The organism is Ruegeria sp. D1(2025), assembly GCF_056536425.1.
On record NZ_JBQFPO010000005.1, the window covers coordinates 1 to 110,274 of the forward strand.

At 59.8% G+C, this 110,274-nt stretch carries 117 protein-coding genes, 2 tRNA genes and 1 pseudogene (1 of these 120 only partly in view); 64 read left to right on the top strand and 56 right to left on the bottom strand.

What is annotated here, in order from left to right; translation table 11 throughout:
• Positions 1-279 precede the first annotated feature (279 nt).
• From ACR1XU_RS13030 to ACR1XU_RS13060, 7 genes are all read left to right on the top strand, one after another.
• The gene (locus ACR1XU_RS13030; protein WP_480909474.1) at positions 280-1,461 is read left to right on the top strand and encodes a phosphoserine transaminase; all 1,182 of its coding nucleotides are present in this window, start codon (positions 280-282) and stop codon (positions 1,459-1,461) included.
• A 59-nt stretch (positions 1,462-1,520) separates the two neighbouring features.
• Positions 1,521-3,116 carry a phosphoglycerate dehydrogenase gene (gene serA, locus ACR1XU_RS13035; RefSeq protein ID WP_170614136.1) on the top strand — a complete coding sequence of 532 codons (1,596 nt, stop codon included), beginning with the start codon at positions 1,521-1,523 and terminating at the stop codon, positions 3,114-3,116.
• A gap of 118 nt (positions 3,117-3,234) precedes the next feature.
• Entirely contained in the window at positions 3,235-3,972 is a 738-nt protein-coding gene (locus ACR1XU_RS13040) for a metallophosphoesterase (protein ID WP_480491133.1), read from the top strand.
• Between the two features lie 103 nt (positions 3,973-4,075).
• On the top strand, positions 4,076-4,954 hold the full coding sequence (gene serB, locus ACR1XU_RS13045; RefSeq protein ID WP_170614138.1) for a phosphoserine phosphatase SerB: 879 nt from the start codon (positions 4,076-4,078) through the stop codon (positions 4,952-4,954).
• 42 nt (positions 4,955-4,996) lie between these two features.
• Positions 4,997-5,326 carry an ArsR/SmtB family transcription factor gene (locus ACR1XU_RS13050; RefSeq protein WP_170614139.1) on the top strand — a complete coding sequence of 110 codons (330 nt, stop codon included), beginning with the start codon at positions 4,997-4,999 and terminating at the stop codon, positions 5,324-5,326.
• Positions 5,314-5,742 (top strand): SRPBCC family protein, encoded by a 429-nt coding sequence (locus ACR1XU_RS13055; protein WP_480909471.1) that lies wholly within the window; start codon positions 5,314-5,316, stop codon positions 5,740-5,742. Before ACR1XU_RS13050 ends, ACR1XU_RS13055 begins: the two co-directional genes overlap by 13 nt.
• Positions 5,743-5,765: 23 nt before the next feature.
• Positions 5,766-6,086, top strand: a complete 321-nt coding sequence (locus tag ACR1XU_RS13060) for a YciI family protein (RefSeq protein WP_170619302.1) — start codon at positions 5,766-5,768, stop codon at positions 6,084-6,086.
• A 5-nt stretch (positions 6,087-6,091) separates the two neighbouring features.
• Here ACR1XU_RS13060 and ACR1XU_RS13065 read toward each other — a convergent pair whose 3' ends face one another.
• Positions 6,092-7,090, bottom strand: coding sequence for an asparaginase (locus tag ACR1XU_RS13065; RefSeq protein ID WP_480909468.1), 999 nt, complete (start codon positions 7,088-7,090; stop codon positions 6,092-6,094).
• A gap of 180 nt (positions 7,091-7,270) precedes the next feature.
• Between ACR1XU_RS13065 and ACR1XU_RS13070 the strand changes: the two genes are divergently transcribed.
• The 5 genes from ACR1XU_RS13070 to ACR1XU_RS13090 all read left to right on the top strand — a co-directional run bounded on the left by ACR1XU_RS13070 (position 7,271) and on the right by ACR1XU_RS13090 (position 10,792).
• Positions 7,271-7,804, top strand: coding sequence for an invasion associated locus B family protein (locus ACR1XU_RS13070; protein WP_170614143.1), 534 nt, complete (start codon positions 7,271-7,273; stop codon positions 7,802-7,804).
• Between the two features lie 171 nt (positions 7,805-7,975).
• On the top strand, positions 7,976-8,140 hold the full coding sequence (locus ACR1XU_RS13075; RefSeq protein ID WP_170679265.1) for a hypothetical protein: 165 nt from the start codon (positions 7,976-7,978) through the stop codon (positions 8,138-8,140).
• 143 nt (positions 8,141-8,283) lie between these two features.
• The gene (locus ACR1XU_RS13080; protein ID WP_480909466.1) at positions 8,284-8,664 is read left to right on the top strand and encodes a lysozyme inhibitor LprI family protein; all 381 of its coding nucleotides are present in this window, start codon (positions 8,284-8,286) and stop codon (positions 8,662-8,664) included.
• 79 nt (positions 8,665-8,743) lie between these two features.
• A complete protein-coding gene (gene rlmN / locus ACR1XU_RS13085; protein WP_480909463.1) occupies positions 8,744-9,931 on the top strand; it encodes a dual-specificity RNA methyltransferase RlmN in 1,188 nt (395 codons plus the stop codon).
• 234 nt (positions 9,932-10,165) lie between these two features.
• Complete coding sequence (locus ACR1XU_RS13090) at positions 10,166-10,792, top strand: cytochrome P460 family protein (protein WP_480909461.1); 627 nt, start codon at positions 10,166-10,168, stop codon at positions 10,790-10,792.
• A gap of 7 nt (positions 10,793-10,799) precedes the next feature.
• Here the strand turns inward: ACR1XU_RS13090 and ACR1XU_RS13095 are convergent, their stop codons facing one another.
• Together ACR1XU_RS13095 and ACR1XU_RS13100 are read right to left on the bottom strand one after the other, a co-directional pair.
• Positions 10,800-11,144 carry a hypothetical protein gene (locus tag ACR1XU_RS13095; protein ID WP_480909458.1) on the bottom strand — a complete coding sequence of 115 codons (345 nt, stop codon included), beginning with the start codon at positions 11,142-11,144 and terminating at the stop codon, positions 10,800-10,802.
• The gene (locus ACR1XU_RS13100; protein WP_480909455.1) at positions 11,141-12,067 is read right to left on the bottom strand and encodes a DnaJ C-terminal domain-containing protein; all 927 of its coding nucleotides are present in this window, start codon (positions 12,065-12,067) and stop codon (positions 11,141-11,143) included. The genes ACR1XU_RS13095 and ACR1XU_RS13100 overlap by 4 nt, the downstream gene beginning before the upstream one ends.
• Positions 12,068-12,218: 151 nt before the next feature.
• Between ACR1XU_RS13100 and ACR1XU_RS13105 the strand changes: the two genes are divergently transcribed.
• The gene (locus ACR1XU_RS13105) at positions 12,219-12,602 is read left to right on the top strand and encodes a hypothetical protein (protein WP_170679273.1); all 384 of its coding nucleotides are present in this window, start codon (positions 12,219-12,221) and stop codon (positions 12,600-12,602) included.
• Here ACR1XU_RS13105 and ACR1XU_RS13110 read toward each other — a convergent pair whose 3' ends face one another.
• Positions 12,603-13,703 (bottom strand): cystathionine gamma-lyase, encoded by a 1,101-nt coding sequence (locus tag ACR1XU_RS13110; protein WP_480915616.1) that lies wholly within the window; start codon positions 13,701-13,703, stop codon positions 12,603-12,605.
• Positions 13,704-13,706: 3 nt separating this feature from the next.
• Positions 13,707-14,549, bottom strand: a complete 843-nt coding sequence (locus ACR1XU_RS13115) for an LOG family protein (RefSeq protein WP_170614151.1) — start codon at positions 14,547-14,549, stop codon at positions 13,707-13,709.
• 79 nt (positions 14,550-14,628) lie between these two features.
• Between ACR1XU_RS13115 and ACR1XU_RS13120 the strand changes: the two genes are divergently transcribed.
• From ACR1XU_RS13120 to dapD, 3 genes are all read left to right on the top strand, one after another.
• Entirely contained in the window at positions 14,629-15,540 is a 912-nt protein-coding gene (locus ACR1XU_RS13120) for a threonine/serine dehydratase (RefSeq protein ID WP_480904258.1), read from the top strand.
• A 44-nt stretch (positions 15,541-15,584) separates the two neighbouring features.
• Entirely contained in the window at positions 15,585-16,184 is a 600-nt protein-coding gene (locus tag ACR1XU_RS13125) for a GntR family transcriptional regulator (protein WP_480904261.1), read from the top strand.
• A gap of 151 nt (positions 16,185-16,335) precedes the next feature.
• Entirely contained in the window at positions 16,336-17,163 is an 828-nt protein-coding gene (dapD, locus tag ACR1XU_RS13130) for a 2,3,4,5-tetrahydropyridine-2,6-dicarboxylate N-succinyltransferase (RefSeq protein ID WP_480812936.1), read from the top strand.
• Between the two features lie 134 nt (positions 17,164-17,297).
• Here the strand turns inward: dapD and ACR1XU_RS13135 are convergent, their stop codons facing one another.
• Entirely contained in the window at positions 17,298-17,750 is a 453-nt protein-coding gene (locus tag ACR1XU_RS13135) for a hypothetical protein (RefSeq protein WP_480904264.1), read from the bottom strand.
• Positions 17,751-18,241: 491 nt separating this feature from the next.
• Entirely contained in the window at positions 18,242-19,174 is a 933-nt protein-coding gene (locus ACR1XU_RS13140) for an MBL fold metallo-hydrolase (RefSeq protein WP_480904267.1), read from the bottom strand.
• Between the two features lie 116 nt (positions 19,175-19,290).
• On the opposite strand from ACR1XU_RS13140, the gene ACR1XU_RS13145 reads away from it, so the two are divergent.
• Together ACR1XU_RS13145 and gltX are read left to right on the top strand one after the other, a co-directional pair.
• Positions 19,291-19,725, top strand: coding sequence for a DUF1801 domain-containing protein (locus ACR1XU_RS13145; protein WP_480904270.1), 435 nt, complete (start codon positions 19,291-19,293; stop codon positions 19,723-19,725).
• 96 nt (positions 19,726-19,821) lie between these two features.
• Complete coding sequence (gene gltX, locus ACR1XU_RS13150) at positions 19,822-21,147, top strand: glutamate--tRNA ligase (RefSeq protein ID WP_480904272.1); 1,326 nt, start codon at positions 19,822-19,824, stop codon at positions 21,145-21,147.
• An 80-nt stretch (positions 21,148-21,227) separates the two neighbouring features.
• Here the strand turns inward: gltX and ACR1XU_RS13155 are convergent, their stop codons facing one another.
• On the bottom strand, positions 21,228-21,797 hold the full coding sequence (locus ACR1XU_RS13155) for a gamma-glutamylcyclotransferase family protein (RefSeq protein WP_170808372.1): 570 nt from the start codon (positions 21,795-21,797) through the stop codon (positions 21,228-21,230).
• A gap of 95 nt (positions 21,798-21,892) precedes the next feature.
• Here ACR1XU_RS13155 and ACR1XU_RS13160 point away from each other — a divergent pair, with 95 nt between their 5' ends.
• Positions 21,893-22,339 (top strand): RrF2 family transcriptional regulator, encoded by a 447-nt coding sequence (locus ACR1XU_RS13160; protein WP_480904275.1) that lies wholly within the window; start codon positions 21,893-21,895, stop codon positions 22,337-22,339.
• A gap of 3 nt (positions 22,340-22,342) precedes the next feature.
• On the opposite strand, the gene ACR1XU_RS13165 is transcribed toward ACR1XU_RS13160, so the two are convergent.
• A complete protein-coding gene (locus ACR1XU_RS13165) occupies positions 22,343-24,871 on the bottom strand; it encodes an ABC transporter permease (protein ID WP_480915617.1) in 2,529 nt (842 codons plus the stop codon).
• The gene (locus ACR1XU_RS13170; RefSeq protein ID WP_480904281.1) at positions 24,868-25,563 is read right to left on the bottom strand and encodes an ABC transporter ATP-binding protein; all 696 of its coding nucleotides are present in this window, start codon (positions 25,561-25,563) and stop codon (positions 24,868-24,870) included. The genes ACR1XU_RS13165 and ACR1XU_RS13170 overlap by 4 nt, the downstream gene beginning before the upstream one ends.
• Before the next feature lie 65 nt (positions 25,564-25,628).
• Here ACR1XU_RS13170 and ACR1XU_RS13175 point away from each other — a divergent pair, with 65 nt between their 5' ends.
• Both ACR1XU_RS13175 and ACR1XU_RS13180 read left to right on the top strand, forming a co-directional pair.
• Positions 25,629-26,249 carry an arylesterase gene (locus ACR1XU_RS13175; RefSeq protein WP_480904822.1) on the top strand — a complete coding sequence of 207 codons (621 nt, stop codon included), beginning with the start codon at positions 25,629-25,631 and terminating at the stop codon, positions 26,247-26,249.
• Between the two features lie 9 nt (positions 26,250-26,258).
• Positions 26,259-26,873, top strand: coding sequence for an SOS response-associated peptidase (locus ACR1XU_RS13180; protein WP_480904284.1), 615 nt, complete (start codon positions 26,259-26,261; stop codon positions 26,871-26,873).
• Positions 26,874-26,878: 5 nt separating this feature from the next.
• On the opposite strand, the gene ACR1XU_RS13185 is transcribed toward ACR1XU_RS13180, so the two are convergent.
• Complete coding sequence (locus tag ACR1XU_RS13185) at positions 26,879-27,439, bottom strand: L,D-transpeptidase (RefSeq protein WP_170679301.1); 561 nt, start codon at positions 27,437-27,439, stop codon at positions 26,879-26,881.
• A 167-nt stretch (positions 27,440-27,606) separates the two neighbouring features.
• A complete protein-coding gene (locus tag ACR1XU_RS13190) occupies positions 27,607-27,813 on the bottom strand; it encodes a cold-shock protein (RefSeq protein ID WP_170378838.1) in 207 nt (68 codons plus the stop codon).
• 484 nt (positions 27,814-28,297) lie between these two features.
• Between ACR1XU_RS13190 and ACR1XU_RS13195 the strand changes: the two genes are divergently transcribed.
• Both ACR1XU_RS13195 and ACR1XU_RS13200 read left to right on the top strand, forming a co-directional pair.
• Complete coding sequence (locus ACR1XU_RS13195; protein ID WP_480915618.1) at positions 28,298-28,771, top strand: hypothetical protein; 474 nt, start codon at positions 28,298-28,300, stop codon at positions 28,769-28,771.
• A 190-nt stretch (positions 28,772-28,961) separates the two neighbouring features.
• Positions 28,962-29,560, top strand: a pseudogene (locus ACR1XU_RS13200) (REP-associated tyrosine transposase).
• A 376-nt stretch (positions 29,561-29,936) separates the two neighbouring features.
• On the opposite strand, the gene ACR1XU_RS13205 reads toward ACR1XU_RS13200, so the two are convergent.
• Positions 29,937-30,233, bottom strand: coding sequence for a hypothetical protein (locus tag ACR1XU_RS13205; protein ID WP_480904291.1), 297 nt, complete (start codon positions 30,231-30,233; stop codon positions 29,937-29,939).
• A 609-nt stretch (positions 30,234-30,842) separates the two neighbouring features.
• Entirely contained in the window at positions 30,843-32,510 is a 1,668-nt protein-coding gene (gene ettA, locus ACR1XU_RS13210; protein WP_010442471.1) for an energy-dependent translational throttle protein EttA, read from the bottom strand.
• 116 nt (positions 32,511-32,626) lie between these two features.
• Between ettA and ACR1XU_RS13215 the strand changes: the two genes are divergently transcribed.
• The 3 genes from ACR1XU_RS13215 to dacB all read left to right on the top strand — a co-directional run bounded on the left by ACR1XU_RS13215 (position 32,627) and on the right by dacB (position 35,317).
• The gene (locus ACR1XU_RS13215) at positions 32,627-33,118 is read left to right on the top strand and encodes an MOSC domain-containing protein (RefSeq protein WP_170824871.1); all 492 of its coding nucleotides are present in this window, start codon (positions 32,627-32,629) and stop codon (positions 33,116-33,118) included.
• 32 nt (positions 33,119-33,150) lie between these two features.
• On the top strand, positions 33,151-33,771 hold the full coding sequence (locus ACR1XU_RS13220) for a nicotinate-nucleotide adenylyltransferase (RefSeq protein WP_480904294.1): 621 nt from the start codon (positions 33,151-33,153) through the stop codon (positions 33,769-33,771).
• Between the two features lie 67 nt (positions 33,772-33,838).
• Complete coding sequence (gene dacB / locus ACR1XU_RS13225) at positions 33,839-35,317, top strand: D-alanyl-D-alanine carboxypeptidase/D-alanyl-D-alanine endopeptidase (RefSeq protein ID WP_480904297.1); 1,479 nt, start codon at positions 33,839-33,841, stop codon at positions 35,315-35,317.
• Positions 35,318-35,319: 2 nt separating this feature from the next.
• Here the strand turns inward: dacB and ACR1XU_RS13230 are convergent, their stop codons facing one another.
• From ACR1XU_RS13230 to modA, 4 genes are all read right to left on the bottom strand, one after another.
• On the bottom strand, positions 35,320-35,742 hold the full coding sequence (locus tag ACR1XU_RS13230; RefSeq protein ID WP_170614169.1) for a tellurite resistance TerB family protein: 423 nt from the start codon (positions 35,740-35,742) through the stop codon (positions 35,320-35,322).
• 129 nt (positions 35,743-35,871) lie between these two features.
• On the bottom strand, positions 35,872-36,969 hold the full coding sequence (modC, locus tag ACR1XU_RS13235; RefSeq protein WP_480904299.1) for a molybdenum ABC transporter ATP-binding protein: 1,098 nt from the start codon (positions 36,967-36,969) through the stop codon (positions 35,872-35,874).
• Entirely contained in the window at positions 36,966-37,658 is a 693-nt protein-coding gene (modB, locus tag ACR1XU_RS13240; protein WP_170614171.1) for a molybdate ABC transporter permease subunit, read from the bottom strand. Before modB ends, modC begins: the two co-directional genes overlap by 4 nt.
• A gap of 5 nt (positions 37,659-37,663) precedes the next feature.
• Positions 37,664-38,443 (bottom strand): molybdate ABC transporter substrate-binding protein, encoded by a 780-nt coding sequence (gene modA, locus ACR1XU_RS13245; protein ID WP_480904302.1) that lies wholly within the window; start codon positions 38,441-38,443, stop codon positions 37,664-37,666.
• Positions 38,444-38,647: 204 nt separating this feature from the next.
• On the opposite strand from modA, the gene ACR1XU_RS13250 reads away from it, so the two are divergent.
• Positions 38,648-38,723: transfer RNA gene (locus tag ACR1XU_RS13250), tRNA-Val, on the top strand.
• Positions 38,724-38,808: 85 nt separating this feature from the next.
• On the opposite strand, the gene ACR1XU_RS13255 is transcribed toward ACR1XU_RS13250, so the two are convergent.
• Genes ACR1XU_RS13255 through ACR1XU_RS13270 form a run of 4 tightly spaced genes read right to left on the bottom strand, consistent with a single transcriptional unit; the run spans position 38,809 to position 43,478 of the window.
• Positions 38,809-40,050 (bottom strand): dipeptidase, encoded by a 1,242-nt coding sequence (locus ACR1XU_RS13255; RefSeq protein WP_480904305.1) that lies wholly within the window; start codon positions 40,048-40,050, stop codon positions 38,809-38,811.
• A gap of 46 nt (positions 40,051-40,096) precedes the next feature.
• Positions 40,097-41,278, bottom strand: coding sequence for a carbohydrate porin (locus ACR1XU_RS13260; protein WP_480904308.1), 1,182 nt, complete (start codon positions 41,276-41,278; stop codon positions 40,097-40,099).
• On the bottom strand, positions 41,275-42,039 hold the full coding sequence (locus tag ACR1XU_RS13265; RefSeq protein ID WP_480812951.1) for a DUF3299 domain-containing protein: 765 nt from the start codon (positions 42,037-42,039) through the stop codon (positions 41,275-41,277). Before ACR1XU_RS13265 ends, ACR1XU_RS13260 begins: the two co-directional genes overlap by 4 nt.
• Positions 42,040-42,065: 26 nt before the next feature.
• Positions 42,066-43,478 carry an amidohydrolase family protein gene (locus ACR1XU_RS13270; protein ID WP_480904311.1) on the bottom strand — a complete coding sequence of 471 codons (1,413 nt, stop codon included), beginning with the start codon at positions 43,476-43,478 and terminating at the stop codon, positions 42,066-42,068.
• A 127-nt stretch (positions 43,479-43,605) separates the two neighbouring features.
• On the opposite strand from ACR1XU_RS13270, the gene ACR1XU_RS13275 reads away from it, so the two are divergent.
• On the top strand, positions 43,606-44,613 hold the full coding sequence (locus tag ACR1XU_RS13275) for a helix-turn-helix domain-containing protein (RefSeq protein WP_480904313.1): 1,008 nt from the start codon (positions 43,606-43,608) through the stop codon (positions 44,611-44,613).
• 132 nt (positions 44,614-44,745) lie between these two features.
• Here ACR1XU_RS13275 and ACR1XU_RS13280 read toward each other — a convergent pair whose 3' ends face one another.
• From ACR1XU_RS13280 to ACR1XU_RS13305, 6 genes are all read right to left on the bottom strand, one after another.
• Entirely contained in the window at positions 44,746-45,543 is a 798-nt protein-coding gene (locus ACR1XU_RS13280) for a DUF1217 domain-containing protein (RefSeq protein ID WP_480904315.1), read from the bottom strand.
• Positions 45,543-45,941: a flagellar biosynthesis repressor FlbT gene (flbT, locus tag ACR1XU_RS13285; protein ID WP_170614178.1), complete on the bottom strand. Its 399-nt coding sequence runs from the start codon at positions 45,939-45,941 to the stop codon at positions 45,543-45,545. Before flbT ends, ACR1XU_RS13280 begins: the two co-directional genes overlap by 1 nt.
• Complete coding sequence (gene flaF, locus ACR1XU_RS13290) at positions 45,938-46,315, bottom strand: flagellar biosynthesis regulator FlaF (RefSeq protein WP_480904318.1); 378 nt, start codon at positions 46,313-46,315, stop codon at positions 45,938-45,940. Before flaF ends, flbT begins: the two co-directional genes overlap by 4 nt.
• A 77-nt stretch (positions 46,316-46,392) precedes the next feature.
• On the bottom strand, positions 46,393-47,604 hold the full coding sequence (locus tag ACR1XU_RS13295) for a flagellin N-terminal helical domain-containing protein (RefSeq protein ID WP_480904321.1): 1,212 nt from the start codon (positions 47,602-47,604) through the stop codon (positions 46,393-46,395).
• Positions 47,605-47,814: 210 nt separating this feature from the next.
• Positions 47,815-48,174 (bottom strand): flagellar biosynthesis protein FlgN, encoded by a 360-nt coding sequence (locus tag ACR1XU_RS13300; RefSeq protein ID WP_170679329.1) that lies wholly within the window; start codon positions 48,172-48,174, stop codon positions 47,815-47,817.
• Positions 48,164-48,439, bottom strand: coding sequence for a rod-binding protein (locus tag ACR1XU_RS13305; RefSeq protein ID WP_480713879.1), 276 nt, complete (start codon positions 48,437-48,439; stop codon positions 48,164-48,166). Before ACR1XU_RS13305 ends, ACR1XU_RS13300 begins: the two co-directional genes overlap by 11 nt.
• A 112-nt stretch (positions 48,440-48,551) precedes the next feature.
• Here ACR1XU_RS13305 and ACR1XU_RS13310 point away from each other — a divergent pair, with 112 nt between their 5' ends.
• The 3 genes from ACR1XU_RS13310 to ACR1XU_RS13320 are packed head-to-tail and all read left to right on the top strand — an operon-like array spanning position 48,552 to position 51,366.
• A complete protein-coding gene (locus tag ACR1XU_RS13310; protein ID WP_480904325.1) occupies positions 48,552-49,775 on the top strand; it encodes a flagellar hook-length control protein FliK in 1,224 nt (407 codons plus the stop codon).
• A 3-nt stretch (positions 49,776-49,778) separates the two neighbouring features.
• Entirely contained in the window at positions 49,779-50,444 is a 666-nt protein-coding gene (locus ACR1XU_RS13315) for a flagellar hook capping FlgD N-terminal domain-containing protein (protein ID WP_480904328.1), read from the top strand.
• Positions 50,416-51,366 (top strand): phosphotransferase family protein, encoded by a 951-nt coding sequence (locus tag ACR1XU_RS13320; RefSeq protein ID WP_480904331.1) that lies wholly within the window; start codon positions 50,416-50,418, stop codon positions 51,364-51,366. The genes ACR1XU_RS13315 and ACR1XU_RS13320 overlap by 29 nt, the downstream gene beginning before the upstream one ends.
• A gap of 7 nt (positions 51,367-51,373) precedes the next feature.
• Here the strand turns inward: ACR1XU_RS13320 and ACR1XU_RS13325 are convergent, their stop codons facing one another.
• From ACR1XU_RS13325 to ACR1XU_RS13345, 5 genes are all read right to left on the bottom strand, one after another.
• Positions 51,374-52,675 (bottom strand): NAD(P)/FAD-dependent oxidoreductase, encoded by a 1,302-nt coding sequence (locus tag ACR1XU_RS13325; protein ID WP_480904334.1) that lies wholly within the window; start codon positions 52,673-52,675, stop codon positions 51,374-51,376.
• On the bottom strand, positions 52,672-53,490 hold the full coding sequence (locus tag ACR1XU_RS13330) for an ABC transporter permease (RefSeq protein WP_170614186.1): 819 nt from the start codon (positions 53,488-53,490) through the stop codon (positions 52,672-52,674). The genes ACR1XU_RS13325 and ACR1XU_RS13330 overlap by 4 nt, the downstream gene beginning before the upstream one ends.
• The gene (locus ACR1XU_RS13335; RefSeq protein WP_480904337.1) at positions 53,487-54,377 is read right to left on the bottom strand and encodes an ABC transporter permease subunit; all 891 of its coding nucleotides are present in this window, start codon (positions 54,375-54,377) and stop codon (positions 53,487-53,489) included. Before ACR1XU_RS13335 ends, ACR1XU_RS13330 begins: the two co-directional genes overlap by 4 nt.
• Positions 54,377-55,504 (bottom strand): ABC transporter ATP-binding protein, encoded by a 1,128-nt coding sequence (locus tag ACR1XU_RS13340; protein ID WP_170614188.1) that lies wholly within the window; start codon positions 55,502-55,504, stop codon positions 54,377-54,379. The genes ACR1XU_RS13335 and ACR1XU_RS13340 overlap by 1 nt, the downstream gene beginning before the upstream one ends.
• A gap of 70 nt (positions 55,505-55,574) precedes the next feature.
• Complete coding sequence (locus ACR1XU_RS13345) at positions 55,575-56,660, bottom strand: polyamine ABC transporter substrate-binding protein (RefSeq protein ID WP_170679340.1); 1,086 nt, start codon at positions 56,658-56,660, stop codon at positions 55,575-55,577.
• Between the two features lie 139 nt (positions 56,661-56,799).
• Here ACR1XU_RS13345 and ACR1XU_RS13350 point away from each other — a divergent pair, with 139 nt between their 5' ends.
• The 3 genes from ACR1XU_RS13350 to ACR1XU_RS13360 all read left to right on the top strand — a co-directional run bounded on the left by ACR1XU_RS13350 (position 56,800) and on the right by ACR1XU_RS13360 (position 59,501).
• Positions 56,800-57,483 (top strand): GntR family transcriptional regulator, encoded by a 684-nt coding sequence (locus ACR1XU_RS13350; protein ID WP_170807263.1) that lies wholly within the window; start codon positions 56,800-56,802, stop codon positions 57,481-57,483.
• 75 nt (positions 57,484-57,558) lie between these two features.
• Positions 57,559-58,956 carry an aspartate aminotransferase family protein gene (locus ACR1XU_RS13355; protein ID WP_480440817.1) on the top strand — a complete coding sequence of 466 codons (1,398 nt, stop codon included), beginning with the start codon at positions 57,559-57,561 and terminating at the stop codon, positions 58,954-58,956.
• Between the two features lie 182 nt (positions 58,957-59,138).
• A complete protein-coding gene (locus ACR1XU_RS13360; protein WP_480904825.1) occupies positions 59,139-59,501 on the top strand; it encodes an MmcQ/YjbR family DNA-binding protein in 363 nt (120 codons plus the stop codon).
• A 21-nt stretch (positions 59,502-59,522) separates the two neighbouring features.
• On the opposite strand, the gene ACR1XU_RS13365 is transcribed toward ACR1XU_RS13360, so the two are convergent.
• Together ACR1XU_RS13365 and ACR1XU_RS13370 are read right to left on the bottom strand one after the other, a co-directional pair.
• Positions 59,523-59,936, bottom strand: a complete 414-nt coding sequence (locus ACR1XU_RS13365) for a hypothetical protein (protein ID WP_480904342.1) — start codon at positions 59,934-59,936, stop codon at positions 59,523-59,525.
• A gap of 56 nt (positions 59,937-59,992) precedes the next feature.
• Positions 59,993-60,700 carry an ORF6N domain-containing protein gene (locus tag ACR1XU_RS13370; protein ID WP_480904345.1) on the bottom strand — a complete coding sequence of 236 codons (708 nt, stop codon included), beginning with the start codon at positions 60,698-60,700 and terminating at the stop codon, positions 59,993-59,995.
• Between the two features lie 224 nt (positions 60,701-60,924).
• On the opposite strand from ACR1XU_RS13370, the gene ACR1XU_RS13375 reads away from it, so the two are divergent.
• Together ACR1XU_RS13375 and ACR1XU_RS13380 are read left to right on the top strand one after the other, a co-directional pair.
• Entirely contained in the window at positions 60,925-61,215 is a 291-nt protein-coding gene (locus ACR1XU_RS13375) for a hypothetical protein (RefSeq protein ID WP_321249700.1), read from the top strand.
• A gap of 266 nt (positions 61,216-61,481) precedes the next feature.
• Positions 61,482-62,030: an NYN domain-containing protein gene (locus ACR1XU_RS13380; protein WP_480904348.1), complete on the top strand. Its 549-nt coding sequence runs from the start codon at positions 61,482-61,484 to the stop codon at positions 62,028-62,030.
• A gap of 4 nt (positions 62,031-62,034) precedes the next feature.
• Here the strand turns inward: ACR1XU_RS13380 and uvrB are convergent, their stop codons facing one another.
• A complete protein-coding gene (gene uvrB, locus ACR1XU_RS13385; RefSeq protein ID WP_480904351.1) occupies positions 62,035-64,221 on the bottom strand; it encodes an excinuclease ABC subunit UvrB in 2,187 nt (728 codons plus the stop codon).
• 81 nt (positions 64,222-64,302) lie between these two features.
• Entirely contained in the window at positions 64,303-64,782 is a 480-nt protein-coding gene (locus tag ACR1XU_RS13390; RefSeq protein ID WP_480904354.1) for an SRPBCC family protein, read from the bottom strand.
• A 176-nt stretch (positions 64,783-64,958) separates the two neighbouring features.
• Here ACR1XU_RS13390 and ACR1XU_RS13395 point away from each other — a divergent pair, with 176 nt between their 5' ends.
• The 15 genes from ACR1XU_RS13395 to ACR1XU_RS13465 all read left to right on the top strand — a co-directional run bounded on the left by ACR1XU_RS13395 (position 64,959) and on the right by ACR1XU_RS13465 (position 78,308).
• Positions 64,959-65,270, top strand: a complete 312-nt coding sequence (locus tag ACR1XU_RS13395) for an ETC complex I subunit (RefSeq protein ID WP_170614197.1) — start codon at positions 64,959-64,961, stop codon at positions 65,268-65,270.
• A complete protein-coding gene (locus tag ACR1XU_RS13400) occupies positions 65,271-65,747 on the top strand; it encodes a GNAT family N-acetyltransferase (RefSeq protein WP_170679355.1) in 477 nt (158 codons plus the stop codon).
• Positions 65,748-65,768: 21 nt separating this feature from the next.
• Positions 65,769-65,845 (top strand) — tRNA-Arg (locus ACR1XU_RS13405).
• Between the two features lie 226 nt (positions 65,846-66,071).
• The gene (locus ACR1XU_RS13410) at positions 66,072-66,299 is read left to right on the top strand and encodes a hypothetical protein (protein ID WP_480904358.1); all 228 of its coding nucleotides are present in this window, start codon (positions 66,072-66,074) and stop codon (positions 66,297-66,299) included.
• Between the two features lie 112 nt (positions 66,300-66,411).
• Entirely contained in the window at positions 66,412-67,530 is a 1,119-nt protein-coding gene (locus ACR1XU_RS13415) for a hypothetical protein (protein ID WP_480904361.1), read from the top strand.
• Positions 67,531-67,721: 191 nt separating this feature from the next.
• Positions 67,722-68,735, top strand: coding sequence for an inositol 2-dehydrogenase (gene iolG, locus ACR1XU_RS13420; protein WP_170614201.1), 1,014 nt, complete (start codon positions 67,722-67,724; stop codon positions 68,733-68,735).
• Between the two features lie 123 nt (positions 68,736-68,858).
• Positions 68,859-69,779 (top strand): sugar ABC transporter substrate-binding protein, encoded by a 921-nt coding sequence (locus tag ACR1XU_RS13425; RefSeq protein ID WP_170614202.1) that lies wholly within the window; start codon positions 68,859-68,861, stop codon positions 69,777-69,779.
• 69 nt (positions 69,780-69,848) lie between these two features.
• Entirely contained in the window at positions 69,849-70,955 is a 1,107-nt protein-coding gene (locus ACR1XU_RS13430) for an ABC transporter permease (protein ID WP_170614203.1), read from the top strand.
• 1 nt (position 70,956) lies between these two features.
• Positions 70,957-71,775 carry an ATP-binding cassette domain-containing protein gene (locus ACR1XU_RS13435; protein WP_170614204.1) on the top strand — a complete coding sequence of 273 codons (819 nt, stop codon included), beginning with the start codon at positions 70,957-70,959 and terminating at the stop codon, positions 71,773-71,775.
• A gap of 159 nt (positions 71,776-71,934) precedes the next feature.
• A complete protein-coding gene (gene iolD / locus ACR1XU_RS13440; RefSeq protein WP_480904364.1) occupies positions 71,935-73,767 on the top strand; it encodes a 3D-(3,5/4)-trihydroxycyclohexane-1,2-dione acylhydrolase (decyclizing) in 1,833 nt (610 codons plus the stop codon).
• Positions 73,764-74,663, top strand: a complete 900-nt coding sequence (gene iolE, locus ACR1XU_RS13445; protein ID WP_480904367.1) for a myo-inosose-2 dehydratase — start codon at positions 73,764-73,766, stop codon at positions 74,661-74,663. The genes iolD and iolE overlap by 4 nt, the downstream gene beginning before the upstream one ends.
• A 47-nt stretch (positions 74,664-74,710) precedes the next feature.
• Entirely contained in the window at positions 74,711-75,892 is a 1,182-nt protein-coding gene (locus tag ACR1XU_RS13450; RefSeq protein ID WP_480904370.1) for a phytanoyl-CoA dioxygenase family protein, read from the top strand.
• 50 nt (positions 75,893-75,942) lie between these two features.
• The gene (gene iolB, locus ACR1XU_RS13455) at positions 75,943-76,749 is read left to right on the top strand and encodes a 5-deoxy-glucuronate isomerase (RefSeq protein WP_480904372.1); all 807 of its coding nucleotides are present in this window, start codon (positions 75,943-75,945) and stop codon (positions 76,747-76,749) included.
• Positions 76,725-77,504, top strand: coding sequence for an SDR family oxidoreductase (locus tag ACR1XU_RS13460; RefSeq protein WP_170807279.1), 780 nt, complete (start codon positions 76,725-76,727; stop codon positions 77,502-77,504). Before iolB ends, ACR1XU_RS13460 begins: the two co-directional genes overlap by 25 nt.
• A 24-nt stretch (positions 77,505-77,528) precedes the next feature.
• Positions 77,529-78,308: a TIM barrel protein gene (locus ACR1XU_RS13465; protein WP_480904375.1), complete on the top strand. Its 780-nt coding sequence runs from the start codon at positions 77,529-77,531 to the stop codon at positions 78,306-78,308.
• A 3-nt stretch (positions 78,309-78,311) separates the two neighbouring features.
• Here ACR1XU_RS13465 and ACR1XU_RS13470 read toward each other — a convergent pair whose 3' ends face one another.
• From ACR1XU_RS13470 to iolC, 3 genes are read right to left on the bottom strand one after another with little or no spacing between them, the layout of a single operon-like run.
• Positions 78,312-79,151: a class II fructose-bisphosphate aldolase gene (locus ACR1XU_RS13470; protein ID WP_480812973.1), complete on the bottom strand. Its 840-nt coding sequence runs from the start codon at positions 79,149-79,151 to the stop codon at positions 78,312-78,314.
• Entirely contained in the window at positions 79,148-79,984 is an 837-nt protein-coding gene (locus ACR1XU_RS13475; RefSeq protein WP_170614212.1) for a 5-deoxy-glucuronate isomerase, read from the bottom strand. Before ACR1XU_RS13475 ends, ACR1XU_RS13470 begins: the two co-directional genes overlap by 4 nt.
• Positions 79,985-79,993: 9 nt before the next feature.
• A complete protein-coding gene (gene iolC / locus ACR1XU_RS13480; RefSeq protein ID WP_480904379.1) occupies positions 79,994-80,974 on the bottom strand; it encodes a 5-dehydro-2-deoxygluconokinase in 981 nt (326 codons plus the stop codon).
• Between the two features lie 112 nt (positions 80,975-81,086).
• Here iolC and ACR1XU_RS13485 point away from each other — a divergent pair, with 112 nt between their 5' ends.
• Entirely contained in the window at positions 81,087-82,190 is a 1,104-nt protein-coding gene (locus tag ACR1XU_RS13485) for a Gfo/Idh/MocA family protein (protein WP_480904382.1), read from the top strand.
• A 36-nt stretch (positions 82,191-82,226) separates the two neighbouring features.
• Positions 82,227-83,360 carry a Gfo/Idh/MocA family protein gene (locus ACR1XU_RS13490; protein ID WP_480812977.1) on the top strand — a complete coding sequence of 378 codons (1,134 nt, stop codon included), beginning with the start codon at positions 82,227-82,229 and terminating at the stop codon, positions 83,358-83,360.
• Here the strand turns inward: ACR1XU_RS13490 and ACR1XU_RS13495 are convergent, their stop codons facing one another.
• The 4 genes from ACR1XU_RS13495 to ACR1XU_RS13510 form a co-directional block, all read right to left on the bottom strand.
• Positions 83,361-84,359: a LacI family DNA-binding transcriptional regulator gene (locus ACR1XU_RS13495; RefSeq protein WP_480522737.1), complete on the bottom strand. Its 999-nt coding sequence runs from the start codon at positions 84,357-84,359 to the stop codon at positions 83,361-83,363.
• A gap of 194 nt (positions 84,360-84,553) precedes the next feature.
• Positions 84,554-86,125 (bottom strand): DUF427 domain-containing protein, encoded by a 1,572-nt coding sequence (locus ACR1XU_RS13500; RefSeq protein WP_480904387.1) that lies wholly within the window; start codon positions 86,123-86,125, stop codon positions 84,554-84,556.
• Positions 86,126-86,230: 105 nt separating this feature from the next.
• A complete protein-coding gene (locus ACR1XU_RS13505) occupies positions 86,231-86,932 on the bottom strand; it encodes a winged helix-turn-helix domain-containing protein (protein WP_480812978.1) in 702 nt (233 codons plus the stop codon).
• Positions 86,904-87,191, bottom strand: a complete 288-nt coding sequence (locus ACR1XU_RS13510) for a hypothetical protein (protein WP_480904390.1) — start codon at positions 87,189-87,191, stop codon at positions 86,904-86,906. The genes ACR1XU_RS13505 and ACR1XU_RS13510 overlap by 29 nt, the downstream gene beginning before the upstream one ends.
• A 175-nt stretch (positions 87,192-87,366) precedes the next feature.
• On the opposite strand from ACR1XU_RS13510, the gene ACR1XU_RS13515 reads away from it, so the two are divergent.
• From ACR1XU_RS13515 to ACR1XU_RS13530, 4 genes are all read left to right on the top strand, one after another.
• A complete protein-coding gene (locus ACR1XU_RS13515) occupies positions 87,367-87,831 on the top strand; it encodes a hypothetical protein (RefSeq protein ID WP_170807289.1) in 465 nt (154 codons plus the stop codon).
• Between the two features lie 109 nt (positions 87,832-87,940).
• Entirely contained in the window at positions 87,941-88,558 is a 618-nt protein-coding gene (locus tag ACR1XU_RS13520) for a ribonuclease HII (protein WP_480904393.1), read from the top strand.
• A 105-nt stretch (positions 88,559-88,663) separates the two neighbouring features.
• Positions 88,664-89,767, top strand: coding sequence for a site-specific DNA-methyltransferase (locus ACR1XU_RS13525; RefSeq protein ID WP_170614222.1), 1,104 nt, complete (start codon positions 88,664-88,666; stop codon positions 89,765-89,767).
• 147 nt (positions 89,768-89,914) lie between these two features.
• Positions 89,915-91,291, top strand: coding sequence for an adenylate/guanylate cyclase domain-containing protein (locus ACR1XU_RS13530; protein ID WP_170807291.1), 1,377 nt, complete (start codon positions 89,915-89,917; stop codon positions 91,289-91,291).
• Positions 91,292-91,376: 85 nt separating this feature from the next.
• Here the strand turns inward: ACR1XU_RS13530 and ACR1XU_RS13535 are convergent, their stop codons facing one another.
• Both ACR1XU_RS13535 and mutY read right to left on the bottom strand, forming a co-directional pair.
• Positions 91,377-92,513: an alkane 1-monooxygenase gene (locus ACR1XU_RS13535; protein WP_480904396.1), complete on the bottom strand. Its 1,137-nt coding sequence runs from the start codon at positions 92,511-92,513 to the stop codon at positions 91,377-91,379.
• A gap of 59 nt (positions 92,514-92,572) precedes the next feature.
• Positions 92,573-93,628: an A/G-specific adenine glycosylase gene (mutY, locus tag ACR1XU_RS13540; protein WP_480904399.1), complete on the bottom strand. Its 1,056-nt coding sequence runs from the start codon at positions 93,626-93,628 to the stop codon at positions 92,573-92,575.
• An 81-nt stretch (positions 93,629-93,709) separates the two neighbouring features.
• Here mutY and ACR1XU_RS13545 point away from each other — a divergent pair, with 81 nt between their 5' ends.
• Genes ACR1XU_RS13545 through ACR1XU_RS13555 form a run of 3 tightly spaced genes read left to right on the top strand, consistent with a single transcriptional unit; the run spans position 93,710 to position 96,004 of the window.
• Positions 93,710-94,216 (top strand): DUF721 domain-containing protein, encoded by a 507-nt coding sequence (locus tag ACR1XU_RS13545; protein WP_480904402.1) that lies wholly within the window; start codon positions 93,710-93,712, stop codon positions 94,214-94,216.
• A gap of 13 nt (positions 94,217-94,229) precedes the next feature.
• Positions 94,230-94,892 (top strand): DsbA family protein, encoded by a 663-nt coding sequence (locus ACR1XU_RS13550; RefSeq protein ID WP_170614227.1) that lies wholly within the window; start codon positions 94,230-94,232, stop codon positions 94,890-94,892.
• The gene (locus tag ACR1XU_RS13555; protein WP_170614228.1) at positions 94,892-96,004 is read left to right on the top strand and encodes a CaiB/BaiF CoA transferase family protein; all 1,113 of its coding nucleotides are present in this window, start codon (positions 94,892-94,894) and stop codon (positions 96,002-96,004) included. The genes ACR1XU_RS13550 and ACR1XU_RS13555 overlap by 1 nt, the downstream gene beginning before the upstream one ends.
• Here ACR1XU_RS13555 and lpxK read toward each other — a convergent pair whose 3' ends face one another.
• The 5 genes from lpxK to ACR1XU_RS13580 form a co-directional block, all read right to left on the bottom strand.
• Complete coding sequence (lpxK, locus tag ACR1XU_RS13560) at positions 96,005-97,003, bottom strand: tetraacyldisaccharide 4'-kinase (protein ID WP_480904406.1); 999 nt, start codon at positions 97,001-97,003, stop codon at positions 96,005-96,007.
• Positions 96,990-98,225, bottom strand: a complete 1,236-nt coding sequence (locus tag ACR1XU_RS13565; protein WP_480904409.1) for a 3-deoxy-D-manno-octulosonic acid transferase — start codon at positions 98,223-98,225, stop codon at positions 96,990-96,992. Before ACR1XU_RS13565 ends, lpxK begins: the two co-directional genes overlap by 14 nt.
• Positions 98,222-99,022 (bottom strand): 3'(2'),5'-bisphosphate nucleotidase CysQ, encoded by an 801-nt coding sequence (locus ACR1XU_RS13570; protein WP_480904412.1) that lies wholly within the window; start codon positions 99,020-99,022, stop codon positions 98,222-98,224. Before ACR1XU_RS13570 ends, ACR1XU_RS13565 begins: the two co-directional genes overlap by 4 nt.
• On the bottom strand, positions 99,009-100,355 hold the full coding sequence (locus ACR1XU_RS13575; protein WP_480904415.1) for a TldD/PmbA family protein: 1,347 nt from the start codon (positions 100,353-100,355) through the stop codon (positions 99,009-99,011). The genes ACR1XU_RS13570 and ACR1XU_RS13575 overlap by 14 nt, the downstream gene beginning before the upstream one ends.
• Before the next feature lie 250 nt (positions 100,356-100,605).
• Positions 100,606-102,123 carry a DUF2125 domain-containing protein gene (locus ACR1XU_RS13580; RefSeq protein WP_480904418.1) on the bottom strand — a complete coding sequence of 506 codons (1,518 nt, stop codon included), beginning with the start codon at positions 102,121-102,123 and terminating at the stop codon, positions 100,606-100,608.
• A 134-nt stretch (positions 102,124-102,257) separates the two neighbouring features.
• Here ACR1XU_RS13580 and ACR1XU_RS13585 point away from each other — a divergent pair, with 134 nt between their 5' ends.
• Genes ACR1XU_RS13585 through ACR1XU_RS13595 form a run of 3 tightly spaced genes read left to right on the top strand, consistent with a single transcriptional unit; the run spans position 102,258 to position 104,346 of the window.
• The gene (locus ACR1XU_RS13585) at positions 102,258-103,007 is read left to right on the top strand and encodes an SDR family oxidoreductase (protein WP_480904827.1); all 750 of its coding nucleotides are present in this window, start codon (positions 102,258-102,260) and stop codon (positions 103,005-103,007) included.
• The gene (locus ACR1XU_RS13590; RefSeq protein ID WP_480904421.1) at positions 103,004-103,612 is read left to right on the top strand and encodes an enoyl-CoA hydratase/isomerase family protein; all 609 of its coding nucleotides are present in this window, start codon (positions 103,004-103,006) and stop codon (positions 103,610-103,612) included. The genes ACR1XU_RS13585 and ACR1XU_RS13590 overlap by 4 nt, the downstream gene beginning before the upstream one ends.
• Positions 103,609-104,346: a VOC family protein gene (locus ACR1XU_RS13595; RefSeq protein ID WP_480904424.1), complete on the top strand. Its 738-nt coding sequence runs from the start codon at positions 103,609-103,611 to the stop codon at positions 104,344-104,346. The genes ACR1XU_RS13590 and ACR1XU_RS13595 overlap by 4 nt, the downstream gene beginning before the upstream one ends.
• Here ACR1XU_RS13595 and ACR1XU_RS13600 read toward each other — a convergent pair whose 3' ends face one another.
• Positions 104,347-104,643, bottom strand: coding sequence for an HNH endonuclease (locus ACR1XU_RS13600; protein WP_480904427.1), 297 nt, complete (start codon positions 104,641-104,643; stop codon positions 104,347-104,349).
• Between the two features lie 47 nt (positions 104,644-104,690).
• On the opposite strand from ACR1XU_RS13600, the gene ACR1XU_RS13605 reads away from it, so the two are divergent.
• Entirely contained in the window at positions 104,691-105,875 is a 1,185-nt protein-coding gene (locus ACR1XU_RS13605; RefSeq protein WP_480904829.1) for a TIGR03862 family flavoprotein, read from the top strand.
• A 1-nt stretch (position 105,876) separates the two neighbouring features.
• Here the strand turns inward: ACR1XU_RS13605 and holA are convergent, their stop codons facing one another.
• The 4 genes from holA to ACR1XU_RS13625 form a co-directional block, all read right to left on the bottom strand.
• Positions 105,877-106,905 carry a DNA polymerase III subunit delta gene (holA, locus tag ACR1XU_RS13610; protein ID WP_480904430.1) on the bottom strand — a complete coding sequence of 343 codons (1,029 nt, stop codon included), beginning with the start codon at positions 106,903-106,905 and terminating at the stop codon, positions 105,877-105,879.
• Positions 106,902-107,405 (bottom strand): LPS assembly lipoprotein LptE, encoded by a 504-nt coding sequence (gene lptE, locus ACR1XU_RS13615; protein ID WP_170679423.1) that lies wholly within the window; start codon positions 107,403-107,405, stop codon positions 106,902-106,904. Before lptE ends, holA begins: the two co-directional genes overlap by 4 nt.
• On the bottom strand, positions 107,392-110,025 hold the full coding sequence (gene leuS / locus ACR1XU_RS13620) for a leucine--tRNA ligase (RefSeq protein ID WP_480904433.1): 2,634 nt from the start codon (positions 110,023-110,025) through the stop codon (positions 107,392-107,394). Before leuS ends, lptE begins: the two co-directional genes overlap by 14 nt.
• 72 nt (positions 110,026-110,097) lie before the next feature.
• Positions 110,098-110,274 carry the 3' portion of a DUF3576 domain-containing protein gene (locus ACR1XU_RS13625; RefSeq protein WP_170614449.1) on the bottom strand. Its footprint extends 312 nt past the window's final position, so only the last 177 of its 489 coding nucleotides appear in the window; its start codon lies beyond the right edge, outside the window; it ends in the stop codon at positions 110,098-110,100.

Below are 110,274 nucleotides of genomic sequence, written 5' to 3' on the forward strand. Positions count from 1 at the left end.
AACCGCGTCGACAACGCATACGGCGACAGAAACCTCATCTGCACATGCCCTCCAATGTCAGAATACGAAGAAGCCGCTGAGTGAAAGATAATACCCCGCCAGCAAACTGGCGGGGTTTTTCGCCAATCGGAAACCTGCGTTCCAATTTGTGCCCTTTTTGGATGTCGTTTTCACCCAACGAAGCGTCTTTTCTGCTTGCTGCGGGTGCAAACTGACCATACCTCTGTCCGTGGGACACCCCTCCCCAACGAGGGGCGTGTATCTGGAAGGGTAATACAGATGACTATCGAACAACCGGCGCCGCAAGACGCCGTGCGCAAACCCGAACTGCGGCCGGCGAACCCGCGTTTTTCTTCGGGCCCCTGCGCCAAACCCCCTACATTCGAACTGAACAAGCTGGCCGACGCCGCACTCGGTCGGTCGCACCGAGCAGCTGTCGGCAAGGACAAGCTCAAGGCGGCCATTGAGGGCACGCGCGAAATTCTGGGTATTCCCGCCGATTACAAGATCGGCATCGTTCCCGCTTCGGACACCGGCGCGGTTGAGATGGCGCTCTGGTCGCTGCTGGGCGAACGCAAGGTCGAGATGCTGGCGTGGGAGAGCTTTGGCGCGGGTTGGGTGACCGATGTGGTCAAGCAGCTGAAGATCGACGCCGAGGTCAAGACTGCGGATTACGGTCAGATTGTTGATCTGGCGACGGTCGATTTTGCCAATGATGTGGTGTTCACTTGGAACGGAACGACCTCGGGTGTGCGGGTTCCGAATGGCGACTGGATTGCGGATGACCGTCAGGGCCTGACGATCTGCGACGCGACCTCGGCAGCTTTCGCGATGGACCTGCCGTGGGGCAAGCTGGATGTGACCACCTTCAGCTGGCAGAAAGTGCTGGGCGGTGAGGCGGCGCACGGCATGCTTATCCTGAGCCCCCGTGCGGTGGAGCGGCTGGAAAACTACACACCGGCTTGGCCTCTGCCCAAGATTTTCCGCCTGACCAAAGGTGGCAAGCTGATCGAGGGCATCTTTACCGGTGCCACGATCAACACGCCGTCGATGCTGGCGGTCGAGGATTACCTGTTCGCATTGGACTGGGCGCGCTCGGTCGGCGGGTTGCAGGGGCTGATGGCCCGTGCGGATGCCAATGCCGGTGCGGTGCACGCGTTCTGCAAACAGAATGACTGGATTGCCAATCTGGCCGAGGATGCGGCGACGCAGTCGAATACTTCGGTCTGTCTGAAGTTCACCGACGCGCGCATTCAGGACGGAGCGGGTTTCGCCAAGGCCGTGGCCAAGCGGCTTGAAGCCGAGAATATCGCGCTGGACATCGGGGCCTATCGCGACGCGCCTGCGGGCCTGCGCATCTGGTGCGGCGGCACGGTTGAAACCTCGGATATCGAGGCGATGCTGCCCTGGCTGGCATGGGCCTTCGAGGCTGAAATCGCGGCGCAATCTGAGGCCGCCTGATCTTATTCACCGGGCCACATCAGGCCCGGACATCCTATACAATTCAAGGACCAGAGAATATGGCTCCCAAAGTACTCGTCTCTGACAAACTCAGCGAAACCGCCGTGCAGATCTTCCGTGATCGCGGCATCGACGTGGATTTCATGCCTGACCTGGGCAAGGACAAAGACAAACTGGCCGAGGTGATTGGCCAATATGACGGTCTTGCCATCCGGTCGGCCACCAAGGTCACACCGACAATTCTGGAGAAGGCGGACAAGCTGAAAGTCATCGGCCGCGCCGGGATCGGGACCGACAATATCGACAAGGAAGCGGCCTCGAAAAAGGGCGTGATCGTGATGAACACGCCTTTCGGCAACATGATCACCACCGCAGAACATGCGATTGCGATGATGTTCGCCGTGGCACGGCAAATTCCCGAGGCCAGCACCTCGACCCATGCGGGCAAGTGGGAAAAGTCCAAGTTCATGGGGATCGAGCTGACCAACAAGACCCTGGGCGTAATCGGTGCGGGCAATATCGGCGGCATCGTCTGCGAGCGCGCGCATGGGTTGAAAATGAAGGTCATCGCTTATGATCCCTATCTGAGCGAGGAAAAAGCCGACGCGATAGGAGTCGAAAAGGTCGACCTGGATCAGCTGCTGGCCCGCGCGGATTTCATCACTCTGCACGTGCCGCTGACCGACCAGACGCGCAACATCCTGAGCCGCGAGAATCTGGCCAAGACCAAGAAGGGGGTACGCATTATCAACTGTGCCCGAGGTGGTCTGGTCGACGAGGAGGCGCTGGCCGAAATGCTGCAGTCGGGTCACGTCGCCGGGGCCGCGTTCGATGTGTTCAGTGCCGAGCCTGCGAAAGACAACCCTTTGTTCAACCTGCCCAACGTGGTCTGCACACCGCACCTTGGGGCGGCGACGACAGAGGCTCAGGAAAACGTCGCGCTTCAGGTGGCCGAGCAGATCTCGAACTACCTGCTGACAGGCGCAGTCGAGAACGCGCTGAACATGCCCAGCGTCACCGCCGAAGAGGCCAAGATCATGGGACCGTGGATCAAGCTGGCGGGTCATTTGGGCAGCTTCATTGGCCAGATGACGGATGAACCAATCAAGGCGATCAACATCCTTTACGATGGTGTCGCGGCGGAAATGAACCTGGCGGCGCTGAACTGTTCGGTGATCGCGGGGATCATGAAGAAGTTCAACCCCGAGGTGAACATGGTGTCGGCGCCCGTGGTTGCCAAAGAGCGTGGTATCAAGATCTCGACCACCAATCAGGACAAATCGGGTGCTTTTGACGGGTATATCAAGGTGACTGTCGTCACGGAAAAGCGCGAACGCTCGATCGGCGGAACCGTGTTCAGCGACGGAAAGCCGCGATTTATCCAGATCAAGGGCATCAATATCGATGCCGAGATCGGGTCGCACATGCTCTATACCACCAACGAGGACGTTCCGGGCATCATCGGTACGCTAGGACAGACCATGGGAGAGCATGGTGTGAACATCGCGAACTTTACGCTCGGCCGGTCCGAAGCTGGCGGCGAGGCGATCGCCTTGCTCTATGTTGACGAACCCGTCCCGGCCGAGGCACGGGCCAAACTGGCGGAGACCGGATTGTTCACGCAGATCAAGCCGCTGGAATTTGATGTGGCCTGAAGCCTGTTGAGAATCTGAGACGCTCGGATACCCGCAGGTGCATCCTTGCGGGTATCGGCTTTATGAAAGTCGTCAATTGCGCCAGAACGTTCCCTGTGGTCGTCACCGGAGGATACCAATGACAATGCCAGTTTACGCAGTCGGCGATCTGCATGGGCAAGTGGCCGAGTTTGAACGGGCGATGCAACTGGTCGAGCGCGATGGCGGGCCGGATGCGCGCATCGTGTTTCTGGGGGACTATGTCGATCGCGGCCGGGACAGTCGGGGTGTGATCGAAAGGCTCATTGCGGGCCGCGGTGAAGGCCGGGACTGGATCACGCTGCTGGGCAATCACGATCGCATGTTTGCCTGGTTCATGGAGGATGTTCCCCGCCACGACCCCCATCTGCTGGTCGGGTACCACTGGCTGCACGAGCGCCTTGGCGGTATCGAGACCTTGCGCAGCTACGGAGTGGAGTTCGAGGATCGCATCCGGCTTGAAGACCTGCACGCAATGGCCCGTGCGGCGGTTCCGAAGTCGCATGTGAATTTCCTGCGTGGTCTTCTTGCCATGTACCAGACCCAACAGGTTGCTTTCGTGCATGCCGGCGTCCGCCCCGGCGTGTCGCTGAGCGATCAGAACGAAAACGATCTGGTCTGGATCAGACAGGCCTTTCATGCGCACAAGAAGGCGTATTCAAAGCTGATTGTGCATGGCCACACACCGGTAGACAGGGCGACCCATTACGGAAACCGGGTCAATCTGGACAGCGGCGCGGGCTATGGAAAAAGCGTGAGTGTCGCGGTGTTCGAAGGTCGAAGATGCTGGTTGCTGACGGATCAGGGACGCGTGGAACTTCAGGCACCTGTCGGGTGACGGGCGGGCACGACCTGACCCAGCGGGGCGTGTTTTCGCAACGGCCTCTGGCCAAAATACTGTACCCGCGATTCTTCGCAGGTGAGCTTGCAGGAGATCGAATATGTACATTGCCACTCTGCTGACCAGCCCCGAGACACGGACGCTGGACCTGGCTTTGGTCGAGTCGTTGCGAAATGCCTGGGGCGGTGGCGATATTCTGTGGCTCAGCCCGGATGAGGCGGCGGAATTCCCGCTGTCAGAGATGCCCGGAAATCGCTGGGACGTCTGGGCGGATTTGCAGCAGATGGGGGTTGATCTGATCGTGCAGCCGGCGGAAGGACGGCGCAAAAGGATGCTGCTGGCGGACATGGACAGCACCATGATCCAGCAGGAGTGCATTGATGAACTGGCGGATGAGGCGGGTGTCGGCGAACGGGTCAAGGATATCACGGCTCGGGCCATGAACGGCGAACTGGATTTCGAAGGCGCGCTGACGGAACGGGTCGACCTTCTGAAAGGTCTTGATGTCGGCGTCATCGAGAAAGTTCTGGATGAGCGCATTACGCTGATGCCCGGTGGTAAGACCTTGTTGGGCACGATGCGGACAAATGGCGGTTATGCAGCGCTGGTCTCTGGCGGGTTCACCGCCTTCACCGCACGGGTCTCTGAGCTGTTGGGCTTTGACGAAAACCGGGCCAATACGCTGCTGTTCGAAAACGGCAAGCTGACCGGAAAAGTCCAGCACCCCATCCTGGGGCGTCAGGCCAAGATTGAAGCCCTGGAGCAGGTCACCAGCCGCCTGGGCCTGGCCGAGGCCGATGTTATTGCGGTGGGCGACGGGGCCAACGATCTGGGCATGCTGAGCCGCGCCGGAACCGGCGTCGCGCTGCACGCCAAACCGTCGGTCGCTGAGCAGTGCGAGGTTCGCGTCAACCATGGTGATCTGACGGCGCTGCTTTACCTGCAGGGCTATACCCGCGCGGAATTCGTCACGATCTGATCGAGGCTTCCCTTTATTTAACGCATGTGTTAATTATTGGTCATGAACACGCTTCTGACCGCTTTTTCTGCCCTGTCCGACGCCACCCGCTTTTCGATCGTTGAACAACTGATGGAGAAAGGTGAGCTGCCCGCCGGTGATCTGATTGAAGGCCGGGGCATGTCCGGTGCCGCGATCTCTCGTCATCTCAAGGTTCTGCGGGAAGCCGGACTGGTGCGGCAACGGGTGAACGGCACTCAACGGATTTACTCAATCCAGCCCGATGGCCTGCGCGCGATTGCGGAATGGACCATTTCCAAGCGGCAGTTCTGGGAGGCCAGCCTCGACCGTTTGGGCGACATACTTGAACAGGAGAATTCATGGCCGACCTGAAACTCGAACGGGAATTTCCCGTCAGCCCCGAAACCCTGTTTGCCTGGATCAGCGACGGCGCAAAGCTGTTGCGATGGTGGGGGCCGGAAGGTGTGCACGTGCCCGAGCATGATCTGGACTTTTCACGAACCGGACCATGGTTCTCGGTCATGCAGAACGATGAGGGCAAACAGTTCAAGGTGTCCGGTCACGTGACCCATGTTGATCCGCCGAAGTCGGTTGGCTTCACTTGGGCCTGGCATGATGATCAGGACAAGCGCGGTGCGGAAAGCCACGTGACCTTTTCCGTTGCCGCGACGCAAACCGGGGCGCGACTGACCGTGGATCATCGCGAGCTCGCGGATGCCGAGGTTGCAGCCAATCACGAGATGGGCTGGACTTCGTCCCTGCGCAAATTGCAGGCCCAGTGCACGTAGGTTTTCAAAAAGGGAGGAGCGATATGCCCCAATATTTGTTTGTCTATCACGGGGGAACAACCCCAACCGACCCCGCCGAGATCGAGGCGACCATGGCCGCATGGGGTGCTTGGTTTCAGGGCATGGGCGATTCGCTGGATATCCCCGGCAACCCGGTGGGTCAGTCCTATACGGTCAGCAACAATGGCGTTGCCGATAATGGCGGCGCCAACCCCGCCTCGGGGTTCACGGTCGTTCGGGCCGACAGCATTGATGCCGCGACCGAAATGGCCAAAGGCTGTCCAATGGTCGTCAATGGCTCGGGCTCGGTCGAAGTGGCCGAGGTGCATGAAATCGAGATGTAGCGGGCTTAGCCGGGAAACCCCGGTGCTGGTCTGATCACGCCGCATTCCAGCCCACGGCGGCTGTATTGAATGGCGTTCATAAACTTGCGGGTGGCCGGGTGATCGGCCTCCAGCACACCGAGGCTGACCAGAATAGCAGCGATGGCGCACTCGCTGGCGCGGGTTGAGCCATCGGTGATTTTCAGCGCAACGCCCATTCGTTTCTCGGGGATGATGGCGACAAAAACCGCCTCGGCCCCGGTTTTGATTGCAGCGCGACCATTCATGGCGCGCATCAGTTCGGTACAGGCCCGGGTTTCCCCGGCAACCAGTTCAGGGTGCGCGATCATGGCCTCGGTCAGTTGGCGCGCGGCATCGCTGGCTCGGTCAGATCTGTCCGCCGCCGAGGCGAACCAGGCCATCGACCGCGCCAGACCCGAAAGTGTTGTTGCGAAATTCGGGGCGGAACACCCATCAATTCCATAGGTCGGGCTGGTTTCACCCGTGGTTTCTTCGAAGGCCGCCAAGCAGGCCTGCTGAACCGGGTGATCGATTTCAAGATATTCCGGCCCGGCGCCCATATGCTGCGCCACCGAAAGGAACCCGCAATGTTTGCCTGAACAGTTGTTGTGGATCTGGCAGGGCGTATCATCGGCCAGGATCAACCCATCCCGCGCGGCCATGTCCTGCGGCTCTTGCGGGCCGCAGCGCAGGTCAGGCTCGGCCAGACCCAGATGATCCAGCCACGCCGATACACGATCAGTGTGAATCGCGGCACCGCTATGTGACGCGCAGGCCAACGCCAGATGTTCGCTGTTCAACCCGTATCTAGCTGAAGCACCCGAGGTGAGCAGCGGCAGAGCCTGGATCATCTTCGCAGACGACCGCGGATAGATAACCGCCTGCGGATCGCCCCAGCTTTTTACGATCTGGCCACTGTCGTCACAGATCACTGCATGGCCCAGATGCAGGCTTTCCAGCAGCGAGCCGCGCCACAGTTCTGTCATTGCCACGGGCTGCGTCATGTTATCCTCCGAAATTATGCGCAAATTTCTGCCAATCGCCCTTTCGCCTGTGGCGAAACCTGCGTTAGTGTGTGTATGTCGGCAATTATCGGAATGCGCAACATACGAGAGACGGACCATAAGGGTTCGCGGACGCGTCCGATCGGTTTGGGGTATGGGTCGGGCTAGGAGGCTGGACAAATGGGATCAAGACTAGTCCGCGCAGTTGCGGGCTTGTGCATGGCCGGGATGGCAACAACCGCAACGGCCCAACAGGCAAGCAGCACCAACAGGGTTGCGGCAAAAACCGACTGGAGCGTTTTTGTCGAAAGCGATCCGACGGAATGCTGGAGCGTTTCTGCGCCAAGGGAAACGGTCAACACACGTGGCGGCCGAGTGGTTTCGGTGCGCCGCAGCGATATTCTGCTGTTTGTGTTCTTCCGCCCCAATGCCGAGGTTAAAGGGCAGGTCACGTTTACCGGCGGCTATCCCTTTGCGCCTGGATCGACGGTCAATCTGAACGTCGACGGGACCGAGTTTGAACTGATCACCGAGGGCGAATGGGCCTGGCCGGCGACCGAAGGTGAAGACCTTAAGGTGGTTGCAGCCATGAAGCGCGGCACCGAGGCGGTTCTGACGGCCCGCTCGGAACGCGGAACTCAGACCAAAGACACGTTCTCGCTGCTGGGGTTCACCGCAGCGATCGAAGACGCCGAGAAGCGCTGCACCAACTAAGCGCTGAATTCACGTTCATGCGGCCCCGTCATCCGGCGGGGCTTTTTCGTGAAATGGCGCAATGCAGTCTTTGCCTTGACGCAACGTTCGATCCTGAACTTGATCCGCATCAAGGCAGGCAATCCGCTTTTTCTGAACTAATCGGTTCAGGAATTGAGAAGGAACCTGCCAATGCTGAACAAATCACTTGCCGCGCTGATGATGGCCGCGATGTTGCTGAGCGCGTGTGAAAAGACCGCCGAAACATACCCTGTGACCGGTGAACAATGTGGTCCGGAAGATCCCGTACAAACCCTGGACGCTGCGGATTGCGATATCCTTCCCCCGGGCGTTTGACGTATTCGCCTGATCTGAAACCCTGAAAGCGAAATGTACTTGTTTCGGTCGCATCGACTAGGTCTTTGCGACCGAACTGCGATTGGGACGCAGGGAAAACACGTGCTACTGTGCCCTGATGTAAGGGTTCACATGTGGAAACGATGATGCGTTACGTCTTGATAGCACTTCTATTCTCATCCGCAGCGTTGGCCGACCCCAGCCTGGAATGCTCTGATGCAGGTTCGCAGGTTGAGATCGGGTCTTGCGTCGGGAAAATGGAAGAACGCGTAAACATGGCGGTGAAGGCCAGTTTCGATTTTGCCATACAGACTGCGGCAGAGTTGGATGAGGTGACAGGCCGCGTGGCGGCGCAACCGGCGCTGGAGGCTGCACAAAAAGCTTGGACCACGTATCGCGATATGCAGTGTGACGCCGTAGGTGCGTCGTATGGCGGCGGGTCTGGAACCGGGATTGCCATCGCGTCCTGCCGCATTGATCTGGGTCGGGCGCGCGTGGACGAATTGCTGCGCATGGCAAATTAAGTCGCACGATTCCTTTTGATCTTTGCGCGCAATCCTATATAGAGGCGCATCCCAAGCCAGAATTCTTCGAGATAGCCACATGTCGCCCAAAGCGCCGATCACTCAGGATGTCATGACCATCCCCCGCAAATTGCCCGAGGGGAAGGTGAACCTTGTCGGTCTGACCCGTGACCGCTTGCGCGAGGTACTGATCGAACACGGTACGCCGGAAAAGCAGGCCAAGATGCGCACCGGCCAGATCTGGCAGTGGATCTATCAATGGGGCGTGCGCGACTTTGCCGAGATGACAAATCTCGCCAAAGCCTATCGCGCGCAACTGGCCGAGCATTTCGTCATCGAGGTTCCCGAGGTTGTGACCCGTCAGGTGTCCGAAGACGGCACCCGCAAGTACTTGTGTCGCATCGCCGGCGGGCATGAGGTCGAAGTGGTCTATATCCCCGAAGAAGACAGGGGGACGCTGTGCATCTCGTCTCAGGTCGGCTGCACTCTGACCTGTTCGTTCTGTCATACGGGCACTCAGAAACTTGTGCGCAACCTGACCGCGGCCGAGGTTGTAGGTCAGGTAATGATGGCCCGCGACGACCTTGAGGAATGGCCCGTCCCCGGCGCGCCCAAGGACGAAACCCGTCTGCTGTCGAATATCGTTCTGATGGGCATGGGTGAGCCGCTGTATAACTTCGAAAACGTCCGCGATGCGATGAAGATCGCCATGGATCCCGAAGGGATTTCCCTGTCGCGCCGTCGCATCACGCTGTCCACATCCGGCGTGGTGCCGGAAATTGCACGGACTGCCGAAGAAATCGGGTGTCTGCTTGCGATCTCTTTCCACGCGACCACGGATGAAACGCGCGATGTGCTGGTGCCGATCAACAAGCGCTGGAATATCGAAGAGTTGCTGCAGGCGCTGTCCAGCTATCCGAACGCGTCGAATTCCGAGCGGATCACCTTTGAATACGTCATGCTGGATGGTGTGAATGATAGTGACGAAGACGCGCACCGCCTGATCGACCACATCAAGCGCCATAACATTCCGGCAAAGATCAACCTGATCCCGTTCAACGAATGGCCCGGCGCGCCGTACAAGCGCAGCTCGAACAACCGCATTCGGGCCTTTGCCAACATCATCTATCAGGCCGGATACGCCTCACCCATCCGCAAGACGCGGGGTGAGGACATCATGGCGGCCTGCGGGCAGCTGAAATCGGCGACCGAACGCGCGCGGAAGTCCCGCAAGCAGATCGAGGCCGAGGCCGGTCTGGGAACCTGACCCTGACACTTGCAACCCTGCCGGTCGCGAGAATTAATGTTCCCGCGCCTGTTCTTTATATGCGCGATTTGTTATGTTTCATCTTGTCAGCGCCCGGGGGGTTCACGCGTGTGCACAAGGCGGTGAAAGCCATGGACCGGTTGTGGCAGGTTTATTTGCGCCTGTTATGATCGAATCTGATGCAGGTGCGCTGAAACAAGGCAAGCCTTTTTCAACTCAGGTGGGTCATCCAGTATGATTGCACGATACCAGATTCAGCTTTTGAAACCCCTCGTTTTCCTGATCATGGCAACGGCCCTGCCGTCCTTCTCTGCGGCTCAGTCCAGTGATGAAGACGCGCATCTGGCCATCGAGAACCCGGCGGATTTGTCGAAAAATGATGCGCGCAAGTTCTATAAGTCCCTGCAAAAGCGTCTGGCGCGCGGGTACGCGGCTGCGCAGATGGATTTGATCCGGAACTATCAAAGCTGGCCGCTGTTCAACGATGCGCCTTATATCTCGGCCACACACGGTCAGCGCTACGTGAACAGCTACGCCAATCGCATGGCGCATAATTACGGAACCCTGCAAGAGGGCGAAGAGTTGCCGATGGGGTCGGTTCTGGCCAAGGACAGCATGACGGTCACTGATACCGGCAATCTGCACCCGGGTGCCATGTTCGTAATGGAAAAGCTGGCCAAAGGCGCCAGCCCTGAAACCGGCGACTGGCGCTATATCATGGTTATGCCGGACGGATCGCTTTTTGGTGACACGATGGGCGCTCGGTCAGAAGCTGTTTCCTATTGCCACGACTGCCACGAGGCCGTGGCGGATCGGGATTACACGTTTTTCGTGCCGGAAGAATACCTTGTGAACAACTGATCGCAGATTATTTGCGACCAAACCGGGCCGACCCGATGACCTCGATCAGGGTTTGGCGCACCGGTTCGGGCTGCGTATCGACGGCATTCAGAACCTCGCGCAGTTCGGCGCGCAGACAATGCATCTGGTCGATCAGGGAAATCATCATCGACAGCGCGTCGGGCTCCATCTCGTATTGATCATGCAGTTCGCAGGCCAGTTCCAGACGGGCGACGTCGATGCTCTGGTAGACAAGCCCTTGCTCGGTTTGCTCGGGGATCACAATTTCAGCGGCCAGATAAACGGACAGCCGGTCCGGGGTCAGGCGGGCAATAGTTGCGAGCACTTCGTCTTCGGTCAGGTGTCGGGTCATGACGGCATCCCCTCGCGTGGATCGTAGCGATGCGTTTCACGCCAGGTTTCCATGAAGGCCCTGAGGTCATCATCGACCTTGTCCGGCAGGGTCACGATCAGTTCGATCAGCTGATCCCCGCGCTCGGACGCACCCCGCTTTTTGACACCCTTGCCGCGCAGGCGCAGGGTCTTGCCGCTGCTGGTCCCCGCCGGGACGCTGACGTTCACGCCACCGTCAATCGTGGGGGCGGGAACCTTGCCGCCCAGAATCGCCTCGTCGATCGAGATCGGCAGAGTGATGTGGATGTCGTCGCCCTGCCGGTCAAAGACCGGATGCCTGGCGACCGAGATGGTGACAAGCGCATCGCCCGCAGGCCCCTGTCCATATCCGGGCGCACCCTTGCCGCGCAGCCTGATGGTCTGACCATCGGTGATGCCAGCGGGGATTTTGACCTCGATTCGATCACCATCGGGCAGGGTCAACTTCTGGCTCGCCCCGAACACCGCGTCCAGAAAGCTGACCTGAAGCGAATAGTTCAGGTTGTGACCGGGCGCGTGAAATTCATGGCTGCGGTGCTGGCTGCGCCCGCCGCGCCCACGCATGAACTCGGCAAAGATGTCGGACATATCCTCGGGGTCGCCATAAGACGCACCCGAACGATAGGGATTTCCTGCCGCCTCGGCATAGTCGCGGTAATATTGCTGCTGCGGTCTCTCCTGACCCGATGCATCAATTTCGCCATTGTCATAGCGCGCCCGCGTTTCGGGGTCTTTCAGCAGATCATAGGCTGCTGCGGCAGCTTTGAACTTTGCCTCGGCTTTGGCGTCACCCGGTTTCAGGTCCGGGTGGCAATCCTTGGCAATGCGCCTGTAGGCTTTCTTGATATCAGCGGCGCTGGCGTCTTTTTGGACGCCAAGGACCGAATATGGATCGTCGCTCATCTCACTCTCGCGGGTCACGTCTGATCGTTGGGCATGTTTTTTATCATGCGATTTCAATGCCCCGATTGGAAGAGGCTTTTGAAACCGCTCGCAAATTCCCGCAGGTCTGATAACATATGCATATTTCAGCTTGTTTTCTGACGGAGCCCCCATGACACGCAGAATAAAATCCGCACTGGCCCTTCTGGCGGGGAATGCCATCGGGTTGTTGATCGCCTCACTTCTGTTGTCCGGTTTCGCGATCCGGCCAATCTCGTTCATTGTCGTGGTGATCGTATTCACCCTTGTTCAGGTCGTGGCCGAACCGCTGATCCTGAAGCTGGGAGAGAAGAAAGCGCCCGCGCTGAAAGGCGGGATTGCGCTGATCGTGACCTTTGTAGGCCTTTTGGTAACTGATCTGGTGACGACGGGTCTTACGGTCGGCGGCATCTCCAATCTGCTGGCTGCAACTTTGCTGGTCTGGTTGGGGGCTTTGATCGCCAGCGTGGTGCTGCCGATTTACGTGTTCACAGAACTGCGTGAGCCCAAGAAGTAATCACAGCGCGTTCAGGCTGGCCTCGATGGCCTGCCACAGTTCCTCCACCGGCTCGCATCCGACCGACAGGCGGATGAAGGCAGGATCGACGGCGTCGCCCCACCGTGCGCGACGCTCGGCCGAGCTGTGGATGCCTCCGAACGAGGTGGCCGGGCGCAGCAATGGGCAGGCGTTGATGAAGGTTTCGGCGGTGTCCTCGCTATCCAGTGTCAGAGACAGCAGAAAGCCGAACCGCGCTGTTTGGGCCTGTGCCAATGCGTGTGACGGGTCATTGGACAGACCGGGGTAACGGACTTTTTTCACGGCCGGGTGCGCCGCCAGCCGTTCTGCCAGAACCTGTGCCGACGCGCACATGCGGTCGAACCGGACGTCCAGCGTTTCCAGCCCGCGGTGCAACAGCCATGCCTCATGAGGTCCGGGGATCGAGCCGGAGATCTTCCGCCATTCCTCGACCCGCTCCATGATCTTGGCGTCGCGGCTGGCCACATGGCCCATCAGCATGTCGGAATGCCCACCCATCGCCTTGGTGTCCGAAGACACGACGACGTCGATGCCCAGATCCAGCGGGCGCTGGCCCAATGGTGTCAGGGTCGTATTGTCGGCAATGGTCAGCCCCCCGGCGGTGCGCACATGTCCGGCTACGGCTGCCAGATCGATCATGTCCAGTCCGGGGTTCGAAGGGCTTTCGACAAAGACCACATCGAACCCGTCAAAGCCGCCTTCGGCAAAGGCGGTGGTGGGACGTTCCTCGATCTTCACGCCAAGGCGTGAGAGGAACCTGTCCGCCAGCAGGCGCGTGACGTAATATCCGTCCGATGGGATCAGCAGGCGCGATCCGGCTTGCACGGTCGCAAACAACGCCGCTGATATTGCCGCCATGCCGGACGGAAAGCTGAGGCAGGGCGCGTCTTCCAGATGTGCCAGCACGTTCTCAAGATGTACCCATGTTGGATTGTCGACGCGTCCGTAGGTCGCGTGACCATCCGGCGGGCCCGGCAAGTGGAACATGCTGCTTTGCGTCAGCGGCAGCGCCACCGGCTCGCCCATTTTCAGGGCATTCCCGCGCAGGTGAAGCATTTCTCCGGTCTTTGGTGCCGTCATCCGTCAGCGCCCCGGGATTTCGTCGCGGGGCGGGGCGGGTTCCCAGTTTTCGATGATCCCGACCGCCTCTTGTGCCGTGTCGACGAAACGGAAAAGGTCCAGGTCTTCGTCCGAAATGGTGCCAGCGTCCGCCAAAGCTTCCCAGTTGATGACCTTTTCCCAGAATGCGCGGCCAAACAGCAAGAAGGGGACGCGCTCCATACGACCGGTCTGGATCAGGGTCAGCGACTCGAACAGTTCATCCATCGTGCCGAAGCCGCCGGGGAAGATGGTGATGGCGCGGGCGCGCATCAGGAAATGCATCTTGCGGATCGCGAAATAGTGGAAATTGAAGCTCAGGTCCGGTGTCACGTAAAGGTTTGGTGCCTGTTCGTGCGGCAGCACGATGTTCAGACCGATCGAGTAACCTTCGGCATCCTGTGCACCGCGGTTTCCGGCCTCCATCACGCCGGGACCGCCGCCGGTGACGATCACGTTTTCGCGGCAGCCGGTTTCCTTCGACTTCAGGGTCATCAGCCGGGCAAATTCCCGCGCTTCGTCGTAATACTGCGACAGACCGGCCAGCGTTTCGGTCCGGGCGGTGTGCTTTTGTGACGGTTCGGGAATGCGGGCCCCTCCGAACATCACGATGGTCGAGGTGATCTCGCGCTCGGTCATGATCATCTCGGGTTTCAGCAATTCCAGTTGCAGGCGCACCGGTCGCAGTTCTTCCCGGCACATGAAGTCCTCGTCGGCAAAGGCCAGACGATAGGCGGGCGACCGTGTCTGTGGCGTGTCCGGCACCTCGCTTGCGGTCGACCGGTCGGTCTGCGCGTCGCGGAAGGGGCTGAGTCGGTCTTCTCTCATGGGTGAACGATCCCTGCTTGCGTGTTTTTCAAACAGCTATAGGGTTCGCGGACAGAGTGCCAGCCACGGAAAGACAAGAATGAACTGGAAGAGTGAAATATCGGCGGCGCGGGATCGCATTGCCGGCTATGCACAGGTCACGCCGGTGATGGAAAGCCGCATTCCGGGGTTTCCGGTTGAAATGAAGCTTGAGCATTTGCAGCACACCGGCAGTTTCAAGGCACGCGGGGCCTTCAACACGCTGCTCAGCCTGGATGTGCCCGAGGCGGGCGTTGTTGCGGCATCAGGCGGCAACCACGGTGCGGCGGCGGCCTATGCGGCGCAGTCGCTGGGCCACCCGGCCAAGATTTTTGTGCCGGAACTGGCGGGGCCGTCCAAAATTGCGCTGATCGAGCAGACCGGCGCCGACCTGAGCGTTGTTCCCGGCGAATACGCCAATGCGCTGACCCAGGCCCGTTCTCATGAAGAAGAAACCGGGGCAATGCAGATCCATGCTTACGACGCACCGGCGACGGTGGCCGGGCAGGGCACCTGTTTCGCCGAGTGGGAGGCGCAGGGCTTGCAGGCGGATACCGTTCTTGTCGCGGTCGGTGGCGGCGGTCTGATTGCCGGGGCTTTGGCCTGGTTTCAGGGTGCGCGCAAAGTTGTGGCGGTCGAACCGGAAACCTCCTGCGCGCTGCACGCCGCGTTGCAGGCCGGGGAACCGGTGGATGTGTCCGTATCAGGGGTTGCGGCAAACGCATTGGGCGCGAGGCGGATCGGATCGATCTGTTTCGATCTGGCACGCGGCATATCATCGGTTCTGGTCCCGGATGCGGCCATCACCAAGGCGCAGCGCGCATTGTGGCAGGCCCATAGGCTTCTGGTGGAACCGGCAGGGGCAACGGCTTTGGCGGCCTTGATGTCGGGTGCCTATCGGCCGGAACCGGGCGAGAATGTGGCCGTTCTGATTTGCGGCGGCAATATTGCCCCGGACCCGTTCGCGGGCTGAATTATCTGCTTGTGGAAGGCGGGCTTCATTTTTATCTACAATCTATGACCGCGACCATTGCCGATACGATCTATCAGAAACTCAGCCAGCAAATCGTCACCGGCGACCTGATCGCCGGTGAAAAACTGCGTCAGGACCATATCGCCCGCGCATTCGAGACCAGCCATGTTCCGGTGCGCGAAGCTCTGCTGAGGCTGGAGGCGCATGGGCTGGCCAAAAGCGAGCCGCGGCGCGGGATGCGGGTCACCGCGCTGGACCCATCCGAAGTGCGCGAAGTCATCGAAATGCGCGTGGCGCTGGAACCGCTGGCGATGCAGCACGCGGTTCAGAACCTGACGCCAGCCGCCTTGCGTAAGATTGACGAAGCACGGCTGGCCTGCGACGCCGCCCGGACCATGCCGGAGTGGGAAGCGGGAAACCGTGCTTTTCACCGGGCCATCCTGACGCCCTGCGGATTGCCGCGCCTGCTTCACACGATTGACGATCTGCATATCGCCAGCGCGCGCCATCTGTTTGCCTATTGGCGTCCCCGGTGGAAGCAACGCGCAGACACTGATCACGCCGCCATCGTGCGCGCGATGAAAGGCAGGGACGCAGCCGCCGCTGTCTCGATACTGGTTAGGCACATACGCCGGGCCAGCTGACAAAAGCCGCGAAAGGCTACGGATAACCACCCGGGCGATGGTCTTTGTCCCACCAGTGACGCAAAACCGCCCGCCTACGCCGCATTGCGCCCTGTGTGTGGCTTGCTTATAGGCAAAAACAACGTGAACAGATTCAGCAGGGAGTGATCTCATGTCCAATGCGCAACTGGAAGCCGCAATCGAAGCCGCCTGGGAGGTTCGCGACACGATCTCGCCCGCCAGCTCCGGCGAGCAGAGAGAGGCGATTGAGGAAACACTGAACGCGCTGGACAGCGGATCGCTGCGCGTTGCCGAGAAGCTGGAAAATGGCGATTGGCACGTGAACCAGTGGGCCAAAAAGGCAGTGCTGCTGGGCTTTCGCATCAAAGATATGGAAATCCACGCTGGCGGACCACAAGCCGGTGGCTGGTGGGACAAGGTCGACAGCAAGTTTGCCGGTTGGGGTGAGAGCCAGTGGCGCGCCGCCGGGTTTCGCGCCGTGCCCAACTGTGTTGTCCGCAAGTCAGCCTATATCGCACCGGGTGCGGTTCTGATGCCGTCCTTTGTGAACCTTGGCGCCTATGTTGACGAAGGTACCATGGTCGACACCTGGGCCACCGTCGGATCCTGCGCGCAGATCGGCAAGAATGTGCACCTGTCAGGTGGCGTCGGAATCGGCGGCGTGCTTGAACCCATGCAGGCCGGTCCGACCATCATCGAAGACAACTGCTTTATTGGTGCCCGCTCGGAAGTGGTCGAAGGCTGCATCGTCCGCGAAGGTTCGGTTCTGGGGATGGGGGTATTCATCGGTAAATCCACAAAGATCGTGGATCGCGAAACCGGTGAGGTCATGTATGGCGAGGTTCCGCCCTATTCGGTGGTCGTTGCGGGTTCGATGCCGTCGAAGAACAATATCAGCCTCTATTGCGCCGTAATCGTGAAGCGTGTGGACGAAAGAACCCGTTCGAAAACCAGCATCAACGAGCTGCTGCGCGACTGAAGATATCGTACAGAGTTGAAAGGCCGGTGCGGGACAGCACCGGCCTTTTTTATTGAACTTTCCCGAAGGATTTTGATCCTGAGCTTTCAAAGCTCTGATCAATCGGCTTTTCGGGTAATACCAACCGTGTTTGGTTAGCGATCTTCGCCCGGCCGTTCTACGTCATTCTCGGTGGACCCTTCGTCATCTCCCGAATTGCCTTCGGTGTCTCCATCGTCTTCGGTCTCGCTGCCGCCTTCATCACCGCCCGAGTTGCCATCGGTTTCACCACCGCCTTCGGTCTCGCCACCGCCTTCGGTTTCACCACCGCCTTCGGTCTCGCCACCGCCTTCGGTTTCACCACCGCCTTCGGTCTCGCCACCGCCTTCGGTCTCGCCACCGCCTTCGGTCTCGTCACCGCCCTCGGTCTCGCCACCGCCTTCGGTTTCGCCACCGCCCTCGGTTTCACCACCACCCTCAGTCTCGCCTTCGCCTTCCTGGGCATAAGCGGAGGTTGCGACAAAGCCGGTCAAAACAGCCGCCGCTGGGGTCATTGACAATACAAGAACACTTGCAGTGGTAGTCAGCAGTTTGGACAAAATGCTCATTTGATTCCCCTTTTGATGAAATTTCGGATGCAGTGCCGTCATTCTAGGGACGGGGGTGCTGGCTTCGTAACGGCTTGACCCTGTCTCATTCTGATAGGCCATTACCCGCGTGACTCAGCGCGGGAGGTTGGCAGTTTGATGCCCAATACAACCAGGTAGAGACTCGCCAATGAGTACGACACTTTCCAGGTGTGGATTCGATTCGCCCAGCCGGTGAACTGCCCCAGAGTTCCAGAGGCGGTTTCAAACTTTCTGACTGGCCGGACAATGTCGCACAGACAGAACTAGTGATGCTCGATGAGGTGTAGCGCTGTGGCTCGTTGGCCTGCGATGGTCCAGTCGAACAGGCCTCCGGTCTTGCGGCTTTTGCGCGATCTGAACTTTTGCTGGCAAGGCCGCCGCAGGTTGCGACAGGTGGAAATCCGCGCGCAACAAACCCGCCCTAGTTCAAGGGCGGGCCGGGTCCGCTATGAAATCCTGTGTCTTTGGGGTCAGCCCATCATCTGATAACTGACGGGGACAAACCGAAACCCTTCACCCCGGGTTTCGACATATCCCGCTGCGGGAAATGGCATGTGATATCCGATCATCGGCACCTTGTCGGCGGCCAGCAGCCCAAGCACGTTGCGCCGTGCCGCGGTGGCTGCCGCCTTGTCCATGTCGAACCGGACTTCCCATTCCGGATGGGCGAATGACCAGACATAATGGTTCGCCAGATCTGCCGTCAGTATCAGACGCCGACCGTTGCTTTCCAGGTGATAGACCATATGGCCGGGCGTGTGGCCAAAGGCAGACATGGCCGTGATGCCCGACGCAACATCGCCGCCGTCTTCGATAAAGGTCATCTTGTCGGCCAGTGGCGTCACCTTGGCTGCGACCAGATCGCCGACCCGGTTTCCTGCCTCCTGCGCTGCCCAGAAATCGTATTCGTTCGAGGCGGTCACATAGCGTGCATTCGGAAAGGTCGGTGCGTCATTGGTAGTCATACCCCCGATGTGATCGGGGTGCATGTGGGTGATGACCACCACGTCGATCTGATCAGGTGTCACACCGGCATCGGCCAGCGCCGCCTGAATACCGCCTTTTCCGAGGCCTGTGTCGAACAGCACCATTTCGGACCCGGTATTGACCAGCGTTGGCGTGAAGAAGAACTGGGCCATGTCGTCTGGAATAAAGTTCTCGGCGGAAACCCTCGCGAATTCCTCGTCCGATGCACCGCCGCCGAATATTTCCTTTGCGCCGTCGCGCGGTAGGCTGCCATCCAGCAATGTTGTAACAGTGAAATCACCAAGCGCGAACGATCTGGCGGTTGTCGGGTTTGCGCCGGTTTCAGCATCATTGGCCATAACCGGAGTTGCAGCTGATGCAAATGGCAATGCTGCGGCAGCGCCGAGCGCTGCTCTTCTCGTCAAATTGATGGTCATTGTGTTTCTCCCTGTCAGGACACCAGCCCGCTAACTAGCCCGCTGTGGGTCGTTTGCCATATTTTACCCGCCTGACATGGGCTGCACGGATAAACATTACGTGTTAATTTTTGCTCATGTCCCGATCCGAAAACAAAACACAGCCGACAGGGCAGGCCGTTAACGGGTTTTTGTCATCCGTCCTGCCACTGCGAAAGGCAGACGAGGCCCGGGTGCTGGATGCGCTGTTTCGCGAAGCAACCGGATTTGAACCGGTGATGTGGGGACCTTCGATCATCGGGTATGGCCGCTATCATTATCGCTATAAATCCGGGCGCGAAGGAGACTTTCTGGCAACCGGGTTTTCCCCGCGCAAGGCGGCGCATTCTATCTACATCATGCCCGGTTATGCTGATTTCGGTGACATCCTGTCCCGGCTGGGAAAACACAAACTTGGGAAATCGTGTCTTTACGTGAACAAGCTGGCGGATATCGATACTGCGGTTCTGTCCGAGCTGATCGTCGCGGGGCTTCAAGATCTGGGCCGGCATTGGCAAGTCGAGCCGACCTGAGCCTTTCCTGGCGCGCGCAATCCTGCCCGGGGCCTCATTCGCTTGCTGGACAAAACGCCCCTCATGTGACAAGAGCCGCGCCAACAGGAGATATCCATGACCACCACCCGCTTCGCCCCGTCACCCACCGGTTACATCCACGTGGGCAACCTGCGCACTGCCCTGATGAACTATCTGATTGCCCGCAAAAACGGCGGTACGTTCATCTTGCGCATCGACGACACCGATCCTGAGCGGTCGAAGGAAGAATATGTCGATGCCATCAAGCAGGACCTTGAATGGCTGGGCCTGCACTGGGATCGGGTCGAACGTCAATCCGAGCGTCTGGACCGTTATGCCGAGGCCGCCGACAAGCTGCGCGAGATGGGGCGGTTCTACGAGGCTTTCGAGACGCCGACCGAACTGGACCTGAAGCGTAAGAAGCAACTGAACATGGGCAAACCGCCGGTCTATGACCGCGCTGCGCTGAACCTCAGCGAGGCCGAGAAAGACGCGCTGCGCGCCGAACGTGGCAACGGGGTCTGGCGCTTCAAGCTGGATCACGAGCGGATCGAGTGGACCGACGGTATTCTGGGCGACATCTCGATCGATGCAGCCTCGGTTTCCGATCCGGTGCTGATCCGTGGTGACGGTCAGGTTCTTTATACGATCGCTTCCGTTGTGGATGACACTGAGATGGGCGTGACCGACGTGGTCCGCGGCTCGGACCATGTAACCAACACGGCGACCCAGATTCAGATCATCAGGGCACTGGGCGGCACCTGCCCGCGCTTTGCCCACCATTCTTTGCTGACCGGTCCGCAGGGCGAGGCGCTGTCAAAACGTCTAGGCACGTTGGCGCTGCGGGATCTGCGTGAACAGGGCGTGCAGCCGATGGCCTTGCTGAGCCTGATGGCACGTCTGGGATCGTCCGACCCGGTCGAACTGCGCGCGGATATGGCCGAATTGATTGACGGGTTCGACGTAAGCCGCTTTGGTGCCGCGCCCACCAAGTTTGACGTGCAGGACCTGTTCCCGCTGACCGCGAAGTATTTGCAATCACTGTCGCTTGCCGATGTGGCTGATGCTGTTGCCGATGCCGGTGTTCCGGCGGATCTGGCCGAGCCGTTCTGGGCCATGGCGCGCGAGAACATAACCACGCTGGGCGATTTGAAAGGCTGGTGGGAGCTGTGCCGCGTAGGGGCGGAACCACTGATCGCCGATGAGGATCGCGCGTTCATCGCTGAGGCGATGGCGCTGCTGCCGGAGGGCCCGTTTGACGGCGAAACCTGGGGTAAATGGACCAGCGCCGTGAAAGAAGCGACCGGCCGCAAGGGCAAAGGTCTGTTCATGCCGTTGCGCAAGGCGCTGACGGGGATGGAACGCGGGCCCGAGATGTCGGCCCTGTTGCCCCTGTTGCGGGTGATCCGCGCGCGGGGGTGATGAAACGCGCCTTGCGGCGCGTGCCTTCGGCGAGGTATTTTGAAAAAGATGAAGAGGGCTGGTTGAATCCGGCCCCTTTTTTATGCGTTTTGAACGATGTTTGCCGAGATACTGCGCAGGCGGTCGTCGACGAAGTCTGTTTCGTCGGGGCGGAGCTGTTGATGGCGCGGATAGCGGGGTTCGGAGCGGTCATTCAGGATCGGGGCGTCCCACCCGTCCGTGGTGGCGAAGAAACGATCTGCTCCGTCCAGACCGAAAGCGCGCAGATAACCCTGCACCACCACGTCGATATAGCTGAGCAGCAGCGGATGTTTGTTGCTTGGCGCATTGTGCCGATCCTGCGGAACGGCATAGACGGCGATTTCAACCTCATGCGCCAGGGGGTGGGTCACTGATTGCGTCGCAGTCACGCGATCATAGGCCCATTCGCGCTGATCCAGCGCTGCCCAGTCGTTCTTTGGAACATGCGCGATCATGCCTTCGATTTCGGAATCGGGGTCAGGTACCGCGGTCAGAAACGCCACCTCGCGCAGGTCGGTATGTCGCCATGCGCGCCGCCAGCCCTTCAGCCGGGCCGGATGCGGATCGGGAAAGTCATGGGTGGCCAGATTGACCAGGCTGCCATAACCGAAGAAATACGGGTCTTTCATGCGCTGCGCCGTCCTGGATCTCGATTGATGTATGTCAAACCGCTTTTTTGCGGAACATGCAATAAAACTGCATCTTGATATTTGGGAGGCCTGTGATGCGGATTACCAAACGGACGAATATTGCAGTGCGCCTGCTGATGTATTGCGCGGCGCATCAGGATCGGCTGGTGACAAAGGCTGAGATTGCCGAAGTGTGCAACATCTCGGAAAACCATCTGGCGCAGGTGATCAACCAGCTCAGCCAGCTGAACTATCTGAACACGCGACGCGGGCGCAACGGCGGCATGATGCTGGCCCGTCCGGCGGAACAGATCCGGATCGGGTCGGTGTTTCGCCATGTGGAAGGCAACCTGCCGATTACCGAGTGCTTTGCCGATGCGGACAACACATGCCCGCTGACCGATGCCTGTCGATTGCGGCTGGCCCTGCGGGATGCAGCCGAAGTGTTTTATGCGTCGCTGGATGAAATCACACTGGACGCGCTGGTCTGTGATAATGATCGCTTGTTGCAGATTTTGCAGCCGGTGGCCTGTGTTCGCTGAGACCTAACCGGCGGCGCGCAGGATGCGCGCCGGCCTGACAGCCAGAGGGCGCAGGGCAAAGACCAGACCGGCTCCTGTGGTCACCGCGATTCCGGCCAGAACGATGGCAAGCGCGGATGGCCAGATGATCGTGAAGCCGGTGTCAAAAATGAACGTTGCCACGGCCCAACCGCCGGTGATGCCGGCCAGCAGGGCCACGCCTCCGGCTGCCGTGCCAAGAAGTACGGCGCGCAATGCAAAGCTGAGAAGAATGCGGCGGCGGCCAGCCCCGAGCGTTTTCAGGATCGCGGCCTCGTAGCGGCGCGCGGGCTCTCCGGCGGCGGCCGCGCCGATCAGCACGAGAAACCCGGTCAGCAAAGATACCCCGGCCCCGTAAGACGTGGCCGATGCCAACCCGGCAAGCAGGCCGGAAACCCGGTCGATCGCGTCCCGCACACGGATCGCGGTGATGTTGGGAAATTGCCCTGCCAGATCGCGTAGTATGGCGGCCTCGGCCTGTTCTTCGGCATAGACCGTTGCGATGAAACTGTGCGGTGCCCCGGCCAGCGCGCCGGGGTTCATGGACATGACAAACCCCATTCCGGCGGTTGAGAAGTCAACCTCACGCAGAGAGGTCAGCCGGGCCGTGATGTCCCGGCCGAGAATGTTAACCGTCAACTCATCGCCCAGCTTGAGACCCATCTCAGCAGCTTCTTCCGCGGCAAAACTGACCTGCGGCGCGCCGGAATAGTCATCTGACCACCATTCCCCTTTGGTGATGCGCGCGTTCTTGGGGGGACGTTCGGAATAGGTGATCCCCCGGTCTCCGTCCAGCACCCAGTGATCGCCAGCCACCTCGCGTGCAGGCTGTCCGTTGATCCCGGTTATGATTCCGCGCAGCATTGGCGCACTTTCGATGCGGCTGACCGCCGGGTCGGTTTCCAGCCGTTCCATGAACCCGGGCATCTGGTCTTTCTGGATGTCGACAAAGAAGTAAGACGGCGCCACGTCCGGCAGATTGCCCGAGATTGCGTTGCGCAATGTTCCGTCAATCTGCCCGACGGCCGCCAGCACCGACAGCCCCAACCCAAGCGACAGCACGACGGGACCAGCACCTTCGCGCGGGTCAGAGATGGCCGACAGGGCCCAGCGCAAGGCGGGCCGCCCGCGTGTCGCCGAGGCGCCGGCTCGGGCAACCCGTCTTATGATCCACGCGGTTGCGGCCAGCAAAGCCATCGCTCCGGCCAGGCCGCCGCTGGTCCACAGGGTCAGGCGGGCGGAGCCGCTGAACCATGCGGCGGCTGAGATCAGGAGAGCAAGGCCCACTGCGGTGGCGATCACGTAAGCAGGACGGGGAAAGAACCGCGCCGATGTCAGGGCGTCGCGAAACAAGGTTGCGGCGCGGACCTCTTCGGTTCTGGCCAGCGGCCAGAGAGTGAACAGGAACGCCGTCAGAACGCCGTAGAGGGCAGCCTCGGCCAATGGCTGGGGATAGATCGAGAATACAGCGGGAACAGGCAACCGGCTTTCGATCAGCGATGAAAGCACCAGGGGGGCAGCGCCGCCCAGGGCTAGGCCCAGCGCGATGCCGATCACGGACAAAATGCCGATCTGGATCATGTATGTTTGAAAAATCGTGGCACGGTCGGCACCAAGGGTGCGCAATGTGGCAACCGTTTCCGTCTTTTGTGACAGGTACGCCCGCACCGCTGCCGAGATGCCGATGCCGCCTACGGCCAGACCCGACAGACCTACAAGCACCAGAAAGGCGCTGAGCCTTGCGACGAACTCAGCGATGCCAGGGGCACCGTTGCGAGCATCTGTCCAGCGCATGCCGGTGCCGTCAAAGGCTTCTTTTGCTTCGGTCGACAGGGTGGCAAGATCTGCGGCGGGCGGCAGGTCCAGCCGGTATTTCGTGGAGAACAGCGTGCCGGGTTCCAGCAAACCCGATTTGCTCAGGTCTTGAGTGCGCACCAAGGTACGCGGCCCCAATCCGAATCCGTCAGCGGCCCCGTCCGGCTCGAACATCAGCGCGGCCATTACGACAAACTCCTGCGTCCCGAGCGTGACGGTGTCCCCTGCCTCCAGGTTCAGCCGATCCATCAGGGCGGGGTCCATCACCGCTCCGGGCAGATCGTCCTGACCGTTCAACGCAACTGGCAGGGACATCGCGGGCTCCAGCGTGACAGAGCCAAGCAATGGGTAGGCGTCATCGACCGCCTTCACCTGTGTCAAGGCGCGGCCCGGACCGTCATCGTGTTGCGTGACAGCCATGGACCGGAAGTCGACGATTTCGGATACTTGCCGAGCTGAAGCGTTCATCCAGCTGCGTTCTTCGTCGCTGGCATAGCGGTAGGTGAATTCCAGCTGCGCGTCCCCACCCAAAAGGGCGGCGCCCTCTTGGGCCAAGCCAGCCTGAATCGCATGCCGGACTGAACCCACTGCGGCGATCGCGGCGACACCCAGCGCAAGGCAGGCCAGAAACACGCGAAATCCCTGCAATCCGCCGCGCAGTTCACGGCGCGCCAACCGTCCGGCCAGCCGCAGGCTCATTCAGCGGCCTCCTGTTGGGCATCCCCGGCAATGCGGCCATCCCGCAAGCGCACGACTCGGTCGCATTTCCGGGCCAGTGCGTGGCTGTGCGTTACCAGAACAAGGGTGGCACCGTGTTTGTCCCGCAACCCAAACAACAGCTCGACAATGGCGGCGCCATTGCTTTCGTCCAGATTGCCGGTCGGTTCATCCGCCAGCAGGATCTGCGGCCGGGGGGCCGATGCGCGGGCAAGGGCAACGCGCTGCTGTTCCCCGCCCGACAACTGCGCCGGGTAGTGATTGCGCCGGTGCGACAGTCCAACGGCTTCAAGCTCGGCCTCGGCGCGGGTGAACGCATCCTTGTGACCAGCCAGTTCCAGTGGCGTGGCGACGTTTTCAAGCGCGGTCATTGTCGGGATCAGGTGAAAGTTCTGAAACACAACACCCATGTAGTCGCGCCTGAAACGCGCCAAAGTGTCTTCGTCCAGCCCTGTCAGATCGCGCCCAAGCGCCGAGACGGTCCCACGGGTCGCCTGTTCAAGCCCACCCATCAGCATCAGAAGTGAGGATTTGCCTGACCCGGACGGTCCGACCAGGCCCATCGTTTCACCCTGCCGCACAGTCAGGTTGATACCATGCAGGATATTCACCCGACCGGCATTGCCATCCAGCGACAATGAGGCATCTTGGAGCGTAAGAACTGGTGACGTCATCAGTCTTTCCGAAAAGGAGCGGTCATTTGGGATATGGAGCGGTTGGGACCTTGCGCAAGACCTTGATGTCGGGCCTGTTTGTCTTTTGCGGCTTTGCGGCCACAGCCGAACCGGTGGTCATCGCGGCGGTAGGGGATTCTCTGACGCATGGCTATGGCTTGCCCGAGCAGGAGGGATTTGTCCCTCAGCTCGGCCGCTGGCTTGAAGATCGCGGCGCCGAGGTGACGCTGATCAACGCAGGTGTGTCGGGGGACACAACAGCCGGCGGCGCGGCGCGTATCGAATGGACGCTGACACCGGAAGTCGATGGCGTAATCGTTGCCCTCGGGGCCAATGATCTGTTGCGCGGTGTTGATCCTGCGGTGTCGCGTGAGAACCTCGATACCATCCTGCAGACCACCAAAGCGGCCGATGTCGAGGTCTTGCTGATCGGGATGGAAGCGCCGGGAAACTTTGGCCCTGACTACAAACAGGCCTTTGACGCTATCTATCCTGAATTGGCGCAGAAACACGGAACGCTTTATGCAGAAAGCTTTTTTGCCGGTCTTGATGCCGGGGGCGATCCGACTGCCGCGCTTGGGTTCATGCAGGCTGACGGCATTCATCCCAATGCACAGGGCGTGGCCCTGATTGTCGAGGCGCTTGGGCCAGATGTTCTCAAGCTGGTCGGGAACGCAAACCGATAGGAGCGCATCATGCCGGGGCGGTTTTTTTTGACGCGGCCCATTTCCGAGATTGCCCGGTTTCTGGGTGTTTCCGCTGAGGTTGCCGCTCAGCCGCCGCGTCATAACATTCAGCCGGGGCAGGAGGTGATGACCCTGACAAGCGCGGGGCTGGCGCCGATGCGCTGGGGCATGATCCCGGTGGGGCGGGTCAACGCGCGGGGCCGCCCGGTGATGGAGACGATCATCAACGCAAGATCCGAAACGGTGTTTGACAAGACGGCGTTTCAGGGTGTGGGCAGGGCGGTGATTCCTGTCGACGGCTGGTACGAATGGACCGGAGAGAAACGGCGCAAGACAGCGTGGCGCATTTCCTCGGTTGACGGCGCGCCGCTGATATTTGCGGCGATTAAGGACACCTGGCAGGCCCCCGGCGGACTATGCGTCAATCAGGTTGCCGCAGTGACCTGCGAACCGAACGCCGATGTCCGGCCGATCCATCATCGCATGGGGGTTTTGCTGAACCTGTCCGATGTGCCGGGATGGCTGACCGGAACCGAGGCTGAAGCGCAAAGCCTTGCACGCCCGTGGCCAGAAGGGCGGTTAAGGATCGAGCAGGCTGCGGATGTGGATTGGTCAGCACCCTGATCGGATTAAACCACACTGACCACCGTACCCAATGGTACGCGCTGGTAAAGGTCAATCACATGCTCGTTCAGCATTCGGATGCAGCCGTTTGACACCGCCCGCCCAATGGTCTGCGGCTGTGTTGTACCGTGAATGCGGAAATAGGTGTCGACGCCGTTTTGGAACAGATAGAGCGCCCGGGCCCCCAGTGGATTGTCTCCTCCGCCGGGCTGGACATAATCGTTGTCCTTGAATTTGGCGTAAGTCACCGGTTCCCGCTCGATCATTTCGTCCGTTGGCCGCCACGTCGGCCATTCCTTCTTCACGTCGATTGTCGCGGTGCCGGTGAATTCCAACCCGGCTTTGCCGACCCCGCAGCCATAGCGGATCGCCTTGCGCGGCTCGGTCACGAAATACAGATAGAACGAGCGTGGCACGACCAGCAACTGACCAGGCTGAAACTGTTTCTTGATCCGGACCACCTGCGGCGTGGGGTCGTATTCGACGGCTTTCTTCTTGGCCAGGCTCATTCCCGGTGTGAGGCTGGCTGCTGCTGTCGATGCAAGAAATACACGGCGCGTGAACATGGTGGGCTCACCTATCCTTCATGAAAAACATGAATTCAGTCTCGGAAGGATACACGATCCGGTCAATCGCTGCGCACTGATAAAGGGATTGTGATGTATTTTGCGCGCCACAGTTCAAGGGCGCGGCAAGAAAAAGGGCGGAGAGATTCTCCGCCCTTTTTAACTGGTCAGGCCAGTTCGATATTGTCCGCGCTTTCGCGGCCGTCACGACCCGAGCGCAGCTCGTACGTGACTTTCTGGTTGTCGGCCAGACCGGTCAGGCCGGAACGTTCCACGGCCGAGATGTGTACGAAGATGTCTTTGCCGCCATCTTCGGGTGCGATAAAGCCGTAGCCTTTGGTGGTGTTGAACCATTTTACGGTGCCTGCTGGCATGTCCGTTGTCTCCTGTTTTGATGCTGCCCACGGGGTTGCGGCAGCCTGGCGTCGTCGGTCTGGATCGATAGACTGAGCGCCGGAAACGGAGACAGTAGGTCGAAATAGAAAAACGTAAGCAACCGGGATATGGCACCGCGCAGGGCGTGTGACAAGGGAGTTTGTGTGCTTTGTACAACGGTTTAAGGGCCTGCAGCGCGTTTTGAACGGTTTCCCGCCGAAGGGTTCGGCCCGAATCCCGCGCATGTCGAACCTGATACGGGGGCCGCGATTTCGACAACCTGAGCAGGAACGATGGTTGCGCCTACCACCATGGACCGTGCCTGGGCAATCGTCAGTTGAGCCCCGAGTCGCAGAGCACCCGAAAAACAATTGGGTAGAGAAGCAGGGCCGCCCACAACCCTCGGATTTTATTCAGATATTACGATGTTTTGAAAAGCAGACTTTTGGTGCTATAGTAACGTTCATAACCGTGGGGGCGGATATGAGACTTGTTTGTACATTTGCGGTCCTTTGCTGGGCTGGTTCTACCGATGCATTGACTGTTACAGTTGATTGGGAAAGCCCGTTGCCTGATGGTATCGAACGGGAAACCAATCAGTTGTCCACGTATTCGAGCGAAAAATCCCGTGAGGATATGGAATGGGACATGTTCCGAATCATCCAGTCGGCAGCAACCTCTGATCGCCACCTCGAAGAAATTCGGCATCTTGAAGAGCTGGAGTTGGAGCAGGAGCAGGACCCAATCGAACAGGATCCCATCGAACAGGATGAGGAATTGACGGAAGTTACAGAGCCCGACTTCTGTGAATTGTGGTGCGAAGAGCCCGGGTCGGAAGGTACCGTGACAGAAGTGAATGTCTCTGCCGTCCCAATTCCGGCCACTGGGTTGTTGCTGATCGGTGCTTTGGCGGGACTGTTCGGGTTCAGACGGATGGGTGGCAGCCGGTCCGGGTAGGCGCGGCAACGAACGACCCCTTGGTATTTCGAAAGTGAATTATGTAATCCGATGGCGCGGTGCTTTGGCGTCTCGCCATCGCGTATGCAACCAGTCGCTGGATGGGTGGAACCGCCCGTCCTTCCGGTCCCTTACCGTTTCAGTCCACCCCTTTACGAGTTGGTAGTCATAGCTGCCGTAAACCGGATGCATGTCCAACTATCGGCGTGTCCGCATTCCTGGCGCCAGTTATTTCTTCACCGTTTCTTTGGCCGATCGATCGTCGGACCTTTTGACGCGCGAAGTGGCGCATCTGAGGGCGCCTTTGCGATGACGCAGAGGGAGCGGCCATTCTGGTGCGATGCGTTTGTTGTGTTGCCGGATCATTTGCATGCAGTATGGACCCTGCCACCTGGGGATGCGGATTATTCGACGCGGTGGGGCGCGATCAAGGCACGGTTTAACATGCGTGTGAATAAGGCAAGTTGTAGGCCGGGCTTCAGCCCGGCACTCGTGCCCAGGGAATTGCCTGTAGTGACATCCGGCAGGTATGCCGGGCTGAAGCCCGGCCTACGAGCCGATAAACGCGAAGCGCCTGTATGGCAACGCCGGTTTTGGGAACATTGCATCCGGGACGAACGGGATTACCGCAATCATATGGCGTATTGTTGGGGCAATCCGGTCAAACATGGGTTGGTGGAGCAACCGGCCGATTGGCCGTATTCGTCGATACACCGCGATATTCGCGCGGGCCGGGTTGATCCGCAATGGAGTGGTGTGGTCACCGATGGCACGTTCGGTGAGCCGTAGGATGGGGTTTCACCCCATCATTTGAGAGGTTGGAGTTTAGAAGAAGTTTGGTGCGCGGGAACAGATCGTGCGGGTGTTCGGGTAGGGTCGTTGAGTGGGTGATGGGGTGAAACCCCATCCTACGCTTGCTGATCCGGAATGGAGCGGTGGTGTGACGGACGGCGCATTCGGAGAGTGGTGAAACAAAGAACACCCCCCGTAGGCCGGGCTTCAGCCCGGCATCCACCATTTCCCTCAGAGCAATTGAAGGGGTTTCAGGCCATTGATCGGCGGATTTTGGTAAAGGTGTGGGTGTTTCGAGGGGTGCCGGGCTGAAGCCCGGCCTACCAGTTGGCGAAAGGGGAGCGCGCGCTGGTCCTAGGATTGCAGTCTGCTCTTAGAAATCCGACATCACCCTTCTGAGATCATGTGACCATTCGCAATCGCCGACAAGTTTACGAACAGAATCGTTCGTATGTTTCAAGACTTTTTGCAGGTAATCTTGGTTTCCCTGATGAACGACGCTCCGGCGGCTTCGGCTTTTGTTGTCGACAGCCTCACCCGCAAACTCACTACGGTCTGCATGGGCCACCACCAAATCTTTAATTTCAGGCATGGCTTTGAGTAAAGCGGGTAAGGCAACCGGCCGAAACTTAACACTCTCGTTTGCGTCGTGCCTGTCAAACATAAACATACTGTCTGAGTGTCTAACAAACTCTTCCAGCCCGGCTGTGTCTGACATCGACTGAGGGACAACTCGGTCTGGATGTGCGGTTGTATCCCAGACCGCGGTAACACCAGAGATTTTTTTTGCCCCCCTCCACGATCTGCATTACATCAAGCAACATACGGCTAACGCGCATGCGATCCACCTCTGGCAAGTGGATTTTCTTAAGCTCTCGGTACGTGTCATAGGAAACAAATAGCGATTTGACTCGTAAAGTTGAGTTTACAGACAACCCCCTTGAGGCTGCAAATGATGATAACTCAATGTTTCGACCCTTTTCGTTTGGCCAAGGGTACAACATCTTAAATTTACTGTCCGGTTTTTGATCGTAGGACCTGACACACCGTGCTTTGCTAAGTAGCGCCACGGTTTGACATGCGCTTTGGATTGCCTGTTGAAGTTCTGTCATTGTTGTCCTTAGAGCAAATTTTCTGAGTAAGTGAATTGGCCCATTTTTTTTGGACAGGGCCGCAGCGCGGAAATGGGTAAGATTGCGCCGGCGGAAGGATGGGTCAAACTCCATCTCACTCGGTTTCCGTTCCGCTCGACTAGGCGCGACTGCGCCCATTCGAAAACCTACCTAGCAAACTTCTTATGCTTCAATCGCTTGGGCTCCAGCGCGTCCGGTCCCAGACGGCGCTTTTTGTCCTCTTCGTAATCCTCGAAGTTGCCCTCGAACCACTCCACGTGGGCATCGCCTTCGAACGCTAGGATATGCGTGCAAATCCGGTCGAGGAAGAAGCGGTCGTGTGAGATGACAACGGCGCAGCCGGCGAAATCGACCAGCGCGTCTTCGAGTGCGCGCAGGGTTTCGACGTCCAGATCGTTGGTCGGTTCATCCAGCAGCAGTACGTTGCCGCCCTCTTTCAGCAGGCGGGCCATGTGGACGCGGTTGCGCTCACCCCCTGACAGCAATGAGACCTTCTTCTGCTGGTCACCGCCCTTGAAGTTGAAGGACGAGCAATAGGCGCGGGAATTGACCTGCGCGTCACCCAATTGGATGATCTCGGCGCCACCGGTGATCGCCTCCCACACGGTGTCGTTGTCTTTCAGGTCGTCGCGGGACTGGTCGACATAAGACAGCTCGACCGTGTCGCCCAGCGTGATGGTGCCGCTGTCGGGCTGTTCCTGACCGGTGAGCATCTTGAACAGGGTTGATTTACCGGCGCCGTTGGGGCCGATGACGCCGACGATGCCGCCGGGGGGCAGGGCAAAGTCCAGCCCTTCGATCAGTTGCTTGTCGCCCATGTGTTTCGACAGGCCCTCAACTTCGATCACCTTGCCGCCAAGGCGCTGGCCGTTGGGGATGACGATCTGGGCGCGGGTCAGCTTTTCCCGCTCGGACTGTTCGGCCAGTTCGTTATAGGCGTTGATCCGGGCCTTGGATTTGGCCTGACGGGCCTTCTGGCCCTGACGCATCCATTCCAGTTCGCGCTGCAGGGTCTTTTGCTTGGACTTGTCCTCGCGGGCTTCCTGCTCCAGCCGTTTGGCCTTTTGTTCCAGCCACGCGGAGTAGTTGCCCTCGTAAGGAATGCCGCGACCGCGGTCGAGCTCCAGAATCCAGCCAGTAATGTCATCCAGGAAATACCGGTCGTGGGTGACGATCAGGATGGTGCCTTTGTAGTCGATCAGGTGCTGTTGCAGCCAGGCGATCGTCTCGGCGTCCAGGTGGTTGGTCGGTTCGTCGAGCAGCAGCATGTCGGGCGCTTCCAGCAGCAGCTTGCACAGCGCCACACGGCGTTTCTCACCCCCCGAGAGGTTTGCGATGTTGGCGTCGTCCGGCGGGCAGCGCAGCGCCTCCATCGAGACGTCGATCTGGCTGTCGAGGTCCCACAGGTTTTCCGCGTCGATGGCGTCCTGCAGGGTGGTCATTTCCTCCATCAGCTCGTCCGAGTAGTTCTCGGCGATCTCCATGGCGATTTCGTTGAACCGGTCGACCTTGGCCTTTTTCGCGGCCACGCCCAGCATGACGTTTTCGCGGACCGTCAGCGATTCATCCAGCTGCGGTTCCTGCGGCAGATAGCCGACCTTGGCACCCTCGGCGGCCCAAGCCTCACCGGTGAAATCGGTGTCGAGGCCGGCCATGATCTTCATCAGCGTCGATTTACCCGCGCCGTTGACGCCGACAACACCGATTTTCACGCCGGGCAGAAAGCTCAGGTGGATGTTTTCAAAGCACTTCTTGCCACCGGGATAGGTCTTGGAGACACCCTGCATGTGGTAGACATATTGATAGGCGGCCATGTCGCGTCCTCTGGGTCGGGAAATTGGGTTGGAACGCTAGATATCCAAGCGGGACGGGCGGGGCAAGCTGGTGGTTTCGTGAATTTCGTTCACGGATCGCGACGGGTATTGTGGCCATGATCGAATGGGAGAGTGTTTTGTCGGAACTGGCAGGTTTGATAGCTGGATGGGCGCAGCCGGGGCACGTTGAATGGATCGGGTTGCGGCCGGACAGGCGGGCCGCGATGATCCCTGTGAAACAGGTTCTGGTATCCGAGGCCGGAGCCGAGGGCGATCGGGGCCGTGCAGGTAAACGCGCAGTGACGCTGATCCAGCAGGAACATCTGGCGGCAATCGGTGCGTATCTGGGGCAGGGGCCTGTTTTGCCAGAAACCCTCCGACGCAATCTGGTGGTTTCGGGGATCAATTTGGCCGCGCTCAAGGGGCGCGAGGTGCAGGTGGGTGAGGCCATTTTGCGGTTCACCGTGATTTGTGCGCCCTGCAGCCGAATGGAGGAGGCGCTGGGCAAAGGTGGCTACTCAGCCGTGCGCGGACATGGCGGCTGGTGTGCCGAAGTGGTGCGATCCGGGCAGGTCCGCCTGGGCGACGCGGTGCAACCAGTTGATTGACAAGCCCGACCGAATTTGAACATCAGCAAAGAATGAAGCGGTATTCGATCCCTTTTGCGCGGCCCGGGCAGGTCGTGGGGCTGTTTGGTGGATCCTTTGATCCGCCGCACCAGGGCCATGTGCATGTGACGCTTGAGGCGATGAAGGCGTTCGGGCTGGATCGGGTGTGGTGGCTGGTTTCGCCGGGCAATCCGCTGAAAGAGCGTGGCCCCGCGCCGCTGAAACAGCGGGTTCGGGCGGCAAGGGCGGTCATGCGGCACCCAAGGGTTAAGGTCACGGATATCGAGGCGCTGACAGGAACGCGGGCGACGGCGGATACTCTGGCGGCGTTGCGGAGGCTCTATCCGCAGGCCAGGTTTGTCTGGCTGATGGGTGCGGATAATCTGGCTCAGTTCCACCGCTGGAAAGACTGGCGGAAGATCATGGACAGTGTGCCTGTGGGTGTGGTCGCGCGGCCCGGCGACCGGATTTCGGCGCGGATGTCTCCGGCAGCGCGGGCTTACGCAAGATATAGGATTGATGGGCAGGCGCGGCATTTGCTGGGGCGGGCCAGCGCCCCGGCCTGGTGTTTCGTGAATGTGCCGATGGTCGATGTCAGCTCGACCGAAATACGCGGGCGCGGTGAATGGGCAAATCAGGTGTTGCCGGAATAGCCCCCATGGCCACATAATCCAGTGCGAGCGGTTGTTTGGGCGAAAACTCTGGGATTTTAATTGACCTATGGTTGATCGTTATTCGCGTCGATTCATTCTTGGCGGGCTTGGGGCCGCGCTGATCCCTGCTACGGGGCTGGCTGGGGCGCCGCTGGTGTCACTGCGCCCACAGATGCGCGGGCCGGAGCTGAACGGTGTCGAACGTGTTATCCGCGCAGCCGGACTGCAGGGTGAGGTCGTCTTTGCCGTCGCCGATGCGGAAACCGGGGCGCAGCTGGAAGGATATGGCGCGCAGGACGGATTGCCGCCAGCCAGCGTGGCCAAGGCGCTGACGGCATTGTATGCGCTGGATGTACTGGGGCCAGAGCATCGGTTTGAAACCAGATTGATGGCAGACGGACCGGTCGAGAACGGTATTCTGAAGGGCGACCTGATCCTTGTCGGCGGCGGCGATCCGCTGCTGGATACGGATGCGCTGGCCAGTATGGCGGCCAATCTGCGCGAGGCCGGGATCACCGAGGTGCGCGGCGCGTTCAAAGTGTATGATGGCGCGCTGCCCTACGTGAACAGCATCGACCCAGGCCAGCCGGATCATCTGGGCTACAGCCCGGCGATCAGTGGCATATCGCTGAATTTCAACCGGGTTCATTTCGAATGGAAGCGCGACGGCAAGGGCTATGATGTGGCCATGGATGCGCGCAGTGCACGGTATAACCCGGCCGTCGACATGGCGACGATGCAGGTCGAAGCCCGCAGTTTGCCGATTTACACCTACCAGCCCAGTGCGCGGCAGGACCGGTGGACTGTTGCCAAGGCGGCGTTGGGCAATGGCGGCGCGCGGTGGCTGCCCGTTCGAAAGCCGGCGCTATATGCGGGCGATGTGTTCCGCACACTGGCGCGGGTCAACGGCATCGTTCTGGGCCGGGTTCAGGTCACACGGCAGATGCCTGAGGGCACGATTCTGGTGGTGCACCAGAGTGACCCGCTGGAGAGCATCCTGCAGGGAATGCTGAAATATTCGACCAACCTGACGGCCGAGATGGTCGGGTTGGCGGCCTCACGGGCGCGGGGCGCGCGGCCGCAGACCCTGGCCGAGTCCGCGTCCGAGATGAACCGATGGGCGGCTGAAACCTATGGTGTCGAGCGGATCGCCATGGTGGATCATTCGGGTCTGGGCGATGCCTCGCGCATGGCGCCCGGCGATCTGGTCAAGGCACTGGTGGCGGCGCGCAAGACAAATGTGCTGCGCCCGTTGTTGAAGCCCTTCACCCTGACCGACAGCAAAGGACGCGCCGTGCGGGATCACCCCGTCAAGGTAGCCGCCAAAACCGGTACGCTGAATTTCGTTTCCGGCCTGGGCGGGTTTTTGACCACGGTTGACGGAACCGATCTGGCCTTTGCCATCTTTACCGCCGACGTGGACCGGCGCGCCACAATTCCACGTGCGCTGCGCGAACGCCCCGAGGGTGCGCGCAACTGGAACAGGCGCTCGCGCAAGCTGCAGCGCACGCTGATCGAGCGCTGGGGGTCACTTTACGGCAGTTGAACTCAGACGGTGTGGCGGGCGCGGGCCCCCCGCTCGATTGCGGCGGCGTGCAGACGGTCAACGTCCAGTTCGTACCGGATTTCCTCGAGCAGGCGCAGTTCGGTTTCCGCAAGGGTGCCATCGGCGGCTGCAACGTCGCAGGCCAGCGCGTAGGCGGTTTCGTTCAGCCGCTCGGGCAGGTTTTCCCGGATCAGGCCAAACAGGGCGTCCAGGCCGTCTTCCTGTTCGAACAGGTCAAACACGATCTGTGACACCCGGCGGGTACGGTCGATGTCGTAATCGGCAAAGACCGGCAGCATGTTGACGGCGGTTTCTATCTTGACCAATTCGGCAGTGCGAATGTTTTCGTCCGAGGCCGAGACCGCAACCATAATCGCCACGAGGCAATCCTGCGGGGACATGGGATGTGCAATTTGGTCGGTCATGGCCTGTTCCTGACTGGTTTTTCTGAGTGGGCACGATAGGAGGGCACGCAGGCAGGTTCAACACCTTGTTTTCTGTGACTTGGTCGGGGAATGCCCGCGGTTCGTATCCGGAATGCCGCTCCGGACGGATCAGCTTGTGTTCACCCGGCCGCCGACATCCTGAGGTGCCAGAGCCACGGTTTTGATTACGGCGTAACAGGTGCGTCCCGGGGCCAGGCCCAGGGCCGACACCGACCGGCGTGTGACGCGGGCCAGAACCGGGCCCGCGGGGGTTTGCACCGATACGATTGCCCCCGGACCGTCACCGGCGCGGATCGTATCGACCGTGCCTTCCAGGACGTTCAGGGCCGACAGACCTTCGGGTTTTCGGTCTGACAGGATGACTTCCTGCGCCGGGATGCGAATGCGCAGGTTTTCCCCGACCCGGTGCGGGATGCGAGGCAGGAACAGGCGTGCACCGCCCGCGTCCAGTTCGCTCAGCCCGTCGGCGTGGTGATCGTGGACCCGAACCCGCAGCACCGCGCCGACCGCGCGCACACCGGCAGGTGCAACAGAAGGGTCTGCCAGCACGTCCGAGGCGGGACCGTGCCGCACGACCTTGCCGTCCTGCAAGGCCACAACCGAGGTCGCCAACCGGGCCACCTCGGCGGCGGAATGCGTGACATAGAGGATAGGCACCGATACTTCGTCCCGCAGCCGCTCGAAGTAGGGCAGGATTTCCGCCTTACGGGCTTCATCCAGCGCGGCGAGCGGTTCGTCGGCCAGTATCAGGCGGGGGCTGGCCAATAGCGCCCTGCCGATGGCAACACGCTGCTTTTCGCCACCCGACAGGCCCGAGGGGCGGCGATCTAGCAGATGACCGACGCCCAGCATTTCGATCACTTTGCCGGGATCTTCACGGTGCGCCCTGCGGGGCGCAAACCAGCGGCCGTAAGCCAAATTCTGGCGGACGGTCAGATGCGGAAACAGTCGGCCTTCCTGAAAGATATAGCCAAGACGCCGCCGGTGAGGTGGCAGCCACAGTCCCTGATCCGTGTCGAACAGAACCCAGTCATCCACGACCACCCGCCCCGCCCGGGGGCGCAGCAGACCGGCCACCGCATTCACAACGGTGGTCTTGCCGGAACCCGATCGCCCGAACAGGACGGTCACACCGGGCGGTGCGTCAAAGCTGAGGTCCAGATCGATCCCCGGCAGTTCCTGTTGCAAGCGGACAGAAAGGCTCATGACCCGGCCACCCGTTCCGCCGCGCGGCGGCCGACATATTCGGACAGGAGCAGCGCGCCCATGGCAATGATGATGGACACGATGACCAGCCGGGTTGCGGCGGCCTCCCCGCCGGGAACCTGCAGAAAGGCGTAGACTGCGGATGGCAGGGTCTGTGTCTGGCCGGGGATGTTGGACACGAATGTTATGGTGGCCCCAAACTCGCCCATTGCCTTGGCAAAGGCCAGAATTGCCCCGGCGATGACGCCCGGAAGGATCATCGGCAAGGTCACGGTGGCAAACACCATGGGCCGTGAGGCCCCCAAGGTCGCACCTGCCTGTTCCAGTTTGGGGTCCACCGCCTCAATCGACAATCGGATGGCGCGAACCATCAGGGGAAAGGCCATGATGCCGGCGGCCAGCGCCGCGCCGGTCCAGCGAAAGGCAAACACGATGCCGAACTCGGCCAGGAAGCTGCCTAGTGGCCCCTGAATGCCGAAGGTCAGCAACAACAGATATCCGGTCACGACAGGTGGCAGGATCAGGGGCAGATGCACCAGCCCGTTCAGCACTTGCCGCCCCGGAAACCGCCAGCGTGCCAAGGCGTAGGCCACAAAAATGCCAAACGGCAGCGTGGCCAGTGTGGCCCAGAACGACACCCGCAGGGACAGTTTCAGCGCCTCAAGCTCTTCTGGTCCCAACCAGCCCATCGGCTTTACCCGTTCGGCAGGGAAAAACCCTGCGCGGCAAAAACGCCCTGAGATGGCGTAGATTGCAAGTGTTCGAGAAAGGCCCGACCTGCCGGATTGGCGGTTGCGGTCAGGGCGGCGGGATAAACGATTGGGGGGTGCAGGTCACCCGGTATCGCGGCGACGACGCTGACCCGGGTTTCGGCCTGCGCATCGGATCGATAGACGATCCCCAGCGGGGCTGCGCCGCTTGCGACCAGCGCAAGTGCGGCGCGCACGTTGTCGGTCTGTGCAACCTGTTCCTGCACATCGTCCCACAGGCCGAGGCTTTGCAACGCGGCCTTGGCATAGACACCCGCAGGGACGGCATCGACCAGCGCCGTGGCCAGATACCCGCCGTCCAGCGCGGTCATCAGATCGAAATCAGCGGACAGGTCTTGCGCGGGTGCCTTACGGGAAGGGCCTATCAGCACAAGACCGTTGCCCAGAAGATCGATACGGGAATCGGGCGCAATCAGCCCCATGTCCTGCAACTGATCCATCCAGTCATGATTGGCCGAGATGAAAAGATCCGCCGGTGCGCCCTGCTGAATTTGCCGCGCCAGAACTGAGGATGCGGCATAAGACACCGTCACCTGATGCCCGGTCCGGTCTTCGAAAGCAGGGACGATTTCATCCAGCGCCGTCTTGAGGCTGGCCGCCGCAAAGACGAGAACACCCTCGGCCGTGGCCCGCACCGGAGCCAGCGTCAGGGTGCCAAGGACCAGGGCCGCAATGAGAAAACGGCAGGCGCGGGTCAGGATCATGCGCATTCCTGTGGTTTCAGTCCTTTCGGGAATATCGGAGGCAGCAGGGAACACGCAAGCGCCTTTCCCTGCGGCGAAGGAATTTGTGGGCCAGTGGTCTGACGAAATCGCTGATCTGATCCGGTCCGTTCCTGTCCTTTGGCGCAAGAATTTGTTCCGGACCCTCTTGCGCCCGCGCGCAGGCTTGGCTACATGCACCGTCACGGGTGATTAGCTCAGTTGGTAGAGCGCTTCGTTTACACCGAAGATGTCGGGAGTTCGAGTCTCTCATCACCCACCATACTTCAGCCCTGATGTTCTGGCGTCTTTTCAAATAAAGACGCGACAACGCCACTTTGCGTTCATCGCGGGTGTTTGTTGTTGGTCTAACGTGAATAGAACCCGTCACGAAGCTCTTGTCGCAAACGCAGACGCTCGGGGTATTCTTTCAGAAACTGTTCGGGCGGCTTGCCTTCCCAGACCTGCGCGTAGACCCTCATCTTGTTGCCGCCATAGATCTTTTCGAGATCCTCGTTGGAATAGCCGCGCGCCCAAAGATCATCCGTGATGGCCGCCAGGATCTTGGCGAGTTCACCGTTGCCGGTGGCTCCTTTGTTGAAGGCGTCGATCATGTATCCGCCATCATCGTACATGCTTGCATTTGCAGTTGCGAACTGCACGACAAGTTCGGTCGAGAACATGTCATCCGTTGCGATCCCGACATGGTCGACACCCACAAGCTGGACGTAATAATCGATCATGTCGGCAGCCTGTTTGGGCGAGATATTCTCGGGCCAGATGCCGTCCATCATCCATTCCGTAAACGTGGGCGAGATATAGCCGCCTGACTTGGCGGCCCGCAGCGCCTCGTCGTCGGGAATGGCGCGATAACATCCGCGCGCGGTTGCGTTGGGTTCGTTCTTGTAAAGCCCCGCAGGCACAGAATGTGTGTAGACATAAGGCACGCCGGGGTAATTCTCGTCCATATAGTTCATGGCGTCGTTGGCGGTCTTGGAACCAGTATGGCTGAGGTCCAGCAGGATGCCGAACCGCACCATTTCATCGATGACGGATTTGCCCCAGGGCGTAAGGCCGATGTCACGTCCGTTGTAGGCTGCTAATTGTCCCGAACCCGTTCGGAAAATATCGTTGTAGGCCAGGATCATGCTCTTGATGCCCATGTCCTTTAGCAATGCCATCTTCCTAAGGTCACCATTCAGGATTGTGGCGGTCTGGCTGTTCCAAATGACGGCGGTTTTGCCTTGTAGGTGGGCGGCTTCGATATCCCGGGTTTCATTTACGACAAGGTATTTTTCAGGCTGCTGCGTCATGGCGGCGCGGAAGTGATAATGCTGTTCCAAAAGGGTTTCGAAGGACATGTCCGCTGCGGCCAGTGTCATCTCATGACCTGTGATGCCATTGTCCCGTGCGCGTTCGAAATATGTGTGCAGCTGTTCGTACTCGGTCCAGCCGGTGCCATAGGGGCTGGCCAGCATGCCCAGAACGATTGTGTCCTTCACGAACTGCCTGGCTTCATCTGACGCGTCCCATGTCTTGCTTTCTTCACTGGCAAGCAACGCGCCACCAAAGATTATTGCCAGGGCGCTTGCGGCCAACAGGGTCTTCATTACGGAATCTCCCTTGTTATTTGTTGTTCAGGACGTCGGGCGAGCCTCAGAAAACGATCCGGGTTCGCAGGCTGAACAATGTGATACTATCCTGATTTGGGTTCAGCAGCGGATTGGAAATGAACTGCACCGATGGCGTGATTTGCAGGCCGGGCGAAATCGAAAAGCGATAAAACGCCTCGACTGTGAACTGGTCTCCGTCGATGCCGCGGGCTTCGGCCCAGTTCAGGCCCAACCCGGCCAGATCGGTGTTTCGGCCATAATATCCCACGCCGGCCGAGACCGACCGCTTGTACAGCGCGGCCGTCCCTTTCGCGGCCCCGGCACGCAGGAACGGCATCCATTTGTTGTCCACAAACCAAGCGGCGGAGAACGCACCGCCATAGTCTTCGGGGCGGCTGCCGTCGTCGGCGGCATCCGCGTGCCAGAGGGTAAGATGGACATTGTCAAAATAGATGCGGTCGAAGCCGGATGTGTAACCAAGTTCGAGCGATTTGAAGAGATTGCCATCGCTGAAAACATCAAAATCCGGGTCGGACGGGTCGGCATTGGCATCGGCGACACTGGCGACCAAATAAAGGTTGCTGTTGAGCTTGAGGCCCCCGGCAATACCAAGCCCAGGATTGGGGGCATTGATGGTTGGATTGGTGTTGAATGCCAGGTTCTGAAACCCGCTATAGGGGCTGACCAGACCGTAGATATCAACGAAGTCGGTCACATCGATCTGACCAATCTGTAATGTCCACGCCCCGTCGTCGGCCCTTTGCGTCCAGAACAGATTGGTCAACAGCAGCCCGGTGTCGTTGAAAGCCGTCCCGGTGATCGACAGGGCGCCGCCGTCCAGTCCAAGCAACTGCGGCGCAACATCCGTATAGCTGTGCCGGTGCTCGATCTTGAATGTCAGAGAGCCACGCTCGGTCGCTTGCCAGTTTCCGTAAAAGCGCGCGATGCCGCTGGCCGCCTCGCCGGTTCCCAAGTCTGCATTCGAGGTTTGGCCCAACGCCAGATAATCCAGGTTGAACCGAACCCCGTTCTCGGCCAGCCGATCTTTCCAATTGAACCAACCCGGCGCGATGTTGCGCGGAAAATCCGAACGGTATTGCGGGTCGGTCAGCCCGTCCCCGGGTTCAAGATCGGCCTCAACAGATGAAGGTCCTGACAGCCCCTGCGCATTGGCTACAGCAGCGGTCGCGATGACAAAAACGGCGGCAATCAGGTGCCTTATCATTCGGAAATCCTTGCCCCTCCGGTCTTGCGGTCACCCGCCGCGCGGAGACGATCTGCTGCCTGCTTTTTCCACTCCAGCCTGTCTGCCTCTGTTTCCAAAGTTTCAACGCTGTCCGTCTCCAACTGGAACGTTGCGCGCATGGGCACAAGTCCATCGACAACCATCAGTTCCTGATCCGAAGGATCAATTGTCAGCTTTCCAGTCAGTCGCACAGGTTCATGAACATAGCTGGGCGTCCAATCGCCGTTCAGCCGCACCCGGATCATCTGGTTGGGCACAGGTGGGGGCATGTGGCTGCACATTCCGCGTTCCGGCACCAAATAGGCCACGGGCTGGCCGTCCGGGTCGCTGGGTGCGGGAATAGCAAAACCCGCCAGCGTAATTGTCTGACCGTCGAATTGCGGGTTACCGGCAGTCCCCGCCTTTCTTCGGCGTTCAGTCACGACTTCCCGCTGATCCAGCAGCCAGTCGACATCCACACCACCGGCCAGCAAGGCATCCTCGGTCTCGGTCAGAAGCTCTTGCCAGTTCTGCCTTTCTTCGGCGCTGCCTTTGTCCTGCTGCAGCCTGCCGCGCAACCGCACAACAAACAGAACGTCGTCGAATTGTTCGGGGCTGAGGTCCCGGTACGGGTCCTCGAATTCCTGCACGGACGGGTCGGGCAAATCAGCCCAGTCCAGCGCTGTGCCTGACATCGCCACCGCAGATTGAGCGCACCAGGACATGGCTGCGACGACAGCGAGGAAAAACCAGTGACGCATTAAGAACCTCCGGGTGATTTCTGCGGTCAATCCAGCGTGTTTTTGTAAATTACACCGTCTTTCATGATCACGCGAATGGTTTCCGGGCTGTCGGGCCTGGGATCAGCACCGAACCACTGATCCCCGGTACCAACCACCGAGAATTCCTCGAGCGGGTTGCCATCGATCAGCAGAATGTCGGCATAGGCGCCTTCTTCGATCACGCCCAGCTTGCCGGCGGTATACGGGTTCATGAAATCGCCCGACAGCGCCACAACCTCGCCACCGGTCGAGGTCAGCGTCACCAATGACGTGTAGGGACCGAAGAATTCGTTATTGAGGTGCTTCTCGTAGGCGATCTGGATGTTGCACGCTTCGACCGAGCCGACACAATCTGTCTGGAACCCGCGCTTGACCGGGCATTTTTTCATGTTGTCGATGTAGCCGGCGAAAGTGGCCGAGGCCGATTTCGCCTTGGCAAGGCTGGAGGGCACATTGGCAACCGCCGGAATATCCAGCAGGCCGGGATCGAAGGCTGTCAGGTTCGTGGTGATGTAGGCCCCTTTCTCGTTCATGACCTGGGCAATTTCGCAGTCAAACGAGAAGCCATGTTCTATCGACATCACACCTGCGTCGAGCGCACCCAGGATCGCTTCCTTACGATAGGAATGCGCCATGACGTAGCTGCCATACTCAGTTGCCACCTGCACTGCGGCTTTGATCTCTTCAGGGGATCCCGCCAGCAATTGCCAGGGGTCGAATGCCGAAACCACACCGCCGGACTGCATGAATTTCAGTTGCGTCGCACCCATGCGAAAATTGTTGCGCGCGAATTTGTAGACGTCGTCAACTCCGCTGACCTCCTGCGCCAGGTTCAGGCGGCTCATGTTGGTTTCCGAACCCGGCGGCGCGGTGAAATTGGCAAAGTCGGCGTGGCCACCCCGGGTTCCGATGAACGCACCGGACGGATAGTAACGGGGGCCCTCGATTTGACCCGAGTCGATTGCCCTGCGAAGTCCTCCATTGGCCCCGCCCGCATCCCTGACAGTGGTGAAGCCCTGCATCAGGTACATCTCGGCCATCCGGGCGCCGTGAATGGCGAAGTCTTCCCACGTCGTGTTGGCCTCCATCGCCGGAAGCGTTGGGCCCATCAGCATGAGATGTGCATGCAGTTCAATAAAGCCGGGGGTCAATGTCCGTCCTCCGCCATCGATAACGGTGGCATCCGGTGCCTCGATCGCATCGGTCGAAACGGATTTAATGAGGTTTCCCTCGACCAGAACGCTGGCATTCTCGATGCGCTGCTCATTCACACCGTCGAAGACATGGACATTGGTAAACAGCGTCTGGGGCGCTTTTTCGTCTTGCGCCTGTGCGGCCAGAGAAGAGGAAAACGTTACCGTGACAACGGCCGCTGAAAGAAGGAAGTTTTGTAAGCCGGACATGAGAAACCTCGTCATATTCAGATCCTTTTAGACTAGCCCGAAAGGGCTTGGACCGGTTGCCACTTTTTCAGTAGGATGTTCGAATGTGGCAAGAAAAGTGGCTACTCGCCTAAACTTGCCGCTTGAGCCGAAGGGGACGATCGTGCCTGTCAATTCTACCGCAGGGGACCATAGCGAGGGCTTTATTCGGTTGGCATTGGCCGCGCCGTTTCTACGGTACCTCACCGACCGCAGGATCGACCCGCGGCCGGCCCTGGATCAGGTGGGCCTCAAGGCCGAATTGTTGTCCGATCCATCCGTCTATGTGCATTCCGAGCTGGTTTTCGGACTTCTGAATGCGTTTTCGGAATTGGCGGGCGATCGGTATCTCGGGCTTCATGTCGGCGAAACCTTCGATCTGCAAGGCTGGCCGCCTTTTGCGCAGGCGCAGCAATCCTCAAAGACGCTTTTCGAGTTTTTCGCCCATTTCGTGCGGCTCGTGCCGCAGGAATCCAGCTCGGTTCGGCACAGGCTAATCGTGGATGCGGACAAAGCGACCTATCGGGTCGAGCGGCAACAAGAGCCCGCGGTTCCGCCGATCCAAGTCACCGGTTTCGGCGCCGCAATCTATGTGAGGCTTCTGCAAACCGTTGTTGGCAACTCGTGGGATCCAACTGTCGTGCGATGGGAAAGCCGATACATCAATGGCTTGCCGATCGCCTACAAAGGGATCGAGGTTGGTCTTGGGGCCGACCCCGGAATGCAGCTGAGTTTTCCCGTCGATTGGTTGTTTTTGCACCATGTTTCAGGGGGTTCTGTCGCCCCCAAAGTCTCGGCGCGACAAGAGGAAGAAGTGACCGTGGTGGCCGCATTGCGATCCGTCTTGCGCGACAAACTGGATGAAACGGATTTGGGACCAGAGGTGGTGGCCGGGTTGCTTGGCATACAGCCGGATCGGTTTCTGAAGGCACTTCAGCAACAAAGCACAACGCTGCCGCGCGAAATCAAACGACTGCGCATCGATGTAGCAAAGGAACACCTGAAGGACGACAAAAAGACAATCGCAGAGATTGGTCTGATGCTGGGTTACTCGGACAAGTCCCATTTCACGCGGTTTTTTCGAAGCCAGACTGGAGTGACACCAACCAAATTCCGGCTTGGATCTGGCTGAAGCGCAAAAGTCCGGACAGGCGGTTCGCGGCCTTTCACAGGCATGTCCGTCAAAAGTCGACAAGAATTCGTAACACATTCTCTCAGAAGGCATCTTAGGGTTGTGGGGTCTCTAGTTCTGCTCGCTATCCCGTCAGAAACCGCCTCCCAACAGGACCAAAGCTGTTTGCGCCGGAGAAATTGAACTTTGTATTTGTGCGATTTGACTGCGGGCCAGATACCTGTCGGTCAAAAGGCCAACGGCTTCCGGATCTGAGAATTGAGACAGGTCGTCAGAACCGGTCAGGTGGGACAACTTGTCTTTGAAAACCTCAAGCTGTTTGTCGATATCAAGCTGTGCGAAACTTGCTGGCAGGCCCAGCGCCGTTTCCATCATCTTGCGCAGGGGCGGCAGGCTCATCAGATCAAACCACTTGGTGTCCGCGCTTCCGCCGCTTGCCGCCAGATCGGCCAGCGCGTGCTGCGCATAAAGCGAGATTCGCAACGTTTCGTCGCTTTCGCCCACCGCAATCTCGAACCGGGACACCACGTTGTTGCGTGCTATTTCTTCCATGTTCGCGATTAGGCCGGTTTTTCTGATTTCTCCTGGCCCCAGGCCAAAGGCTTCGGAGAACGCGCGATACCTTTTGTCGGACAAGCGATTGGACAGCGCATCATCGGCCTGGGTGCCGTCTGACAGGATCTTCTGAATGAAAAACCGATTGTTCAGGTCGTTCTCCAGCCCAAACGCCCCCAGCGCAACCTGTAACAGGCGGCGGTCAGACACCAGATCTTCTGCCGCTTTCACTTTGCCGATGTTGTCCAGAAAGTACCGGGCCTCGCGGTCATTGACGTTGGACGTGCCGAAGCTTTGCAACTGCGCGTCATTGGTACGCTGCAGGAAGCGCCAACCGACCAGTCCGCCCGATGGTATGACCGGCTGAAAGCTCATCACTGATACGCCATCAGCCGCGCTTCCCGCGGCAGCAGAGATCTGAGCGCTTTCAGGCATTTATAGTGCTGTCCGGCGACTAGGGCCTGCGTTGCCTCGGCCAGAACCCGTCGGCTGTCGGCGTCGGTGAACACCTGGCTCAACTCCTCGACCCGGCGCAGCAATTGTTGGCGGGCCTGATCCGGATCCATATCTCCGGACAAAACAAGCTGAGCCGCGTAGCACACCCGTCGGACAGGTGTATTGACCTCGTCCGGATGAATGGCGTCCCGCAACCGCAATACATTTGCCTCCGGCGTCATGATCGAGAACCGGCTGCGCCGGTCTCCGTTTTCGATCACCACCCCGTTGATCAGCACCCGTTCCTTTGGGGCAAGCTTCAGAACCAGCCCGCTCATCTTGGGTCTCCGTTTTGGCGAAGACCGCGCAGGACGGCCATGTTGATCTCAAGCAAAGGGTCCACCATTGCGTCGCTGCTTAGCACTTTGCTGCTGTGCTGTTCCGTGAACTCGGCCAGATAGAATATCCGGGCGCGCAGTTCGTTGGGCAACGCGTTCTCGGAGTCTGAAACACCGCTGGCAAGCACCGACCACAACCGCCGGTTTTCGTGCAGCGCATGAACAAACCCGCCATAATCCGCATTTCGGCGCGCGGATGCGGCCTTCAGCCTGTGAGTGATCTTGGAAATCGCCTCGTATTCCATGTCGCGCGGCGTCCGTGTCGGCGCAACGGTTTGAGCATAAGCGCGTTGGGCTAGAGTGAGAGGGGTCACATGAAATCCTTCCAGCAGGTCGTCTTCAGGCTGTCATTGCCGGGGCGGATCGCGCCCGCCCCGACAAGGTTTGGATATTACCGGAACAGCGACAGGATCGACTGCGGTGCCTGGTTGGCGATCGAAAGCGACTGGGTGGCCAACTGCTGCTGTACCTGTAGCGCCTGCAGGCGCGCCGAGGTCTCTTCCATGTCGGCGTCGACCAGCGAGCCGATCCCCGATTTGAACGAGTCCGCAAGGTTCGAAATGAACGATTTTTGGGTTTCTATTCGACCCTGCGATGAGCCAAATGCCGCAGATGCGTCAATCGAAGTGTCGATCAGCGATTCGACCGCTGCCAGAGCCGCGGTCGCTCCTGCTCCGGTGGAGACATCGATCCCCGCCAGCGCGCCCAGGCCGCCGGATCCGGCGTTCACGTACTGGGCCGAGAACGAGATATCCTCGCCGGTGCCATTGGTCACGGACAGTGTCCCCGCCGTGCCTGAATCGTAATCGACGGTCAGGCCGGTAATGCCCAATTCCTCAATCTTTGCTTTCAGACCTACGGCGACCAGATCGCCGGTAGTGGTTGCAGCGGCATCCGCTGCCGACACCGTGTAGGATACAATCTGATCGTCAATCGCGACGACAACCTTGTCACCGGCGGCGAAGGCACCGCTGGATTCATCCGTCACCAGGGCGGTGGCGGACGTGGCGCCATTGTCAATTGTGGCCCCCACGCGGTCGTTGCCGGTCGACGCGCCGGTCGAGCCATCGAACACCTGCGCCGCCACATAGCCGCCCGTCGAAAGGTTCTGGCCTGCAACCGTGATGGACGACGCCGTTACCGCACCGGTATTGTCGCGATCCAGAGAGGCCAGGATTGACGCCGACCCGGCAGAGCCGTCCACCAGATTCAGGCCGTTGAACTGGGCCGCGCTGACCACGGACGCGATCTGGTCCTTCAATGCGGTCACGTCGTCATTGATCTTGCTGCGATCAACGTTGTCTTCCTGCGCCGCAACGATCTTGGCCTTCATTTGGATCAGCAGACCCGTCACCGTCTCGGACGCATTGCGCGCCACGGCGACCGTCGATTCACCCAGTGCGAGGCTGTCCTTGATGGCGTTGAACCCTTTGACGTCCGACTCCATCACCTTGGAAATCGCCCAGACGGCAGAGTTGTCCTTGGCAGTCGCAACGTCTTTGCCTGTCGAGATCGCGTTCTGGGTCTGTGCTAGGTTCTTGTTGACCGACTTCAAGGTTTGCAGCGCCACCATTGCGCCGTTGTTTGTCAGAATACTGGACATGTCATTCATCCTTCTCCGTTCGGGCATTTCGGGCCCATGCTGTCCCGCCAAATTGGGCGGGCTTTGATGTCTTTCTGACGGATGCGATGCGCCGTTTGGTCGTTCGCGCCACCTGCTGTTTCCAGATGCAGGCTCACTATTGGTGCCGATCCCCTAACGGAGTGCTAAAGCGAAATGCCGCTAAAATTCCGATTTGAATCAAACCTGCGGCTATGCCCGTTTTTCCAGCTTTGCACTGCGCCGAACGGAAAAGCCGCTGCGTTGCCCGTCTGCCCCATAGGTGCTGAACTCCTGCTGAACACGGCGCAGCTCGGCGATGCGGTCAGCCACCGACCGGATACCTTCGGCCGCGCTTTTCAGCAGATCCTGATTCCGCGAAACCTTGCCTTGAACCCGCATCAGTTCATCCCGGCGAAAAACCTGCAGGTCATTGATCGCGTTAATCAGTTTTTCCTTCTCGGGCTCCAGATAAGCCACACGATCCAGATCACCTTCGGTGAGCGCGATGCGCTCAAGCTCCAGGATGCTTTCCAGTGACTTCAGCAGGTCAGCGTTTCGTTCAGTCGGCATCGGTGTTCTCCATCATGGCTTTCAACAGGATCTCGGACAGGCCCACACCGCCCGACAGGGCCAGTTGCTTTGCCTGATGCTGGACCAGAAAGGTCGAAAACTGATCTTCTCCTGCGCCGCCACCAAAGGTCTTGCGCGTATCGCCCAACCCGGCTGATTTCAGCATCTCGGCCAGAAACGTGGCCTCGAGCTCGATCGCGGCGGCCTGCAACCTGGTCAGAGGTGAAGACGGCTGAGGTGAGGCGGAAGGGGCGGCGATCTTCATGGCTTTCTCCGAAAATTGGATCGAACTTTCCTGATCAAAGGGGAAAGCGGTTAAAATAAACGTAACTTCCGCAAGGCATGTTTCCGGATACGCAAACGGAGCCCGGAGCAAAATGCCCAACCCGATTCTGATGTCCGCCCCGTCAAAACCTGTGCCCGCTAAAGCGGACGCGAACCCGCACCCGCGTGGTGACGTCAAAAAGGAGGCGACCTTCCAGGACATTCTGGCAGGGGAGATCGACACAACCGAGACCGTGGTTGATCCCGAAGCCCCTGAGGTGACGGACGCGGTGCCAGAGCTCAAAAAACAATTGCCGATGGAACAGGCCGAACCGCAAGCGACGCCGGAACAGCCCGCTCGCCCGGCACCTTCGGATGTGCTGGCGGCCGACGCTCCAGAAGTTGGTGGGGGACCGGATGACTGGACGGGGATTTCCGTGCCGCCGGACGGGGGGACAGACTTCAACGCATCACTAGAACCTCGGGCGGAAACCGCTCAGGCTTTGAGTCACCCCGTGCAGAGGGTGGAAATGGCTGATCAGGTCGGGCGCAAACCGTCATACTCTCCCATGCCCGCAAACCCTGAAGCTGCGCCGATCCAAGCGGCTATGTCTTCCCTGATAGACAAGCACGTGGTGGTGACTGCCACTACCGGGTCTGAACCGAAACAGCAGGGGGTCAGTGCCAACCTTGCGGAGATACCTCTGGGGGATAGTTCGGTCGCTTCAGAATTCAGGCCCGCACCCGCCCGTACCAACGGCGCGGCAGCTGCACCGGGCTTTGCTCAGATGCAATTGCTCGCGTCAGCCAAATCGGATTCCAAGACCGAGCAGTCAGCGGTTCAGGAACTCGACATCTCACAATCGCCGGGTGACACCCGTTCACCTGTCGCGACGCGCGAAACATCACTTATGAGCAGTCCACCGCCCACGCCCCGCGCAGATATCGCGCGTGCCATCGCAGGACAGATGGCCGCCGTCATCTCGTCAAGGCCCGGCACCGGAGCCGTTGAGGTCGCCCTGAACCCAGAAGAGTTGGGACGGGTCTCGATTGTGTTGAACGGACGCGAGGACGGGTTGCACATGAGCATCACCGCTGAGCGTCCGGAAACGCTGGACCTGATGCGCCGGCATATCTCGATTCTGGAAAGCGAGTTTCAGAAACTCGGTTTTGGGGGGCTGTCCTTCGAGTTCGGCACATCCCCCGATACCGGACATGGCGGGTCGGACGCCCATCGCCCTGCAAGCGCGGACACCGGTTTGGCCGAGGCCGACCAGATCCTTGACCCGTCCGTTCCAAAAACAGGCCCTTCAAGGGGCATCGACATAAGGCTTTGACGCATGATCACACCGGCCCAATCCGTCACGCAGTCTACGACTCAGCGGCCTACCGCGGTAAAATCCCGGGCATCTGCCCTGACATCGGATTTTGAAACCTTCCTTTTGATGTTGACAGCACAGGCCCGCAATCAGGATCCTTTGGAACCCCTGGATTCGTCCGAATACGCATCCCAGCTGGCGCAGTTTTCAATGGTTGAGCAACAGGTCCAGACCAATGATTTGCTGACCAGCCTTGCCATGGCGATGACGGGAGCCAATCCCGAGCAACTTGCCAACTGGATCGGAATGGACGTCCGGTCTGCTTCGGCGTTTCAGTTTGATGGCCAGCCTGTCACCCTGTTTGTCGAACCGGAGCCGGCTGCAGACCAAACCGTGCTGGTCATCCAAAATGCCGAAGGCGCTGTTCTGGAGCGGAAAACCCTGCCCGTCACCGAAACCGAACTGGACTGGGCCGGTGTGGATCCGTCCGACAATCCTCTGCCGCCGGGCAGCTATTCCGCTACACTGGAAAGCTACAAAAGCGGCGAGTTGATATCGCGCAAGCTGGCCTCGGCCTACACGCGCGTTGTCGAGGCTCAGGTCGCGGAAGGAACGGTTCTTTTGATTCTGGAAAGCGGTGCGGCGGTTCCCGCCGGCGATGTCACCGGTATCCGAACCGGCGCTTGATCTGCCGGGCCGTACAGGCCAAAGGTTGGCAAAGCCCGACTCGTTATTAATCCCGGTAAAGCCCCTGTCCCGTCCGCTTCTTCCTCCGACCGACCTTGTCGATCACCTCTGCCGTCAGAAGCTGATCGCGACCGATGCACAGTTTGAGACGCTTTATGGCGGTCGCACCAATCAGGTGTGGAAGGTGCTGGGCGAGGAGTACGACAGGGTGCTCAAACTATACCGCACGGCACTGCGAAACCCCCTGTTCCGCAATGACGCGGGTCTGGAAGCTGGTTGTCTGCAAGCGCTGGCGCATACCGGGTTCGTACCGCGCCTGCGTGGTTCGGGGCTGTACGGAACGGATCGATGGGTTTTTTATGACCACGCCCCCGGATCGCCCTGGCAATCCGGGCCGGAAGAGGTCGCGTCGCTGCTGAACAGGCTGCATTCCCTGCCTCCGGCGGTCGAGGCCCCGGATGGTTGCAACGGCAGCGCCGATCTGGCCCGTCATGGCCAGCAAATCCTTGAAGCCTGCACGTCCGCAGACCGGTCCCGGCTTGAGGGTTTGAAGCCGGTCGGGCAAGTCGCTGCTTTGCCCCATCGCTGCCTGATCCACGGGGACCCGGTTCCGGGCAATATCCTTGTTGCATCATCGGGCTTGACCCTGATCGACTGGCAATGCCCGGCTTTGGGGGATCCGTGCGAAGACCTTGCCCTGTTTCTGTCGCCCGCAATGCAGGTTCTGTATCGCGGAGCAGCTTTGACGCGGGATGAAGAAGACCGGTTCCTGTCAGCCTACCAAAACGCAGCGGTTACGGATCGGTACCGGAGCCTGCGCCGCTGGTACACGTGGCGCATGGCGGCCTATTGCCTGTGGCGCAAGGAAAATGGCGCACCGGATTACGCAAAAGGGTTCGAACTGGAACTGGCCGCGCTTTGATCCGTGCTCAGAGATCGTCCAGCGCGAGCAGCGCATAGGCGGGGGGCATCAGGGCACGCCGCCAGGGCCCTAGTGGGAAACGACGCGGCAAGCGGGTCATTGGCGGCGGAAGATCGTCAGGCTGTCCCAGGACAAGCCGGGCCAAGGCGCGGCCGCTATAGGTCCCCATGGCGACCCCGTTGCCATGGTAGGCAAAGCCGGCGAACATCCCGGTCTGCCCGGGAACAGCCCCGGCAAATGGAACCAGATCGCGGGCCAGGCACACCATTCCGGACCATGTGTGCGTTACGTCCACTCCGGCCCAGCCCGGGAACATTCGCCTGAAATCCTGTTTCACTTTCCGGCGAATGGCCGCCTCGGCGCGGGCCGAGGACAGCAACCCGCCGCGCATTCCGAACAAAAACCGCCGGTCGGGCATCAGCCGGAAATAGTGCAACAGGTTCCGGCTATCGTATGACATCTGATCCGTGGTCCAGCCCTGCGCCTGCAATTCGGCTTCGGACATGGGCCGGGTGACAAGAACCGTCGACTGGGCGGGCATGTACCGGCCCGCCATCCAAGGCGGGATATTTTCACTGGAATAGCCGTTGGTGCAGATCAGCACGTTATCCGCACGCAAGTTGCCGTTCGGTGTCTTGAGTTCGAAGCCGCCGCGGGTCTTTTCTATGCTTGAAACCGGACTGGACTGAAAGAACTGTGCACCGGACGATCCGGCGGCTGCTGCCAGACCGAACAGGTATTTCCGGGGATTCAGGGCAAAACCAACCGGAGTTGTGTAACCGCCGTAAAACGGACCGCCGAACCCCAAGTGCAACAATTCTTCCCGCTCGTGCAAGACACCGGACGCGTCCGCCTTTTTGCGCAGTGCATCCATCGCGCGTTTTGAATGGGCAAGTTGTGTCTCACCGCCCGAATGGGTATCGGCATCAATGCCGTGGGCCGAGAGCAGGTCGGCAACAAGCGCCACGGCGTCCTGTTCGGCCTGTTCATAACGCTTGGCTGCGGATTCCCCGAAACGGCGGGCCAATCCGGTGTGGCTCAGTTTCGATCCCCCCAGACAGCAGAACCCGCCATTGCGCCCCGAGGCGCCCCAACCGGGCGTTGCCGCTTCGAGCACGGCGACCGAAACTCCATTCCGGGCCAGGTGCAAGGCGGCGGAAACGCCTGTGAAGCCGCCCCCAATGATGGCGACGTCAACCTGCGACCCGCCAGGAAACGTGGGCCAGTCCGGTGCTGCGATGGTTTCGTCCCACCAGCACCCCTGCCGGGGGGCGGGGCCGTAGGTATAATCAGGAAACAGGCGCTTCATTCAGTGCGCGCCGCCGCCGTCTCGTCCTGACGTTGCCGTACCATGGCCCGCTTTGTCACCAGTGACGCGGTGATTACCCCGACCGTCACCGCCGCAATCATGAGCGTGGACAGCGCATTGATCTCAGGGCTGACGCCCAGCCTGACGGCCGAGAATATCTTGATCGGCAAGGTCGTGGCCGACGGCCCCGAGGTGAAGGATGCAATCACCAGATCGTCCAGTGACAGGGTGAAAGCCAGCAGCCAGCCGGAGATCACCGCAGGCGCGATGATCGGCAACGTGACCAGCCGGAACGCCTGCGCCGGAGAGCAGCCCAGATCAAGCGCCGCTTCTTCCAGAGACTGATCGAACGTCACCAGCCGCGAGGAGACCACGACCGAAACGAAGCACATCGAAAAGGTTGTGTGGGCCAGAACGATGGTCAGGATGCCCCGGTCCAGACCGATGCCGATGAACAGCAGCAGCAGGGACAGGCCGGTAATCACTTCGGGCATGACCAGCGGCGCGTAGATCATGCCGGAAAACAGCGTACGGCCAAAGAACCGCCCGCCGCGCACCAGCACATAAGCCGCCGCCGTGCCCAGAATGGTGGCCAGCGTTGATGAGAATACCGCAACCCGGATCGTGACCCAGGCCGCGTCCAGAAACGCTTCGTTCTGGACCAGTTCCCCATACCATTTGGTCGAGAACCCGGCCCAGACCGTGACCAGTTTGCTTTCGTTGAAGCTGAAGATGATCAGGATGATCATCGGGATGTAAAGGAAAGCGAAGCCCAGTGTCAGGGAAACCGCGTTGAACCAGCTTAGCCTGTTCATTTCTCGGCCTCCGTCTGTTTCTGCTGATTGCGCTGGAACAGCACGATCGGAATGATCAGGATCAGCAGCAGAACCACCGCCACGGCGCTTGCCACAGGCCAGTCGCGGTTCGAGAAGAACTCTTCCCACAACACCTTGCCGATCATCAGCGTTCCGGATCCGCCCAGAAGCGACGGGATCACGAACTCACCAATCACGGGGATCATCACAAGGAAGCATCCGGCGATGATGCCGGGCCGCGACAGTGGGATTGTCACCAGCCAGAACGCCTGTAGACGCGAGCACCCCAGATCTTCGGCGGCTTCGATCAGCGATCCGTCCATCCGTTCCAGCGCCGAATAGACCGGCAGGATCATGAAGGGCAGATAGGTATAGACGATGCCGATATAGACCGCCGTGTTAGTGTTCAGGATGGTCAGCGGGGCCGAAATGATCCCGGTCCACAGCAGAAACTGGTTCAGATAGCCTTCGTTGCTCAGGATGCCCATCCAGGCGTAGACCCGGATCAGGAACGAGGTCCAGAACGGCAGGATCACCAGCATCATCAGCGTCGGGCGCCATTCCTCGGGCGCGCGGGCCATGCCGTAGGCAATTGGGTAGCCCACGATCAGCGTCAGAATAGTCGAGATTAGGGCGATTTTGACGCTGGACAGGTAAGCCTTCCAGTAAAGGTCATCCTCGGTCAGCCAGACGAAATTCTCCAGATCCAGTTCACTGAAGAAGGCCTTGATGCCGGCCCACCCTTCGGACAGGTCCAGCGTCGGCGTATAGGGCGGGATGGCAAGGGCCGTGTCCGACAGCGAAATCTTCAGGACAATGAAGAATGGCACCATGAACAGCGCCAGCAGCCAGACATAGGGAAGTGCGATCAGCAGGGCCCGGCGCATCAGCGATCCAGCAGAACCGCGGCGGTCGCTGTCCAGGACAGCCAGACCGGGTCTTCCCATGTGAAGGATCGGCGCGAGATGCGGCGCGTATTGGCCGTTTGCGCCTTGATGATCGTGCCGTTCGGCAGTTCCACGTGATAGGTGGACAGATTGCCCAGATAGGCAATGTCATGCACCTTGCCCTGCACCGCGTTGATCGCGTCGGCGGGGCGTTCGGCCGAAATTGTCACTTTTTCGGGGCGGATCGCCAGATGACAGGTCTGACCGTTTGAAAATCCGCTTCTTGACTGTGCCGTCAGCGGTGCCTGCCCTTCGGCCCAGTCGATCTTGTACGTCTCTTCGCCATTTGCGGTCGCCCGGCCCTCGATGATGTTCACATCCCCGATGAAGTCCGCCACGTAGACCGAGTTTGGCGTCTCGTATATCCGGTCTGGGGTGGCCACCTGCTTGAGCTGCCCCTGATCCATGACGGCGACGCGGCTGGCGACGGTCATGGCCTCTTCCTGGTCGTGTGTTACGATCACGAAAGTTGTGCCCGTCTTTTCCTGAATATCCATCAGTTCGAACTGCGTGTCCTGCCGCAGTTTCTTGTCCAGCGCGCCCAGCGGCTCGTCCAGCAGCAACAGTTTGGGCGCTTTTGCCAGCGAGCGTGCAAGCGCGACCCGCTGTCGCTGACCACCCGAGATCTGATGCGGCTTGCGGCGGGCAAACTGCTCCAGCCGGGTCAGACGCAACATTTCTTCGACCCGGTTTTCTAGATCACGCTTTGGCATGTTGTCCCGACGCAGGCCAAAGGCGATGTTGTCCCAGATGCTCAGGTGAGGAAACAGGGCATAGGACTGGAACATCATGTTTACCGCCCTTTTGTTGGGCGGGATCGGATCGATGTCCTGACCGCCAAGCATGATGTGCCCTTCGGTTGGGGTTTCGAACCCCGCCAGCATCCGCATCATGGTGGTCTTGCCACATCCGGACGGCCCGAGCAGAGCAAAGAACTCCTTCTCGAAGATATCCAGAGACAGATTGTCGATGGCGGTAAAGGCCCCAAAACGTTTGGTTACGTTCTGAAACTGGATCAGCGGTTTCGCCTGTGGGTCATCCCATGGCGCAAAGACGTCAGAAGTCACTGTGGCCCCCGTGTTGCCGGACTGGAAACAGGCGCAGGGCAGCCAAGGCCGCCCTGCGCCGATAAATCGGTCAGGTGCCCGATTTGATCTTGGTCCAAAGACGAGTCACAACCCGCTGGGTCTTCGACGGATAGGGTGTCGTGATGTACAGGTTCTGCATGGTCGCCTCATCCGGATAGATCGCCGGATCACCGATCACGTCTTCCTCGAGGAACTCCTGCGACGCCTTGTTGCCGTTGGCGTAGTAGACATAGTTCGAGGCGGCGGCCATGTTGTTGGCATCCAGAATGAAGTTCAGGAACTTGTGCGCGCCTTCCGGGTTCGGAGCATCCGCCGGAACCGCCATCTGGTCGAACCACATCAGTGAACCTTCGGCAAACGGGTGGTATTCGATTTCCACACCGTTTTCGGCCTCGGCCGCGCGGTCCCGCGCCTGCAGGATGTCGCCGGACCACCCAACGGCCACACAGATGTCACCGTTTGCCAGCGCGTTGATGTACTCGGAGCTGTGGAATTTCTGAATATACGGACGTACACCCATCAGAACTTCCTCGGTCTTGCCGATTACATCCTTGTCGTGGCTGTCCGGGTCCTCACCGATATACTGCAGCGCCATCGGGATGATTTCGGCAGGTGCATCCAGGAAGTGCACGCCGCATGAGGCCAGCTTCTCCATGTTCTCCGGCTTGAGAACCAGATCCATGCTGTTCAGGGCAACGTCCTCGCCCAGCACTTCTTTGACCTTGCCGACATTCACGCCGATACCTGTGGTGCCCCACATATAGTTGATCGAATAGGCATTGTCCGGGTCATACCCTGCGGTACGGTTCTGAATGACATCCCAAAGGTTGCCCGCGTTGGACAGCTTTGAAGTATCCAGCTTCTGGAACGCACCGGCCTGGATTTGACGTTGAAGGAATGTGCCGGATGGCACCACCACGTCATAGCCCGAGCCGCCCGCCAACATTTTGGTTTCCAGAACCTCGTTGCTGTCGAACACGTCGTAGATCAGGGTCAGGCCCGTTTCTTCCTCGAACTTATTCAGCAGTTCTTCGTCGATATAGTCTGACCAGTTGTAAACACGCACCTCTTCGGCAAATGCTGCCGAAGTCCCCAGTGCGACCACCGCCGTCAGTGTCAGCGTTTTGATGTTCATTTTCTTCTCCCTGCTTATTCACGCGTATTTTCACTTTTTTTGAGATTTGATCAAGTTTTGTATTTTCTTGCAAGACAGACTAAGGTTCACCCCGAACCAAAAGCTGCTGGTTCAGGTCCAGACAAACAGGGTGAAGCAATTGGATTTGATCAAAAATAAACCATCTGGAACTTCGGCGGACAATGAAAAAAGCCCGGCACATGCGCAGGTTTACCACAGGCTGAAGTCGCAGATCCTGTTCGGTGAGCTGGTCCCCGGTCAACCCGTGACGATCCAGGGTCTGACCGAATCTCTCGGTGTCGGCATGACCCCGGTGCGTGAGGCAATCCGTCGGTTGATTTCGGACGGTGCGCTGGTGTTTCAGGGCAACCGCCGTGTCAGTGTGCCTCTCTTGTCGAACGAGGATGTCGAGCAGGTGATATTTGCCAGAATATCAATAGAATCAGAGCTTTCCCGCCGTGCTGCCGCGCGTATAGAACCTGTGGAGATTGATCGACTGGAGGAGATCGACCAGCGACTGGACCGCACCATCGCGGATGGTGACGTAAGTGGTTACCTGCGTCTGAACCATGAATTTCACGAGACGCTTTATTCCCATGCAGACGCCCCGATTCTCAGCGATCTGGCCGAGCGTCTGTGGTTGCGATTCGGTCCGTCCCTGCGGGTTGTCTGCGGTCGGTTTGGCACACAGAGCCTGCCCGACCGGCACAAAGACATTATTGGCGCGCTTCGCCGTGGGGATGCGGAAAGTGCCGGAAAGGCGGCCGCGCAGGACATCGAGCAAGGCATGGCACTGATGGCTGACACGCTGACTGACGCATAATGTGAAGTGATTCGATTGACAGCGTAGAATTTGATCATATTGTGTGACGCAACCATCGTTGCAGGGGATTCTCGGATGTCCATCATAACCAATCACATGCCCACCGCCGAACTTCAGGCCCTGGATGCGGCCCATCACATACACCCGTTTTCCGCAAACGGCTCACTCGGAAAGGAAGGGGCCCGCGTCATCACCCGCGCCAGCGGCGTTTACCTGACCGACAGCGAAGGCGAAGAAATTCTGGACGCCATGGCCGGACTGTGGTGCGTCAATATCGGCTATGGCCGTGATGAACTGGCCGACGTGGCCGCGCGTCAGATGCGTGAACTGCCTTATTACAACACCTTCTTCAAAACGACCCACGTGCCCGCCATTGCACTGGCCGCCAAGATCGCCGAACTGGCCCCGGGCGACCTGAACCACGTCTTCTTCGCCGCCGGCGGGTCCGAGGCCAACGACACCAATATCCGCCTCGTGCGGACCTATTGGGCCGAAAAAGGCCAGCCCGACAAGAACATCATCATCAGCCGCCATAACGCCTATCACGGCTCGTCCGTGGGTTCGGCTTCGCTGGGCGGTATGGCAGGCATGCATGCGCAGGGCGGCATCCCGATCCCGAACATCCACCACATCAACCAGCCCAACTGGTGGGCCGAAGGCGGCGACATGTCGCCGGAGGAGTTCGGCCTGGCCCGTGCGCGCGAGCTGGAAGAAGCCATTCAGGAACTGGGCGAAGACCGGGTCGCGGCATTTATTGCCGAACCGGTTCAGGGTGCAGGCGGCGTTATCGTCGCGCCCGACACATACTGGCCCGAGATCCAGAGGATCTGCGACAAATACGATATCCTGCTCATCGCCGATGAGGTGATCTGTGGTTTTGGCAGAACCGGAAACTGGTTCGGATCGCAAACCGTTGGCATCAAACCGCATATCATGACCATCGCAAAGGGCCTCAGCTCGGGTTATGCGCCCATCGGCGGCTCGATTGTGAACGATGAGATTGCCGAAGTTATCGGCGGCACCGAATTCAACCACGGCTACACCTATTCTGGTCATCCGGTCGCCGCGGCCGTGGCGCTGGAAAACCTGCGTATTCTCGAAGAGGAAAAGATCGTTGAGCATGTCCGCGATGTGGCCGCGCCTTATCTGAAAGAGAAGTGGGAGGCTCTGGCCGATCACCCATTGGTGGGTGAGGCGAAGATCGTCGGCATGATGGCATCAATCGCGCTGACCCCGGACAAGGCCAGCCGTGCCAAGTTCGCGTCCGAACCCGGCACGATCGGCTATATCTGCCGCGACCGCTGCTTTGCCAACAATTTGATAATGCGCCACGTGGGTGACCGCATGATCATTTCGCCGCCGCTGATCCTGACCCCGGCGGACATCGATGAGATGTTCGTGCGCATCTACAAGTCACTGGATGAGGCGCAGGCCGAGATCATCAAGCAGGGGCTGATGAAGGCGGCATCCTGACGCGATTGCGCCGCGCCGCGTGATTGGGCCCCGAAATCCTGACAGGATTTCGGGGTCGTTTTCTTTCAGGAAAGCTGAGAATTTCGGGCAAGCGTGAAACCAGAGCGGCCGGTCACGGCTATTTCAAAATTAACACGCGCCGCATATTGCCACGTCTCACCCGGACCGGCACTGTCATCGGGATGACCCGCGATGAATTCAACACCTTCTGCGCCTCGCTCACAGCCACCAGCCATGTGGTGCAGTGGGGCAATGCGGATGTGTGGAAAGTGGGCGGCAAGGTGTTCGCGATCTGCGACTGGAACGAAGGGCGCGATGCGTTCACCTTCAAGGCTACCGATCTGGCTTTCGAGGTGCTGGGCGACGAACCCGGCATCCGCCCCGCGCCCTATCTGGCGTCGCGCGGGATGAAATGGCTGCAGGTCTATGAGCCGCGCGGGATGAGCGATGCTTCGCTGCGCGAGCATATCGTCACCTCATACGAAATGGTCGTGTCCAAGCTGACCAAGAAGGTAAGGGCGGAGTTGGGGCTGCAGGGTCGATGACCCATCCGGCCCGCCGACCGATCAGGACAGCTGGGCCCCAGCGCAGTCTCGAAAGATACGAACTTGCGGTGCCGCGCCGTCCAATGGAAACTCGGTCAGCTTGTCCTGCGTAAATGCATAGGCGGTCTGATTGTATTCCAACCCATCCAGAACATTGCCAAACCCGGTATCCGTGACGGTCAGAGATTCGGCGTTTTCGGACAGAACATGGCGCGGCGTCGCGATTTCGATCGGGTTCGGGCCGTCAAAGCGCATGGCGAACCACGGCGCCTGCGTCCAACGCTCGGTCTTGCGGGTGATGGTCAGCGTATAAAGCGGTTGCGCGGGGTCGTAGGTCAGAAAGATTTCGGCCGTGCTCGTGTCGTGCGACAAGGTGCAAATCGACCCGACCGTGGCCTCCCATGCGGAGGCTGGCGTGGCTAGGATAAGAGACAAAAAAACAAAGCGCATCCTTTGGTAACTAGCCGCTGGCGGCGTTGAGGCAAGTGCGGCTATCCCTTCATCGCGTTCAGCAGGTCCAGCAACCGTTTCCGATCATCGTCATCCGCATAGTCGCCGGTGGCCAGACGTTCCGCGATGCTCAGGCGCAAACGTTCCCGCTGGGTGCGTACCTCTTCGCCAGCGGTTTCGGCCAGCGTCTTCATGATCACCGCCACTGCCTGTTGCCGCTTGGTGGTGGGGTTGGCGATATAATCGACAAGGCTTTGCTGCCCGGAATCTAGGATGTTTTCGGCCAGAGCCCTCAACTGATCACCATTTGGCAGCAGCGGGGCGGGGGTGCCTTCGGGCGGCAGGATTTCCGGCACGCTGCGCGGGGTTTCGGCCAAAGCGTTTGCGCCGTCGACAAAGGCCTCAGTAATCATCCGAGTGATCCTGATCGCGCGCGGGTCCTTGAACAGGGCCGAGGCGATGGCCACGCCGTAATCGGTATAGACCCACGGATTGACCCGCCGCCCGCCGCGGCCCTTGGGTTTTGAGATCACATTCCGTGATTGCAAATCGGCGACCTCGGCGTCGGTCAGTTGAAAGCGGTAGCCTTCGAACAGGTCCTTGTTGCGCGACACGGCCTGATTGAAGGCGCTGACGGACTTTCCGTAGAACTGTGCCAGATCCTCGGCCAGCACCACACGGGTACCGCGTACCCGATGAATGGCGCTTTGGACTTCATGGGTTGAGGGCAGAGTGTTTGGGCTCGTCATGGCAACCGTTTGGAATCACAATTTGTGATTTCAAACGTGAAGCAGCGGGCGCTGGGCTGCAACCTTGAAGTGTCAGCTGCCCGGATACGGTCAGGCGTATAGTTGAAAACGCCCACAAATCCCTCGTATCAATGCGAGATTTCGCGCTGTCGTGCTAGGGTGCGCCCGGCGAGGCCGCTCCGGCCCCGCCAATTGGCAATTTCGCCAGACGAGGGAGGAAAGTGATGTTTGCGCGAATTACTCAATACAAAATGAAGCCCGGCACGCGGGAGGCGGCGACGGCGAAGATGAACGCATTGAAGTCCGAGATTATGGGTATGCCCGGCATACACAGCTTTACCAACGTGATGAACGAGGACGGTTCGGGCTATGTGATCTCGGTCGTCGAGAGCGAGGCGACCTCGAACGCAAACGCGCCCAAAGTGGCCGAACTGTGGGGCCATTTCGCCGAATTCATGGAAGGCCCGCCCTCACCGGTGGGATACGATGTGATTGCGCATTGGGACAAGGGGTAAAGGTTTGGGCGGGGTTACCCGCCCTCATTTTCTAAATCCTAGTGGGATGTGCAAGCGTTTCCCGCACCAACGCGGAGACCTGCGACGCGCGCACATCGCGCTGGGCGGAAATCTGGCAGCGCGCGGCGCATTTGGCGGCATAACATTGATCGCCTGCTGAAGTGCGATAGTAAGATTTCTCAGCAACGAAGTCTGTCATTCTTTTGGCAGTGAAGCCGGAAAATCTCTATATTGCATAGCTTTATAAATTCGCTATCAATCCTCGTATGATAAGATTACTGCTTCTTCTAATTGTTTCTATTTTATTCGTACTTTTGTCCGTCGTGATCTTCGGCCCAATAATAACTTTGCCGCTGTTGGCTGGAGCGGTAGGAACCGTTCTCGCTGTTGTCCTGCTGGCCAGGCACAGGCATCGAAAACGATTAGAGTGGGTCGTAATCGACGGGTCGAACGTGCTTTATTGGGAAAACGATAAACCAGCTTTGCATTCGGTCAAATTAGTCATTGAAAAGTTGGTTTCGGACGGGTTTGAACCCATAGTCTGGTTTGATGCCAACATCGGTTATTTGGTTTCCGGCCGGTACATGAACCCCACTAACCTTTCCAAAGCTCTTCGATATCCAGCACGACGAATTTCAGTGGCCCCAAAAGGGACGCCTGCAGATCCTTTGTTGATCACCGACGCGGAACAATTGAATGCGCGCATAGTGACAAATGATCGTTTCAGAGATTGGGAAGAACACTTCCCTCACATAACTCATCAAGACTTGTTTTTGCGAGGCCAGATCCGAAACAATCAAGTTCAATTCAAGTAGATTTCTACCTTTTCCGCCGCTTCACATTCCCACCCCGCTGCCCGGGCCTGCCAGCCGTTGAGCGTCCGCGTGATTTCACCGCGTCTTCCGAGGCTTTCTCGACCGCCCATTGGCGCGCCATGGGGTCGTCGGCGACGGCCAGATCGACCGCTTCCAGTCGTTTGATCTCATCCCGGATATTGGCGGCCTCTTCGAATTCCAGGTTCTCGGCGGCTTTGCGCATCTGGTCGCGCAACCCGTCCAGATGGGCCTCGAGATTGGCGCCGTGCATCGGTTTGTCGATGGTGGCGGTGACGCGGTTCATGTCGACGTCGCCTTCGTAGAGACCGGCCAGAACGTCCTCGACATTCTTCTTCACGGTCTCGGGCGTGATGCCGTGTTCCTGATTATAGGCAAGCTGCTTGGCACGGCGGCGGTTGGTTTCGCCCAAGGCGCGTTCCATCGATCCGGTGATCTTGTCGGCATACATGATCACGCGGCCATCGGCGTTCCGCGCGGCGCGGCCGATGGTCTGGATCAGCGAGGTTTCCGAGCGCAGGAACCCCTCTTTGTCTGCATCCAGAATGGCGACCAGCCCGCATTCGGGGATGTCGAGCCCTTCGCGCAGCAGGTTGATGCCGACCAGTACGTCAAACGCCCCCAGCCGCAGGTCGCGAAGGATTTCGATGCGTTCCAGCGTGTCGATGTCCGAGTGCATGTAGCGGACCTTGATGCCCTGTTCGTGCAGGTATTCGGTCAGGTCCTCAGCCATGCGCTTGGTCAGCGTGGTGACCAGCGTGCGGTAGCCATTGGCGGCGACCTTGCGTACCTCGTCCAGTAGATCGTCTACCTGCATCGAGACGGGGCGGATTTCGACCTCCGGGTCCAAGAGGCCCGTGGGGCGGATCACCTGTTCGGTGAAGATGCCGCCGGTCTGTTCGATTTCCCACTTGGCAGGCGTGGCCGAGACGAAGACGGATTGCGGGCGCATGGCGTCCCATTCCTCGAACTTGAGGGGGCGGTTATCCATGCAGGAGGGCAGGCGGAACCCGTGCTCGGCCAGCGTGAACTTGCGCCGATAGTCGCCCCGGTACATGCCGCCGATCTGTGGGACGCTGACGTGGGATTCGTCGGCGAACACGATGGCGTTGTCGGGGATGAATTCGAACAGGGTCGGGGGCGGTTCGCCCGGCGCACGCCCCGTGAGATAGCGCGAATAGTTCTCGATCCCGTTGCAGACGCCGGTGGCTTCGAGCATCTCAAGGTCAAAGTTGGTGCGTTGTTCCAGACGTTGAGCTTCCAGCAGTTTGCCTTCTCCGACCAGTTGGTCCAGCCGGATGCGCAGTTCCTTTTTGATCCCGATGATCGCCTGCTGCATCGTCGGCTTGGGCGTCACGTAGTGGGAATTCGCATAGACCCGCACCTGTTCCATCGTGGCGGCGCGTTCACCGGTCAGGGGGTCGAATTCGGTGATCTGTTCCAGTTCCTCACCGAAGAACGAGAGCTTCCACGCGCGATCCTCAAGGTGGGCGGGCCAGATTTCCAAGCTGTCGCCCCGCACCCGGAAAGACCCGCGTTGAAACGCCTGATCGTTGCGCCGGTATTGCTGGGCCACCAGATCGGCCATCACCTGCCGTTGGTCGTATTCGTGGCCCACCTTCAGGTCCTGCGTCATCGCCCCATAGGTTTCGACCGAGCCGATGCCGTAAATGCAGGAGACCGAGGCGACGATGATCACGTCATCGCGCTCCAGCAGCGCCCTGGTGGCCGAGTGGCGCATCCGGTCGATCTGTTCGTTGATCTGGGATTCTTTTTCTATGTAAGTGTCCGATCGCGGCACGTAGGCCTCGGGCTGGTAATAGTCGTAGTAGGACACGAAATACTCGACCGAGTTTTCGGGAAAGAACCCTTTGAACTCTCCATAAAGCTGCGCCGCCAGCGTCTTGTTCGGCGCAAGAATGATGGCAGGGCGCTGGGTTTCCTCGATGACCTTGGCCATGGTGAAAGTCTTGCCCGTCCCGGTCGCGCCCAACAACACCTGATCGCGTTCGCCGTCCAGAACACCCCCGGCCAGTTCCTTGATGGCCGTGGGCTGGTCACCTGCCGGCGCAAATTCGGTGTGCATGACAAACTGCTTGCCGCCCTCGAGTTTCAGGCGCGCGCGCACGTCCTCTGCGGTCAGTTGGGTCTTGTCGGAATGGGCATAGGGCATAGGCAGGCTCCGGGTCAGACCCCTACATTTGTTCTTATTTTGTCCAACTGCAAGGGCTGATCCGGATTGGAATGCGCAGTTCTAATAATAGGCAAACTGCAGGTAAGGAATGTGGTCCGACTGCACTTTCTCAGCGAGCGCTTTCAGGTTGCGGTCCAAAACCCGCCCGATCATCGGCTTCAGCAGCATCTGCCCCAACAGCCAACCCAGAGGCCCATATTTCATTTGAAAGTCCATGCTCCAGACCACCCTTGAGCGGTTGTTCTCAAGTGGTTCGATAGCAATCGCTGCGTGCGCTTGGGCCAAAGGCATGGCAGACATGTCCGACAGTTGAACACGATAGCCCCGGTTGATTTGCCAGTCCGTGACTTCTTCTACCAATGAGGTGCCGTTTTCAAAGTGGCAGCGCCGTTTTGATCCCACGCCATTCTGGCCTCGTGTCAAGGCATCCACGGATTTTACCTGAGGAGCGAATTCGTCGATATTCATGAACCGGCTCAGTACAGACCAGATGGCCTCGGGCCGGGCATCGATTTCCAGGGTTCTTTCGTGATGGATCATCTGTCTATCCTCGTCATGGGGTTCAACAATATTTAGAAGACCATGATGACAGTTTCTGGCATCAGAAGGGCCGGGCGATGCCGAAAGCCTGCGGGCGCGCCGCGACAATTGCGGACTTGTCCCCGTGCGCGCTCTGACGCATAACATCCAAAGCCAAGTGAGTACGGAGGGGCGACATGCGCGCACGGATTTACCAGCCTGCAAGGAATGCGATGACCTCGGGGATGGCCAAGACCCGCAAGTGGGTTCTGGAATACGCCCCTGCATCCGCGCGTGAGGTTGATCCGTTGATGGGCTGGACCTCATCCAGTGACACACAGACCCAGGTGCGTCTCAAGTTCGACACCAAGGAAGAAGCGTTGGACTATGCCAAGAGCAATGGGATTGATGCGGTTGTCAGCGAACCGCACAAGCGCAAACCGAACCTGCGTGCCCGTGGCTATGGCGAGAATTTCGCAACCGACCGGCGCGGTCCCTGGACCCATTGAATGATCGAAATCCGCGAGGCCGACCCAACCTCGGACGCATTGCGCCCGGTGGTCGAGGCGCATTTTGCCCATAGCGAAACGGCAGGGCCTGCAGAAAGCAACCACACCATGGACGCCGAGTCGCTGGCAGGGCCGGGCATTCGGTTCTGGGCGATGTATGAGGCCGGCAAGCCGGTCGGGTGCGGTGCGCTTAAGACCCTGCCGGACGGTACGGCCGAGGTGAAATCCGTGCATATCATCTCAGAAGTGCGCGGGCGCGGGCTGGCGCGCACCATGATGAACCACCTGGCAATTCTGGCGCAGAGCGAAGGGTTTTCCGCCCTGGTTCTGGAAACCGGTGCCGACCACCTGCCCGAATATGACGCGGCCCGAAAGTTGTATGAGGCGCTGGGATATGCGTATTGCGGGCCGATCTACGGTTATGAAGACGACCTCAACAGCGCCTTCATGCGCTTGGCCCTTGAACCCCGCCCGTAAAAACCGCAAGAAGGGCGCAGCGGTCCCTTAGCTCAACTGGATAGAGCAGCTGACTTCTAATCAGCAGGTTGAGGGTTCGAGTCCTTCAGGGATCGCCATTTTACAACAACAGGTTAACATCCTGAGCTTGCAAACGCGTGGTTTTATTTTCGTTTGGGCGAAGATTTTCAACGGATCTTTATTAAAGGCCTGTTCGAAATTTGGAGAGTGGCCATACTCTGCCATCCAATAGGCCCAACGATTTCCCGCACCGTAACGAAAAAGTGGTAATAAAACGCGACGTGGGGCAGTCTGGAAACCTGCGCCCAGCCAGGAGGTTTCGAAATGCCCCGCTACAACGACATGTTCGAACTGTCGGTCAAGGACATCGACCTGATCGAAAGCTCTCTCCGGATCGCTTTGGCATCGCAGTCTCACGCATCTGCGCAAGAGGATGAAGACGAGAAATCGAAGCGCGAGGAAACGCTTCGCGACATTCAGGAATTGTTGGGGCGGCTTCACGACCAGAAGATATTCTACCGGCCAAAAAGCGGCGTTTACGTCGTGGGTTAGGCTGGGGACACGCGGCCCGAACTCGGGCTGTGTTCTGTGCGCTTCGTGAATACGTCACAGACGGATTGGCCCGATCAATGTACCTTTCGAATATTTTAGAAAGGTCATTGTTATGCGAACATACAAAATCCCGACACAAAAGCTGAGCGTTGCGCCCGGAATCACGGTGAAGTTTCACGGAAAAGTCTATGTGGATTTCCCTAAAGCCAGGATTGAGGTTCCAACAAGCGTAACAGGCTGCAAGGACCACACCTACCGCATCACTCTGGACCCCGCCAAAGGTCATTGGGACGGTCAGGACAGCCACAAATGGACGCTTGCAAACTACGAGGTGGTCGTTCGGCTGAGTATCGATCCAATCAGGCCTAGATTTGTCAACGCCGAAGTCTTTCACCCGGTCAAGGGGAAGCGCCACCGGTTATGGCACGATGAGTTCGAAATCTATGACCCTTACAAAGAGCGCAAGGTCGAGATGTTCGCGCAGGGCGCTTTTATCGATCCGATCAAATCGAATGCCGACCATACATATGCGGTTGGATACGATGATGCCGGTAAGCGGAACTACCTGTGGCCTTGCGGGGGCGATCACGACGAAAATCAGCGGTCCATTGGTCATGGAATGGCCTTTCAACCCGAATGTGATTGCCTGTCGCAAATGCGAACCGACCCGCTGACAAAGGGTCTGGCCGGAATCCGGTACGGTCTCGACGGTGTCTGCCATCAGGCGACCAACAGGATCATGTGTACGGCCGGGCTCGAAGTGAACGACGCAAAAGGTTATAAATCAAAGGGCTGGACAAATCTGACGCACACGCTTTACGGGCGGTTGGGTCTGTTGGCCATTGACGGTCTGGGTGTCAAAAAGTGGAAAAGCATCTGCGACGGCTGCCTGACTAAGCGCTACCCGCGGTGTTCGGAAGAAACAGAGTTTTTGGTATCTCCAAACGAACATCCGGGACTGATGCAATCGCACGTGGATTTGCATCAGGAAATGATCGTCCAGTTGCGTCATGACCTGCTGGATGCCTACACGAAGCTTGCTGCCGGAAAGCTGACGCCAACGGAATACGCGGATGTGCTGAACGCATCCATCAATGGCCACAAGGCGCAGATGCAGGACGTTCTGGGTGACACCCTGCATGCAGAGATTTTTGAGGATATCGCCACTGTCGACGTGGTCGTCGTTGACCCCAAAATCGCCGAAGCTGTTTTTGCAAACGGTGTGTCGTAGGCACGCTTCAAGTGCAGTCAGGCAGCAGATCCGGCAACGAAGAACACGGCAAAGCCGGGCCTGCCACATCGGGCCTGACAGGCTCATGCGACCGGATTCTGCACCAATTTTCAGCACTGCGCAAAAACATCTTGCAACCGGTTGCAAAGCGAAACATTCTGTCACGCGAATAAAGGATTCGGGAGAATTGAATGCTGAGGATCGGATTGCTGGGGGCCGGACGTATCGGCCGCGTGCATGCGCAGGCGATCACCGCCCACCCAAAAAGCCAGCTATGTGCTGTGTCCGACGCGGTGGCAGAGGCGGCTGAAGGCCTTGCCTCGGACACCGGGGCCGAGGCCCGCAGTTCTGACGACATCATCGCGGACCCGGCAATCGATGCGGTGCTGATCGCCACGCCAACGGACACTCATTCCGGCCTGATCGAAGCGGCAACCCGTGCCGGAAAGGCGGTTCTGTGTGAAAAACCTGTTGATCTGAACCTCGAACGCGCCATCGCCTGTCAAAAGGCCACGGCGGACAGTGGCCAACCTGTCATGATCGGGTTCAACCGCCGGTTCGACCCCAATTTTTCCGCGCTTAAGGCTGCGTTGGACGCAGGGGAAATCGGCAAATCCGAAATGTTGTCGATCACCTCATTCGACCCCGCTCCACCGCCGGTCGGTTATATCAAGGTGTCCGGCGGCTTGTTCCGGGACATGATGATCCACGATTTCGACATGGCGAATTATCTGATGGGTCAGCTGCCAAAAACCATCTCCGCCGTGGGGACATCGGTTGTGGACCCCGAAATCGGCAAGGCCGGAGACGTGGATACCGCTGTTGTTACAATGACTTATGATGATGGTCGGATAGCCGTCATCAAGAACTCCCGCCGGGCGGCCTACGGATATGATCAGCGCGTCGAACTGCTGGGTTCTGAGGGTTTGTTGCAGGCTCACAATATGCTGGAAAACACGGTGGTCAAATCCACCGACAAAGGCGTTGTCGGGGCGAAACCAACCTATTTCTTCCTGGAGCGTTACATGCCGGCCTATCAGGCGGAATGGGATGCGTTTGTACAGGCGGCCCTGACGGGTGCCGCGCTGCCGGTGACGCTGGAAGACGGGGTTGCCGCGCTTGCAATGGCCGAGGCCGCGACGCGGTCGACGCAGTCCGGAAGGCCGGTTGACATGTCTGAAATTTTGAAACCGGTTGCAAAATGACCGGAATGCTTCAAACTGACATCAGCTCCGTATCAGATCGGAGTCGCAGAGATTCGGCGCTGCCGAATGATTGGGGCTGACACCCCGACACGAAAATAGACTGTTCTAATGGGAGGAAACAGAATGAATAAGTTCGTAAAGGGCGCACTGGCAGCAGGGGCTCTGGCGCTGGCGACACCTGCATTTGCGCAGGAGATTGTTGTCGTTTCGCACGGCCAGGCCAATGATGCCTTCTGGAACGTCGTCAAGAACGGTGTCGAACAGGCCGGCAAGGACGTGGGCGTGAACGTCGAATACCGCGCGCCTGAAACTTTCGACATGGTGGCCATGTCGCAGCTGATCGACGCTGCCGTGAACCAGGAACCCGATGGTCTGATCGTTTCGATCCCGGATGCGGATGCGCTTGGCCCGTCAATCGAACGCGCAGTTGCAGCCGGTATCCCGGTGATCTCGATCAACTCGGGTTCTGATGTTTCCAAGGAATTGGGCGCCCTGCTGCATGTCGGTCAGGACGAGTTCGACGCGGGCAAGGCTGCTGGCGAAAAACTGGCGTCGATGGGCGGCAGCACGGCGATCTGCGTCAACCACGAGGTGGGCAACGTCGCGCTTGACTTGCGTTGCGCGGGCTTCACCGAAGGTTTTGGCGGCAATGTCGAAGTTCTGCCGACCTCGAACGATCCGTCGGAAATCGAATCGAAGGTGGCTGCTGCGCTGGCCGCTAACGAAGCCATCGACACCGTCATGGCGCTGGGTGCCAGCTCGGCCGGTGAGCCTGCGGTTGCAGCCGTCAAAGGGTCTGGCCGCGACGTGAACGTCGCCTCGTTCGACCTGTCGGCAAACTTCCTGCAGTCGATCGCGGATGGCGACGCGGCCTTTGCCATCGACCAGCAGCAGTATCTGCAGGGCTACTTGTCGGTGAACTTTATGGGTCTGCACGCCAAATATGGCCTGATGCCCGGCGGCAACGTGCCTTCGGGTCCGAACCTGATCACGCAGGAAAAGGCGGCGCAGGTGATCGACCTGTCCGCGCAGGGCATCCGCTAATCCCGGAAAGTTCCGGCAAACAACAGGATCGGCGCCAGCGCGCCGATCTCACCGAATTGGGAGGAAACCATGAGTGAGTCAGCGCCCGTCGTATCGGACGAAAGGGTCAAGAAAGAACCGTTCCTAACCAAACTCATGAAACGGCCTGAGTTGGGCGCCATGGCAGGTGCCGTCCTGGTTTTCGTGTTCTTTGCGATCACTGCGGATGAGTCGATGTTTACCCTTGCCGGCGTCATGAACTTCATGACCCCCGCCGCGCAGCTGGGGATTCTGGCCATCGGGGCCGCGCTGCTGATGATCGGCGGAGAGTTCGACTTGTCGATCGGGTCGATGGTCGCGTTCTCGGGGCTGTTTTTCGGCGTCTGCGTCGTGACCTGGCAATTGCCGCTGATCTTCGCCATCCCAATGACATTCCTGTTCGCGGCCTGTGTCGGTGCGATCAACGGCAATATCGTGATCCGCTCGGGCCTGCCATCGTTCATCGTGACGCTGGCGTTTCTGTTCATTCTGCGCGGCCTGTCCCTGGTTGGTTTGAAAATGGCGACAGGCGGCTCGACCCAGTTGCGCGGCGTGCGCGATGCGGTCGAAAACGACTGGCTGGCACCATTCTTTTCCGGCGAAGCGTTCGGCGGCCTGTTCGCCTGGCTGGCGGCCAACGGCATGATCGACACGTTCAAAAGCGGTGCGCCCAAGGTGCCGGGTATCCCGGTCGAAATCCTGTGGTTCATCGTCATCACGCTGGCGGCGACTTATGTGCTGCTGCGCACTCCGGTCGGAAACTGGATCTTCGCCTCGGGCGGGGACAGGGTTGCGGCTTCGAACTCAGGTGTTCCGGTCAACCGCGTCAAGGTTTCGCTGTTCATGCTGACCGCATGCTGCGCCGCATTGGTTGCGATCATCACGGTGATGGACGCTGGTTCGACCGATGCGCGCCGGGGCTTCCAGAAAGAATTCGAGGCGATCATCGCCGCAGTGATCGGCGGCTGTCTGCTGACCGGCGGATATGGCTCGGCCATCGGGGCGTTCTTTGGCTCGATCATCTTCGGCATGGTTGTCATCGGCCTCACCTATACCGACTTCGATCAGGACTGGTTCCAGGTCTTCCTGGGCGCCATGCTGCTGATCGCCGTTCTGTTCAACAACGCGATCCGTAAACGCGTAACCGGGGAGCGCTGATATGACCGAAGACACCAAGTTTCACCACGGCGACGCGACCGATGCCGCCCCGATCGTGGAAATGAAAAATATCGAAAAGCACTTTGGCAATATCATCGCCCTTGCCGGCGTCAGCTTTGACGTCAAGCCCGGGGAATGCCACTGTCTGCTGGGCGACAACGGTGCGGGTAAATCCACCTTCATCAAGACCATGTCCGGCGTGCACAAACCCACCAAGGGCGAGATCTTTTTCGAAGGTCGGCCCCTGCATTTCGACACGCCGCGCGATGCGATGGAGGCGGGCATTGCGACCGTGTTCCAGGATTTGGCAATGATCCCGCTGATGAGCGTGACGCGAAATTTCTTCATGGGCCGCGAGCCTACCAAGGGCAAAGGTCTGCTCAAGCGGTTCGACGTCGATCAGGCAAACGATGTCTGCATGGAAGAGATGCGCAAGATGGGTATCAACCTACGTGGGCCGGATCAGGCTGTGGGCACCCTGTCCGGGGGGGAGCGTCAGACCGTTGCCATCGCCCGCGCTGTCTATTTCGGTGCCAAGATCCTGATCCTGGACGAACCGACATCAGCGCTAGGTGTGCGCCAGACCTCGAACGTTCTGGCCACCATAGACAAGGTGCGCAGCCAGGGTGTTGGCGTTGTCTTCATCAGCCACAACGTGCGCCACGCGCTGGCGGTGGGCGACCGCTTTACCGTGCTGAACCGCGGCAAGACTCTGGGCACTGCAAGGCGTGGCGAGATTACGCCGGAAGAGTTGCAGGACCTGATGGCAGGCGGTCAGGAGATGGCCCAGCTCGAAGGATCGCTCGGCGGGACCGTCTGAGCGACGAACTACAGGATGTTCCGCCGCAACAGGTGGGCCATCCAAACCCCGTGGCACCAGACGGCCGCACCCTGATCAGGCCGGTTCATGCGCCTGAAACCTTCAAAAATGCGAAACCCGACAGATTGCCCGCAGCGGCATGTGTTGAAAGGGATCAAGATGAGCAAGACAATCCGACTGACCGCCGCGCAAGCTCTGGTGCGCTATCTGGGGGCACAGATGAACGAGGGCGGAGAGCCTTTCATCGCCGGTGTCTGGGCGATTTTCGGTCACGGCAACGTGGCCGGTCTGGGCGAGGCCTTGCATGGTGTAAGGGACAGCCTGCCAACCTATCGCGGTCATAACGAGCAGACCATGGCGCATGCGGCCATTGCATATTCCAAACAAATGCGCCGCACGCGTGCCATGGCCGTGACCTCGTCAATTGGTCCCGGCGCCACCAACATGGTGACGGCAGCGGCGCTGGCCCATGTGAACCGGCTGCCGGTTCTGCTGCTGCCCGGCGACGTGTTCGCCACGCGCGGTCCCGATCCGGTTCTGCAGCAGATCGAGGATTTCGGAGACGGTACCGTCAGCGCCAATGACTGCTTCAAACCGGTCAGCCGTTATTTCGACCGTATTTCCCGCCCCGAGCACCTGCTCACGGCGCTGCCGCGCGCCTTCCGCACCATGACCGACCCCGCCGATTGCGGGCCGGTAACGCTGGCCTTCTGTCAGGACGTGCAGGCCGAGGCCTACGACTACCCCGAAAGTTTCTTTGAACCCCGTGTCTGGTATCAACGCCGCATCCGCCCGGACGAGGGCGAACTGGCCCGCGCCGTGGCCGCGATCAGGGCAGCAAAACGCCCGGTTATCGTTGCCGGCGGCGGGGTGCACTATTCAGGCGCGACCGATGCGCTGCAAAGCTTTGTTGAAACGCACAACATTCCGATTGCCGAGACGCAGGCGGGCAAATCCGCGCTGGCCTGGGATCATCCGCTGAATCTGGGCCCCATTGGTGTGACCGGCGGGCAACCCGCCAATGATATCTGCGCCGAAGCCGATCTGGTCTTGGGCATCGGTACGCGTTTGCAGGATTTCACTACCGGCTCGTGGGGTCTGTTCTCGAACCCCGAACGCGAGATGGTCTGCCTGAACACTGCTACCTATGACGCCGAGAAACATGGCGCGATGCCCCTGCAATCTGATGCGCGTGTCGGGTTGGAGGAGTTGGGCGTCGCTCTTCAGGGCTACCGCGCTGATCCCGTGGCTGACACGCTGAAGGCGGAATGGTTCGGCAAGGTCGACAAACTGACAGACGCGCCCGGCGACGGCAATGCCCTGCCCACGGACATGCAGGTGGTGGGCGCGGTTCAGCGCGCCGCGCATGACGATACAGTGGTCATGTGCGCGGCGGGCACCATGCCGGGTGAGTTGCACAAGCTGTGGAAAGCGCCGCGCCCCGGTGCCTACCACATGGAATACGGCTTTAGCTGCATGGGGTACGAGATCGCGGGGGCGATGGGCATCAAGATGGCCCAGCCCGATCGGGACGTGATCTGCTTTACAGGCGACGGCACCTATATGATGGCGAACTCGGAAATGGCGACGGCGGCGATGATGGGTGTCTCTTTCACCGTGGTCATTACCGACAATCGCGGCTTTGGCTGCATCAACCGTCTTCAGATGGGTACGGGTGGGGCCGAGTTTAACAACCTGCTGGATCATGCGGTGCATGAGAACCCCTCGGCCATTGATTTTGCAGCCCATGCGGCGGCGATGGGAGCGACATCGGTCAAGGTCAGCAGCATTGCCGAACTGGAAGATGCGCTTGCCAAACGTGGCGAGGTCACAGGACCTTATGTGGTGGTGATCGACACCGATCCGTACCCCTCGACCGAATATGGCGGCACATGGTGGGAAGTGGCGGTTCCCGAGGTCAGCATCCGCCCTGAAGTGAATGAAAAGCGCGCGGCCTATGAAGTCGCCATCAAGGAAAGAAACACGAAATGAGCGTGAAAATCGGGATCTCTCCGATCGCCTGGCAAAATGATGACCTGCCGGATCTGACCGCCGCCTATACAATGGAGCAAGCGCTGAAGGAGTCGCGTGAGATCGGTTACACCGGTGTCGAACGCGGCCAGCGGATGCCCGGCGACACTGACGGGCTGCGCGCCTATCTGGAAGGCAATGATATCGCGCTATGCGGTGGCTGGTGCTCGGGCGCGTCACTGGTCAACGATTTCGCGACAGAGCGTGAGGCCGTGCGCGAGCAGGTCGAGCAATTCGTGGCTCTGAACAGTCCGTGCATCGTCTATGCCGAATGCTCGAACACCGTGCAGGGTCAGATCGGCACCCCGGTCAACAACCGCCCGAAACTGTCCAGGGACGAGGTCTTGGCCTATGCCGCCAAGATCACCGAGCTGGCGAAATGGATGGCGGATCAGGGTATGCCGATGGCCTACCACCACCACATGGGCACGATCATCGAAACCGAAGATGACGTGAACTGGCTGATGGAAGGGTCGGGCTCAGAGGTAAAGCTATGTTTCGACACCGGCCACCTGCTGTTTGGCGGTGGGGATGTTCTGGCCACCCTGAGCCGCTGGGGCGACCGGGTGCACCATGTCCATTTCAAGGACATCCGTCCGGCGGTCGTGCAGGACGTGCGCGAGAACAACCGCAGCTTTCTGGATGCGGTGATTGCCGGCGCGTTCACGGTTCCGGGCGATGGCTGCATCGACTTTCAGGCCGTGTCCAATGCGCTGAAAGCGATGGATTACGACGGCTGGATCGTGGTCGAGGCCGAGCAGGACCCTGCCAAAGCGCCACCCTATGAATACTCCAAGAAAGGTTACGACCACATCGTCGAGGTCTGTGGTCAGGCCGGATTGGAGATCGTCGCGTAACATCCGCCCAATTGGGCAACACCTTGGCCATGAGAAAGGAGAACGTCATGGTAGATCGGGACCTTGGTTTTGTCGGTTATTTCGACCGGGAATCCTGTGATCTGGATGAATTCAAGGTGCTGACCTCTCAGAACCTCGACGCTGGCGCGGTGCCACATGCCGCGTCGGTCGAGAAGAACGTTCCAATCTACGACATGCGGGCCTTGCGCCCTGCGCTGGAACAAGCGGATCAGCGCAAGGCGCTGTTGGCAGAGTGGGGTCGCGTTCTGGACAAATCCGCGGGTGTGATTGCCCTGAAAGGTGCCTTCGCGAACACGTCCGTGATCGACCGGGCCAGCGATGTCTTCCATCGGATCATCGTAGAAGAACGCCAAAGCGGCGCGGGTGAGGGCGATCACTTTGCCGCATCGGGCGCCAATGACCGGGTCTGGAACGCGCTCCAAAAGCAGTGCCTACGTGACCCTGAAGGCTTTGCGCTCTACTTCGGAAATACGGCCATTGCCGCCGCTTGTGAAGCGTGGCTGGGGCCGAACTATCAGGTCACGGCCCAGATCAATCAGGTGCGTCCCGGTGGAAAGGCCCAGCAGGCGCACCGCGATTACCATCTGGGGTTCCAGAGCGCCGACACGGCCGCGCGCTATCCGGCGCACGCCCATCTGGTTACCGCATCTTTGACCTTGCAGGGGGCGGTTGCCCATTGCGACATGCCGATAGAGAGCGGTCCGACCAAGCTGCTGCCGTTCTCGCAGCTTTATTCGCCGGGCTATCTGGCCTTTCATGACGCGGCGCATCGGGCGCATTTCGAAGAAAACTGTATTCAGCTGCCTTTGGAAAAAGGGGATGCGGTGTTCTTCAACCCGGCCCTGTTTCATGCCGCAGGGGAAAACAGCAGCGCGGATATTCACCGGATGGCGAACCTGCTGCAGATTTCATCCGCCTTTGGCCGCGCGATGGAGGCGATTGACCGGCGTTCCATGTCCCAAGCTGTGTTTCCGGCGCTGATCGCACTGAAACAACGCGGCGAACTCAGCACGGCAGAATTGGATGCAGCTATTGCCGCAACAGCCGAGGGGTATTCGTTTCCAACCAATCTGGATACCGATCCGCCCATCGGTGGCAACGCGCCCGAAAGTCAGGCCGACATCCTGCGTCGGGCTGTGTCCGAGGGATGGACCGAAGCGCAACTGTCCGAGGCTTACGCAGCCCTGCAAACAAGGCAAGCTGCCTGACTTCAAGACACTGGCGGGCCGCTAAGGCCCGCCCAATAAGGAGAAAACACATGGCAGACCTGCTGAAAAAGCCGTTCGGAACCCGGGGCAAGGTGCACGATATCACGCCTGCATGTGCCGGGTGGCACTATGTCGGTTTCGGGCTTTACCATCTGAAAGCGGGCGACCGGGCAGCCGAGGCAACCGGCGACCGCGAGGTCATTCTGGTGATGGTTGAAGGCAAGGCACAGATCAGCGGAGCGGAGCAGGACTGGGGCGTTCTGGGTGACAGGATGAGTGTTTTTGAGAAAACCCCGCCGCATTGCCTCTATCTGCCAAACGGAACCGAGTGGGAGGCTGTGGCCGAAACCGATTGCGTCATCGCCGTATGCTCGGCCCCGGGCAGGGGCGGACATCAGGCCCGCCGCATCGGTCCCGATGGGATTACCCTGACCGAACGGGGCAAGGGTGTGAACACGCGCTACATCAACAACATCGCGATGGAGAATGAAGACTACGCAGACAGCCTGCTGGTGACTGAAGTGTTCACGCCGAACGGGCACTGGTCCAGCTATCCCAGCCACCGCCATGACGAGGATGACTATCCGCGCATCACCTATCTTGAGGAAACCTATTACCACCGCCTGAACCCCGCCAATGGATTTGGCATTCAAAGGGTCTATACCGATGACGGGCAGCTGGATGAGACGATGGCCGTCTCGGATGGCGATGTTGTGACCGTCCCGCGCGGACATCACCCTTGCGGTGCGCCATATGGTTTTGAGATGTATTACCTGAATGTCATGGCCGGGCCGCTGCGAAAGTGGCGCTTTGTTCCGGCCCCCGAAGTTGAATGGATCATGGAGCGGGACGGTTGACAGATAGCTTTGCCAGTTACCCCAGCCTTGCAGGCAAAACCGTCTTCGTCACAGGCGGCGCTGGCGGCATCGGGGCCGAAACCGTGCGGGCCTTTGCCGCACAGGGTGCGAAGGTAGGGTTTCTGGACATCAACGCGGATGCCGGGCTCGCCTTGCTGGCCGATCTGGACGGCGAGCACGCCTTTGCCCAATGCGATCTGCGCGATATCGAAGCCCTGCAGACGGCAATCGGAGAACTGGCCGACGAATTGGGTGCTGCCGATGTACTGGTCAACAATGCCGCCCATGATGACCGCCACGACTGGCGCGAAGTGACGGCCGAGTATTGGGATGAACGTATGGCGATCAACCTTCGCCACATGTTCTTTGCCATTCAGTCTGTTGCCCCGGGAATGATTGCAAAAGGCGGCGGCTCAATCATCAATCTCGGCTCGAATTCCTGGTGGGAGGCCGGGGCCGGTTTCCCCGCTTACGCCACGGCAAAATCCGCCGTTCACGGCCTGACCCGAACCATGGCGCGCGAGCTTGGGGACCACCGGATCCGCGTCAACACCGTTGTACCCGGCTGGATCATGACGGACCGGCAGAAAGACCTGTGGGTGACGCCCGAAGCGCTGGCGAAACAGGTTGACCGGCAATGTCTTCCCGACCCGATCGATCCCGTCTACGTGGCCCGCATGGTTCTGTTTCTGGCCTCTGATGATGCCGCGATGTGCAGCGCTGGCAATTTCATGGTCGAAGGCGGCTCGATCTGATCTGCACTTTCTAGGAGAGCTGGCATGTCTCATCCGTTTGAACTTGCGGCCTGCGCCGAGATGCTCTGGCTGGATAAACCTTTGCACTGGCGGGCGGCGCGGCTGAAAGAAATGGGGTTCGGCGTGGGGCTTTGGAGCTGGCCTGATCTGGACATACCAAAGCTTGAAGCCACTGGCGCGGAATTCACCATAATGGACGGCTATGTCGAAGGACGACTGGCCGATGATGAAGGCGCCGAGATGCTGCTGAAAACCGCACGCGAGTCGGCACAGGTGGGCAAGCGGCTGGGTGTACAACGCCTGAATTTGCACGGAACGGGTCTGGGCGAAAGCGGCATACCAATCTGGCAGCATGATGTCGTGACCGGCCAGATGTGGCTGAAAGCGCGCGATACGCTGAACCGCATTTGCGATTTGGCCGAGGAGGAAGGCGTGGTCTTCACGCTGGAAAACCTCAACCAACTGGACCATCCCGGTTGTCCGTTCGGATCGACCGAAGACGTTCTGGCCCTGGTGTCGTCCGTTGACCGCCCTCAGCTGCGCATCAATCTGGATCTCTATCACACGCAGATCGGCGAAGGCGACCTGATCCGCTGGTGCGACAAATGCCTGCCCTGGATCGGCGAGATTCAAGTGGCTGACAATCCCGGCCGGTGCGAGCCCGGAACGGGCGAGGTTAACTACGCCTCGGTCGCGCGTGCACTATATGATCTCGAGTACCGGGGACCGGTGGGCTTGGAAGCCTACGCGCTGAAGGATCCCGAAACTGCGCTGGCCGCGTTCCGGGCGGCCTTTACGGTCTGACGATTATCGCTGCGGTGGGGCGCCGAATGCGCGGATCACCGTACGGGCGGCGGCTTCGACCGGATCAAGCGTCTCTTTCAAAATGGTGACACGATCGAATCGGTCGGGGTCGCGGTTGACCGCGTCGCGCAACGCGGCGCCAAAGGTCATGCGCAGCTCGGTTCCAATGTTGAATTTGCAGATCGAGCTGTCGCGCGCCAGCCGGCTGCGCTGTTCCACCGGCACACCGGAGCCGCCATGAATCACCAATGGCACGTCTGTCATCGCGTCGATCCGCGCGATGCGGTCCTCGTCCAGACCGCCTTCCTTGTTTTCCTGCAAGTGGACATTTCCGACCGAGATCGCCATCGCATCCACACCGCTTTCGCGGGCGAATTTTGCAGCTTCTTCCGGATCGGTTCCGTTTGATCCCTCGCCCCCCGAATAGCCGACAAAACCAATCTCGCCCTCGCAGGAAATCCCGGCCGCATGGGCCATTTCGGCAATCGCCGCCGTTTCATCGATATTTTGCTGCAGTGGCTTGCGCGACCCATCGAACATCAACGAGGTAAAGCCGCTGTCCAGCGCTATTTTGCACTCCTCGAACGTGTAGCCATGGTCCAGATGCGCGACGACAGGAACCGAGGCGTTTTCGGCCAGATGCCGGAACATCTTGCCCAGAATCGGCAACGGCGTGTGCTCGCGGCAGCTGGGGCCCGCCTGCAGGATCACCGGTGCGTTTTCCGCCTCGGCCGCAGCTACATAGGCGCGCATGTCTTCCCAGCCCAGCGTGACAAGGCCCCCCACGGCATAGCCCTGTTCATAGGCGGGCCTCAGAACTTCGGAAAGCGTAACAAGGGTCATTTGAATTTCGCGATCATGTCTTTGATGCCTGGAATCGTCTCAATCTGGTAGGCATGTGTCGGCTGGAAATACTGCACCAGCGAGCGCTGGCTGAGGCCGCCGAGGATGGTGAAATAGTACATCTCATACCCCGGCAGTACGCAGCAGGGATGATAGCCGTTGTCGATGCAGATCGTGGATCCGTCGACAATATGATAGGCATCGCCGGGTTCGTTGTCCTCGCGCTGCAGCATTTGCAGGCCAGACCCCCAGTTGGGTTTGAAACGGAAATTGTAGGTCTCGTCATGCCGGGATTCGTCCGGCAACCGATTGGTGTCGTGTTTGTGGCTGGGGAAACCCGACCATCCGCCCTGACCGACGGTGAACAACTCGCTGACCAACAGGCGACCAACCTTGTCATGCTGTTTCTGGCCGAGGATGTGCTTGATCTTGCGGTGCGTTTTGGTGTCGTCGCTGCCGTATTGCACAAGGTCATGCTGGCGCACATCGAACGGATCCAGAACCTTGTCGTATTTTGCACCCGCAACAAACACCTCGGTCTCGTCCGACACGCAGACCATCTGCGCCTTTGCGCCCACCGGCACATAGACACCTTCCGGCTCGCCGTCCCAGACATCGTCGCCCCGGTTGCCCAACCGGGGGAACTGAACCCCTTCGACATCGACATCGACACTGCCGGTGGCGGGCACGATGCAGGTCTCATAGCCGGGCACCTGATATTCGAACGCCTCGCCCTTCTTCAGCTTGACGATGTTGAAATAGTTCAGCGGAACGGTCGGATCGTCCGCGTCGACGATCGGGTTGTTCCGGTTGTCATATGGCGCGATATGCATATCAAACTCCTATGAGGTGGGGCCGGGATGCGCGGCCAAAAAAGCGTTCAGTTCCGGCGTCGTCGGCATGGCGGGGGCGCAACCGGGTTGCGACACCACAATCGAGGCACAGGCCGAGCCACGCATCACGGCATCTTCCAGCGAATACCCCGCCGCAATTGAGGCCAGCAGACCGGCCATGAAACTGTCGCCGGCGCCGACGGGCTTGATCGCATCGACAGGGTAGATTCCGGTCGTGATCTCCTGACCGTCAGCAAGGGTCACGGCACCTTTTTCGCCCATCTTGTAAATCACGACGCGGCCCGGTTTTGCGGCCAGTTCACGGGCCTTGGCAAACCCCTTGTCGATGCCACCCGCCATGAACCCGAATTCTTCGTCATTGCCCACGATCAGGTCGCTCGCCTCGCCTGCCCGGGACAGGACGTCGGCGGCAACCTCGGGCGAAGGCCAGCTATAGGGGCGATAGTCGATGTCGAAAATCACCGGCAGACCTGCGTTGCGCGCGTTCTCGAAGGCGCGGAACGTGGCGCTGCGTGATGGTTCCGAAGCAAACACCGTTCCGGCAGAAAGGACGGCGGAGAAGGCGCCGTAGTCGACCTTGTCCGCATCCTCTGCCGTGACCTGGAAATCGACCGCGCCGTTGCGATAGATCACGTTCTGGAAGTTCTCGGTCGTGCTTTCATAGATCGCCATGGACATGCGGTATTCACCGCCGACCACGCGGATGTAGGATGTATCCACGCCGTAGTGCCGCAACCGGTTCAGGCAAAACCGCGCAACGGCGTCGTCCGAAACCGACGTGACCAGCGATGCCCGGCTGCCCAGCTTGACCAGACCGGCACATATGTTGGCGGACGAGCCACCCAGATCGGCGTGGAAGGTATCGGCATCCTCGCTTTTGACACCGATCGGGGTCGCGAACAAATCCATGCCTGCGCGCCCGAAAACGGCAAACCGGTTTCCTTTGATACCATCTATCAAAGCGCTCAAGTCATGTCCTCCGGCAAAATGGGGTCGGCAAAGTTTGGACCTTGCGTTGAATCGATTCACACGATACTGATTTTGCAACCGGTTGCAAATGATATGTTCGGAGCCGTGACAGATGCCTGAAATCGGAATTGGAATTGTTGGTGGCGGCTATATGGGCAAGGCCCATTCCGTTGCCATGGCGGCGGTGGGCGCGGTGTTCAACACCGCGTTGCGTCCGCGTCTCGAGATGATCTGCGCCTCAAGCCCTGAAAGCGCAGAACGGTATCGGGCGGCCTATGGATTCAAGCGCGCGACCGGTGATTGGCGGGCGCTGGTCAACGATCCGGAGATCGAGGCCGTGGTCATCGCCTCGCCGCAGGAAACCCACCGCCAGATTGCCGAGGCGGCCTTTGCCCTGGGCAAGCCGGTACTGTGCGAAAAACCCCTGGGCGCATCGATGGAGGATGGCGAGGCAATGGTTGCCGCAGCCGAAGCGGCCGGTGTCGCGAACATGGTCGGGTTCAACTATGTCCGCACGCCCGCAACACAATTTGCACGGAAACTGATTGCTGACGGAGAATTGGGTGATGTCACCTGGTTCCGGGGCGAACATACCGAGGACTTTTATGCCGATCCCGACGCTCCGGCCACATGGCGCACAACGGGCATGGCCAACGGAACCATTGGCGATCTTGCGCCCCATATGGTCAATGGCGCGCTTGCCTTGATGGGACCGATTGCCGAGGTGATGGCCGAGGTTGAAACCGTCCACGAAAACCGCCCAGGCGGCAAAGTCACCAATGACGACCATGCCCAGATCATGTGCCGGTTCGCAAATGGCGCGATGGGCAATATCTATGTCAGCCGCATCTCAACCGGGCGTAAGATGGGCTACGCATATGAGATTTCGGGCACCAAGGGCGCGCTTCGGTTCGATCAGGAAGACCAAAACGCCCTTTGGTTCTATCGCCGCGAAGGTCCCGAGGCGCATCGCGGATTTACAAAAATCCTGACTGGCCCCGCACACCCCGACTATGAACCCTTTTGTCAGGGTCCGGGTCACGGCACCGGCTATCAGGACCAGATCATCATCGAGGCCAAGGATTTCCTGCAGGCCATCGACACTGGCGAGCCGATCTGGCCAACTTTCCGCGACGGGCATGAGGTCAACCGCGTGCTGGCGGCTGCACTGGCATCTTCGGAACAGCGGCAATGGACAGAGATCCGCGATTTCTGATCGCAAAAACACCAAATTTCTACAGAGAGAAAAACCATGGCAAAGCTGAAATGGGGAATGATTGGCGGTGGCGAAGGCAGCCAGATCGGACCCGCGCACCGTCTGGGCGCTTTGGCGGACGGGCAGTTTGAATTTGCGGCAGGTGCGCTGGATCACCGCCCCGATGTGGGCCGCGAATATGCGCAGCGACTGGGAATTGCTGCCGATCGCGCCTATGGAGGCTGGCAGGACATGCTGGCGGGCGAAAAGGACCGCCCCGACCGCATCGATCTGGTGACGATCGCCACCCCGAATGCGACGCATTTCGAGATCGCGAAAGCCTTTCTTGAGGCCGGGTTCAACGTGCTGTGCGAAAAGCCCATGACCATGACCGTCGAAGAAGGCGAAGAGATCGTCCGCATAGCGCAGGCCTCGGGCAAGATCTGCGCCGTGAATTACTGTTATTCCGCCTATCCGATGGTGCGCCAGGCCCGCGCCATGGTGCGGGCGGGCGAGATCGGCAATGTGCGGCTGGTGGTGACCAATTTCAGCCACGGACATCACGGCGACGCCACGGATGCCGACAACCCCCGTGTGCGCTGGCGTTATGACCCTGCGATGGCGGGCGTTTCGGGCCAGTTCGCTGATTGCGGCATTCACGCCCTGCACATGGCCAGCTTCATCTGCGACGACGAGGTCGAAAAGCTCTCGGCCGATCTGGCCTCGACCATTACGAGCCGCGTGCTTGAAGACGATGCGATGATCAATTTCCGCACGCAGAAAGGCACGGTTGGACGGCTCTGGACATCGTCCGTGGCCATCGGACGTCAGCACGGGTTCGACATTCAGGTGTTTGGCGAAACCGGTGGGTTGCGCTGGACCTCGGAACAGCCCAACCAGCTGATCTATACACCCGTGGGCGGCAGAACCCAGATCATCGAAAAAGGCGAGGGCGGTCTGCATGAAGAGACTCAGCGTCTGTCCCGCGTTGCCATCGCCCACCCCGAGGGTTTCCCACTGGCCGTGGCCAACATCTATTGCGATCTGGCCGATGCCATCCGAGGTGAGATTCGTGACGGGTTGCCTACGCCGTCGGACGGCGTCCGCTCGATCGCGGCGGTTCATGCCGCGGTCGCTTCGTCGAAAGAAGAAGGCGTCTGGAAAGACGCCCGCCCGCCGATGTTCCGCTGATTATGAGCGGGGCCGCAACGTGCCCCGCTCAATCACCCGGCAAGGGAAGATACGTGCTTCGGGATACCGGGCGGGGTCCTTCAACATCTCCTCGACCAGATCGACGGACGAGGTGATGATCTGCTTGATCGGCTGGTGAATGGTCGTCAGATTCACGCTTTCCCAGCGCGACATTTCCATATCGTTCAGACCGATGATGCCGATATCGATGCCCGGCTTCAGCCTGTGATCCGACAGGGCGGACAACGCCCCGATCGAAAGGATGTCATCGCCGCAGAAATACCCATCAGCCGGAGCCCCTTCCAGGAGTCGCAGCATCTCGGCGCGCCCGGCTTCAAACGAATAGTTGTCGGCGAAAGAATGGGACACTTCCAGGTCGGTGTATTTTTCGACCTCTTCCATAAACCCGCGATACCGGTCCATGGCCGAAGTCGCATCCTTGGGGCCACCCAGATATCCGACACGCTTGTAGCCGCGTGCCATCAACTCACGCGCGGCCATGCGACCGCATTCCACGTTGTCGATCCCCACGACGTGGACTTCGGGCGAGGTGGCAGACCGACCGAACGTGTGCACAACGGGGACGCCTGCATCGTGAAACGCCTTGGCAAAACTCGGCGGCAGAGTGGACGAGGCGACAATCACCGCATCAACCGAATACTGCCGCAGCATCCTGACCGAATTCGCGGGCTCCGTTTCGTCCGTCAGATTGACAATCAGCGGGCGCAGCCCACGTTCCTGCAGGGCGCGGGTGAACTGGTCGAACACCTCAAGGAAAATCGGGTTGTGAAAGTTGTTGGAAATCAGCCCGATCAGCTTGGTCCGCCCTGTCGTCAGAGAGGATGCAAGCGCGTTGGGGCTGTACCCCAGTTCCTGCGCGGCTTTTTCGACCTTGCTGCGGGTCTTGGCCGAAACCGACGCGCCCTCGGTAAACGTGCGCGAGACCGCCGAGCGCGAGACGCCGGCAAGGGCTGCAACATCTTTGAGCGTGACACTCATGATTGGTGTCTGTGGATTGGGGGGAGGCTAGGAAGTAATTTCATAGTAGCACTATGCACCTTTGCACGAAACTTGCAATCGGTTGCAATGCGGCGGTTGCAGTGGCGCAGATGATGGCGTTAGTCCCTTGAAGCAGGCGGCGTGTCATGCCCAAAAAACGCATAAGTCTGGCGCGCCCTCAAGCTCATCGTATGTCAGCCGTCCAGCACCGCGTCCGCAGCCGTTTTGAGAGCAAATGAGATTATGGGCTGCGATACATTGTGCAGCGTGACCTCTCCCAGGGGAACGGCGTTCGAACAGGCGGGTTCAATGTCCTTTGACACGACGATCCTGTGGTTTGCCGACTTCCCGTATTCACCAAGCCGGGCCGCTATATTGGCGGCCTGACCGATGACGGTGAAATCCAGCCGTTCGCGAGAGCCGACATTGCCATACGTCACCCGGCCATAGGCCAACCCGATCGAGCAGTCGCAATGCGCATCCGAGCCCTCCCCGCGTAGGGTGGCCAGTTTTTCCACGATCCCGATCGCTGAACGCTGCGCATTGGTGCGGGCGGCGGCGGCATCGTCGCCTGCCGGAAACACCGCAAGAACCGCGTCACCGATGAATTTCAGAACCTCGCCACCGTTTTCGTGCACGATCCCCGAAACCGTTTCGAAGAAATCGTTGAGCAGGTTGATATAGGCTGATCGGCCCAGATTCTCTTCAAGGCTGGTCGAATTGCGAAGGTCGCAGAACATGATGGCGGCATCGATTTCGTCGCCGTCGCCGCGTCGGATCTCGCCGCCTAGAACCCGTGCGCCCGTGCGTTTGCCGACATAGGTTTCCAGCAGAACCTGCGCGTTTTCGCGCTGCATGAACACCTCGTAAAACCGCGCGATTACGGCTGAGCATTCAAAGACCAGCCCAAGGTTTTCGGTGGTGAACCCATCCGGGTGATCGCAGGTCAGGGTCAGCACATTGGTGCGCCCGTCCGAAAAGCGCAGCGGCATGGCAACGTAATCGGTGGCGCCTTTTGCGCGCAGGTCTTCCATGATCGGAAAGCTGTTATGGGGATTATCGTCGTTCAGCCGCTGACGTACCCCGCCCAGCCCATTTGAGACGTGGCGCAGTGGGCTGTTGATATAGGCGGGGTGATCGTGAATTTCATAGGTCGGGACGTTGGTCGAAATCTCGGCCGCGCCTTTTTCCCAGATGTAGTGTTTTCCCGCGATCAGCGGGTGCAGCGACCAGGCCAGAATGCTGAGGCGCTGAATGTGAATACCATGGTCCAGCATCTTTTCTGCAAGGGCCTTGGTGAAGGCTTCGGGCGTTTCGTTCTCTGATGCGCCGCGCATCAGCCAATCGATCAGAGGGCCGCTGATGTTGCCATCCTGCGGTTCGCGAAGCGTGTTTTCCCCTAGATCCAGATCGGTATACGCATTGCGCATGAACCCGATGTGACCTTGTATGGCGGCGCTTTCGGGCAGGGCATCCTCATACGCCCAGACGGAGTTTCCCAGGCGCTCGCCGGCCAGAATCACATCATGATAAGTCGCGGTGCCTTTGAATGGGCAGAAGGTCTGCAATTCGGTTTCATCGCTCAGATCAACGCAGACATCCTCGCGGGGTATGTAGATCGTCGGCGCAAGGCGTGTTTCATACATGACCTTGGCGTTTGCGCTTTCCGCCAGAAGGATCTGATCGCGGTATATCGCAATCCGCCCCTTCAGCCGTTCGACCGAGATTCCATATCCTTTGGTTTCAGGTGTGGCGTGGATGTTCATCATCAACCTCCGCTGGCGCAGGTCTTTATAGGATGGGCCTTCACCGCCGGTTTTCCAAGGGCGTTAACGATGATTTGCAGAATTGTGCGCGGCAATGCTTGCGGATCAGACCATCTGAATGACGTCTTTTTCGATCGAAAGCATATAGCCCTTTTTGGCAATATTCTTGACCAGCAATTCGCTGACCATCTGATTGCCCAATGCATCACGCAGCCGCTTGATCCGGGTGGCACCGGCGGCCTCGTCGCAGTCGGCGGCATCCCTGCCCGAAATCATCGCTTCGATCTGAGCGCCGGACAGAACCTCGTCATCAAGCCGGGACTCGGCCAGAACCGACAGGGTTTCCATCGCCGCCGGGGTCAGTTTGAAATCCATGTTGTTGAGATAGACGGTGTTTTCCTCGCGGCTGATCAGCAGCGACGTCACCTGAATGCCGGTCCGTTCGATCTGCGCCATGCGCCGGTTCAGCAGCACGAGCATCACCAGAAACACCAGGGCCGAGATCAGCATCGCGCTGGCAAAGACCAAAAGGACAAAGATCACCATCCGGTAGCTGGACAGCGTGTCGGCAAATGCCGTGCCGGATTGGGCCAGAATCTCCAACAGGCGAATCTCGGTTTGCGAAGTCAGGTCGGACTCGATGAACAGGCGTTCGACACGGGCGTTGAAGGCGTTTGCATCTGGCAGGGTCCAGAACAGGAAGACGGCTGCCGTAACCAGAATCAGGACAATCGCGGCAATGCCCGCGCCAACTAGCCGCGCACCGGATCGCCGGGCCTCAGAAACGGAGAAAGAATTTTCCGGCATTTGTCTTCCTTTGATCCAATCCTTCGGGTCCGAATACGGATATGACGTTCAACAAGGTCCAGCCCGAAGCGCCGAGGCGTTGGGCGACCTCGGATTTGGCCTGTCCCTTGTCGCAGGCTGCAACCTGCATGACGCCGTAATGCAGCCGCAGGGGGTTGTCCTGTTTGGCCTTGTAATCCGCATAACACTGGGCCGCCGCGGCAGTGGGTCCCAGCGATATCAGGGCCATGAAGGCCAGAGAAGAGAGGATCTGTTTCATAGGCCGCATCCTGCGCATGAGGTGGCCGGAAATTCAATATCTCAAGGGGTTTGCGACGCTGATATCGGATAACAACCGCCCGTTATTGCTTGTCCGGCATGGTCGGCCCCAGGTTCTGGTCATCAAGTTCCCGGCCGTGAGCAGGCCGCCCGCAAAAAGACAAAGGACAGGCATAATGCACAGGAAATTCATTGCGCTGATCATTGCGACCGCCATCACGATAACCGGCATTTCCGTGTCACAGGCGCGCGCAGCCGACACCAGGGATCTGCTGGGCGGATTGGCGGCGCTGGCCCTGATTGGGGCAGGTGTTCACTACTACAACAAGGAAAGGCGCGCGGATCAGGCAACACGGCAGCACGCGCCGGTCTACCAGCCCCCTGTCGTCGATCACTACCCGGTGCGCCCGCGGCCGCAGCGGCTGGCACGATATGACCTGCCGCAGCGGTGCCTGCGCACCTTCAAGTCGTATTCGAACAAGCGCCCCCTGCTGACGCCGAAATGCCTCGGCAAGCATTACCGATATTCCGATAGCCTGCCCCGCCAGTGCGAAGTTGGTTTCTGGGATGGCAAAAAGGTCAAGCGGGCATACGAACCCGCATGCCTGCGCCAGCAAGGATACCGTGTGGTTCACCAGTAACGGGTTTCGAGCAGGAGCGGCGCCACAGAAGCGCCGTGCAGGAGAGGGTGGCGCAGGCTGCCCTCTCTTTTTTCTTGCGGTGTAGGCCGAAAAGCGCTTTGCCGGACGTATGACACAACCGAATTTCGATCTGGAACAGGCGCTTCTGGCGCGGGGGCATATCAGGGTTGCCGGCGTTGATGAAGTCGGGCGCGGCCCGCTGGCCGGACCTGTGGTTGCCGCTGCGGTCATCCTGAACCCCGATGATATCCCCGAAGGTCTGAACGATTCCAAAAAGCTGACCGCAAAGCGCCGCCAAGCGCTGGACGTTGCGCTGCGCGAACGGGCCGAAATCGCGTTGGGCGAGGCTTCGGTGGCGGAAATAGATGAACTCAACATATTGCGTGCCTCGCATCTGGCCATGACGCGCGCGGTTCAGGCTTTGGACCCGGCCCCGGATTTTCTGCTGATCGACGGCAACATGATTCCGCGCGGGCTGAAACTGCCGTCCCAGGCGGTGGTCAAGGGGGATGCCCGATCGCTGTCGATTGCGGCGGCCTCGATCATCGCGAAAAACCGGCGCGATCGGGTGATGGTGGATTTGGCGCAACAGCATCCCGGCTATGGGTGGGAGGCAAACGCCGGATATCCGACAAAACAGCATCGCGACGCGCTGCAAAATCTTGGTGTCACCCCACATCATAGACGTTCGTTTAAACCGGTCCACAATATCTTGTATCAAGAGTAAATCGTAAGTTGCTGATTCAAAAAAGAAATTGACGGCGAATCGTCTTTGACTCATCCTTGTCTCAACCAAATGAGCGCAAAAGCGCCGTGGAACCGAGGCAGTGAAATGACCACAATCAAGACAAAGGGCGCGGCGGCGCTCCCTATAAACACGATTCTATCCGGCGACTGCATCGATGTGATGAACAGTCTGCCTGAGGCGTCGGTGGACCTGATCTTTGCAGACCCGCCATATAACCTGCAACTGAAAGGCCAGCTTCACCGCCCTGACAACAGCCAGGTGGATGCCGTCGACGATCATTGGGATCAGTTCTCCAGCTTTGGTGCCTACGACCAGTTCACGCGGGACTGGCTGAAGGCGGCGCATCGCCTGCTGAAGCCGAATGGCGCGATCTGGGTGATCGGCTCTTACCACAACATCTTCCGCGTGGGATCCGCCCTTCAGGATGCCGGGTACTGGATTCTGAATGACGTTGTGTGGCGTAAATCGAACCCGATGCCGAATTTCCGGGGCAAGCGGTTCACCAACGCACACGAGACGATGATCTGGGCATCCAAGCGCGAAGGCGCGAAATACACGTTCAACTATGAAGCTCTGAAGGCCCTGAACGAAGGCGTGCAGATGCGCAGTGACTGGGTGCTGCCGATCTGCACCGGGCACGAGCGTCTGAAGGATGAAAACGGCGACAAGGCGCATCCGACGCAAAAGCCGGAATCGCTGTTGCACCGCGTGCTGATCGGCTCGACCAATCCCGGCGATGTCATTCTGGACCCGTTCTTCGGCACCGGCACGACCGGAGCTGTCGCCAAGATGCTGGGCCGCGAGTTCATCGGGATCGAGCGCGAAGAAAGCTATCGCAAGGTTGCCGAGAAACGCATTGCCAAAGTGCGCAAGTTTGACCGTGAAGCGCTGGAGGTCAGCGCCAGCAAACGCGCCGAGCCGCGTGTGCCGTTCGGCCAGCTGGTCGAACGCGGTATGCTGCGCCCGGGCGAGGAGCTGTATTCGATGAACCAGCGCCACAAGGCCAAGGTTCGTGCGGACGGAACGCTGGTGGGCCAGAACGTCAAAGGCTCGATTCATCAGGTCGGTGCACATCTGGAAAATGCGCCGTCCTGCAACGGCTGGACCTACTGGTGCTTCAAGCGCGACGGCAAGACGGTGCCGATCGACGTGCTGCGCCAGCAGATTCGGGCCGAGATGCACAACTGAATTTACCAATACCGCCGGTGCCTGTGGCCTGACACAAGGCACTAAGCCTTGCCCCGCCGTTTTCGGCGGGGTCTTTTGTTTTGCGCCGCACGATGCTTGGATGGCAACAATTCCGGTTTCCAGCCGTGCAACAACGGAGCAGCAACCATGACGGACACCACGGCCAGCACATCCCGATTTGACCGATTTTTCTTCACGAAACCGGACAGTTACGATCTGGACAACAAGTATACTCTGGCAGCGATGGAACAGCACAAGCGCGAGGGGCTGGAACTGGCTGTACGCGCGCGGTGGATCGCGATGGGATTGACGGGAGTTCTGCTGATCTTTCTGAACCCGCACCCTGAGGTTTTGTATTACCATTTCATCCTGCTGCTGATTTGCGCAAATGGCTGGCTGATCCGGCGTGCTGGACGAGTGGGGCAATCGCGAATCGAACTGTTGCTGATCTTTGTTGATCTGATGATAATGACCCTGGGGATGATCATCCCAAACCCGTTCAGCGACGATGTCCGACCGTTGGCTATGCAGTACCGTTTCGATAACTTCCAGTATTTCTTCATTATTCTGGCTGCGGGTACGCTTGCCTATTCCTGGCGTACCGTTGTTGCGCTGGGTACCTGGACGGCGGCCATGTGGACAGTCGGCTGGATCATCGCCTGGTGGGTGGCAACGCCCATTCCAGGCATCAGCGAGCGGGTGGCAGAAGCCCTGAAAGGGTATCCGGATGTGGCCGAACTGCTTGATCCCAACAGCTTCATGGTGTCGCAGCGCGTACAGGAGGTGATTGTCTTTCTGATGGTCGCAGTGACCCTTGGCGTATCGATGCGGCGTCTCAACCGGCTGCTGCTGAGCAATGCGGGGCTTGTGCGCGAGCGGGCCAATCTGTCGCGGTATTTCTCGCCAAATGTAGTCGACGAGTTGAGCCAGAATGACGAACCGCTCAAGCAAATCCGTAAGGAAAACATCGCTGTCCTGTTCATCGACATTGTCGGGTTCACCAAGTTTGCGGCCGGTCGTGATCCTTACGAGGTGATCGAAGTTCTGCGCGGGTTTCACGCGCGCATGGAGACCGAGGTGTTTCGGCATCACGGAACGCTGGACAAGTACCTTGGGGACGGGTTGATGGCCACGTTTGGTACCCCGGTGCCCACATCATTGGACGCTAGCAACGCGGTGGCCTGCGCCCGCGACATGGTGGGTGTGATTGATAGATGGAATCTGGAACGGCGGCGCGCGGGTGAGCCCGAGATCCATGTGGGGATCGGCGTTCACTATGGTTCGGTGGTGTTGGGAGATATTGGGGCCAACCGGCTGGAATTCGCGGTGATCGGAGACGCAGTCAATGTGGCGGCGAAACTTGAGGCGACGACCCGAACCCTGGGCGCGCGGGTTGTCCTGAGTGACGCGGTGTTCAGGCAGGCGAAGCAGGAAAACCAGCTCTCATCTCTGGATGGGTTCACAAAACGGGAAAACCAGGCCGTGCGCGGTGTTGAGACGCCCGTGGATGTCTGGGTACTTTGAGCAGCAAGCGCTCCCGCCGATTTATCCTGCATCGCAGATGCAATCCAAATCGTTGGGCCGGGCAGCACGCCGGGGCGTGCTGCGGTCAGGCTTTGGGCATCGGGTTCTGCGCCTTGTTGTAGGGCCCCCAATCCGTGATATCGGGGTAATATTGACGCCGCCATGCGCGAACCCGCGGGTTCATCACTTGCCGCCAGAAAGGCGGGATCATCGCGGCTATGGTCATGACCGGATAGCCGTGGGGCAGTTGGGGGGCGGTGTCCTCGGAATGGTGTTGCAGAAGCGGGAAGCGGCGGTTCGGCTTGTAATGATGGTCCGAATGGCGCTGCAAGTTGATCAGCAGCCAGTTCGATGCCTTTTGCGATGCGTTCCACGAATGGTGCGGGTGGACGTGTTCGTATTTTCCGTCGCCCAGATGTTTCCGGGTCAGACCGTAATGTTCCACGTAGTTCACCAGTTCAAGCTGCCAGACCGCGACTCCGGCCTGCAGCAGGAACAGGCCCAGTCCGGACCAACCGCCCAATGCAATCGCCAGCAGCAGCATCCCTCCTTGCAGGGCCCAATACCGCCAGAACGGATTTGACCGGTCGGTCCAGGGCCGGTCCTTGCGGCCGAGTTTGGCCTTTTCCGCACGGAACGCCGAGACAAGACATTCGCGCAGGACACGGGGATAAAACCGGTGAAATCCTTCGTTGTAACGCGCCGTGACCGGATCGCGCGGCGTGCCCACGTAGCGGTGATGCACCAGCAGATGTTCAGAGCGGAAGTGGGAATACAGAACCATGGACAGCAGGATGTCTCCCAGCCAGCGCTCAAGCCGGCCTTTCTGATGCATCAGCTCGTGGCTGTAATTGATCCCGATTGTGCCCGAGAGCACACCCATGCCGAAGAAAAGGCCGATCTTCGCAGCCACGCTCAGGTGGTCCGTGTGCGTGGCGTACCAGATCAGGCCGAACAATGTCAGGAACTGCAGCGGGACCCAGATTTTAGTCAGCCAGATATACCAGCCAAGCATGGAATCGGGCGTATCCGGGTCGCCATTTTCAAGCTCCATCCCCGTCAAACGGTCGAGCAGGGCAAAGGTCCACCATGTCGACAACGGAACCAGCAGAACCCATGCGCCGCCCAGAACGGCCGTTACCCAGATCACGGGGATCAGAAGGATAGAAAGCCAAAAGGGCAGGGCCGATTGCCAGCGTGACAGGGTGTCTTGTGCGATCATGGTCGGGCTCCGCAAGTGTGGCCCGACACTAGCCGGGCATTGAGCTGTGATTCAACGGCTCAATGGTCGCGCCACAGATCGTAAGCCTTGCGCATGACGGTCGGCAGGTCACCGGGTCGGAACGCGTGTTTTTCAATGATGGTCAAGCCCGCCGGGGCCGAGTTTTCAGGCAGGGGCGCCGCCCAGATGCGCAGCACCAGATGGAAATGGGTGAACGTGTGGCGCACTTCCGCTGGCAGGACCTGCCAGTTTCCCGCAAAAGGTGGCGATTCGATCGGCGTGTCGGACCAGTCCGAACCTGGCCAGCCCAGCATCCCCCCCAGCAATCCCTTGTCCGGTCGGCGTTCCAGCAGTATCGCACCATCCCCGCGCTGGGCAATATAGACATGCCCGTATCGTGTGGGTTTCGGCATTTTGGCCGTCTTCCGGGGCAATTCCGCCTGCGTGCCCGCTAGGCGGGACTGGCAGGGCGCGCGCAGGGGGCAGATGCCACAGGCCGGAGATTTCGGGGTGCAGATCGTCGCGCCAAGATCCATGACCGCCTGAGCATAATCGCCGGGCCGTTCCAGCGGGGTCAGGCCGGCCGCCTTGTCCTTCAACTGTGGTTTCGAACCAGGCAGGGGATCGTGAATGTCGTAAAGCCGGGACATGACCCGTTCGACGTTGCCGTCGAGAACCGTTTCAGGGCGGTCGAAGGCGATGGAGGAAATGGCGGCAGCGGTATAGGGACCGATACCCGGCAGTTTCAACAAGCCGTCATATGTGTCGGGGAACTGGCCCGCATGCACATCAGTCACGATGCGCGCGCATTTCAGCAGGTTGCGGGCGCGGGCGTAGTAACCCAGACCGGCCCATTCCCCCATGACCTGATCGTCAGGTGCCGCTGCCAAGGCGTCAACGGACGGCCAGCGCGCGGTGAAGCGCAGGAAATAGTCCCGCACGGCGGCAACGGTGGTCTGTTGCAACATCACCTCGGACAGCCAGACATGGTAGGGGTCGGGGCGGACCCCGGCAGCCCGGTCCGCGGGGCCGACACGCCACGGCATTTTGCGTGCGTGACGGTCGTACCAGTCCAGCAACGTCGTGCTGACGTTAAATTCAGTGATGTCACGCAAGTTTTATGCCTCTCCCTGTCGGGTTTCGCTGGCGCCCGTTGTTCTGCCCATTACAATAGCCGCGCAGGAGTTGGAAACCAGATGCGACCGAGACGTTCGACCACCCGCGGGTTCAAACGGACCGCAACATTGCTGAACAATCAGATCCGTCAGGCCGGTGAAAGCCGGGGGTTTGCCGTATCGCGTCTGCTGACCCACTGGGCCGAGATCGTGGGGCAGGACATTGCGGCCATCGCGCGGCCCGTCAAGGTTGGGTACGGCAAAGGTGGGATAGGGGCGACGCTGACCCTGCTGACCACCGGCCCGCAGGCGCCGATGCTGGAAATGCAGAAAGAACAGCTGCGCGGCAAGGTGAATGCGGTTTATGGCTATAACGCGATCAGTCGCGTGCACATCACGCAGACCGCTCCGACAGGATTTGCCGAGGGGCAGGCCAGTTTCGACCACAAGCCGAAGACGGCGAAACCCGAAATCAAACCCGAAATCGCTGCCGAGGCAGACAAAGTGTCGCGTGACGTAAACGATGGTGATTTGCGCGCGGCCCTTGAACGCCTGGGCCGCAACGTTTTATCCAGACAAAAACGCTGAGAAAGGGCTGAGAATGAGCCGTATTGCAACCGTAATCTGCGCGGCGGTCGCCGTTGCCGCTGGCGGCTATTGGCTGTCGCTGTCAAATTCCACCCCCGCCAACCCGCTGATCAGCAGCGCCGAGGCGCAGGAAGCCGACCTGGACACCTCGACCATTAAAGAAATGGTGCAGGGGGCCGCAGATGCTCCGGTCGAGATCATCGAATATGCATCCTACACCTGTCCGCATTGCGCGAATTTTCACACCGGGCCGTACAAGCAGCTCAAAAAGGAATTCATCGACACAGGCAAGGTGAAGTTCATCTACCGCGAGGTTTATTTTGATCGCTACGGTCTGTGGGCGTCGCTGGTGTCCCGTTGCGGCGGACCGGAAAAGTTCTTTGGCATCACGGATCTGATCTATGAAGGCCAGTCCGAGTGGTCCCGCGCGGGTGGTCCCGCCGAAATCGTTGACGAGCTGCGCAAGATCGGTCGTCTGGCCGGTATCGGCAACGATGAGCTTGAGGCCTGCCTGCAGGACGGAACGCGCGCACAGACGCTGGTGGCCTGGTATCAGGAAAACGCCGAGCGCGACGGCATCACCGCGACACCGTCATTTGTCGTTAACGGCAAAAAGGTCTCGAACCAGTCTTACGAAGAGTTCAAACAACTGATCGAAGACGAGTTGGGCAACTGATGGCGGCCCCGCTGGCCGGTCTGAAGGTTGTCGAACTGGCACGAGTTCTGGCTGGCCCCTGGGCCGGTCAGACCTTTGCGGACCTTGGGGCCGAGGTCATCAAGGTCGAATCTCCGGACGGGGATGATACCCGCGCCTGGGGACCACCCTTTGTAACGCGGGATGACGATGTATCGGCGGCGTATTTTCACGCGACCAATCGGGGCAAGGCGTCTGTCACGGCGGATTTCAGAACCCCCGAGGGTCAGGAAAAGGTGCGCGCGCTGATAGCGGATGCAGACGTCCTGATCGAAAACTTCAAAGTCGGCGGCCTGAAGAAATACGGGCTGGACTATGACAGCGTGAAACAGATCAATCCGCGTCTGGTCTATTGCTCGATCACCGGGTTCGGTCAAACCGGTCCCTACGCCAAGCGGGCCGGGTATGATTTCATCATTCAGGGCATGTCCGGACTGATGTCCATTACCGGTGAGGCGGACGGGCAGCCGCAAAAGGCGGGCGTTGCGACAACGGACGTGTTCACAGGGGTATATGCAGTCGCGGGCGTACTGGCCGCTCTGTATCAGCGCCAGACAACAGGCCGTGGGCAACATGTGGACATGGCGCTGCTGGATGTCGCCGTGGCTGTCACCGCCAATCAGGCGCTGAACTACCTGACAACCGGTGTTGCGCCTTTGCGGATGGGCAACGCGCACCCCAACCTGGTTCCGTACCAGGTGTTCGACTGTGCCGACGGCCATATTGTCATCGCCACCGGCAATGACCGTCAGTACCAAAGCCTGTGCCAAATCCTGGGGCTGGCAGAACTGGCCACCGCGCCGGATTTTCTGCACAACAAGGACAGGCTGGCCAACCGCCGGGTGCTGATCGCCCGTCTGAATGGCGAAACGGCGCAGCGCAACAAGGCTGAACTGCTGGCAGCCTGCGAAGCCGGGGGCGTTCCCGCCGGTCCAATCAATACGATGGACGAGGTGATGGCGGACCCACAAGTCATTGCGCGTGGAATGCAGATTGAACTGGACGGTGTGCCCGGTGTGCGCACGCCATTTGTGTTTTCCGATGCCGAGCTTGCCCTGACCCGCCCTTCGCCGAAGCTGGGCGAGGATAACTAATCAGGGCGACGGGGCCGCTTTAAGCACCATGTCCCGGACCAGATCGAATTGGTCCACCTGGAGACGGACAGGCAGGGTGATAACCTTGCTACGAAATGCGGGCGGCAGGCGCACGGCGTCTTTTTCGGTTGTGACCATCTGTGCGCCCAGCAGGCGGGCTTCGTTTTCCAGACGGGTCATCAGGGCGGGTGTCAGAGGCTGGTGATCATCCAGTGCCTCGGCCCGAAGCAGGCGCGTGCCCTGCTGGCGCAGGGTCCGAAAAAACTTCTCCGGATGCCCGATTCCGGCGAATGCCAGAACCGGGGCGTTGTCCCACTCCATGCCTGTTTGCAGCGGTTCAACCGCGCCGGTGGCATGCGGCACGTTCAGACGTTTGCCCCACTGCGCGGAAAATGTGCTCTGTGCGTCGGAATCGCCAAGTGACAGAACCAGGTCCGCGCGCTGCAGACCGGCGTCGACGGGTTCGCGCAGGGGGCCGGCCGGCAGGCACAAACCGTTTCCGAATCCGCGTGCAGCATCCACCACGATGACCGAGAAATCCTTGGCAACGGACGGATTCTGAAAACCATCATCCAGAATGATCGCGGTGGCGCCTGCATCGGCCGCCGCTTGTGCACCAGCTGCCCGGTCCTTGGCCACCCAAACTTCGGCAAAGGCCGCCAGCAACAAAGGCTCGTCTCCGACCTGTGCGGCGGTGTGTTTGCCCGGATCAACACGCACGGGCCCATCCAGCGAGCCGCCATGGCCGCGCGAAACCACATGCGGTTCGTGCCAGGCGTCGCGCAATTGTTCGATCATCCAGATCACGGTGGGCGTCTTGCCAGTGCCGCCCGCATTCAGGTTGCCGATACAGATGACCGGAACGCCCGGCCTGATCCCCGGTTCCGAGGCGACACGCCGAGCGGTCGCCGCCGCATAGAGCCGCCCCAGCGGCGCCAGCAACCGGGCACGCAATGCGGGACGGCCGGGCGGGGAATTCCAGAACTCAGGCGCCCGCATGCTGTGTCCTCCGGAGGTCCAGCAGGTCCTGAACCATGTCGATCAGCCGATCTGCCTGTGGGGCGCCCTCGGTCACGATCTGCCATCCGGCCAGGGCCATATCGGCCGCGCGGTCCGGCGCCAGCAAATCCTCGACCGCGTCGCCAAGTTCGGTTGCGGTTCTGACTGTGCGGGCGGCATCCGCCATGTCCAGGCGGTCATAGAGCTCCTGATGGCGGTGGACGAACGGTCCATGGATAACCGCCGATCCAAGTGCCACCGCTTCAAGCGGATCATGACCGCCCATGCCACTCTCCAGCGAACTGCCTGCGAATGTCACGGCGGAAACCCGTTGCCACAGGCCCAGATCCTCGCGTTCGGCGGACAGGATCACCTGTGTTGTATCTTCGATCGGTTGGCCTTCGTCCCAGTTGACACAGCGCAGGTCCATGGCCGCAAGGCGCCGGTGCAGGGGGGGCGCTTCGGACGCGTCCGCCACATGCAAAACCAGCGCGAGCCTGGGCAGCATCCGCAACGCCTGCCGGTGCGCGCTGAGCACCGAGATGAACTCCTTGTCCTGCACGCATGAGGCAAGCCAGACAGGCCGACCGGCCAGCACGTGATTGGTCTCGATCAACTCGTCTTCGGGCCATGGGCGCGGGTTGGGGCTGATATGCAGCGGCGGAGATTCCGTGACCTTGGCCGAATGTATGCCCAGCCGCCGGATCTGACGGGCGGCTTCAGGCGTGGCCGTGAGAATCGTGTGAAAACAGTCGAAAGTGTATCGGGCAAGGTCGGGCAGCCATCTGGCCCCCCGCGGAATCACGACATCGACCTGAGCTTCGATCAGGATCAGCGGAATGCCGTTTTCTTCCGCTTGGGTGATCAGGTTGGGAACAAGCCCGCCGCCAACCCAAACACCAATGTCCGGTCGCCAGTGTTCCAGAAATCCGCGAACCGCGCCGGTTTGCTCGGCCGGAAGGGAAACAACCGGAAAGGTGCTATCCGCCCAAAGCGCCAGATCGGCGCCGTAAGGGGCGGTAATCAGCACCGACAGGTCAGGACGCGACCGCGTCAGCCTGTGGCAAAACTCATCCACAACGCGCAAGCGCAGGTGGCTGTTGACGTGAACCCAAAGCAATTCGCCGTCCGGGCGCGCCTGCTGCTGTTGCCCTCCGGTTTTGGGCACGCCCCAGGACAGTACCCGATAGGCCGCAAGGCTGAAGGACCTGGGCTTGCTCATACCGGCAGCCCATGCCCGTCCGGGTCAAGCTGTTCGCACAGCAACCTGTAGGTTTCGGCACCCGCCGCGATCACACCGTTCAGGCGCGGTTGGGGGTTGTTGAAGCGCAACGGCTGTCCTTGCCGGTTCGAGCAGATGCCACCGGCTTCGCGGATGATCAGATCACCGGCTGCAATATCCCATTCCCAACTGGGCCTTAAGGTCAGCATCCCGTCAAACCGCCCCTGCGCCACTGCGGCCATGCGATAGGCCAGGGATGGGCGGTAGTTGCGTTTGAAATCGGGCACCTGCCCGTGCTTCCAGTGAACGGGCTTCAGGTTAGGTTTGGCAGCCAGAATTTCGGCGTCATGCAGGCGGTTTGTCTGCGTGGTATGAATCCGCTCACCGTTCAGTGTTGCGCCCTGTTCAGCCGCTGCCGCATACAGGAGGTTTCGCATCGGCAGATAGATCACCGCCGCCGTCACCTTGCCCTGATCCGCGACCGCCAGGGAATGTGCCCAGGTTCGCGACCCTTCGGCAAAGCTGCGGGTTCCGTCGATCGGATCGATGATGAATGTCCTGCGGCGTGACAGCCGGTCGGGTGAATCTTCGGTCTCTTCGCTCAGCCAGCCATAACCGGGGCGTGCCGAAGGCAACATCTGTTCGAGCATCGCGTTGACGGCCAGATCCGCCTCGGTCACCGGGCCGGTGCCATCGGGTTTGTCCCAGCGCTGCGCATCTGCCCCCGAGTATCGGGTGGCGATCTTGCCAGCCTCCCGGGCGGCCTCGATCAGCAGGGGCAGGTCAGTTGCCGGCAAGTGTCATTCCCTCAATCAGCAGCGATGGGACAACCCGCGACAGATAGGGGCGCGCGTCATTTGCCGGGACGATCCGTTTCAGCATGTCGCGCAGATTGCCCGCAATCGTGCATTCGTTGACCGGGTGGGTAATCTGCCCGTTCTCGACCCAGAACCCGGATGCGCCACGGGAATAGTCGCCGGTGTTGGGGTTGATGGTCGACCCGATCATCGACGTCACAAGCAGCCCGTTGCCCATGTCGCGCAACAGGTCCTCGCGGCTTTGGTCGCCCTGCGTCAGGCTCAGGTTCCAGTTGCTGGGCGAGGGCGGTCCGGACACGCCGCGTGCGGCGTTGCCGGTGGACAGCATTTCAAGTTTGCGGGCACTGGACAGATCGAGGGTCCAGCCGGTCAGAACGCCGTTTTTGACAATCGCCCGGCGGCTGGTCGGCAGTCCTTCGGCGTCAAACGGGCGGGAACCCGAGATGCGCGGGCGGTGCGGGTCTTCGATCAGCGACAGATGATCGGGCAGGACCTGCTGGCCCAAACAATAGGTCAACCATGACGCCCCGCGTGCGATGGCAGACCCGTTGGCGGCCGCCAGAAGATGGCCGATCAGCGAGGATGAGATGCGTTCGTCAAACAACACCGGGAAACTTCCGGTTGCCGGTTTGCGGGCTCCAACCTGCTGGACGGCGCGTTCCCCCGCAGTGCGCCCGATCTCTTCGGGGCTGCGAAGATCGCTTTGGAAGGTGCGGCTGTCGCCGTCGTAGTCACGCTCCATCCCGGTGCCTTCGCCCGATATTGCAACACAGGATGTCGACCGGCTGCTGCGCAGATACCCCCCGGAAAATCCGTTCGTGGCTGCAAGATGCACCCTGTGTGTGCCATACGCAGCAGCGGCGTCTGACACTTGTGAGACGCCGGTCACGGCCAGTGCAGCAGCTTCGGCCGCCAGTGCGTCCTGCAGCAGGTCTTCGGCCGCGGGCTCGGGGGTTGGGTCGAACATTTCAAGCGAAGGCATGTCCCGTTCGGTGGCCAGCTGGCCGGGATCGGCCAAACCGGTGAACGGGTCTTCGGGGGCTTCACGCGCCATCGCCACGGCGCGTTCGGCCATCGCGCTCAGCGTATCAGGGCGGCTGTCAGAGCTTGAGACAATCGCCTGACGTTTGCCAAGAAACACGCGCAGACCCAGATCGGTTCCTTCCGAGCGTTCGGCATGTTCCAGAGTACCCTCACGCACTTCGACCGACACCGAGGAGCCGTCAATCACGATCGCATCTGCGGATTCTGCCCCGGCCTTGCGCGCAGCATCAAGCAGGTGATGGCTGATCTCTTCGGGTGTTCGGGTCATGATGCCTCCGCTCTGATTATTACTGGACCTAGCCTTGGACTGCGCGCCCCGCAAGTCCTGCGGCCGGATTGAGCGTGACGAAGCACCGGATCAGTCTGAGTTTGGGGTATTGGTGGGATGTGTGTCCGGTTCGGTAGGGTGGGACGGCACTGTTGTGTTCGCTTTACCCGAGCTGCCGCGGGTCACGGTATTTGCTGAAGTGCGAGGCTGGCACCACAGGCCGTTCAGACCCGTGGTGCCAGTGGCTGGCTTATTTGATGCGCTGGCCGTTCGCCAGAATCTGACCGTCTTCGGTGAACTTGATGGTCGAGTTCAGCGTGTCCGGCGCGTCACCCGGTACGGCCATCAGCCCCATCATCATCCGGGCACCCAGGGCGTCGTTGTCCGAAATCACTCCCATGCCGATCAGCTTGTCGATCAGGGCGTTCGCCCCGACAAGCTGCAGATTCGCTTCGCCGGCGGGAACCGGCATGCCGCCAGGTTGCTGGGTGTTGGTATTGTCGAACGTGAAGTCACCGTCACCGGTCAGGCGGGCACCCACCAGTGAAACCAGAAGCTCGGTGATTTTCAGCGAGTGCAACTCGCCCGGTGCTTCGCCGGTCAGATCTTCTGCCACTTCGGGATCGAAGATATTCATCAGCACCTTCGCCGTTCCGGTGGTATTCAGCGCGATGGTCGCCGGGTCGCGGGGCAGCGCGCCTGCAGGGTCGAAGATTCCCCACAAAACATCGGACATGGTGAAATCGGTCAGGATCAACCCAAAGGCAAAGGGCTGGATCTCTTCCGATTGCTGAACCGGCAGTTCGAATTTCAGCCCGGCATTGGTCATCGCGATTTCGATCGGGAACGGCAAATCGGCGGTGGTGACGGCCAGCCTGGTGCTGTTTTGGTTGATGTCGTAGGCAATCCGCTGTGCGTCAAGGCTGGCGCCGAACTGGCCGCCTTCGGACTGGCTGCTCATGGAAAAGGCTTCGCCCTTGCTCGTGCCGGCGATATTGGTCTGGCCGGATGCATAGGTGAACCTGCCGGAAAAGGCGAAACCGGCCTCGTACAGCGCCGCCGGGTCCGACATGTTAAAGTCGGCCGGTATCACGCTGTCGCTGTCCATGACAAGCTGGTCCAGCTTTCCGTCGATTTTGCCGGTTTCACCGCTTTCGGGATCATCAAAGGCAAGCCCGTACGTCAGGGCGGTCACTGCAAAGGATTGTTTGATGTCGCGCCCGTCGCGGATTCGCATCTGCGAACTACCGGTCAGGCCTGTCATCGTCATGCTGGCGTCCAGAATTTCCCGGGGCACGGGCTGGCCGTCAACCTGAATGTTGTCCAGCGAGACCGCCATGGAATTGGCCGTGTAGGTATAGGTCATGTCGTCCGGGGTGCCGGAAACCACCATGTCCAACCCATCCAGGGCGTAGACAACATCGGCAGAGAATTCCTCGCCCTCGGCATTGCCGGTGACGCTCATGGGAAAGGAGTCGGGAAAGCCGATGCTGACGGTGCCATCGCCGTTGTCGCCCAGCGTCATTTCCGGGACCTTGATCACGAACTGCCCTTCTTCTTCGGGCAAGGCCATTGCAAGCGTCATGTCCGAGATGGTGGTCACGGCACCGGACACCGACTGATCGCCGCTTACGGTATAACCCATTTGCGTGAAGTAAGCCTGCCAGTCGGCCCAGACGTCGCTGGCTGTTACGTCGGCCAGCGCCCCCTGGCTGACAACGGCATAAGCCAGAACAGCGCCGCAACTGCGGCGAAGGAAATGCGACATAGGATTACCCTTCTCGATGAATTTTTGCGCATATCGTCGTGCCTGCGGCGGCGGGCGTCAAGGGGGCAGGGCTGGACCAATTCCCCTTGCGCGCGTTACAGAGTCCCCAGACATGATTTCAATGGGGGCAGAGTATTCCGATGCAAGGGAAAACTGTACTGATAACCGGTGCCAGCCGGGGTATCGGCGCCGAGGCAGGGCGCGTATTTGCTGCAGCCGGCGCCAATGTTGCATTGGTGGCGCGCAGCCGCGACCAGATCGAGGCTTTGGCCTCGGCGCTGGGTGACAACGCCATCGCGCTTAGCTGCGATGTCAGCGACTTTGCGCAGGTGGAACAGGTCGTGGCCGATTGCGTGGACCGGTTTGGCGGCCTGGATGTTCTGATCGGCAATGCCGGTGTCATCGAGCCGATCTTTCATCTGTCCAATGCCGATCCCGTGGCCTGGAGCCAGGCGATCGATATCAACCTCAAGGGTGTGTTCTACGGGATGCGCGCGGCGCTGCCCGTCATGCGTGCGGCGGGCGGTGGTACGGTTCTGACAATATCCTCGGGCGCGGCTTCCAACCCGGTCGAAGCCTGGAGCCATTACTGCGCGTCCAAGGCCGGAGCCAAGATGATGACCGAGTGCCTGCATCTGGAAGAGGCCCATCACGGTATTCGCGCGATGGGGCTGTCGCCGGGAACGGTCGCGACGGACATGCAGCGGGTGATCAAGGCCAGTGGTATCAACGCCGTCAGTCAGCTGGACTGGAGCGACCATATTCCGGCCGACTGGCCTGCGCGGGCCCTGTTGTGGATGTGCACGCCGGATGCGGATGAGTTTCTTGGGACGGAAATCTCGCTCAGGCAGGAAGACATTCGCAAAAGGGTCGGGCTGACGTGATTGAACTGGATAAGGCCGACGGCTTGTGGACCGTCACCATCAACAACCCCGGCAAGGCCAATGCGCTGACCGGGGACATGCTGGCACGTCTGGCCGAGATCGCCGAAAGTGCAACACAGGCCCGCGCATTGATCCTGACCGGTGCCGGCAAGGTGTTCAGCGCGGGCGCGGATCTGGACGAGGCCCGGGCGGGCCTGGCAACTTCGGACGTGTGGGAACGCCTTTCGGGCGCCATTGCCGCATTGCCCTGCCTGACCATCGCCGCGCTGAACGGAACTCTGGCCGGGGGCGCGAACGGTATGGCCCTGGCTTGCGATATCCGCATCGCAGTGCCGACGGCGAAGGTCTTTTATCCGGTCATGAAGCTGGGCTTTCTGCCACAGCCATCCGATGCCAAACGCATGACGGCGTTGATCGGACCTGCGCGGACAAGGCTGATCCTGATGTGTGGTCAGAAAATTTCCGCGCAAGAGGCTTATGCTTTTGGTCTGGTCGACAGGATCGTCGAGCCGGATCATCTGATGACCACTGCCCGTGATCTGGCAGCCGACAGCCTTGCGGCCAATCCCGAAATCGCCGCCGGGATCGCAAGGATGTGCCGATGAGGTTGTCCGCCCTGCGCCTGCGTGTTGACGACCCGGATGCTCTTGCGGGGTTTTACCGCGATGCGTTTGGAATGGCCGTGCGGTGGGAAGGTCCGAACCGGCGGGTCGGTTATGCAGGTCAGGATGCGGATCTGTTGCTTATGCCCGGAGGAGGTGGCTATCGGCACGACCGGGGTCAGCGATACTGGAAGATCGGGATCACTGTGCCCGACGTTGATCTGGCCGCCGCCCATCTGCGCCGAATGGGCGTCGATGTCAGTGTGGCAAGGCAGTTCCTGGATATCGGATATATGGCACATCTGAGCGATCCGGACGGCTTTGTCATCGAATTGCTGCAGCATGATTTTGACGGCAACCGCCCGGACGGGGCCGCCGATCCAGAGGACCCCTTTGCGCGGGCCCGTATCGGACAGGTAACGCTGCGAACGGGTGATATTGCGTCCGAAGACCAGTTCTGCAGGGCGCAGGGCATGCGGTTGTTGTCGATGCAGGATGTCGCGCTTTATGGATTTGATCTGCACTTTTACGCTTTTACGAAAGACGTGCCGCCAAGTGGTGATCTTTGGGCCGTCCAGAACCGCGAATGGCTTTGGAAACGCCCCTATACCACGTTGGAGTTTCAGCATGCCCCGGATGCGCAATTCTCGCCGGTTCCGGATTACCGGGGGCTGGAAATAGAAGGGCTGAGTGCTGCGGTCAGCGATGCCGCCGGGGATCGATGGTTGCCCGCATAGTCAGCGCCCGCGCCGCTTGCCCGGAACCCTGGAACGGAAGTCGGGCGGTCGCTTCCGCACCCAGATCAGAAACTTCTCAAGCCGGGGATGGGCTCGCAGGGCTTCGACCGTACTGTAACTGCGCGCGAGTTCGGCTTCGGTCAGAGTGGCGTGAACTTCTTTGTGGCAGATCTGGTGCAGCAAAACGGTGGGTCCGCCCTTGCCACCTTTGAGTTTTGGGATCAGATGGTGCACGCTGCCGCTCCCTTCCGGGATCGGGCGGTCGCAAAGCGGGCAGATGGGATCGGTTGTCAACATGGTATGGCAGAGTCGCGCCGTCCGAAGCACATGACAAGAGGGCAATGATGGCGCAGGCTGTGGTGATCGGAGCAGGTCCGGCGGGTCTGATGGCGGCAGAGCAACTGGCCCGTGCCGGCCATAACGTGCTGGTGCTTGAGGCCAAACCATCCATTGCGCGCAAATTCCTGATGGCAGGCAAGTCCGGATTGAACCTGACCAAGGATGAGCCCTTTGATACACTGATCCGGTCCTACGGCAGCGCGGCTGACTGGCTGCGCCCGATGATCGCGGAGTTCGATGCGCACGCCGCGCAGGAATGGGCGCGCGATCTTGGGCAAGAAGTGTTTACCGGCTCGACTGGCCGCGTGTTTCCGAAGGCGATGAAAGCATCGCCTTTGTTGCGGTCCTGGCTAAGGCGACTAGATACGTCCGGGGTGCAAACCAGAACGCGCTGGCGCTGGCTGGGTTGGGAAGGACAGAAACTGCTGTTTGAGACACCCGATGGTCGTCAAAGCCTGTCCAGTGACGCCACGGTGCTGGCACTGGGCGGGGCCAGTTGGGCGCGACTGGGATCGGACGGTGCCTGGGTGACGCATCTTGCGGAGAAAGGCGTGCCTCTGGCCCCGTTCGCCCCATCGAACTCGGCCCTTTCTGTTTCCTGGAGCCCGCATATGCAGGCCCATTTCGGCGCGCCGCTCAAATCAGTTGAATGGCGCGCCGGTAAGCTGCGCTCTCGTGGGGAGGCGACCCTTTCGGCGACGGGGTTGGAAGGGGGCGGGTTGTATGCCTTGACCCCGGCGTTGCGCGACGGCGCGGAATTGCAGGTCGATCTCTTGCCCGATCTGGCAGAGGATGTGCTGCACCGCCGGTTTTCGGACAAAAAAACCAAGACGACGCTGTCTCAGTGGTTGAAAAAGAGTTTGCGATTGCCGCCGCAGAAAGTCGCATTGTTTCACGAAATGACGGCGGCGCAGTCACTTACGCCAAAACAGACGATCGAAATGCTCAAGGCTTTGCCCGTGCGTGGCGCGGAATTGCGCCCGATGGACGAGGCGATCTCGACCGCAGGTGGTGTTGTCCGCGCGGCTTTGGACGACGGGTTTATGCTCAGCGCCATGCCCGGCGTGTTCTGTGCGGGCGAGATGCTGGACTGGGAGGCTCCGACCGGCGGGTATCTGTTGACTGCATGTCTGGCGACTGGGCGATGGGCAGGCAGATCGGCGGCGGAATGGCTGGAACGGGCAGGGTGAACTAGCGCGACCGTGCCAGCATTGCCAGACGGATCATTGCCCGTTCGACCAGTGCCAGCGCGGGTGCGGTCTGACCGGCTGATCGCAGGGAAAGGTCCGTATCGGTCAGCACCGTCAGCGCGGTTTGCAGTTTTTGCGCACCCCAACCCTGTGCCTGCCGCAAAATCCGGTCGCGGCGCTTGCCGTAAACAGGCGGACGCAGCTTGCCGATACCCTGCGCTGCACCGCCCGGATCTGAAGCGCAGGCATAAAGCGTGCGAAAATGCCGGGTTGCCCCGATGCACAAGGTGACTGCGTTTGTGCCCTGCGCCTGCAAACGGCGAAGCAATGGCCCGATTTCGGCCGTTCGTCCTTCGGCAACCACATTCAGGACATCGTCCAACGCCGCTTCGGTCGAGCGCGGCGCGCAAGATTCGACATCTTCGATGGTCAGCTCAGAAGGGTCGCCTCGCTTGTATAATGAAATCTTTTCAACGGTCTGGGTGAAATCCCCAGGGCTGAGCGCAACCGCCAGTTCGGCCAACGCCGACATGGTGTCGCGGGGAATGTTCTGAAGACCTGCTTCGGACAGAATCCGTTCGACCTCGGCCCGGGAAGGCGGATCGTCGTAGATACCCACGGCATAAGCCGCCGGATGGGTTTCGAACGCCTTGCGGATTTTCGAACTTGGTTTGAGCTGTCCGGCGGTCACAACGATCTGCGCGTCGCCAAGCGCCCAGTCTTCCAGCGCTGACAGAATCGCAGGCGCTGCGGTCTCCGTCGCATCCTCGACAAACGCGGCCCGGGGGCCGGGAAAAAACCCAACCGCCTTGATCGCATCCAGCAACAACGCCGGATCGCCGCGCAATTCCGATCCCGGGATCCGGGTCAGCCGCATCTCTTCCTCGGCGGCGGGGCCCAGAAGGGCCGCCAGAACCTGCTGCCGTTTCAGCGCAACACGCATCGCATCCGCGCCATAGATCAGCAGCCCGGCCTTGTCCGCGTCGGGCCTGGTAAAATACCCCTCGGCCTCGCGCGGGCTGAGCTTCATGTGGCCGGACCTGTGGTGGCGTACAGGCGATTGACGATCTGATCCGAAAGCATCACCATCAGACGTTCCTTTGCCGCGCGTTCCCCGGCCAGGGTCGAGACGGTTGAACCGGCAGCCGAATAGGCCACGAAATTGGTCTCTGAACCTGATGCAACCACCTGACCTGTGGCTTTCGACACAAGCGTAAAGTTGGCCCGGCCATTGATGGTCAGGCGGTTGATTTCGTTGGTCGTTGTGATGGCCGCAGCCAGAGTCGTGGTCGCGACCTGAACATTCAGGTCGTAATCCTCAACCTGTTCCGCGCTGCGCCCCAGACGCTGTTCTAGGTTCTGAACCAACAGATAGCTGTCGACGTCATTCGGGGCAGACACGACAACCTTCCCGTACAGCGCTTCGCCTGTACCGCCGGGGGCATAAACCGGCTGGAAGCCGCAAGCGGCAACAATCAGAGAAGCTGCAAGCGGCAGCATCCGCCACGATTTGCGATCAAACAACGACATTCACGATCCGGCCCGGCACTACGATCACTTTCTTCGGCGCTGCACCGTTCAGCGCCTTTTGCACAGCTTCGGTGCTGAGCGCGACTTTTTCAACCTCGTCCTTCGCCAAATCCTTGGACACGCTGATTTCCGCGCGGCGCTTGCCGTTGATCTGAATCGGCAACGTGACCGTGTCGTCGATCAGCATCGTCTCATCTGCGACGGGCCATGGGGCGACCGCCACCAGACCTTCTCCGCCCAGAAGCTGCCACAGCTCTTCGGACAGGTGCGGTGTCATCGGTGACATCAGTTGCGCCAGCGTCTTGGCTGCTTCGCGTTTCGCGGCGGTGCCCGCCTTGGATTTCGCCAGAGTGTTGGTGAACGCATAAAGCTTGGCGATGGACGCGTTGAAGCCAAAGGATTCGACACCACCCGACACATCGTGGATCGCTTTGTGCATCTCGCGCAGCAGGGTTTCGTCTTCGGCATTGGCCGGAACGTCCGCCTCGGCGATCTCGGAGGCGATGCGATGTACGCGGCTGAGGTGCTTGAACGCGGCCTCGGCGCCGGATGCAGTCCATTCGACGTCACGCTCGGGCGGCGAATCGGACAGCACGAACCAGCGGGCCGTGTCAGCGCCAAAGGCCGAGATTATATAGAGCGGGTCCACTACATTGTTCTTGGACTTTGACATTTTTGCAGAGGGCACAACGTCAATTGGCGTAAAGTCATTGGCACCTAAGAATGCGTCAGTCAACGCCATCGGGTCATGTTGAAGTGGCCCTACCTCTTCTCGAAGGAACGCTTGGGGTTTTCCGTTGACTTGAAACTCAACAACGTCGCTCGGGTAGAAGTAAACGTCCCTGAGCATGTTGTTCTTGTCTAATTTCTTTGACTTGTAGATCGCGTGCGTGACCATGCCTTGGGTGAACAGCGCATCAAACGGCTCGATGGCTTTTTTCGGCAGGTGGCCGGTGATCTGCATCGCCCGTGCGAAGAATCGGGAATAGAGCAGGTGGAGAATCGCATGCTCGATACCACCAATATACTGGTCGACATTCATCCAGTATTCGGCTTCCGCCATATCAGTCGGCGTTTCTGCACGCGGGGCGGTGAAACGGGCGAAATACCACGACGAATCGACAAAGGTGTCCATCGTGTCGGTCTCGCGCTTTGCCGGGGCTCCGCATTTCGGGCAGGCGCAGTCACGCCAGGTCGGGTGACGATCCAGCGGGTTGCCGGGTTTGTCGAACGTGACATCGTCGGGCAGGCGGACCGGCAGGTTTTCCTTTTTCTCGGGCACCACGCCGCAGCTGTCACAATGAACAACGGGAATCGGGCAGCCCCAATAGCGCTGGCGGCTCAAACCCCAGTCGCGCAGGCGGTATTTGGTGACGCCTTCGCCCCAACCGGCCTTTTCGGCAAAATCGACGGTGGCGTCGATCGCCTCGTCACCCGTCGCCTCGGTCAGGCCCGCGAAGTGATTCACCCAGCGAACTTTTTCGGTCTTGGGCGGGACAAAAGCGATCTTGTCGACCGGCGTGTTGTTATCCAGTGCAAAGAAGGTGTCCACCACGGGCAGGCCATATTTGCGGCAGAAATCGAGGTCGCGCTGGTCATGCGCCGGGCAGGCAAAGATCGCGCCGGTGCCGTAATCCATCAGAATGAAGTTGGCGATCCATACCGGCAGTTCCCAATTCGGGTCCAGCGGGTGTTTTACGCGGATACCGGTATCATAGCCCAGTTTCTCAGCGGTCTCGATCGCCTCTTCCGTGGTACCACCCTTGCGGCATTCGGAAACAAATTCAGCAACTTCGGAACTTTCTGCCTCAAGCTGCTTGGCAATCGGGTGATCCGGCGAGATACCAACAAAGGACGCGCCCAGCAGCGTGTCGGGCCGGGTCGTATAGACGGTGATCGGCTCGCCGCCATCTGTGCGTTCAAAGCCGAATTGCAGGCCGCGCGACTTGCCAATCCAGTTTTCCTGCATCAGGCGCACCTTGGCGGGCCAGTTCTCCAGCGTGTCCAGCGCGTCGAGCAGTTCCTCGGAATAGTCCGAAATTTTGAAGAACCACTGGGTCAGTTCGCGACGTTCCACCAGCGCTCCGGAACGCCAACCGCGTCCGTTTTCCACCTGTTCGTTGGCCAGCACGGTCATGTCGACCGGATCCCAGTTCACCACGGCGTTTTTGCGGTAAACCAGCCCGGCTTCGAGCATGTCCAGAAACAAGGCCTGCTGCTGGCCGTAATATTCGGGGTCACAGGTAGCGAACTCGCGAGACCAGTCGATCGACAGGCCCAAAGGCTTCATCTGCCCGCGCATGTCGGCGATGTTTCCGTAGGTCCAGTCCTTCGGGTGGCCACCAATCGCCATCGCGGCGTTTTCCGCCGGCATGCCGAACGCATCCCAGCCCATCGGGTGCAGCACGTTGTGGCCGGTCGCCAGCTTGTGCCGCGCGATCACGTCGCCCATCGTGTAGTTGCGCACATGCCCCATATGGATTCGGCCGGACGGGTAGGGGAACATCTCAAGCACGTAATATTTCGGCTTGTCCGCCTTGTGGTCGGCGGTGAAGATCCCGGCCCTGTCCCAGGCCTCCTGCCATTTTGCTTCGATTTCGTTGGCCGAGTAGCGCGACATGGTGCGGTCCTTCGTGAATGAAAACGCCGGGCATGAACCCGGCGTGGTAATATTGCGATTTGCGGCGGGTGGCTAGAACTTGTTGTCCGCAATGCGTAGCTGGCGTGCGCGGGACAGGATCGCATCCTCGACCGCGCGGGTGGTTGCGGCACTGACCGGAGCACCGCCACTGGTTTGCAGCGAGACAGTCAACGAGCGCGCCGCCAGCGCCGGGTCACTGATATGGACCGTCGCCCGGTACGAGCGCCC

Excerpts from the sequence above, each read along its gene's own strand:
- ACR1XU_RS13030 (WP_480909474.1), top strand. The coding sequence starts at position 280 with ATGACTATCGAACAACCGGCGCCGCAAGACGCCGTGCGCAAACCCGAA.
- serA (WP_170614136.1), top strand. The coding sequence starts at position 1,521 with ATGGCTCCCAAAGTACTCGTCTCTGACAAACTCAGCGAAACCGCCGTG.
- ACR1XU_RS13040 (WP_480491133.1), top strand. The coding sequence starts at position 3,235 with ATGACAATGCCAGTTTACGCAGTCGGCGATCTGCATGGGCAAGTGGCC.
- serB (WP_170614138.1), top strand. The coding sequence starts at position 4,076 with ATGTACATTGCCACTCTGCTGACCAGCCCCGAGACACGGACGCTGGAC.
- ACR1XU_RS13050 (WP_170614139.1), top strand. The coding sequence starts at position 4,997 with ATGAACACGCTTCTGACCGCTTTTTCTGCCCTGTCCGACGCCACCCGC.
- ACR1XU_RS13055 (WP_480909471.1), top strand. The coding sequence starts at position 5,314 with ATGGCCGACCTGAAACTCGAACGGGAATTTCCCGTCAGCCCCGAAACC.
- ACR1XU_RS13060 (WP_170619302.1), top strand. The coding sequence starts at position 5,766 with ATGCCCCAATATTTGTTTGTCTATCACGGGGGAACAACCCCAACCGAC.
- ACR1XU_RS13065 (WP_480909468.1), bottom strand. The coding sequence starts at position 7,090 with ATGACGCAGCCCGTGGCAATGACAGAACTGTGGCGCGGCTCGCTGCTG.
- ACR1XU_RS13070 (WP_170614143.1), top strand. The coding sequence starts at position 7,271 with ATGGGATCAAGACTAGTCCGCGCAGTTGCGGGCTTGTGCATGGCCGGG.
- ACR1XU_RS13075 (WP_170679265.1), top strand. The coding sequence starts at position 7,976 with ATGCTGAACAAATCACTTGCCGCGCTGATGATGGCCGCGATGTTGCTG.
- ACR1XU_RS13080 (WP_480909466.1), top strand. The coding sequence starts at position 8,284 with ATGATGCGTTACGTCTTGATAGCACTTCTATTCTCATCCGCAGCGTTG.
- rlmN (WP_480909463.1), top strand. The coding sequence starts at position 8,744 with ATGTCGCCCAAAGCGCCGATCACTCAGGATGTCATGACCATCCCCCGC.
- ACR1XU_RS13090 (WP_480909461.1), top strand. The coding sequence starts at position 10,166 with ATGATTGCACGATACCAGATTCAGCTTTTGAAACCCCTCGTTTTCCTG.
- ACR1XU_RS13095 (WP_480909458.1), bottom strand. The coding sequence starts at position 11,144 with ATGACCCGACACCTGACCGAAGACGAAGTGCTCGCAACTATTGCCCGC.
- ACR1XU_RS13100 (WP_480909455.1), bottom strand. The coding sequence starts at position 12,067 with ATGAGCGACGATCCATATTCGGTCCTTGGCGTCCAAAAAGACGCCAGC.
- ACR1XU_RS13105 (WP_170679273.1), top strand. The coding sequence starts at position 12,219 with ATGACACGCAGAATAAAATCCGCACTGGCCCTTCTGGCGGGGAATGCC.
- ACR1XU_RS13110 (WP_480915616.1), bottom strand. The coding sequence starts at position 13,703 with ATGACGGCACCAAAGACCGGAGAAATGCTTCACCTGCGCGGGAATGCC.
- ACR1XU_RS13115 (WP_170614151.1), bottom strand. The coding sequence starts at position 14,549 with ATGAGAGAAGACCGACTCAGCCCCTTCCGCGACGCGCAGACCGACCGG.
- ACR1XU_RS13120 (WP_480904258.1), top strand. The coding sequence starts at position 14,629 with ATGAACTGGAAGAGTGAAATATCGGCGGCGCGGGATCGCATTGCCGGC.
- ACR1XU_RS13125 (WP_480904261.1), top strand. The coding sequence starts at position 15,585 with ATGACCGCGACCATTGCCGATACGATCTATCAGAAACTCAGCCAGCAA.
- dapD (WP_480812936.1), top strand. The coding sequence starts at position 16,336 with ATGTCCAATGCGCAACTGGAAGCCGCAATCGAAGCCGCCTGGGAGGTT.
- ACR1XU_RS13135 (WP_480904264.1), bottom strand. The coding sequence starts at position 17,750 with ATGAGCATTTTGTCCAAACTGCTGACTACCACTGCAAGTGTTCTTGTA.
- ACR1XU_RS13140 (WP_480904267.1), bottom strand. The coding sequence starts at position 19,174 with ATGACCATCAATTTGACGAGAAGAGCAGCGCTCGGCGCTGCCGCAGCA.
- ACR1XU_RS13145 (WP_480904270.1), top strand. The coding sequence starts at position 19,291 with ATGTCCCGATCCGAAAACAAAACACAGCCGACAGGGCAGGCCGTTAAC.
- gltX (WP_480904272.1), top strand. The coding sequence starts at position 19,822 with ATGACCACCACCCGCTTCGCCCCGTCACCCACCGGTTACATCCACGTG.
- ACR1XU_RS13155 (WP_170808372.1), bottom strand. The coding sequence starts at position 21,797 with ATGAAAGACCCGTATTTCTTCGGTTATGGCAGCCTGGTCAATCTGGCC.
- ACR1XU_RS13160 (WP_480904275.1), top strand. The coding sequence starts at position 21,893 with ATGCGGATTACCAAACGGACGAATATTGCAGTGCGCCTGCTGATGTAT.
- ACR1XU_RS13165 (WP_480915617.1), bottom strand. The coding sequence starts at position 24,871 with ATGAGCCTGCGGCTGGCCGGACGGTTGGCGCGCCGTGAACTGCGCGGC.
- ACR1XU_RS13170 (WP_480904281.1), bottom strand. The coding sequence starts at position 25,563 with ATGACGTCACCAGTTCTTACGCTCCAAGATGCCTCATTGTCGCTGGAT.
- ACR1XU_RS13175 (WP_480904822.1), top strand. The coding sequence starts at position 25,629 with ATGTCGGGCCTGTTTGTCTTTTGCGGCTTTGCGGCCACAGCCGAACCG.
- ACR1XU_RS13180 (WP_480904284.1), top strand. The coding sequence starts at position 26,259 with ATGCCGGGGCGGTTTTTTTTGACGCGGCCCATTTCCGAGATTGCCCGG.
- ACR1XU_RS13185 (WP_170679301.1), bottom strand. The coding sequence starts at position 27,439 with ATGTTCACGCGCCGTGTATTTCTTGCATCGACAGCAGCAGCCAGCCTC.
- ACR1XU_RS13190 (WP_170378838.1), bottom strand. The coding sequence starts at position 27,813 with ATGCCAGCAGGCACCGTAAAATGGTTCAACACCACCAAAGGCTACGGC.
- ACR1XU_RS13195 (WP_480915618.1), top strand. The coding sequence starts at position 28,298 with ATGAGACTTGTTTGTACATTTGCGGTCCTTTGCTGGGCTGGTTCTACC.
- ACR1XU_RS13205 (WP_480904291.1), bottom strand. The coding sequence starts at position 30,233 with ATGTTTATGTTTGACAGGCACGACGCAAACGAGAGTGTTAAGTTTCGG.
- ettA (WP_010442471.1), bottom strand. The coding sequence starts at position 32,510 with ATGGCCGCCTATCAATATGTCTACCACATGCAGGGTGTCTCCAAGACC.
- ACR1XU_RS13215 (WP_170824871.1), top strand. The coding sequence starts at position 32,627 with ATGATCGAATGGGAGAGTGTTTTGTCGGAACTGGCAGGTTTGATAGCT.
- ACR1XU_RS13220 (WP_480904294.1), top strand. The coding sequence starts at position 33,151 with ATGAAGCGGTATTCGATCCCTTTTGCGCGGCCCGGGCAGGTCGTGGGG.
- dacB (WP_480904297.1), top strand. The coding sequence starts at position 33,839 with ATGGTTGATCGTTATTCGCGTCGATTCATTCTTGGCGGGCTTGGGGCC.
- ACR1XU_RS13230 (WP_170614169.1), bottom strand. The coding sequence starts at position 35,742 with ATGACCGACCAAATTGCACATCCCATGTCCCCGCAGGATTGCCTCGTG.
- modC (WP_480904299.1), bottom strand. The coding sequence starts at position 36,969 with ATGAGCCTTTCTGTCCGCTTGCAACAGGAACTGCCGGGGATCGATCTG.
- modB (WP_170614171.1), bottom strand. The coding sequence starts at position 37,658 with ATGGGCTGGTTGGGACCAGAAGAGCTTGAGGCGCTGAAACTGTCCCTG.
- modA (WP_480904302.1), bottom strand. The coding sequence starts at position 38,443 with ATGATCCTGACCCGCGCCTGCCGTTTTCTCATTGCGGCCCTGGTCCTT.
- ACR1XU_RS13255 (WP_480904305.1), bottom strand. The coding sequence starts at position 40,050 with ATGAAGACCCTGTTGGCCGCAAGCGCCCTGGCAATAATCTTTGGTGGC.
- ACR1XU_RS13260 (WP_480904308.1), bottom strand. The coding sequence starts at position 41,278 with ATGATAAGGCACCTGATTGCCGCCGTTTTTGTCATCGCGACCGCTGCT.
- ACR1XU_RS13265 (WP_480812951.1), bottom strand. The coding sequence starts at position 42,039 with ATGCGTCACTGGTTTTTCCTCGCTGTCGTCGCAGCCATGTCCTGGTGC.
- ACR1XU_RS13270 (WP_480904311.1), bottom strand. The coding sequence starts at position 43,478 with ATGACGAGGTTTCTCATGTCCGGCTTACAAAACTTCCTTCTTTCAGCG.
- ACR1XU_RS13280 (WP_480904315.1), bottom strand. The coding sequence starts at position 45,543 with ATGAGCTTTCAGCCGGTCATACCATCGGGCGGACTGGTCGGTTGGCGC.
- flbT (WP_170614178.1), bottom strand. The coding sequence starts at position 45,941 with ATGAGCGGGCTGGTTCTGAAGCTTGCCCCAAAGGAACGGGTGCTGATC.
- ACR1XU_RS13295 (WP_480904321.1), bottom strand. The coding sequence starts at position 47,604 with ATGTCCAGTATTCTGACAAACAACGGCGCAATGGTGGCGCTGCAAACC.
- ACR1XU_RS13300 (WP_170679329.1), bottom strand. The coding sequence starts at position 48,174 with ATGCCGACTGAACGAAACGCTGACCTGCTGAAGTCACTGGAAAGCATC.
- ACR1XU_RS13305 (WP_480713879.1), bottom strand. The coding sequence starts at position 48,439 with ATGAAGATCGCCGCCCCTTCCGCCTCACCTCAGCCGTCTTCACCTCTG.
- ACR1XU_RS13310 (WP_480904325.1), top strand. The coding sequence starts at position 48,552 with ATGCCCAACCCGATTCTGATGTCCGCCCCGTCAAAACCTGTGCCCGCT.
- ACR1XU_RS13315 (WP_480904328.1), top strand. The coding sequence starts at position 49,779 with ATGATCACACCGGCCCAATCCGTCACGCAGTCTACGACTCAGCGGCCT.
- ACR1XU_RS13320 (WP_480904331.1), top strand. The coding sequence starts at position 50,416 with ATGTCACCGGTATCCGAACCGGCGCTTGATCTGCCGGGCCGTACAGGC.
- ACR1XU_RS13325 (WP_480904334.1), bottom strand. The coding sequence starts at position 52,675 with ATGAAGCGCCTGTTTCCTGATTATACCTACGGCCCCGCCCCCCGGCAG.
- ACR1XU_RS13330 (WP_170614186.1), bottom strand. The coding sequence starts at position 53,490 with ATGAACAGGCTAAGCTGGTTCAACGCGGTTTCCCTGACACTGGGCTTC.
- ACR1XU_RS13335 (WP_480904337.1), bottom strand. The coding sequence starts at position 54,377 with ATGCGCCGGGCCCTGCTGATCGCACTTCCCTATGTCTGGCTGCTGGCG.
- ACR1XU_RS13345 (WP_170679340.1), bottom strand. The coding sequence starts at position 56,660 with ATGAACATCAAAACGCTGACACTGACGGCGGTGGTCGCACTGGGGACT.
- ACR1XU_RS13355 (WP_480440817.1), top strand. The coding sequence starts at position 57,559 with ATGTCCATCATAACCAATCACATGCCCACCGCCGAACTTCAGGCCCTG.
- ACR1XU_RS13360 (WP_480904825.1), top strand. The coding sequence starts at position 59,139 with ATGACCCGCGATGAATTCAACACCTTCTGCGCCTCGCTCACAGCCACC.
- ACR1XU_RS13370 (WP_480904345.1), bottom strand. The coding sequence starts at position 60,700 with ATGACGAGCCCAAACACTCTGCCCTCAACCCATGAAGTCCAAAGCGCC.
- ACR1XU_RS13375 (WP_321249700.1), top strand. The coding sequence starts at position 60,925 with ATGTTTGCGCGAATTACTCAATACAAAATGAAGCCCGGCACGCGGGAG.
- ACR1XU_RS13380 (WP_480904348.1), top strand. The coding sequence starts at position 61,482 with ATGATAAGATTACTGCTTCTTCTAATTGTTTCTATTTTATTCGTACTT.
- uvrB (WP_480904351.1), bottom strand. The coding sequence starts at position 64,221 with ATGCCCTATGCCCATTCCGACAAGACCCAACTGACCGCAGAGGACGTG.
- ACR1XU_RS13390 (WP_480904354.1), bottom strand. The coding sequence starts at position 64,782 with ATGATCCATCACGAAAGAACCCTGGAAATCGATGCCCGGCCCGAGGCC.
- ACR1XU_RS13395 (WP_170614197.1), top strand. The coding sequence starts at position 64,959 with ATGCGCGCACGGATTTACCAGCCTGCAAGGAATGCGATGACCTCGGGG.
- ACR1XU_RS13400 (WP_170679355.1), top strand. The coding sequence starts at position 65,271 with ATGATCGAAATCCGCGAGGCCGACCCAACCTCGGACGCATTGCGCCCG.
- ACR1XU_RS13410 (WP_480904358.1), top strand. The coding sequence starts at position 66,072 with ATGCCCCGCTACAACGACATGTTCGAACTGTCGGTCAAGGACATCGAC.
- ACR1XU_RS13415 (WP_480904361.1), top strand. The coding sequence starts at position 66,412 with ATGCGAACATACAAAATCCCGACACAAAAGCTGAGCGTTGCGCCCGGA.
- iolG (WP_170614201.1), top strand. The coding sequence starts at position 67,722 with ATGCTGAGGATCGGATTGCTGGGGGCCGGACGTATCGGCCGCGTGCAT.
- ACR1XU_RS13425 (WP_170614202.1), top strand. The coding sequence starts at position 68,859 with ATGAATAAGTTCGTAAAGGGCGCACTGGCAGCAGGGGCTCTGGCGCTG.
- ACR1XU_RS13430 (WP_170614203.1), top strand. The coding sequence starts at position 69,849 with ATGAGTGAGTCAGCGCCCGTCGTATCGGACGAAAGGGTCAAGAAAGAA.
- ACR1XU_RS13435 (WP_170614204.1), top strand. The coding sequence starts at position 70,957 with ATGACCGAAGACACCAAGTTTCACCACGGCGACGCGACCGATGCCGCC.
- iolD (WP_480904364.1), top strand. The coding sequence starts at position 71,935 with ATGAGCAAGACAATCCGACTGACCGCCGCGCAAGCTCTGGTGCGCTAT.
- iolE (WP_480904367.1), top strand. The coding sequence starts at position 73,764 with ATGAGCGTGAAAATCGGGATCTCTCCGATCGCCTGGCAAAATGATGAC.
- ACR1XU_RS13450 (WP_480904370.1), top strand. The coding sequence starts at position 74,711 with ATGGTAGATCGGGACCTTGGTTTTGTCGGTTATTTCGACCGGGAATCC.
- iolB (WP_480904372.1), top strand. The coding sequence starts at position 75,943 with ATGGCAGACCTGCTGAAAAAGCCGTTCGGAACCCGGGGCAAGGTGCAC.
- ACR1XU_RS13460 (WP_170807279.1), top strand. The coding sequence starts at position 76,725 with ATGGATCATGGAGCGGGACGGTTGACAGATAGCTTTGCCAGTTACCCC.
- ACR1XU_RS13465 (WP_480904375.1), top strand. The coding sequence starts at position 77,529 with ATGTCTCATCCGTTTGAACTTGCGGCCTGCGCCGAGATGCTCTGGCTG.
- ACR1XU_RS13470 (WP_480812973.1), bottom strand. The coding sequence starts at position 79,151 with ATGACCCTTGTTACGCTTTCCGAAGTTCTGAGGCCCGCCTATGAACAG.
- ACR1XU_RS13475 (WP_170614212.1), bottom strand. The coding sequence starts at position 79,984 with ATGCATATCGCGCCATATGACAACCGGAACAACCCGATCGTCGACGCG.
- ACR1XU_RS13485 (WP_480904382.1), top strand. The coding sequence starts at position 81,087 with ATGCCTGAAATCGGAATTGGAATTGTTGGTGGCGGCTATATGGGCAAG.
- ACR1XU_RS13490 (WP_480812977.1), top strand. The coding sequence starts at position 82,227 with ATGGCAAAGCTGAAATGGGGAATGATTGGCGGTGGCGAAGGCAGCCAG.
- ACR1XU_RS13495 (WP_480522737.1), bottom strand. The coding sequence starts at position 84,359 with ATGAGTGTCACGCTCAAAGATGTTGCAGCCCTTGCCGGCGTCTCGCGC.
- ACR1XU_RS13500 (WP_480904387.1), bottom strand. The coding sequence starts at position 86,125 with ATGAACATCCACGCCACACCTGAAACCAAAGGATATGGAATCTCGGTC.
- ACR1XU_RS13505 (WP_480812978.1), bottom strand. The coding sequence starts at position 86,932 with ATGCCGGAAAATTCTTTCTCCGTTTCTGAGGCCCGGCGATCCGGTGCG.
- ACR1XU_RS13510 (WP_480904390.1), bottom strand. The coding sequence starts at position 87,191 with ATGAAACAGATCCTCTCTTCTCTGGCCTTCATGGCCCTGATATCGCTG.
- ACR1XU_RS13515 (WP_170807289.1), top strand. The coding sequence starts at position 87,367 with ATGCACAGGAAATTCATTGCGCTGATCATTGCGACCGCCATCACGATA.
- ACR1XU_RS13520 (WP_480904393.1), top strand. The coding sequence starts at position 87,941 with ATGACACAACCGAATTTCGATCTGGAACAGGCGCTTCTGGCGCGGGGG.
- ACR1XU_RS13525 (WP_170614222.1), top strand. The coding sequence starts at position 88,664 with ATGACCACAATCAAGACAAAGGGCGCGGCGGCGCTCCCTATAAACACG.
- ACR1XU_RS13530 (WP_170807291.1), top strand. The coding sequence starts at position 89,915 with ATGACGGACACCACGGCCAGCACATCCCGATTTGACCGATTTTTCTTC.
- ACR1XU_RS13535 (WP_480904396.1), bottom strand. The coding sequence starts at position 92,513 with ATGATCGCACAAGACACCCTGTCACGCTGGCAATCGGCCCTGCCCTTT.
- ACR1XU_RS13545 (WP_480904402.1), top strand. The coding sequence starts at position 93,710 with ATGCGACCGAGACGTTCGACCACCCGCGGGTTCAAACGGACCGCAACA.
- ACR1XU_RS13550 (WP_170614227.1), top strand. The coding sequence starts at position 94,230 with ATGAGCCGTATTGCAACCGTAATCTGCGCGGCGGTCGCCGTTGCCGCT.
- ACR1XU_RS13555 (WP_170614228.1), top strand. The coding sequence starts at position 94,892 with ATGGCGGCCCCGCTGGCCGGTCTGAAGGTTGTCGAACTGGCACGAGTT.
- lpxK (WP_480904406.1), bottom strand. The coding sequence starts at position 97,003 with ATGCGGGCGCCTGAGTTCTGGAATTCCCCGCCCGGCCGTCCCGCATTG.
- ACR1XU_RS13565 (WP_480904409.1), bottom strand. The coding sequence starts at position 98,225 with ATGAGCAAGCCCAGGTCCTTCAGCCTTGCGGCCTATCGGGTACTGTCC.
- ACR1XU_RS13575 (WP_480904415.1), bottom strand. The coding sequence starts at position 100,355 with ATGACCCGAACACCCGAAGAGATCAGCCATCACCTGCTTGATGCTGCG.
- ACR1XU_RS13580 (WP_480904418.1), bottom strand. The coding sequence starts at position 102,123 with ATGTCGCATTTCCTTCGCCGCAGTTGCGGCGCTGTTCTGGCTTATGCC.
- ACR1XU_RS13595 (WP_480904424.1), top strand. The coding sequence starts at position 103,609 with ATGAGGTTGTCCGCCCTGCGCCTGCGTGTTGACGACCCGGATGCTCTT.
- ACR1XU_RS13600 (WP_480904427.1), bottom strand. The coding sequence starts at position 104,643 with ATGTTGACAACCGATCCCATCTGCCCGCTTTGCGACCGCCCGATCCCG.
- ACR1XU_RS13605 (WP_480904829.1), top strand. The coding sequence starts at position 104,691 with ATGGCGCAGGCTGTGGTGATCGGAGCAGGTCCGGCGGGTCTGATGGCG.
- holA (WP_480904430.1), bottom strand. The coding sequence starts at position 106,905 with ATGAAGCTCAGCCCGCGCGAGGCCGAGGGGTATTTTACCAGGCCCGAC.
- lptE (WP_170679423.1), bottom strand. The coding sequence starts at position 107,405 with ATGTCGTTGTTTGATCGCAAATCGTGGCGGATGCTGCCGCTTGCAGCT.
- leuS (WP_480904433.1), bottom strand. The coding sequence starts at position 110,025 with ATGTCGCGCTACTCGGCCAACGAAATCGAAGCAAAATGGCAGGAGGCC.